The organism is Falsirhodobacter halotolerans (genome assembly GCF_022899245.1).
GTDB classification, from domain to species: Bacteria; Pseudomonadota; Alphaproteobacteria; order Rhodobacterales; family Rhodobacteraceae; genus Falsirhodobacter; species Falsirhodobacter halotolerans.
Window position 1 is genome coordinate 1,785,753 of the sequence record NZ_JALJAZ010000001.1, and the last position, 104,248, is coordinate 1,890,000.

Below are 104,248 nucleotides of genomic sequence, written 5' to 3' on the forward strand. Positions count from 1 at the left end.
GTTGACCAGTTACGGGACACAAAAGGCGATCTGCGAATTGCTGCTCGCGGATTATTCGCGACACGGGTTTCTGGACGGCATCGGGATTCGTCTGCCCACGATCTGCATCCGCCCCGGCGCGCCAAACAAGGCGGCCTCGGGCTTCTTCTCCGGCATCCTGCGGGAACCGCTGATCGGCAAACCCGCGATCCTGCCGGTGCCCGACACCATCCGCCACTGGCACACCTCGCCCCGATCCGCCGTGGGGTTCCTTCTGCGCGCGGCCACGATGGATCTCGCCCCGCTCGGGGCGCGGCGCAACCTGTCGATGCCCGGCCTCAGCGCCACGGTGGCCGACCAGATCGAGGCGCTGCGCCGCGTGGCGGGCGACGCCGCCGCAGCCCTGATCGAACGCCGCCCCGACCCCGTCATCACCCGGATGTGCGAAGGCTGGGCCGCGGGGTTCGAGGCGACGCGCGCCCGCGCCCTCGGGTTCACCGCCGAAGACAGTTTCGATGCCATCATCCGCGCCCATATCGAGGATGAATTGACATGACCCGCATCGCCTTTCTCGGCACGGGGTTGATGGGGGCCCCGATGGCGCGGCGGCTGGCGGCGGCGGGGCACGAGCTGACCGTCTGGAACCGATCCGCCGCAAAGGCCGCTACCCTCGGGGTTCCCGTGGCGGCAAGCCCCGCCCAGGCGGTCTCGGGGGCGGAGATCGTCTTCATCATGCTGTCCGATGGCCCTGCGGTGGCCGAGGTCCTGTTCGCCGCAGCCCCCGCCATGATGCCCGGCGCGGTGGTTGTCGACACTTCCTCAATCGCGCCGCACATGGCGCGCGACCATGCGCACCGTCTGGCGGCGATCGGCATCGACCATGTCGACTGCCCCGTGTCCGGCGGCGTCGCGGGGGCCGAGGCGGGAACCCTCGCCCTCATGGCGGGCGGGGAAGACGCGGTGATCGCCCGCATCGCCCCCGTCCTCGCCCCTTTGGGGCGGTTGACCCATGTCGGCCCATCAGGCGCGGGGCAGGTCTGCAAACTGGCAAACCAGCAGATCGTCGCCATCACCATCGGCGCCGTGGCCGAGGCGATGATCCTTGTGACCGCCGGCGGCGCCGACCGCGCGAAATTCCGCGACGCCATTCGCGGCGGATTCGCGGAAAGCCGCATCCTCGACCTGCATGGCGCGCGCATGATCGCGCGGGATTTCACGCCGGGCGGCCCGTCGCGGCTGCACCTGAAGGACCTCGACGCCGTGGCCGAAATGGCCGCCGGCCTGACCCTGCCGCTGACCGAAACGGTCCATGCGGCCTTTGCCGACTTCGTGGCGGCAGGCCATGCCGACACCGATCACAGCGGCCTGCTGCTGCACCTCGAATCGCTGAACAAGGACCTGCCATGACATCCCGCCGCCTCCGCTCGCAAGACTGGTTCGACAATCCCGACCATGCCGACATGACCGCCCTGTATCTGGAGCGGTTCATGAACTACGGCACCACGCCCGAAGAACTGCGCTCCGGCAAGCCGATCATCGGCATCGCCCAGTCGGGCAGCGACCTGAACCCCTGCAACCGCCATCATCTGGACCTTGCCAAACGGGTCCGCGACGGCATTCGCGACGCGGGCGGCATTCCGATCGAATTCCCCTCCCACCCCTTGTTCGAAAACTGCAAGCGCCCCACCGCCGCGCTCGACCGCAACCTCGCCTATCTTGGCCTGGTGGAGCTGCTTTACGGCTATCCCTTCGACGGGGTGGTCCTGACCACGGGCTGCGACAAGACCACCCCATCCGCCCTGATGGCGGCGGCGACGGTGGACCTTCCCGCCATCGTGCTGTCCGGCGGGCCGATGCTGGATGGGTGGCACGAAGGGCATCTGGTCGGATCGGGCACGGTGATCTGGCAATCGCGCCGGAAATACGCGGCGGGTGAGATCACGCGCGACGAGTTCCTGCAGACCGCGCTGGATTCGGCCCCCTCCATCGGACATTGCAACACGATGGGCACAGCCTCCACCATGAACGCCATCGCCGAAGCGCTTGGCATGTCGTTGACGGGATGCGCCGCAATCCCTGCCGCATATCGCGAACGCGGGCAGATCGCCTATCGCACCGGACGCCGCGCGGTGGAACTGGTGCAGCAGGATATCCGCCCCTCGCACATCCTGACGCGCGCGGCCTTCCTGAACGCGATCCGTGTGAACTCCGCCTTGGGGGGCTCCACGAACGCGCAGCCGCACCTGATGGCGATGGCGCTCCACGCGGGCGTTCGACTTGATCCGACCGACTGGCAGCTGCACGGTTACGATGTGCCGCTTCTGGCCAACGTCCAGCCTGCGGGAAAATATCTGGGCGAGAAGTTCCACCGCGCGGGCGGTGTGCCGGCCATCATGTGGGAACTGTTGCAGGCAGGGCGACTGGATGGGGATTGCGCCACCGTGACGGGCCGGACCATGGCCGAAAACCTGCAAGGCCGCGAAAGCACGGACCGCGACGTCATCAAACCCTATGACGCGCCGATGATGGAACGTGCGGGGTTTCTTGTGCTGCGCGGAAACATGTTCGATTTTGCGATCATGAAGACCAGCGCCATCTCGAAGGAATTCCACGACCGCTACCTTTCCGAACCGGGGCGCGAAGGGGTGTTCGAGGTGACGGCCTTCGTCTTCGACGGATCCGCCGATTACCAGGCACGCATCAACGACCCGGATCTTCCGATCGACGAACGCTCCATCCTCGTGATCCGGGGCGCAGGGCCGCTTGGCTGGCCGGGCGCGGCCGAGGTGGTGAACATGCAGCCGCCGGATCGCCTTATCCAGCGGGGCATCCGCAGCCTGCCGACTTTGGGCGACGGGCGGCAATCGGGCACGGCCGACAGCCCGTCGATCCTGAACGCCGCGCCCGAAAGCGCTGCGGGGGGCGGGTTGGCCTGGCTGCGGACGGGCGACACCATCCGCATCGACCTGACCGCAGGCCGGTGCGACATGCTCGTCCCTCCCGAGGAGATCGAGCGGCGTCGCGCCGACGGGCTGCCCCCCGTTCCCGCCTCCGCGACACCCTGGCAAAAGCTGTATCGCGCCACCGTCACCCAACTGAGCGAGGGCGCAACCATCAATGGCGCCGAGGAGTTCGAACGCATCTCAGGCACCCTGCCGCGCCACAACCACTGACCCGTGCCCGCTGGATTCGTCCGGGGGCCCTGCGGCTGTGGCCGGTGGCCCGAACACGGGGATCAAAAAATCGCCCGAATAACGCCGATTCACCGCCCTCAAGCGGGTCCGCGCGCACCACCAAACCAGAACCCGCAGAGATTTCGCTCCGCGGGCCATGCCAAGGATGTCAGGTGCCAGACAATCCAGCGAACTCACTCGTAAACCGGCAACCCCGCGTCTTGCAAAGCGTCACGGCGCATGTCCAGCCAACGGGCGGTCTTCTCCAATGCCGGAACGTCCGCAACCTCGTCCCATACCGATGAAAGCAGATCCTGGCGCTGGACCAACATGTCATTGTTCGCCTGCGCCTCGTCCGTCCAAAGGCCCACTTCCTTCCAGTACCGGATCGCCCCCTCATGATAGGGCAGAACCCATTGGAAATCCTGCCGGTCCGGAGCCCATCCGACCATAGCAGGCTCGATCTTGACGTAGTTGTCGAATTGCTCGTTGATCGCCTTGGTCAGGTTATAGGCAAGATCGGCATCCTGTTCAGGATAAGCGACGACCACCGGAAAGGGGAAGCCAGCGCAGGCCACGGGATGTTCAACCGACAGGTTCGGCCCGAGAGTTCCATTGCGGGGCGAGAATTGGGGCTTGATCGCCTGAAGACGCGCCCAGCCCTCGGTGTCCCACGCCGGAAGCGGCAGCCATTTCAGACCGGAGGGCGAGGATGCGGCCTGCTGCGCCAGTCCGGTGGTCGTGATCGTGGTGATCGCATCCACCTGATCGTTGATCAGCGCCTCCCACGATGCGCCGAAGCTGGCCACCTCGACGGGAACCACGTCCTCCCAACTCAATCCGCCGAACGCCAGAAACCCGGCGACATTGCTCTGCAGCGCGGGTGCGCCCACGACGGACGCAACGCGTTTGCCGCGCAGGTCTGCAACAGATTCGATCCCCGCATCACCGCGCAACGCCATGGTAAAGCAATTGTCCGAATTCGATCCGACAAGCATTCGCAAAGGCTGCGGGCCGATTTCGGGCGCAGAGAAAGCCTCGGTGCCCTCCGCCGCGTTGAACGATTCCGAACCGACAATACCGAACTGCACCCGCCCCTGACGAACAGGAATCAACCGCGCAACGTCCGACGTCGCGGGCAATACGCGAAGCGACGTGTCATAGGCATTGCCCAGCGCCGTGCCCAAGGCGACGGCCTGGTTATAGGACGCCGCACCCACATCGTAGGATGTGACGGCCAAGGTCTTCGGCAGCACCACCTCCTGTGCGCGCAGCGCCGTCGCGGGCACAGCGGTCAACAGCGTGGCGGCGGCAAGGCTGAATGTTCGTCTCGCAGTCATCGTGGTTCCTCCCAGAACTATCACATGTCGCCCTTGCGACATCGGCCGCGACGTCGATCCCGCGCGACGCCACTTCGGGTCGTTGCGAAAGAGGCAAAGCCGGACCAGCTGTCGTCTGCCGGAATTCGGCCCGGGAAAGTCCGCACATATCGAGAAAGGTCCGCAGGCAGGGCGCCCAACGACCGGCCATGATCGGAGGAACATCCCCGGTCCTGATGCGGAAATCCTTCCTGTTGCGAATGCTTTCAGACGCCTCCCCCGCCCGGACGTCCTCTCGGCCGGCGCAACTCCAACCCTATGTCGGCAAGGTCAGGTTCAGCTTATCCGCCACTTTCCTTGCCGCGATCATGGAAAACCGGTCGTTTCGCCAGATGAAATGGCATTTGTCAGCGACTGATACCTGACCGCTCGCATTCGTCCGCCCGCGCCCGCTCAAGGCCTATTCCAAAGGTTTTTTCGCCACCCGCATCTGCCATGGCCTGCCCCGCTCAATTCCAACCGGGTCTGGTCAATGAATATCCAGGCACCCAAACAGACACCCGCGCCGTATCAGCCCGCGGTGGTCCGGTTCAGGCGCGTCAGATCCTTGGTGATCTCTCTCGAGGCATCCTTCAGCACCGGCCCATACGTCTCGCAGGCGCTGCGCAGCGACGGAAAGGCCGAGATGAAGTAAGTCAGCCCGAGGCTCGCGACCACACGCCCATGTTCGTTGTAGATGGGTACGGCAATCGTGTTGGAATTGCGCGGCTGCGCCTCCGGCGATCGGACCGCGAATCCCTGTTCGCGCGTCACCGAGATCAAGCGCGCGACGGCCTCGGGGCTCTGGGCCAGCCGGTCCTCCGGATCGTCCGAGTTGCGCAGCATGTTGACGATGAGATCGCATTCCTCGGGCGGCGTGAAGGCCAGATAGGCCAACCCCATCCCCCGCGTCAGCAGCGGCAGCCGCATGTTCACCGTCTTGTGGAAGGGCGAGACCGAGCTGTCGGGCACCGTGCTGAATCGCACCACGACCGCATCGCGGTCCAGCAGCGAAATGGATACGGGCCATTGATACTTGCGCGTCACGGCGATGGCCCAAGGCCGCCCCGCCTCCACCACCATCGGCTCCTTGTGGTAGCCCGAACTGAGCGAGGAGACGAGCGCGCTGAGCTGATAGCCACCGATCCGGGTATCGTTTTCGACAAAGCCCGCATGTTCCAGCGTCTGCAAGATCCGAACGATCGTCGGCTTGGGAAGGCCCGTGCGCGCGTGCAGATGCCGCACGGTCGTATAGGGCTGCATGTTCATCTCCTGCAGCACCGTCATCGCCCGCTCGATGGACCTGATCGACATTTCCCGCCCCCTCCGTCACCGCACCGCGCGTTTCGCCATACGGAATGCCTCCGAGCTTAGTTTGTGCAGGATCGGCGTCAACTCCTAGGGTCTTGGCGACGAAGGAGACGACGCGGTAACGCGGGCAAAGGTCGTGGACGAGGTGCCGCCCATTCGATCGCAGCCCGTGGCAGGGAGGAACCTGAAACCGCCGCGTGATGGGAAGAGGAACTATGGAAATCAAACACATGCGTCTGGTCGAGACCCAAGGCACGGGCGGACCCGAGGTTCTGCACATTGCAAAAGCGCCACGCCCGGTGCACAAGCGCGGCGAGGTGTCGATCCGCGTCATCGCCGCCGGTGTGAACCGCCCCGATGTGCAGCAGCGCCGGGGGCTCTATCCGCCCCCGCCCGAGGCGTCGCCCATCCTCGGCCTCGATGTCGCGGGCTATGTCGAGGAGATCGGCCCCGATGTCGAGGGCCTTGCCGTCGGCGATCCGGTCTGCGCCCTTGTGAACGGCGGCGGCTATGCCGAGTTCTGCTGCGTTCCCGCGGTCCAGTGCATGCCGATCCCGCGCGGCTTCAGCTTCATTCAGGCGGCCTCTATCCCCGAGGCCTATTTCACAGCGTGGAACAACCTCATCTGGCTTGGTCGCCTGTCCAAGGGCGAGACCGTCCTGATCCAGGGCGGCACGTCCGGTGTGGGAATGGCGGGAATCCAGATAGCGCGGCAGCTGAGCGGCGCGACGGTCATCGCGACCGCCGGAACCGAGGAAAAGCTGCAGGTCTGCCGAGAGATCGGCGCGCATACCGCGGTCAGCTACAAGGGGCCGTGGGACGACCAGGTCCGCCACAGCACGGATGGCGAAGGCGTCGATGTGGTTCTGGACGCGCAAGCCGGGGATTACACGCAGCGGCAGCTTAACCTACTGAAGCCTGACGGACGTCTCGTTTTCATCGCCAGCCATCTGGGCCCCACGGCCGAGGTCAATATCCGCGCCATCGTGCGGCGGCGCCTGACGCTGACCGGATCGACGCTGCGGCCCCGACCGTCCGACTACAAGGGCCGCATCGCATCGGCCTTGGTCGATCAGGTCTGGCCGCTCTTGGAGGATGGACGGATCGTCACCCGCATCCATCAGGTCTTCGATTTCGACGATGTCCGGTCCGCGCATGAGGTGCTGGACCGAAATGACCAGATCGGCAAGGTCGTGCTGGCGGTGGACCCCGCCCGGGCCGAACAGCGACCCCGCCCGCAGGAAAGGAATATTTCGCAATGATCACGGTTGAACAGCCCGCCGACATGGCGGCCCATGCAGGCCAGCGGATCGGCCATTCGGACTGGATGCTGATCGACCAGGCGGCGATCGACGCCTTCGCGGGCCTGACCGGCGACGATCACTGGATTCATATCGACACCGAGCGGGCCAGCCGCGATATGCCGGGCGGCAAGACGATCGCGCATGGGCTGCATATGGTCGCGCTGATGCCGCGCCTTCAGCGCGAGATTTATGCCATCCGCAAGCGGGGTCGGGGCCTGAACTACGGCTATGACAAGATCCGCTTCATCGCCCCCGTTCAGGTCGGCAGCCGCGTCCGGCTGGCGCTGAGCGTGGTGGAAGCCGCACCCCATGCCCGCGGCACACGGCTGGTCTGCGACGCGACGATCGAGGTCGAGGGCACGGAGTCGCCCGCCGTCGTGGCACGGCACATCCTGCTTCTTGAGAACACCTGACGGAGGTCGCAATGACGAATACGGATACCGATGACGGCCGGACACTTGAAACCCTCCTACGCCATGGGCTGACCACACCGGACGCCACGGCGATCATCTGCGGGTCGCAGACCCTCAGCTGGGGCCAACTACGATGGCAGGTGCTGGAGACCGCGGGTGCCATCGCCGCGACCGGCGGCGGGCCCGACCGACGCGTCGCCCTTTTGGGCAGCGCCGATGCCGGGCTGGTGGCCGCATATCTGGCCGTCGTGGCGGCGGGCGCGTGTGCCGTTCCGCTGCCGGTCTCGGCCCATCCCGACGCGCTGACGACCATGCTGCAGGACTGCGAGCCGGACCTGATCTTCGTGCAGGACGGATATCAGTCTTTGCTGACGGACGGCCATCCGGGCGAGGTCGTGGTGATCGGCCCCAACGGCATCCCGACAGCATTCACAAACCGGGGCAAACCGCTGCAGGACGCGGTGGTGCCCACCGGCGATGCGCCCTTCAACATCATCTACAGCTCGGGGACGACCGGCAAGGCGAAGGGGATCGTGCATTCCCATACCATGCGCTGGCGGCAGGCCGCGCGGGCGCTGTTCGGCATGGACGCTGGCAGCACCCTCCTCCTGGCGACCCCGCTTTATTCCAACACGACGTTGATGCCGATGCTGGCGGCGCTGTTCCACGGATCCCGCGTCATCCTGATGCCCAAGTTCGACGCCGAAGGTTATCTGGACCTGGCCGAGCGTGAGGGCGTGACCCACACCATGCTGGTGCCCGTCCAGTATCGGCGCATCCTGGCGGTGCCCGGTTTCGCCTCGCGCGATCTGTCCAGCTTCAAGCTCAAGCAGAGCACTGGCGCGCCCCTGCCCGCCGCCGACAAGCGCGAGATTCTGGACAAGTGGCCGGGTCGCTTCCTCGAGGTCTATGGCCTGACCGAAGGAGGCTGCACCTGCATCCTCGATCTGTCGGCCTTTCCCGAAAAGGCCCACACCGTCGGCCGCCCCGCCGCGGGCAATGAGATCCGCGTCATCGACGAGGAGGGGCGCGATCAGCCCCCCGGCCAGCGGGGCGAGATTATCGGCCGTGCGGTGACGATGATGTCAGGTTATTTCCGCAACGAAGAGGCGAACCGCGCGATCTATTGGACGGATGCCGACGGCACGGTCTATCATCGCACCGGAGATATCGGGATGTTCGACGATGACGGCTTCCTGGTGCTGCTGGATCGCAAGAAGGACATGATCATCTCGGGCGGGTTCAACATCTACGCTTCGGACCTTGAGGAGAAGCTGCTGGGGCATCCCGATATCGCCGAAGCTGCCGTGATCGGCATCCCGAGCGCGGCCTGGGGGGAAACGCCTCTGGGTCTGGTCGTGGGTCGCAAGGGAGCACGGCTGGACCCGCAGCAAGTGCTGAAATGGACGAACAGTCAAGTCGGGCGAATGCAGCGCCTGTCGGCGATCGAGATCCGCGAGGATTTGCCGCGCAACAACGCCGGCAAACTTCTCAAACAGGATTTGCGCAAGCCATATTGGACCGCCGATTCACGCGCCGACGCTCCCCCCGCCTGAGCATCGGCATTCGTGCCTGCACGCCAACGCCGGGCCACCGCGGGCCGGCGTTGCCACGATCAGGGGTGGCGATACCCCCTTGGCGTAAGGCCTGGTGCGGCCCACCGATGGCTCCTGCCCCAAGGTCGGCTATCCGAAGGTCAGGCCGTTCTCGCGTCACCGTCGTGATCCGGCTGGTCGCAACTACGGGGGGCAAAGCGCCCCCCCTTTTACGCCTATTGGTCGTCCGCCTCCCCGGTCGGACGGACAGGCACCTGTCCAAGCGAGATCAGCGTCATCACCACGTCATTGTCCTGGTTCGTGACCGTGACCTTCGTGCGCACGACGCCGAATTCGGGCCGTTTCTGGTGTGGCTCGGTGGAGATGACCTCCCGCGTCACCTTCAGGCGATCTCCGGGCCTTACGGGCCGCCGCCAACGCAACTCGTCAATACCCATTCCAACCATCGGGGTCTTGCCGTATCCTCCCGCCTCAACGAATACCCGCATCGAAAGGGCGGCGATCTGCCAGCCGCTGGCGATCACTCCGCCAAATCGCCCGGCCGACGCCGCCTCGGGGTCGGTATGCATCGGCTGGGGGTCGTTTTCCCGCGCATAGCGAATGATGTCGTCCTGGCTCAACTCGATTTCCCGGCTTTCCCAGGTTTCGCCGATGGTGAAGTCCTCAAAAAATCGCCGCACGCCTTTTCCTTTTCGTTGATGATCCGGGCCGTCCCGGCCCGTGGGTTGCGGGGCGGCACAGGTCGATCCCGCGCCGCCGCCATAGGCTTCTGTGACACTACATGCCGCGCCACCGGAGTCGGCAACATCCTCCAGGCCACCCATTTCGCTTGGTGAAACGCCCACCGCGATTGGTTGAGATGACCCGCCCTGCGGACGAAGAAGGTGCACTTCAACACGCGAAGAACCTGAACAGATAAACCGACAGGGATGTCATGAGCACGAAAACACGACGCGCCCGAGTGCGCGAGATGATCGACGGAATTGACGGGGCGCGGGTCGATGCGCTCATGCAGGGCGCGGTGGATTTGCATGTCCATTCCGGCCCGTCGATCATGGCACGACAAGTGGACCACTTTCAGGCGGTCGAACAGGCCGCCGCAGCCGGCATGAAGGGCATCCTGTTCAAGGATCACCATTATTCCGTCTCGCCCATCATTCCCATCATGGAACGGATGATGGGGGATCTGGGCGTGTCGATGTTCGGCGGCCTGGTCCTGAACAACTCCACCGGCGGGTTCAACCCTGCCGTGGTAGACTCAATCCTCAAGCACGGTGCCAAAATCATCTGGATGCCGACGGCCCATTCGGCCAATCACATCCGAACCAATTTCCGCAAGTCGCGGCTGGCCGCCACCGTGCAGCTGCGCGCACCAAAGCTGCTGACGGTTCTGGATGAAGACGGAAACATCAAGGATTCCGTGAAGGAGATTCTGGACAGCATCGCGCAGTTCGACGCGATTCTTTCCTCGGGGCACCTGCATGTGTGGGAAATCTGGAAGCTGTTCGAAGAAGCCAAGGCGCGCGGTGTCAAACGGCTCATCGTCAATCACCCGATGTATGGGTTGCACTTCACCCATGACGACATCCGCGAGATCGCGCAGACCTACGGTGCGCTGATCGAACAGTCGGCCTGCCTGTATATCGACAGCCGCTTCAACGTTTTCGAGCCCGAGGATCTGGCCGCCGACATCCGTGCCGCCGGGGTCGAGCACAGCTCGATCGGGTCGGATCTGGGACAGGTGGACAACCCGTCCCCGGTTGAGGGAATGCGGCAGGCTATTGCGCTTTGTCTCGCCCTCGGCTTCACGGATGACGAGGTGCGTCAGCTGGTGCGGGACAACCCGTCGCGGCTGGTGGACATTCCACTGACATAACATTCGAGGGGGGAGGGATTGAAGAGGCAGCGGGAGGAGAACATGGAAAGAACGAACGACAATAGCCGCGCGTCCGACGATACGGACATCGGTGAATCCAGCCTGCGCACGCTGAGCGGGCCCGGAAAATGGCTGGTGCGCATCGCAACGGTGACCATCCTTGCTCTGGCGGTCAACCAGACATTCAACCTGCAGCTTCTGGTCGGCTATACGCTGGTGGATCTGCGGTTCTATTACGCAATTCTGGCCCTTTCCCTCGGGATCGCGTTCCTTATCTTTCCGGCATCCGGGGGGACCGGTGGCACACGCACCCCGTGGTATGACTGGCTCTTTGCCTCGGGCGCACTTGTCGTCTGCGCATATTTCTTTGCCAACGCGATGAACATAAGTTTGCGCGGCTGGGAAATGGCCCCCCCTGAAACTGCGGTGTGGTTCTCCTACGCGCTTTGGATCCTGGTTCTTGAGGCCGGGCGACGTGCGGGCGGGCTGCCATTGGCGATCATCGTCGGCCTGATGTCGCTTTATCCGCTCTATACCGAATATCTTCCTTCGGCGATCTCGGGCTTCCCCTCGCCCCCGTCCTATACCGCCGCCTATCACGCGATGGGTTCGGAAAGCATTCTGGGGATTCCCCTGCGGACCTTCGCAAGCCTGATCATCGGTTTCATTGTCTTCGGGGCCGCCTTGCAGCAAACGGGGGCAGGCGCATTCTTCATGAACCTCTCCTTCGCCCTTCTCGGGAAGGTGCGCGGGGGGCCGGCGAAGGTGGCGATCTTCTCCTCCGGCCTCATGGGGTCGATGAGCGGAAGTGTCATCACCAACGTGCTCACCACCGGAGTCATGACCATTCCCGCCATGCGCCGCGTGGGCATCCGCGGCACATTTGCCGCCGGGGTCGAAACCTGTGCCTCCACCGGCGGGACGTTGATGCCGCCGGTGATGGGGGCCACGGCCTTCGTCATGGCCAGCTTCATGAACGTGCCCTACGGCACCGTTGCCTTGGCGGCGATCATCCCATCGGCGCTCTATTTCTTCGGCCTGTTCGTGCAGATCGACGCCATGGCCGCGCGTGAGAACATCAAGGGCCTGCCGGCCGAAGAACTGCCCTCCGTCCGGGAAACCTTCAAGGAGGGCTGGTATTACATCTTCGTCTTCGCCCTGCTGATCTTCATGCTGCTGGTGATGCGGCGCGAGGCGCTGGCCCCTTACTACGCGACGCCGCTGCTGATCGTCCTGAACCAACTTCTGTCGAAGAAACATCGGTGGGGTTGGAAGGAAGTGGGCGCATTCATCGACAGCCTGGGCTCGCTCTTCGCCAATCTGGTCGCGATCCTGGCGGCCGTGGGCATGATCGTCGGGGCGCTGTCCATGACGGGGGTTGCCGCAACGCTGGTCAACGACCTTTTGCGCATCGCGGATGGCTCGGCGATCTTCCTGCTGGTGATGGGCGCGCTGACCGGCCTGATCCTTGGCGTCGGCATGACCTCGACGGCGGCCTACATCTTCCTTGCGATCCTGCTGGCACCGGCGCTGATCGAGGTGGGGCTGAATCCCATGGCCGTGCACATGTTCATCTTCTATTGGGGGATGCTGTCCTTCATCACTCCCCCTGTGGCGTTGGGCGCTTTCGCAGCCGCTTCGATCGCACGCACGCCGCCGATGCAGACCGGATTTGAGGCAATGCGCATCGGTTCGGTGATCTACTTCATCCCCTTCTTCTTCGCGTTCCAACCCGCGCTGGTGCTCGAGGGGACCGTGTCCCAGATCATCATCTCCACAACGCTCGCATTTGCCGGGACGGCGCTGTTCGCCTGTGCGGTGCAAGGGTATGTGCCGATCGTGGGCGGGCTTTTCCTTCGTCGCGCCTATGCCTTCCCGCTGCGTTTCCTGTTGTTCTCCGCAGCCATTCTGATTGCCCTTCCGGCCAGCATCGTGCCGGGTTGGAGCGATCTGGACCTGGTCGGCCTGGCCCTGCTGATCGCAATTCCGATCCTTGCCTTCGCCTTCTGGCAGAACCGCCGTCCGACCCCGGTTCAACAGTCCTGAACGACCAATGGCCGGCGCATGATTACAGCGCCGACCCAGACCGGACACCTGCCCCGGCCCGACGCGGAAACGCGTCGGGCCTTTTCGTTGGGGGGATCCCCCGCGCCCGGATCCATACATGTCCTGCCGGTGGGCCCACCACCGACATAAAAAAACCCCGCCTGCCGATACGGCAAGCGGGGCCTTCGCACCCTGCAACGCAGGGTCCGACGGGGCCGTAATGTCAGTTGCCAGCTTCGGCCAAGGCTTTTTCACGCGCGGCGGGCCATTCTTCCGAACGGGCATCCTCGGGAATTGCGTCCCAAGCCGCGCTCAGGATGTCATGTCGTGCGATCAGGGCCTGATTGTGCGCCTCGGCCTCATCGCTCCACAACCCGGCCTCTTTCCAGTAACGCACCGCGCCGGGATGATAGGGCACGACCCATTCGAAGTCTTGAAGATCGCCCGCAAACCCGCGCAGACCACTTTCGGCGTCGGCATAGGCGTCGAACTGTTCCTGTAACGCTTTCGTCGCGTTATAGACGACGTCCTCGTCCTTGTCGGCATAGGTCACGATCACCGGATAGGGAAAGCCTGCACATTCCACGGGATGATCTTCGGACAGGCCGGGACCGACCGTCGCCTTGCGCGGCGAGAATTGCGGTTTCTCCTCGCGCAGCCGGTCCCAACCTGCCGTATCGGCTTCGGGCAGGTCCAGCCAGGAAAGCCCCACGGGGGACGCCGCCGCTTGGGTGGCAAAGGTCGTGGTCGTCAGCGAGGTGATCGCATCGACCTGCCCGTTCAGAAAGGCGTCCCACGACGCGCCGAAGCTGGCAACCTCCACCTTTTTCACATCGTCCCAAGTCAGCCCGCCAAAGGCGAGAAAGGCGGCGACATTGGCCTGAAGTGCGGGCGAACTGACCACCCAGCCCACGCGCTTGCCCCGCAGGTCCGCAGCCGTGCTGACCACGGTATCGCCCTGCAAGGCCAGGGTGAAGCAGTTGGAGGAATTGGCGCCCGCCAGAAGGGCGATGTTCTGCGGTCCCATCTCGGGTTCGGCGAACGCCTCGGTCCCCTCGAAGGCATTGTAGGCTTCGGACCCGATGAGGGCGAAATCGACGCGCCCCTGCCGGATCGGCAGCAGTCGTGCGACGTCGGACGTCGCGGGCAGCACGCGCAGGCTGACGCCATAGCCGTCGCTGATCGCCTTGCCCAACGCAACCGCCTGCGCATAGCCGGAAGACCCGACGTCATAGGTCGTCATTGCGAGCCGCGCGGGAAGCTGCGCATCCTGCGCAGTCGCGGGCAGTGCGCTGCCCGCAAGCAGGCTGGCGACGGCAAGCTTGGTATACATGGTCATAGCTCCTCCATATTGTCGGGTCGCACATGCGGTTGACCCCTTCGCCCCTCGGCAGGTCCCGGTGCGACCTCTCCTCGACCCTGGTTCTGCCCTGTGGTCATCGTGGCGGCAACTTGGATTGCAGGGCTCGGCTCCTCAATATCGGCCCCGTGAGCATTTCGCTTGGCGGAATACAATGAAGCCCACCTTGCGCGTCGTCGGTCCTGACGTGGATGGTCGCCGTAAATCAGGAGGGCGGGCACGGATGGGCATCTGGCGGCCCCGCATCGGACAGGAGGATCCATGCATCACGCTTCACCCCATTTCAGGCAACGCTTCCTTGCGGGCGATAAGATGGTCGGCACCTTCCTGAAGATCGCCCATACCATGCCGACCGAAATCATTGGAACGCTCGGCTATGATTTCGTCGTCATCGACGAAGAGCATGGCGCGCTCAACCGCGAAAGCATCGATCTCATGCTGCTTGCCTGCCGGGCCTACGGCATCGGCGGCCTTGTCCGGGTTCCATCGAGTGAGCCTGCGGCGATTCAGGCCGTGCTGGATTGTGGCGGCGACGGCGTGCTGGTGCCTCATGTCGACAGTGCCGAGACGGCGCGCCGTATCGTTGCCGCCGCGCGTTACCGGACGGGCGCGCGCGGATATTCCTCCACCACCCGCGCGGGCGATTTCGGCGGCCGCACCATTGCCGCCCATCTGGACGAGCAGGACGCCCGCGCCACCGTCCTTGCCATGATCGAGGATCCTTCGGCACTGGAGGTGTTGGATGATATCCTGGCGGTCGACGGGCTGGACGGCGTGTTCATCGGGCGGGGGGATCTGACCGTCGCCTACGGCCAGGACAAGGCCGGGTCCGCCCCCGTCACCGCCGCGACCGAGGCGATCTGCGCGGCCGCCCGCAGCGCGGGCAAGGGCATCTGCGTGATGGCAGCAGGCCCCGAGGATGCTGCCGCGATGGCGGGGCTGGGCGCGACCGGTTTCATCGTCTCGTCCGACCAGACGCTTTTGCGCAAGGCCGCGGCGGCAAGCCTGGCCGAAACTCGCAAGGCATTCGACATCAGCTCCTGAGAGGCTTTCATGTACGACAAATCCGACCCGCGGGCGCAGCTTGCCCCCGCCCCGAAAGGCCCCGCCAAAGTTCTGACCGGTCTGGTGGCCGAAGAGCAGCTTGCGACCTTCTACGACACGCCGCCGCAGATCGACGATGCCGAGGGCAGGACGTGGTTCATACGCGGCCACAATTTCGTGGTCGCTTATTCCGAATTGAACCCGGGCGGCAGCCTGACCCGTCAAGACCAGATCGACGAATATGTCGCGCTGATGCCCGACGCTCCTTCGATCCTTGTCGCAGGGGAAGACAGGGCCGAACTGGCGGGCGGTCATATCGCCTTCCTGCCTCCCGGAGCCAGCAGCGTCACTCTGCCCGAAGGCGGGGTTCTGGTCCGGCTTTTCACCGCCCGGTCCAGGGACATGGTCGAGAACTGTGCCAATGCCGCGGCCTATGAAAAGCCCCGGACCCATATCCCCGAATTCGCCCCCTGGCCCGCACCGCCCGAGGGGTTGAGGCTGCGCAGCTATTCATTGGACGTGCCGCCCGAAAAGGGCCGTTTCGGACGCATCTTCCGCTGCACGACCTTCATGGTGAACATGCTGGACGCGCGTGAAGGGCCGCGCGCGCCGTCCTCGGTCTCGCCTCATCATCACGACGATTTCGAGCAGTGCTCGCTTCTGCTGGAAGGCGCCTACGACCATCACCTGCGCTGGCCGTGGACGACTGACATGGCCGACTGGCGCGCGGACAAGGCGATCGAGGTTACGGGCCCGTCGGTGCTGGTGATCCCGCCCCCGGTCATCCACACCAGTCGCGCCAAGGGTGAGGGACTTAACCGCCTGGTGGACATCTTCTGCCCCCCGCGCGAGGATTTCAACGCCAAGCCGGGCTGGGTGCTGAACGCCGCCGATTATCCCGCCTGACAAATGGGCGGGCCCCTGCCCCGCGTGGCGGGCCCGCCCCCGAATTCAAAGTGACGTGCCCTTGCTGACGCGACACTTGCCATTAGCGGACAATCCCGGCCCCCACCGCCGGTCTCGCGCCTGCGGCACTCGCTCAGTCAAACGCACGTGCCACCACGACGCCCATCGCCGCCCGGTTGGCTGGCGCGTCCACGACGCATCTGCGCACCGATCAGCCGTAAAAGCGCATCATTCACGCCCCCACGGCAAACGAAGCAGGTCGTTCCGGTGAACTCGTCAGATCCTGGCCCCAGCCCGGATGCTCCCCATCCCGCGCGTCAAATGCCCTCCGTTCCGTCATTTCTGGCGGTCTTTCGACACTGGGCCGATCACGCGTGAACGCCGAAGATCGTTCCGACTGCGGCCGTGATCGCCATGGCCGCGGCCCCCCAGAAGATGACGCGCGCCGCTGCGGGCCGTTTCGGCGCACCGCCCGCATGGGCCCCAAGCGTCCCAAGGACGCCCAAGCTGACAAGTGTCACGGGAATGACCACGCCGAAGATCATGGTGGGCGGCGCAAGCCAGGCGGCCATCAGCGGAACCGCCGCCGCGACGGAAAACGTCACGCCGGACGTGAACGCCGCCTGAAGCGGATTGGCCGAATTGATCTCGGACAGCCCGAGTTCCTCGCGAACATGCGCCCCAAGGGCGTCCTTTTCCGTCAGTTCACGGGCCACCAGCGCGGCGGTGGCGTGGGACAGGCCGCGCGCTTCGAAGATCGCGGCAAGCTCGGCCTCCTCGGCGATCGGTGTGGTCGCAAGAGCGTGGCGTTCGCGCGCGATGTCGGCCTTTTCCGTGTCGGACTGCGAACTGACCGACACATACTCTCCGGCGGCCATCGACATCGCCCCGGCGGCAAGGCCCGCCGCGCCGGCAATCAGGACGGCCGTATGCCCCGGATCAGACGCCGCGACGCCGACGATCAGCGACGACACCGAAACGATACCGTCATTCGCCCCCAGAACCGCCGCCCGCAGCCAGCCCGAGCGGTTGATGTAATGCACTTCCTCATGGGCGGGTTCGGGGGTCATCCTCTCAACCCTTCGGGCGGATCATGCGCATCAAAAGCCCGTCGCGCAGAATGAACTGGTGTGCGAGGGCGGCCGCCGCATGAAGACCTGCGACGATAAGCAAGGTATTGGCAAGAACGGCGTGCAAATCGCCGGTCGCCCCGATCCGGCCGAACCAGGTGACCGCGCCGAAGACCGGAACCGCCAGCATCAGCGCGTAAAGGGCGCGGTGAACCCAGACCGCCATGGATTGCAGGATCCCGCTGCCGCCGGGCTCGGGTGCGCCCTGGCCCAGACGAACGATCATCCGCAGCACGATCAGCGCAAGGACAGCCATGCCGACCCACACATGGATGGCGGGCTGGAAACCCGTGTCAGAGCCCGGAGTCGACCTCATCATCGCATCGAAGGCCCGCCCCATTCCGTCGCTGTAGATGTAGTTGAACACGACGAGGGCGGCGATGGCCCAGTGAATCGCGATCTGCGTGCGGGTGTATCCGCTGCGATGGGTCATGACGTTCCTCCCAAGGGTGACTGAAGCATGGATGTCATGCGCGGCTTACAGGAAACTGACAGTCGCCGGCACATTCCGGTTCTGCGGGGACGATGTCACACCGGATGTCCCCGCCGCGCAATTGAAAGCTTCACCGCAGGACGTAATCGACCTGCGATCCGTCATCCGCGGTGAAGCGGACATGGACAAGTTTGCTTCCCGCATACCAGACGTCACGATCCAGACCGCCGCGCACCGCGTAATGCGTGGCCTGAACCTGGCCCGATCCGGTCATGACGTTTTCCGCGCCCAGATTACGAACGGAGATCTGATCGGTGCTGCCGTCGATGGTGTTGAGAACGGAAGAGGCGTGAACGAGGTCGGCGTTCCAAAGGCTTGCGGGGACAAGCGCCGTGGCACCCACCTTGATGTCATGCGGGGTGCCATTGTCATCCGTTTTCGAATTGAGGGCGGCCAGCCGCCCTCCGCGCCACGTCTCGGTGCTGGTCTGGTTGAAACGGTAGGCGCTGATGCCGATGACCGGCAGCTTCACCGACACGTGGGTTGCAATATCCACGGTCAGGTCATTGCCCGACCCATGAAAGGTGGCAACATAGTCGCCGATATCACGGCCGTTGCGGATGACGTCGAAGGCCAATTGGCCGGATGCCGGGACGCTGGCCGCCGGGGCCGCCATTGCGGCAGGGGCCAAGGCCAATGCGGTCAGAAGCGTAAGAACGCGGGTCATATGCTGTGCCATGTCAAAGTGTTCCCATGCCGATGAAAAGATTGCGATTGGTGTCTGCGATGGCGCGTCGGCCATGCATGACGCGCGTATTGTCCAGAATGGCGATATCGCCGTCCTGCCAGTTGATCTCGTGGGTCACGCCTTCGGCGATGGCGCGGATCTCCTCGATTTCGGTCGATGTCACTTCGGTCCCGTCCGCGAAGGTGTAGCGGGGCGGCTGATAGTTGTGCGACGGGCCAAGGACCGCGTTGGCAAAGCCCCGCGTATCGCCGCCGAAGACCGAGGTTCGCACCGGGTCCAGCACGATCCGGTAGGTCAGCGAGCCATCGGCGTGCAGGTCGAAATCCTGATCCGGGATCGCGGCCTTGAATTGCAGCACATGATCCATCGTCACCTGCGCCGGGTCCGAGATGGCGGGATGTTCATTGGCAAGATACCGTTTCCAGATCGCTTCGGGAAGAATACGCTCCACCGTCATGCGCTGCGACCAGCGGGCCTGCCGCGCGTCGTCGAACCGGTCCCACACCGCCCGACCGTCGCAGATCGTGGTCTGCGACCCCTCGAACGCGGCCGTCTGGGCGAAGAAGGTGACGATATCGGGGCATCGGGGGGTGTTGCCGTTCTCGATATGCAGGCCGATGGGGCCGTGGCCCGCCTCCACCATCTGCGTCGTGCCGGTGGTATGGTTGCGCGCCGGGTCGAAGGTGACGCGCTGGCACAGCATGGTCACCACGCCCGAGAAATCGGCCATGTCGGGATCGAACCCGCGCAGCAGGGTCCAGCCGTCGCGGACAAGATCGTCGCGAATGGCGGCAAGCAGGCCGGGATCGGTCAGGCCACCCGGATGGTCGCGATGGCGCAGGATGTTGTAGGTCATGATACCCTCGTCTTTCAGGAAGGACTGTGGTTGCGGGCGGCGGCGATGACCGCCGGATCGCGGACAAGGCGGATCAGCGCGCGGTCGATCAGGGCGGGCCGCAGGCGTTGCAGGGCCACGAACAGCCGCTCACGCGAGGCGGGCATCTGTTCGCGCCGCCGCGCGGCGATGGCGCGCCATGCATGGGCGGCCACCGTCTCCGTGCTGTCGAGCGTCATGGCCATCGGGCCGATCAGCGCATCGAACCCTTGCGCCGCATCCGTGCGCGTGGCGCGCGGCGCAAGATAGGTGACGGCAATCCCGCGGGGGGCCAGTTCCCGCCGCAACGCGTCCGAATAGCCGCGAAGCGCGAATTTCGACGCGGAATAGAGCGTGAAGTAGGGGAACGCGATGTCGCCGAACACCGAGCCGACATTGACGACCTGACCCCGGCTGACCTCCAATGCGCCCAGAAGATCGCGGGTCAACGCCATCGGCGCGGCGACGTTCAGCGCCAGCGTCGCGGCAATGGTGGCATCGTCGCCGGTCTCCGCCATGCCCGACGGCACGACACCCGCATTGTTGACAAGGATGTCGAGGCCCGTGTCGGCCACCACCCGCGCGATCGTGGCGCGCCCGTCGGATGTGGTCACATCGGCGGGCAGGACAAGCGCATCCCGCAGCCCCTTCGCCGTGTCGGCCAGCGCGTCGGCCCGGCGACCGACCAAAAGGAGGCGGTGGCCATGGCGGTCGGCCTCGATCGCAAGTGCGCGGCCGATGCCGGAGCCAGCCCCGGTGATCAGAACGGTGCGCGCGGTCATGCCGTCACCGCCAGCGCCGGAAGCGGAACCGTCCGTGCGCCGGGCGTCTGCGCGATGCGCGCCGCGACCTGACGGTCGGCCAGCCCCGAGGAGCGGATAAGCCCCGCATGGCGCGGATCGGCAAAGACCAGCGCTTCGGGCCGGGCATATTCCGGCAGATCGGCCAGCCGCGCCGCAAGGGACAGCGTGTCGGGGGTGGCCGCGGCGGCCAGCACCAGAAGCAACCTGTCATCCGGCGTCAGGATCAGGGCCGCCGCCGGAATGGCAGGATCGGCCAGGGCGGCCGCCTCGACCCATTCGGGCGCGATATTGCGCCCCGACGCGCGCAGGATCATCCCGTCCCGCCGCCCCAGCACCGTCAGCCGTCCCTCGGTCAGCCGCCCCATGTCGCCGGTCCGCCACGGCCCCGAATGGGGCGCGGCCCCCAGATAGCCTGCCATGACGTTCGGCCCATCCACCACGATCTCTCCATCCTCAAGCCACAGGTCCACGCCGGTCACCGGCACCATTCCCGTGCCATGCGCGGGGGTGATCGCGACGACCGATGATGCTTCCGAAAGGCCGTATCCCTCGGCCACGGGCAGGCCGAGGGTACGCGCCTCGCCCAGCAGTTCCGGCGCGACGGGCGCGCCGCCCACCGCGATATACCGCAGGCTGTCCGGCGCCCGGCCCCCCTGACGCAGCGCCGCGACCCACAGGGTCAGTTGGCGGGGGGCCAGAACCGTCACGGTCGGGCGGGATGCGTCGGCAAATCGCGCAAGCGGCGCGCCGTTGCCGCTGAACAGGCAGGACTGGCCTTCCGCCGCGATCACGGTTTCCGCACCTGCCAGCACCGGCACGAAGATGCCGCAGATCTGTTCCAGCAATTGCGCTTGTGGCAGCACCGAAAGATAGCGGTCGTCCGCCACGGCACCGATGGCGGCAGCCAGCGCCTGCGTCTGCGCGGTCAACTGGCGATCCCCAAGCACCACCCCCTTGGGCCGTCCCGTGGTGCCCGAGGTGTAGATGATCCGCTCTGACCCGCCGGAATAGGTCAGCGCCAGCGCCTGATCGGAGCGGGGCAGCCGGTCGATCAGCGTGGCCCCGGAATCGGCCAGCAGATGCGCGATCTGCCCGTCCGAGAAGAACGCCGGCACCGGAACGACGCGGCATCCCGCCAAGGTCGCGGCCAGATCGGCGATGACATAGTCGATGCCGCTCAGATGCAGGCCGACCGTTCGGGGGCCGGCGGCGAAGGCCTTCGCGGCGTGGGTGATCGCGTCCGCCAGGCCCCCCCAGCTGATGCGGCGGTCGGCATGGCGGAATGCGGTCGCATCGGCCCGTGTGCGGGCATGGCGGGACAGGGCGTCAAAGATGGGGTGCATGGGGGGGCACCTTGTGCGAAATGCGGGACGAGCGAGGCATGAAGCGGAGCGGATCGCCCCGTTCCTGAAGGGCGCAGACCCACGGGTCCGTGTCATAGTAGCGGCCCCACGCGGCAGCGTCGGGCAGGCATTCGCGCCGTGCAGGGGCCAGTGTCAGCAGCGGCACGCCGGTGCGCCGCAAAAGCGCGGCCAGCGGGGTGGTGGCGGTGAACAGGCACCAGGACTTGGCGCGACGGCGGGCTTCGGCGGCGATTTCCTCGATCAGCGGCAGGGTGGCGATGGCCCGTGGACAGGCCATGGACACGACCTCCAGAATATCGTCGTTCCGCACCGGTTCGGCCGCGGTTTGCGACAGGATGTCGGCCACGGGGCGGTCGAGATAGGCTTGCGAGAAAAACCCGCTTTCCGCCCCCCGGATGCCCGCCGCCCCGAGGATCACCCCCGAGGGCGATCGGGCAACCGCCAGATCGACGGCGGGGACCGTAATCGTGGCCTGATAGACGTGGTGGAAATGGGCCCGTATCATCCCGGCCGCGTCCGGCCAGCCGTTATCGGATGGCGGCAGGATGTCCAGCCGCAGGGTATGGTCCGGGGAATGGCGCAGTGCTTGCATGAAAGGGCCCTTCGCATGGTTCATGCCCCCGCTCTAAAGCCCCCCACTTGCAGCAACCTTACAGACAGCCCCGATCCGGTCACGAAAGCGCGACCGGGTGAATCCCGTTGATCTGCCCCCCAAGGCCAGTCATGTTCGCGACGACGGGGGGAATTGAATGCGCATATTGCTGATTGAGGATGAGGACGACATCGCCCACGCGCTGGTTCGTTTCCTGCGCGCGCAAGGCCACGCGGTCGATCACGCGCCCGATCTTGACGGCGCCCGCGCGGCGCTGGACGTGGCGGTGTTCGACACGATCCTGCTCGATCTCGCGCTGCCCGACGGATCGGGGTTGACGCTTCTGCGCGATCTGCGGCGGGGCGGAAACCGCGTGCCGGTCATCATCGCCACCGCGCATGACCAGATATCCGAACGGATCGCGGGATTGGATGCGGGCGCGGATGATTACGTCGTCAAACCCTACGATCTGGCCGAGATCGAGGCCCGTCTTCGCGCCCATGCCCGCCGCGCCTCGGGGGATCCGGCCCCCGAAAGCCGTCTGGGTGCGCTGCGGATCGACCGCGCGGGCGCCCGCCTTTTCAGGGGCGATGCCGAGATCCGGCTCACATCGCGCGAATGGGCCCTGTTCGACGCCCTGCTGTCGTCACGGGGACGCGTGCTGTCGAAACAGGTGCTTGAACAGCGGCTTTACGCGTTCGACGACGCGATCGAGGGGAACGCGGTCGAAGTCTATGTCTCGCGCCTGCGGGGCAAGCTGGGTGCGGACGCGATCGAGACGCGGCGCGGGCTGGGATACCTCATCCCGTGACGCGGCCTTGGTCCTTGCGACAAAGGCTGGTGCACCGGGTCGTTCTGGGTGCCTGCGCGGCGTGGTTGACGGGGGTGGGGCTGGCGGCCTTCGTCATATCGCACGAGATGTCCGAACTGATGGATGACAGTCTGGCCGGATCGGCCCGTCTCGCCCTCGCATTGTATGAGGGGGCGGACAATCTTGGGGTTCTGGCGCTGGAGGACAGCGCGATTCGGATCATCGATGCGGGCACCACGATCACCGACGCCCCCTGGCCCCCTGTGCCGGCCGATGGCGGACAGGACATCCCCGGATGGCGGGTCTTTCGGCTGAGCGATCCCGCCGACAATCTTGTCGTCGAAGTGGGCCACACGAACATGTGGCGCCGGGACGAACTGCGCGAGAGCCTGACGTGGTTGATCGTCCTGATGCTGCCCGTGCTGCTGGCGGCCCCGATCGCGATACGGGGAACGGTGGGATCGGCGCTTCGGCCCGCCACCCGCTTTGCCGAGGATTTGCGCCAACGGTCCGCGCAGGACCTCTCTGCGGTGACGGCCCCCGACCTTCCGACCGAACTGGCCTCGCTTCCCACCGCGCTGAATGCCTATCTGGACGTGATCCGGGCCCGGATCGACGCGGAACGGCGGTTCGCCAACAATGCCGCGCATGAATTGCGAACACCACTGGCCGCCGCCTCGGCGCAGGCGCAGCTGATGGCCGCGGGACTGGCGGACTCGGATGCGGCCACCCGGCTTGCGGCAGCGTGCGGACGGATGGGGCGTCTGGTCGAGCGTCTTTTGGAACTGTCGCGGGCCGAAGCCGGAATGATCAGCGCCGGAACCTGCGATCTGGTGCAGGTGACGCGGGTGGTGATCGCGGAGGCTGGCATTCCGGTCGTGTTCGAAGACGACGAGATGGAACAGATGCCCGTCGCGGTCGATCCCGACGCGATGGCGATGATCCTGCGAAATCTTCTGGCCAACGCCAAGGCCCATGGCACAGGGAACATTCGGGTGATGCTGGCACCGGGGCCCGAGTTGCGAATTTCGAACTCGGTCGGGCCGGACGCCCAATTCCGCCACGCCATCTTCGACAAATCCGCCATGTCGCAAGGAACGGGATTGGGCCTCGCGATCGTGGCGCAACTTGCCCAGGCGCAACGTATCGACATGGATTACGCCATGGCCGCCGGCCAAGCCACGGTGGTTCTAAGGTTTCAGCCCATTCACGTGTCGGAAAGCCGAACCTCCTGACACTCTATGCTCGCCAAAGCAGCATGAGCCTTGTGGATTGTGCGGCAAGGCGGCCGGCTTGAAGAAAGCACGAAGCGGGCGATCGCCCCCAATGCGCCATCGGACACCACGTCCCAAGCGCGCTTTCGCCTGACCAAAACCTGCCCCCCCCGCCTCGGGTGACCAGAAGCGGCAGGCGGGGCAACACGCATCCGGCCATGGCGGGCCGATCCCCAAGGGGTACACCGCCTTCTCACGCCCCATGGCGACCATCGTCTTGTCATCCTTCGCCAAAAAGCGGAATGAGCCCGCGCTCTGTAAGGCGCGTGCAAGGTTCAGGTCGCATGGCAGGTCCGAAGGAAGCCGGTGATCGCCGCAGCCCAATACCTGCGTGGGGGGGAACGCGCGACACGGAACGGCCCCGACCCTGTCACCTGCCACGAGGCCCTTTCCATGCCCAACCTGCTTTTGCGTCGACCGGTTCTGTCGCCGTGGGTTTTGAACCTGATCACCGCCGCCTATGTCATGATCCTGTGCAACGCAGGCTTCTGGCGAACGCTTCACGGTGCACTTGGGACATCGGGCGACACTCTGGTCTTCGGGGCTGCGGTATTCGGGCTGACGCTGTTCACCTTCGCTTGCTTCACGTTGCCCTATGTGCAGCGGCCCGTGCTGGCGCTGCTGATCCTCGTGGCCTCGGCCGCAAGTTTTTATCAGTCCCGCTTCGGCATCCTGATCGACCGGGACATGATCCAGAACATCATGCGGACCACGCCCGCGGAATCGCGCCAGCTGATCACCGGCGATTACGTTCTGTATCTGGGGCTGACGGGGGTCCTGCCGGCCATGCTGGTCTTTCTGCCCCGGATCGCGCATCCCCGGCGGATGCAGTTGCTGTGGCGCTGGCCCGCCGGGATCGTGGCGACGCTGACGCTGACCTTGGGCCTGATCTATTCCGACTACGCCACCATCGCGTCCACCGTTCGCGAACATCGCGAAATCCTCGGCTCTTACCAGCCCGGTGCGTCGATCGGCGCGGTGGCGCGGTATGTCCGGCTGCAGATGCGATCATCAAATCTGGTGGTCGAGGATCTGGGCACGGATGCCGCGAAGGGTCCACGTATCGAGGGGGCGGACAAACCCGTGCTTCTGGTGCTGTTCGCCGGTGAAACGGCCCGCGCGCAGAACTTCGGCCTGAACGGATATGCGCGCGACACCACGCCCGAACTGGCAAAGCGCGACGTGATCGCCTTCACCGACACCACCTCTTGCGGGACGGCAACGGCCGTGTCCATTCCGTGCATGTTTTCCCCGTTCACGCGCAGCGAATACAGCGAAACCAAGTTCCGCGGGTCCGAGAACCTGATGGATGTGCTGGAACATGCCGGTGTGAAAACCGTCTGGTGGGACAACAACACGGGATCGCAAAATGTCGCGGACCGGATTGAAACCCACACCGTCGAGGCCACCCTCGATCCCGCCGCCTGCGCAAGCGGCGAATGCACGGATGCCGCCCTGCTTCCGATCATCCAGCAGACAGCCAACACCATGACCGAAGACACCGTTCTTGTCCTGCACATGGCCGGCAGCCATGGCCCCGGCTATTACCAACGCTACCCGGACGGGTTCGGCGCATTCCAACCCGCCTGCACCACGACCAACTTCCGCAAATGCACCACCGAGGAGATCGTGAACGCCTACGACAACTCCATTCTCTTTACCGATCATGTGCTGGCACAGGCCATCGACATGCTGGCCGCACAGTCGAGGGTGATACCGGCGGTGGTGTTTTTGTCCGACCACGGCGAAAGTCTGGAAGAAAACGGGCTGTATCTGCACGCGGCACCTCGGTTCATGGCGCCGGACGAACAGACCCACGTGCCCTTCGTGATGTGGCTGCCCCCCTCCTACACGGCGGCGATGCGGATCGACACGGCCTGCGTGAAGGCCAAAACCTCCGCGCCGACCAGTCAGGACAACCTGTTCCACACCGTTCTGGGGATGATGGACATCACGACCAAGGTCCACGACCCTTCGCTTGATCTGACCGCCCAATGCCAGGGGGCCGGCGCATGACCCTGAACGTCCGTTCCGAACGCCCTTCGAAACCCCGCCCCCCCCGCGAGACCGGCCTTCGCCACCTCCTCGCCGCAGGGACATATACACTCGCAGGGGCACGACGTTTGGCCCGTGAAACGGCCGCACGTCATGAGATGGCGATTATCGCCCTTGGGATCGCATCGCTTTTGGCGACCGGCGCATCCGCTCGCGACATCGGCGGTTTCTGCATCCTTTCGGCCGTGCTTCTGGCAATGGAGGCGATGAATACCGCGATCGAGGTTCTCACAGATCATGTTTCTCCGGAGTGGTCGGAGCCTGCCAAACAGGCCAAGGACCTCGGCTCCTTGGCGTGCGGCCTCCTGATTGCCGTGGTCGTGGCGTATTGGGGGATCGTGATGTTCTTTTGAAACGTCCGTCATTCCGGGGCCCGCGCCGGCATGATTGCAACGATATTATGCAAGTGCCGTGCCCCGTAACCTACCTCAGCTTACGGCGATGGGTTGAAGAGCTCATGTCGTGAGTGTCGGGTTTGACCGGATGTCTTTGAGCTACTCCCCGATCTTTTGACAGTTTTCGGGGATATTTAAGCGATTGCCTGTGCCTGCCGGTCGGTTTCGGTTCTGTTGAAGTAGACCACGGCGGGGGGCAGCCCGCCATGGGCAGTGTGTGACCGGCGATGGTTATAGAAGGTGACCCAAGCTCCGGTGGCGGCCTTTGCCTGAGACCCTGTGTCCCAAGTATGCAGGTAACCTACCCCCATTGGCGCGACGTGCCTGAGAGCACCTAGCGCTGGCCGAACTTCTCGGCCGCCGAAATTGCCTGCCGCGGTACCGGCGCGATCAAGATCAATACCGAAGCCATGGACAAGTTACAGGCCCTGCGCGACCGGCTGGGCAAGCCGCTGATCGTGCGCTCGGCCTATCGCAGCCCCGAGCACAACCGCGCTGTCGGCGGGGCCCCGGCCTCGAAGCACATGCAGGCCACCGCCTTCGACATCGCCATGTCGAACCATGATCCGGTGGCATTCGAGGCGGCGGCACGGGCCGTGGGCTTCCTCGGCTTCGGCTATTACCCCCGCTCCGGCTTCATGCACATCGACCTCGGGCCTGCCCGGTCCTGGGGCGATGCGTTCCCGCCCCGGCCCGTGCCCTTCGCACCGGAACTGCCGCCCGCGCGCGAAGTCCTATCGGAAAGCCGCACGCTGCGCGGTGGCGGTGCGGCGGGTGCAGCCACCGTTGGCGCGGCCGGGGTGGAGGTGCTGCAGGACGTTCTTGCGGAAACCCAGTCCACAATCCAGCCGCTGGTGCCCTACCTCGACACCTTGCGCTGGGTCCTGATCGCCATCGCGCTGATCGGCATTGCCGTCACCATCTACGCCCGGCTCGACGACTGGAAGCAAGGCCAGCGATGATTGGCCTGCTCCTGACTCATGGCCCGGTGCGAAAGGCGCTGGGCCTGATCCTCACCGCCGGAGCGATCCTGCTGTTCCTGTTCAACTTGCGTCGCGCCGATGAACGCGTCGGGCGCGCGGCCGAACGGCTTGAAGTCCGAGAGAGAAACGATGCCATCCACCGCCAGATGCTCGACGCCGCCGCCCGCCGCCCTCCTGATCGCGATGCTCTGGCTGAGCGCCTGCGCGATGGGCGGTTCTGACGTCGGCGCTCCCTGTCCGCCCGTGGTCGACTGTTCGGCAGCCGATCAGGCGCGGGCCGCCGACGAGGTCGAAGCCCTGCCGGAAGGGGCCGTCATCGTCAGGATGCTGGGCGACTACGCCGTGTTGCGCGATCAAGCGCGGGCGTGCAGGTGAAAGCTCTTCCAGGCAACTGCGCGAATGCAACTCCGTCTGCCTCAAAGGATTCGGGTTCCGGTGGAACGAGAAATTTAGGGGCTTCGCTATGATAAACGGGCGCATTCACCTTCGGCGGCGGATGCGCCTGCCCCTTTCAATGGCCGGAATCCGACCATTGGGCTGGCGAAAACTCTAGCCAGCCTGGCAGGCTCCGAGCGGGTTCGCCGCCATCCCCACCGCCGCCCTTGATCCGGCCCACTGTCCGGCGTCTCCTGCGGTCCCCGCGCTTTCGGGTCCGGGTCCCCATCGTTGATAGAAGGACAGTTGGCGAACTAATCGGCCTCACTGCTCCGCGCTTCCGTCGTGGGCGCTGGCTGCGCCAGGCCCGCGACGATCTGCCGAAACTCGCCGAGGATTTCACCGTGGTTCTTGTCGAGGTAGCGGGCGAGACGGTCATTCTTCAGGAGCCGCTCGACATAGCGACCGGCCACCACCAGCCGAAGGTGATCGGGTCCAAGGGTGCCTTCGATCAGCTTTATGTTCTTTTGCAGGTTGGCCATCTCGGCCTTCATTCGCTCGGCTTGTTCGCGCGTTACGCCTGCAGGTGGCTTCTTTGCAGTTGGGTCAACTAGGTCTGTGGCGTCAGATGCTGCGAGGATCGCCTCGACATAGGGCACAGTGTAGTTGTTCGCGGCGATCATCAGTTCCGCCGCCTGAATCTGCCGCAGGGGCTTCATCTTCCGCAGGGACCGGAAGCTGTTGATCGGGCAGTGCCTGGCCTTCAGCAGTTCGGCTGCCTCCGGACAGATGCCGTTCAGCAGGGTCCGCTTCTGTCGGATCAGCGCGATGTTCACATTCAAGGCTGCAGCGATACGGGCCTCCGATACGCCGCGCTCGACCGCGCGCAGGATCATCTTGTGCTCCTGGATCGTGGCGAGGCAACTGATGCGCTTGTTGTAGGTAAAGGATTCGTCGTCGGTCGCCACCAGGCAGGTGACGGTCGTCTCGCCCAGTTCCTTCAGAACATGGAGCCGAACATGGCCATCCAGAAGGATGAAGGATCCGTCCTGCCCAGCCGCGCGGGCGACCACCGGCGGTTCGATCAGCCCGACCTCGCGGATCGACGCGGCGATCTGCCCATATTTCTGACTCTTGGTCACGGTGACTGGCAACTGCTTGACCGGCAGGATCGCATCGATCGGGATCGTGCGGAGGTTCGCCTCGAATCCCGGGTTCTTCGGCGGAGGCATTTTCCCCATGTGTGTCATGCTCTTGGCTCCCGCAACCCGTCGATGATGATGCGCGGCAGGCTGTCGAGGCCCTCGGCACGGAGCAGCGTTAGAAAGTTTTCGTCCTTCAGCAGAGACTGCAATGCCGCATCGAGAAACAGGAGGCTGCTTCGCGTCGACTGCGCCCTGCGGACCATGTCCTGCTGTCGCTCGGCCTCGGCGCGATAGGCTTTGACCAGCGCGGCAGAAGTCATTCGCGCGCGTGGCTGTTTGTTCCGCGCGCCACCTCGCTGTTTGCCGTGGCGCTGGCGCAACTCAACCAGCCGCCGCGCCTCCAGCAATTTCTTTCCGCGCAGTTCACCGGAGGCATAAGCAGCCTCCAGCGCCTTCTGCACGTCCTTCTCCTCGGCCCGCGTGATGTAGAGCGCGACGCTGAGCGGCATCTGCCCGGTCTCGACCGCGATCAGCAGTCGTTCCTCACCGTTGGCAATCAACTCGCCGATTTCATGGACATAGGCGAGGGAAAGCCCCGTCTTGTCGGCGATCTGATGGTCTGAATATCCCCGGTCGCGCAGGATGGCGATGTCCTGCAACAGCTCGAGCGGCCGCTGCTGGCGGCGGGCGATATTCTCGATCACGCTGCGCAGAAGGCGCTCGGGCTCGCTCGCATCCACGACGATGGCCGGAATCTGGGTTTCCCCAAGGGCGACATAAGCCTCCATCCGACCCTGACCGCAGACCAGACGGTAGGAGACTCCCGCCTCTTCATCAACTCGGGCGACAGTGATCGGCTTTTTCAGCCCGACCCTGCCGATACTGTCGACAAGCGCGCGGAAGGTCTTTTCCGAGCGTTCACGCGGGTTCTCCACCGTGATGGCGGAAATCGGGATGATCTGCACTTCGTCCCGCATCTCGACTTCGCTCACCATGGTGCCACCTCGGCAACCGGAACGCGGCGGGCCATGTCGAAGAAGAAATCAAGCGTTTCAAATCGGAAAGCGTCCAGCATCAGGCCATTCTCCTCGGCAAGCCCCAGGGGTTTTGTTCGCATCTCGAATTGGGGCAGCAGGTAATAGTCGAGCGCGGCGGTGTTCGTTCGGTCCATCCGGATGGCGATGGTGATGTCGGGCACGAGGCTGGTGTCGAAACGGATTTTCCAGCGCAGGCCGCCGGTGGAGGTTTCGCGGCAGCGGGCGGCAGCGACGGAGGCGGTGAATTCGCCATTGATCGTCAGCAGGTCGGTCGCCGGATTGCGCGTCACGGTGCCGCCGAGACGGGTGATCTCGCGGATCACACGCTCCACCTCGTCGCCGTGGAACAGCCGCAGCAAGCGGTTCACTTCGATGTAGTGGTAGTCCCGGTCCGGTGTGAAGCCAACGAGGGAATAGGCCCGGATCAGGCTGCCGAACCGGTGGGCATAGGCGCCGCTGGACGGCATCCCGTCGGCCTCGTCGATCACCAGACCGGATATGTAGCCGTGGCGCTGGAACAACCGCGTCAACCGTTCCAACATCTCGTCGTCCGAGAACCGGCGGTTCCGGGCGGCTATGATCGCCTGCACTTTCTGAAACTGTTTCGGCTCGACGATGGCATCGAACGCCCCTTCCGAACGGATCCACATCTCCGGACCATTCGCCACCCGCTTCTGCTTCAGTTTGAAGGAGCGCCGGTTGTAGACGTTGTTGCCGATGTATTTCTCGTTGGTCAGGATCTGGTGCACGGTGGAGCGGGTCCAGGTCCGGCCGAGATCGGTCAGGATCCCGCGCTCGTTCAGTTCGGCCGCGATTTCGCTTTCCGAGCGGCCGTGCTTGAGGAACCGGCTGTAGATCCAGCGCACGGTCTGCACCTCAGCGTCGGGTCCTGGCATCAGGATCACCCGGTCTGTCTGCAAGCTCTTGTGCTCACCGCGCTTCAGCTCGGCCTTCACCTCGCCGCGTTCGTCAAGCAGGACCCGGCGAAGGCCAAAACCCGCCGCGCCGCCCTGACGGAAGCCGCGTTCGATCAGGCGGCACTGCCCGATGAAGACCTTGTTGGAAAGTTCCCGGCTGTATTCACCCGCCATCGCGCGCTTGACGCTCTTGACGATCGTGGCAACCGGTCCGCCATCATTTTCGAATTGCTCGGCGCAATACTCGACCTGCTTGTTGGCGCGACGGCAGATGTATTCGTAATAGGCGGATTCATCGGCGTCCTGAAAACGGCCCCATCGGCTGACGTCATAGACAAGGATCACCTCGAAATCCGCGGTGCCGTCCTGCACATCCTGGATCAGCTGCTGCAGCGCCTCGCGACCCTCGATCCTGAGCCCACTCTTGCCCGCATCGGCATAGGAGCGCACCAATTCAAAGCCGCGTTCCTCCGCATATTTGCGGATCGCATCCGATTGGTTTTCGGTCGAATATTTCTGATGGTCCGTGGACATGCGGACATATTCAGCCGCACGTCGCTTTGGCGGGGACTTCGCCGGTTCTTTTCTTGTGAGCAGCTCTCTGCCTGCCATTCCCGTCTCCAGATCAGTTCATGCAGGCGTCTCCGTCTGGTCGGACCCGGGGTTTTGGCTGGGGCGCAAAATGGAATCTGCCGCTGTGTTGTCTTCTCCACTGGTTTACCGGAGGAGGACGCCGCGATGCGGATCAAGATGGGCACATCTGTGCCGAAAATGGGCACAACTGTGCACCTGGACGCCGATCAGACCGCGTATCGCACGGCTATTGCCGATGCCCTGCGGCGCGAACTGGGACCGACGCATCAGGCCATCAAAACGGTGATGCGCTGGACCGGAGCGAGCGAGCGGACGGCGAAGTACTGGCTGTCTGGCGAACGCGGGCCGAGCGGGGAGCATCTGATCCGGCTCGCGCAGCATTCCGATGCGGTGCTGATCACCATCCTGATCATGGCCGAGCGACTGCCGGAGCAGCGGCGGCACAGATGTGCCGGTTGTCCTGCGCGTGAGCTGGTGTTGCAAGACTTCGGACAGGAATGGAAATTATCCGAGGGTTCCTGACATGCAAGGGAGCGGCCGGACTCAGCCCGACCCAGTCGTTCAGGAAACAGGTCACCGTAACGTTCATGCGGAGATTAGACCCTCTATTCTCCGCACGCGTTGCGGCGAATGACAAGGGATCATGCTTTGATACCATTTTCCTGCCAGTCTCTGTCACCAATCTTGCTTGGCGGCAGACCGCTGGCGACAATGCCCCTTGGTGTCAGAATGGAGCCATATTCTGTTGCCAAGCGATCTTCGTGTGACTAGGTTGGCGTCAAATCCCGTTGATGACAGAATCGGCACAACTATGATCACCAAAATCTACGATCTTACGGATGCCGTCACCTATCACATCGGCGGCTTTCCCCCTGGCTCACTCGACTACGAGGTGCTTCTCGGACCCCTTGAAGAGGCAGCGGCCTCGCTTGCCCGATACGATGCAAAGATGTCGGGAATGGTGAGCAGCGAGTTGTTCCTCGCGCCGCTGCGTCGCCAGGATGCGGTCACCTCGTCCCGGATGGAGGGGACGATCTCGACCATCGAAGAGCTGTACCGCCTTGAAGCTGAAGAAGACGCAGGCAGCGCCGACCCTTATCGGGAAGCGCGCAACGACGACGTCGAGACCTACTTTTATTCCCGCGCACTGCGGAATGCCCAGCAAGCCCTCGCCGACGGCGCCCCGCTTGGCGAACACCTGATCCGGACCGCCCACCAGCAGCTGCTGTCCTTTGGACGGGGAGCCCGCAAGCGCCCCGGTAGCTACAAGGTCGAGCAGAATTACATCGGAGACGAACGGCGGGGAAAGATTTATTACGTCCCGATAGCCCCCGAGCAACTGGGCCCGGCGATGGCCGAACTCGTCCGCTACATCAACGAAAGCACGATGCGGCCATTGATCCGCACCGCCATCGCGCATGTCGCATTCGAGGCCCTGCATCCGTTCGAGGACGGCAACGGCCGGATCGGCCGCATGCTGATCACGCTGATGCTGTGGAAACTCGGCGTCCTGCATCAGCCGAACTTTTTCGTTTCGGGTTACTTCGAGGCCAAAAAGGACGAGTACATCAAGCGGATGCGGGCCGTTTCCGCCAAGGGCGATTGGACCGGCTGGGTGGTATTCTTCCTCCAGGCGATGCACGCCCAGGCGACGGTCAACATTCAGACGGCCGACGCGATCTTCCGCCTTCACGGCGAGATGCGGGAGCGGTTCCGCGAAGTCCTGAACTCGCAGTTCCACGATCAGGCGCTGGACTTCGTCTTCGCGAGCCCGATCTTCCGCAACGACCGCTTCGTCGAACGCTCAGGCATCCCACCATCCTCGGCGCGCGCGCTATCCCGACGGCTGGTCGAGGCAGGTATGCTGCGCACCATTGAACCGGCTTCGGGGCGACGCGCGGCGATGTACGCCTTTGATCCGCTGCTTGATCTGCTGAAGGTGTGAGGGTCATGGCCACGATTATCTGCACCCTCGAAGGGGGCCTCGTAAAACGTTGACCAGGTGTTGACAAGAATTTGGAATTGAGAAACCCGAACGTAGCGCTCGGCCTTTATGTCTTTGATGTTATTTGATTTTTTGGTTGCGGGAGCATGCAGCCGCCGTAACCTACCTGAGCTTACCACGATGGTTTAAAGCACTATGTAGCCAGTGCCGGGTTGAACCGGATGTCAGCCTCAGGAAACGCATCCTTCAGCCGGTTCATCGCCTGCAACCACGCATCGCCGCCCCATTGGCTCGAGAACGCATAGGTGCGTTCTCCAAGATGCACGAGTTCACCTTCATCACTAAAATAGCGTTTCGGGTCGAACGTCTTCCCTTCTTCCAAGCGGGCCTGCCGCGCCAATTCATAAAACCCCTCGCCATCCACATTCCCTTCGACCGACATCAGGGCACGCGAGGCACGCGCACCACATTGAGCAGCAATAGTCTCGGGATCGATCCCCCGCGCTACGAGCGCACGGAAGACCTGATAGATGACATGACGCTTCCGTAAGCCTGTGAAGGTGGCAGTGCCAACTGACAGGTCGTAGCTCGTCCAGTCGCGCGTATCGGTGCGGGCCTCGCGCTCCTTGCGCTTCTTTTCCGCCACGCGGACCTGATACTCTGCCACCTCGGGCAAAGGGATGATCTGCTGCACATCGACAAGGACCCTTCCGCCAAGGTCGTAGGGTTGAAGGCGCACACAACGAATATCGATGCCGCGGTCGATAAGCCACAGGACCGACGTCGTCACTTCACGGCTGAACTCGGCCGAGGCCAGCACGATCCTGACGTCCTGGCCGAACGCATCCTCGTCAGGCTCCTCCCACCCGAGAAATTCGAGCATGCCGGTCCGGGCATCGACGTCCAACTGCCCGATCTGTTCGAGATAGGTTTCATAGACACCCACCGCCTGATCAAAGGTCATCGTCGAGATCATGGCGGCATACCGGATCGCCTGAAGCTCGATATGGCCACCATCCTCGGTGCGCTTCAGTTCGATGACAACCAGCTTGGCATCCTTGTCGATGCCCAGAAGATCTATTCTCCGACGGGAATCGTCCCAGTGCCCGAACTCCTCGGCGATAACCAAGGTGCCGGCAGCGATCACCCCAATATTGGCGCGGAGAAGTCGTTGGAGATCGCGCCGTTCCTGCATCTGCGCGCTGCTGAAGGTCGTGTGGTCAAGGCGGCGGATCTCGTCACTTGCGAATTCATAAACAGGCATCAGGCCACCGCGCTCGCTGAACTGTTAGACTGCCTTACAATCGTGATGAGTTCTTTTACCTGCGCCTCCTTGAAGATACCGGCGATACCCATGTCATCCAGATCGGTGAACGGGCTTTCATAAAACCGCTCGGGATCGACAATGCCGGATTCGCTGAGGCTATCGATGATCAGGTTCAGGAATTCGGTCTGGTCAGCATTCAGCGAATGAGCCGCCGTGAATTCGCTGAACATTTCCTTGGCTGCGGCACGGTCCAGACCCGTCATCGCCCGCAGGAAGACACCCAATCCATCGGCACCAACGGCCTCGGACAGCGCGGCGGGATCGACGCCTTCCGACAGGAACATACGCTCCAGTTCGGCTAGGTCCTGCGCAGTCAGCTGTTGTCCCCGACGCAGTTTCAGAAGGGCGATGTTGTCCTTGTGGCGTTCCACAAAGCTGCGCACCTTCATCCGGAACTGCGCCTTGTCTACCCCTGCCCCGACCTGCGGCAAGGACACGGCTTCGCCCGTGCCGATCTCATCTTCGAAATCGGTGATGACCACCTTGCGGGTTTTCGGCTCGATCAGCTCCACCAGCAGACGCAGCTTCCGGCGGATTTCCTCCAGCAGATCAACAGTGATGTCGTTCCAGAACTCGTCCGTCTGGATATCCAGGATCAGCGGCAGCTGCTTGGCGACGAGCGGAATGTTTGCCAGCGCCTCAAGCGAGGATGCGAGATCACGGATACGGGTTTGGGCACGAGCGAACGCCGCCTCCCCTCGCAACAACGCCAGCTGCGAGCCCAGAACCAAAAGGTCGAACTGCTTGGCCGGCAGGTTGTCATCCCTAAATGCGGTGGGCAGACCCGCCACATGCGCGGAGAGTGCCTCTCGCGCTGTTGCATCGAGGTTGTCCCACGCCGCTCGAGTCTGGAACGCCTCCACATCGCGCCGATGCGGGCGGACGATAAAGTTGTCGACGTTCATTCCGGCAACTTCCTGATGCAGCCGATCGCGCAGGCCAAGATCGCCCTCGTGCTTGGCGGCAGCTAACGACATGATCAGATCCAGCCGCGCCCGGAACAGACGTTCGCCGATGGGGACTGTGCCCCCTGGCTCAGCCCGATCAGGGTTCTCGCCGAAAAACTCGAGGTTCTGGCAGTAATCGAAGATCAGGAATTCGTGCTTGTCCTCGCCCGGCCCGAAGAGGTTGCGCCGCAGCCGCGTGCCGCGCCCAACCATCTGCCAGAACTTCGTGCGCGACCGGACGATCTTGAAGAACACGAGGTTCACCACGTCCGGCACATCGATGCCGGTGTCCAGCATGTCGACCGAGACGGCGATATGTGGGCTTTTCTCCGGCTCCGAAAAATCGTCGATCAGGCTTTGGGCATAGCTAACGCTGTAGTCGATCAGAGAGGCGAAGCTGCCCTTCAGATGCGGATAGTTGATGTCGAACCGTTCGACGATGAAGCGGGCATGGGCGCTGTTCTTGGCGAAGATGATCGTCTTGCCCAAGCGGTCACCACCAGCGACCTTGATGCCGTTGGTCATCAGATGCTTCAGCACCTTGTCGACGGTATCGATGTTGAACAGCCACTTGTTCAGATCGTTGGCATCGACATGATCGGGAGCATCGCCTTCGTCCGACCATTCCAGCGCATCCCAAACGTCCTTCTCCTCATCCGACAGCCGGTCATAGGTGATGCCCTCGCGCTGGAACCTCAGCGGGACCGATATCCCCTTGGGCGGCACAAGGTAACCGTCATCGACCGCATCCTCCAGATCGTAGGAGTCAGTTGGCACACCGCGTTCAAGCTGGAACAGCGAATAGGTGTCGCGATCGATCTCATCCCGCGGCGTAGCGGTCAGCCCGACCAGAAGCCCGTCGAAGTATTCGAAAATCGCGCGATACTTGCGATAGACGGAGCGATGCGCCTCGTCGATGACGATCAGATCGAAATGACCGGGACCAAAGCGCTTTTCCCCACCCCTCATCTCGTCGATCAGGCCCATCATTGTCGGATAGGTGGACAGGCAGACTCGCGCTGTCGTGTGGTTGTTCTGGGTCGGATCGTGGCTCTTCAACAGGTTGGCGCTTGGCGCCGAGGGAAGGTGCGCCTTGAACGCCCCATGCGCCTGCTTCACCAGCGCCACACGGTCGGCCAGAAACAGAACCCGCTTGACCCAATTCGCCCGCAGCAACTGGTCGATAAGCGCAATCACCGTCCGCGTCTTGCCCGACCCCGTTGCCATAACCAGCAGGGCGTGACGCTGCTTGCTTTCAAACGCGTCGCCCACGCGGCGGATCGCCCGGTGCTGGTAGAAACGCTCAACAATGCTCTCATCGACCTCGACCGTATCCAGAACCTTCCGCGTGCTGCGCCGCTGGTGCAGCAGCACCAACTCGTCCTTCTTCAGGAAGCCCGCGATTTCACGCGGCGGATAGATTGCGTCGTCCCAGATCCAATGCTCGTAGCCGTTCGAGCAGAAGATGACCGGCCGCCGCCCGAACATCGTCTCCAGACAATCGGCATAAAGCTTCGCCTGCTGCTTACCAGCCAGCGCATTGGTCTTCGTCCGCTTCGCTTCAACCAGCGCGAGCGGCTTGCCGTCATCGCCCCAGAGGACGTAGTCGATGAAGCCCTCGCCCGCCGCATTCGGCATGCCCGCCACGCGGAACTCGCGGTCGCGTGGCTGATCCAGGGGCCAGCCCGCCTCGGTCAGCAGCAGATCGATGAAGGCATCACGCGTCGTCGCCTCGTCGTAATCGTGCGTATCCGCCTGCGCCTGGTTTGCTGCCTTCACGGCGGCAATCTCCGCACGTAAGGCGGCGATCTCGGCCTCAAGCCTGGCACGCCCTACCTCAGAGGCCAGTTGCGCCTCCTCCGCCTCCTTCTGCGCCATCAGCGCAGCGGCCTGCTTGTCGGCCAGTGCTTTGATCTGCGACACGGTGCTGGCGGTGATCGTCAGCGTCGCTTCGAGCTTCGTCGGATCGAACGACAGCGCGGGATCGGGCTTGCCCTTTTTCGCATAGGTCCGCGCGAGCCAATAGCAGACGTGGAACAGCTCGCTTACCACCACCTTGGCGTCCGAAACCGAGGGCGACTTTGCGTCATGGGCCGCCTGATTGCCGCGATCCTTGATGATCTTCGCCTTTGCGACAATCGCCGGGCCCGTCAGCGCGGCAAGCGAGGGTTCATGCACCAACGCCGCCAGCGTGTCCTGATAGGGCGACTTCAGCGCCTTGTCGCTGCGGAACATCCACAGAAGCGCGATCTCCAACGTCAGGCGGGCGTGGAAGCAGGCGCTGCGCGGATCGGACAACGCCGCCAGTTCTGCCTTCTTCGCCGGATCGAACAACGCGGGAAACTCATCGGCGAGGAATGCGAATTGCGACATGGCACCAGCAACTTAAAGACCTGCCCACGCTAGCCGCCCTGCGATGCACCGGGCAAGCAGAAACGTCCTACGGGTTGAATGCCGGAAACTCGCGTCTGAAGCTTCGAACTGCCTCGGCCCAACGCGCAGGCCCGTCGTCGTCCAGCGTCCACTTGCAATTGACCGTGTTCATCACCTCATACCCGGCAGCGGCGAGGCCCTCGGCGAGCATCTTCTCCATCGCGCCGACGCGGTTCCGGAAGGGCTTGTGCAACTCCATGAGTTCCGGATGCGCCTCGTCCTGCTTCGCAATCTCGGGATAGATCGGGCCGTGGGCGATCAGGTCGAAGGCGTCACACTCTTCGGGCCGGATACCCTTCACCTCCAGATGACGGCGCAGCGCGTTCTGGTTCTTTTGCTTTCCCAGATGCTGGCCCATGCGCGTGTAGGGTGCCGTTGCGAACGGGCTGGAGTTGTCACCCGTGCGCCCGACATAGAGCAACTGTCTGTTGCCGACGCGCGCCCGCCAAACGTAGAGCCAGAAGCCCCGTGTGAGCATTGCGGCGGGGAGCGTGAAGGAGTGGAGGGCGGGCATAACTAGAGTTCGCCTCGGAAGGCGCGGTGTTGAAGGGAGGCAAATGCTTGTTCTGCCAACTCTAGAGCAGTCCGCAATTCGCTCACTGAACGATCGATCTGTGATGTGACTTCTACGAAACGCCTCTGAGCCTCTATGGTCGGGACTGGAATGGCCAATTTTTTCACGTCGCGACAATTTAGATGAGGCAGCGTTTGACCAGTTTTAATCAACTGATATTCCTGACGCATCCTACGCGTCGAAAGGGCTGCCGAAAAGAATTTCCCGATTATCATTCGGATTCTTGGCGTCATCACGATAAGAGCATGGCAGTTGTGACCCTCATGTTCGGGTGGCACGACAGCCGTCTCCCCTATATGTCCAGACTGAACCATTAGCACGTCACCAGACTTCAGCTTAGATCGCTTGTTCTTTTCGTTAAATGCCTCGGTAATGAAAGTCTTTTCATCAAACAACAATTGACCATTCTTAATCTGCCGAGCAAGAATATAAGGCACACCTTTCGCGACATAAATATCTCTTGTTGCGCCGACGTAGCCGTTGGTAATGCGCTCAACACAATCTTCAATCTTAATCATTGGGAGATTGCTGTCAGCCCCAAACATCTCATGAAAAATCGTCTGCCCGAGGGTGTTCAGGCGGTCGAGGGCTCGGCGGCGGAGGCGGCGCAGCGCGTCCGCCTGATCCAGTATCGCCGCGATCCGCTTTTGCTCCTCAAGCGGCGGGAGGGGAATGGGGTGAACTCTAAGATCGGAAGCCCGGATATTCTTGATGCCGATGCCCGAGGACGCACTTGCCCATGTCCTAAACTCAGGTGTTCTAAAGAAATGAGATAGATATCGTGGACATGCTGATTCAGAGCGAACCCTAATGGTAGCTAGGAATGCACCGAACGATCCTCTCCAGTCTTCGTTTAAAAGAGCGCTTTTACCAAGAACGCTCGCACTCCCGGAAGACATGCACATGACAATGTCGTTACGCTGCAACTGCTGAACGTTAGAAACAAATCGCTTGTCGACATAGGCAAGGTCCTCGCGCAATTCGAGCTGCTCTGAGATATTTCCAGCACGAAGGACGGCAAGTCGATTATCATCCGGCGCAGAATAAGCGTCGGCTTTGCTGAAGGTTACACCACGGAGAACGTCCGCAAATTCACCAAGGGGAGTGATAGACCAACTCACGCCAGCATCTCCTCAAGCCAATCCAGCCCCTTAGCGATCTCCACCTCGATGGCGCGCAGTTCAGCGATGATGGCGGCGGGGCTTTCATGCTCCACCTCGGCGTGCTCCACCTCCTTGTAGCGGTTCAGCGAAAGGTCCCAGCTTCCCGTCGCAGCGATTTCCTCTGCCTTCACCATGAAGCTCTGCGCCGTGCGGGGGCGGTCGGCCTCGGCGGCCAGATCGTCCCAGCGGGCGAGGATGTCGGGCAGGTTGTTCTTGGCGTGCTCGTCGCCCGTCAGCGCCTCCTCCGGCACCGGCCCCAGCTTCGCCGCGTCCAGCAGCGGGGTGCGCTTGTCGTCCAGGCTGAAGCCATCGGCGGTCATATCATAGAACCACACATCCTCGGTCCCGCCGACGCCGGTCTTGGTAAAGATCACGATGGCGCAGGACACGCCCGCATAGGGGCGGAACACGCCCGAGGGCAGCTTGACGATAGCCTCCAGCTTGTGATCCTCAATCAGCATGCGGCGCAGCGCCTTGTGCGCGGTGGAGGAGCCGAAGAGCACCCCGTCCGGCACGACCACCGCCGCCCTGCCCCCGGTCCGCAGTAGCCGCAGGAACAGGGCGAGGAACAGAAGCTCCGTCTTCTTCGTCTTGACGATCTTCAGCAGGTCCTTCGCCGTCGTGTCATAGTCGAGCGATCCCGCGAAAGGCGGGTTTGCGAGGATCAGCGAATAGGCCCCCGCGTCGGTATTGTGCTCCTCGGCCAGGCTGTCGCGGTAGCTGACATCAGGATTCTCCACCCCGTGCAGCGTCATGTTCATCGCACCGATCCGCAGCATGGTGCTGTCGAAGTCGAAGCCGTGGAACATGCCATTGTGGAAGTGCTTGCGCGCCTCGGCGTTGCGCAGCGCCTGCGGGTGGTGGTCGCGGATGTATTCGCCCGCTCCGACGAGGAAGCCGCAGGTGCCCGCCGCCGGGTCGCAGATGACATCCTGCGGGGTGGGTTTCATCAGGTTGACCATCAGGTCGATGATGTGGCGCGGGGTGCGGAATTGGCCGTTCGTGCCGGCGCTGGCGATCTTGCCCAGCATGTATTCATAGACGTCGCCCTTGGTGTCGCGATCGTCCATCGGCACCTGATCCAGCATCTCCACCACCTTGGCCAGCAGGTTGGGGTTGGAGAAGCCGAGCCGCGCATCCTTCATGTGTGTGCCGTAGGAGGAGCCGGTCTCTCCCATCTCACGCAGGAACGGGAAGACGTGCTCATCCACAACGCGCATCATCTCGCGTGCCTCGAAGTTCTTGAAGCGCGACCAGCGGAGATTGTCGTAAGTCTCGCCCTTCGGATCTACGCCCTCCGGGAAGATGCGGCGCGCGATGGGTTTGCCAAGCTGCTCGGCTCTCGCCTCCTCCACCAACTGCAGATCGTCGAGCCGCTTGATAAACAGCAAATAGGTAATCTGCTCGATGACAGAGATCGGGTTCGAGACCCCGCCCGACCAGAAGGCGTTCCAAATCTGGTCGATTTGAGAGCGGATGGAACCTGTCAGCATGGGAAACCTCGTCGCGTGATGGGACGTGCATAACGCAGGAATCGGAATACGCCAATGTTGGAGGTAGCTTGGCGGGACGGGCTGCGTGCTGGTCGAGCTGCGCTGTCGAGAGCGTAATGCGGCCGGGCCAATGCAAGTTTCCGATCAGCGTGAAATCTTGTCACCCCATCGCTGACCCTGCTTCTGGTGCTCCGCATTGATATAGACGCTCCAGATGTAACCGATCTTGCGGTGCGACTCCTGCAACACTTCGGGATATGGAGATCGACGCACTTGGCAACATGCAGATGCCACCGGACCGCTCTCATGTTCGCAGATGAATGCACCCAGCTCAAAATTTGCGGCAGCTTCGATCAGGAACCCACGGACAATGCTGGTAGCGTTTGGTTTATGATGTTCACGCGGCACATCGTAGCTGTCCCACAAGGCTAGATAGTGTTCGACTAGAATTTCTAGATCATCTGATGCAGCAGGCCGGATCGCGTAAGCATTAGACATCGTGGTCCTCCCTCTCTCTCGGCATCTAGGGCTAAGAAGTGGAACGTCTGCAAAGGGCTCTGCACGTCGACCATGGGACATTGCCACCTTCGTTACCCATGACCGACTGAGGTGCCAAGCACTGAAGATGCAGCCTAGTTTCAGAGCCGCGCTCTGGCGTTCATCACTCTTTGATAGAGGACAGTCATCCACGGGTGATCACCTTCTTGTGGTGGTTCTGCGACCTCGAATGTCGGTGCGGTTTCGACAAGATGCACTAATGACCATGCCAGCCCAAAGCACTCGTCTTCGCCGAAGCACTGGACCAGACGCTCTGCCTCTTCATCTGACACTGGGGCGCTGATCGCGTCGAGAAGGATTTCTGCCCGAGCTATCTCCGCCGGTTCAGCGCTCTCAAAAGGCAAAGGCGCCACAGAGATAAAGTTCAGCACTTCTGGTCGCATATCCATACCCTGCAGAATGATTACAGAAGATAGAGCAATCTCAATCACATTCGTCAATGACGGCTGAGGGTTCGCTACGACGATCATGGGGCCAACTGGGCTTTTATGAGAAAAGCTGAAGCACGTCCTTGTGTCGTTGCTCTACTGCGAACCACGCTGATGCTTCCATCGGTTCTGGGATTGGATTTTCTGCTACAATCATATGGAAGGATACTCCGGGTGGCATGCCGTCCAGATCAAATTCGATCTTCATTGATTGGAGGCCATACTTCACGCTGGCGACGTTTGCATAGCCCGCATCGGGGTAACGGATATACAATGCATCATCGTGCTCTGTCCCCACGATGACGAGGTTCTGCTCATCGTTCCACTCAAGTGCATCTACGAATTCACCTGTGCATCGGTTTGAGTCCAAGGCGGCGGCTAATTCCGCATGCAGATTTAGGGTTCGTATATCCTTGTCTGGGCGAGTCTGAAGCAGCACGGCGGTGCAGGTTGAAGTGCTCATTCCCGACGGTAGTTTTGGCGTGAAGCCAACGCTGCGTAGCGAAATATCGCTATCGACCAGAGATGGTCCGGTTGCATCTGTGCGGAATGACAATATCCCAAGCCGTGTCGGCAAGATCAGCGTCTGATGTATCTCGGTCATGAACTCAGCCATATCATCAAACCAACAGCATACATTGAAGAAAGATATTCGGGCAGACGGCGAATGACTGCAATGGGCTCCAAGCGAACACCGTAAGACATTCCAAGCGCTCCGATATCCATTCTGCTATAGATATGTTCAGCACTGATCCGCAAAGCTGACGGGCTCTCACCCGTTGATGGCGTTGAAGGCCGCAGCATAGCGGCCTTCTTCCTCGGCCCTGCGCTGAAAATGAACACGAGCGACGAGGATCTCGTCCGGCACCTCGTCCCACGACAGGATCTCCACCACCTCGCGCGTGAAATCCTCCAGCGGCAACGCCGCGCTCATTATCGATTGGCCCGGCGTCAGTTCCGTGGCGACAAGGGGGGGCGCGATCTCGTGGACGGAGACGGATGTCCCCCGCAGCTGATGGCGCAGTGATTGCGTCCAGGAATGGATCGCTGCCTTGGTTGCGGAATAAACCGGGTTCGCGGCTTTTGGCACGAAGGCGAGGCCGGACGACACCGTGACCAGCGCCGCTTGCGGACGTCCGCGCAGGTGCGGCAGGAAGGCCGCGGCCAGGCGGATCGGCGCGGTGAGGTTTGTGGCGATGGTGCGTTCGGCGACATCGAGCGTCACGGGATCGGCAGCGTAATCCTCTGCTTCCATGATGCCCGCATTCAGGATCACGGCATCGAGATCGGGATGATCGGCCAGCACCAAGGCGGGGAAAGCCGCAAGTGCCGTGTCGTCTGTAACGTCAAGCACGAAGCCGCTCATGCCGGGGTTGCGGTCAAGGGTCGCTTGCAATGATGTCGCGTTGCGTCCGGTGATGATGATCCGATTGCCCTTGGCCTGCAACGCCTCGGCCAGCGCTTCTCCGATCCCGGAATTGCCGCCGGTGATGAGGATGGTGCGGTTGAAGAAATTCATGGGAAGCCACCTTTCCGTGCTGTTGGCGGCAGGATGCACAAGGTGCTATCCAGAAGGAAGTAGGCACCCGAAAAACTTATACTTACCGAATGGAGAGTGTGGCGACATGGCGGAGAGATCATTGCGACAGGATTTGCTGAGCCTCCCATCCGACCCCGAACTGGACCGGCTGGTGGTGGAGATCATCGGCCGCGTGGCTGATAAGTGGACCCTGCTGCTGATCGAGATCCTGACGGAGCGGGGCGATTGCCGCTTCGGTGAACTGTCCCGTGCCTGCGAGGGGATCAGCCAGAAAATGCTGACCCAAACCTTGAGGGCGATGGAGCGCGACGGCCTTGTCACGCGCACCGTGTATCCGGTGGTGCCGCCGAAGGTCGTATATGCTCTGACCGATCTGGGCCTTGGACTGAGCAAGGCGTTCTGCGGTGTGTGGGAATGGGCGGAATCCAACCGTGAGGCGATCCTGCGCGCCCGGGCGCAACATGCGCAACGGCAAAGTCAGCAAGATACGCCTGCAGGATAGGGTAAATGTCTGCTCCGGGCTTTGAAGGCCGGTGCGGCCGTTCGGCTAATGCCGGCTGTGCTGTTGAGTTTGGGACAAACCGGACATTGGGCGATCCTATATTCAAGCAACTACCTTGATATCACGTCCTGGCGTGGTTCCGAACAGACGACCGTAATCGCGTGTGAAGTGCGGCACGCTGGCATAGCCGACGCTGCCGGATGCCACTGCGATGGGGCGTCCTTCGGTCAGCATCAGGCGACGCGCCTCGATCAGGCGCAGCTGCTTTTGGAACTGTAATGGGGTCAAGGTGGTGATCGCCTTGAAATGCGCGTGGAAGGCCGGCTCGGACATATGCGCGATGCGGGCCAAGTCGCGGATGCGAACGGACCGCGTGTAATTCTGGCGGATGTGCCCGACCGCGCGGGCAATTTGGCCGGCATGGCTGTCGACACGGCCAAGACTGCGGATCGCTGAGCCGTGAGAGCCATTCAGCAGCCAATAGTGTAACTCGCGCATCAGGCCACCGCTCAAGGTCGTGAGGGCCTCGGGCCGATCAAGTAGCCGCACGAGCCGATGCGCCGCGTCCACCACGTCGGCATCCACGCGCTCGACGCGAACGGGTTCCGCGTCCACACTCCCTCCACTTTGGGCAAGGTCGTGCAGGATCGTGATGTCGAATTCCAATACCAAGGCATAGTAGGGTTCGGCCGGGCTCGCCTGCGTAATCTGCGAGACCGTCGGCACATCGGCCGAGATGACCAGCGCCTCGCCCGCGCCGTAATCGTGGTTTTCGGACCCGAACGTCACACGCTTGCGGCCCTGCAGCGCGATCGCGATCATGGGTCTGCTTACGGAAATCTGCAATTCGCCGGGCTTGAGGGCGCGCACCATCGTAAGGCCCGGAACAGGGGTCGTGACCGCGCCATTCCTGTCGGCATGGGCATCGGCAAAACGACGGCAGAGATCGAGCAGCATGACATGGTTTCCGGCAAGGGTCGTGGTGAAATATATCGCAGTTCAACTGCGAATGGCGATACCGTTATGGGATCGGGCAAGACATGACGAGGATCGGGCAACATGGCAGATCGCCCGCGCCTTATTCTGAGGGCATCTCAATGGACAGGAATTCCGTCATGAACAAGATCGCCCTCGTCACCGGTGCCAATCGCGGCCTTGGTCGCAACACCGCCATTTCCATCGCCCGCAGCGGAAGCGATGTCATCGTAGCCCATCGCGGCAATCACAAGCAGGCCGAGGAGGTGGTGAGCGAAATCCGCGCTTTGGGCCGTAAGGCGGTCGCGCTGCAGCTGGACATGGCGCAAACGGCCAGCTTTGCCGCTTTCGCGAAAACCCTTGCCGAAACTCTGCGCGAAACCTGGGATCGGGGCACGTTCGATCATCTGGTCAACAACGCAGGCCATGGCGAGTTCGCCTTGATCACCGATACGACCGAGGCACAGTTCGACGGCCTGTTCGATGTGCATGTCAAGGGCGTCTTCTTCCTCGTGCAGGCGCTGACGCCGCTGCTGGCCGACGGGGGGCGGATCGTCAACCTTTCCTCGGGGCTGACGCGCGTGTCCTATCCCGGTTTCGCAGCCTATGCGGCGGCGAAGGCGGCGGTGGAGATGCTGAGCACCTACATGGCACGCGAGCTTGGCGCGCGGAGAATTACCGTGAACGCCGTTGCCCCCGGTGCGATCGAGACGGATTTCGGAGGCGGCATCGTGCGCGACGATGCCAGCGTGAACGAGCAATTCGCAAGAATGACGGCCCTTGGTCGTGTCGGCATTCCCGATGACATCGGCCCGATGATCGCCTGCCTGCTGTCGGACGGCAATCGCTGGGTTACTGGCCAGCGGATTGAGGTCTCGGGCGGGCAGACGATCTGAGTTCCATGGAACGCGACGCGCAGCCCATTAGGACGGGTTGCGCGTGCAAAGATGAGGGTGACGGGTCAATGCGAAGCAGCCCTGGATCATGGCAGATTGGAACAAACCGGACATTCATTGGCACCATCCAATCGAGCGCGTTCCGGTCTGGGTCTCCATATTCCTCGTTCTTCGACCGGGTAGTGTGGATCGAACGGCGCGAGACTGGATCCTTTGCCGGGTGAAACAAGTGTGTTGCAAAACATTTCATCTTACCCGCTCCAAGGACAGTCCAAAGCTGCCACGCAATCCTCCCACTGAGCGAACGTTCGAGGCCGAAGGAACGTGCTCGTGATCAGTCGATTGCGCATGACCCATTGCTGGGCAAGATACGCAGGGTTACGGTAGGTCGTGTCGGCGTGTCCGACAAGACGGGCTGCAACCGCAAGCCATTCGGCATCCATCATGCGCGGGTCTGCACAGCTTCCAGCCTCCGGAGCGGCTCTGACCCGATAGGGCATCCTTCCATTCCAAAGAAAGGATCGCACCATCATACCGTGGGATCAAACACCTAGGGCGTCGCGACCCCACGGCCGCCACGCGATCTTTGTTAAAGACTCTATTTAAGTCCTGAACGTGTGGTTATCTCCCGTGTCACCCTTCAGAACATCCTGAACCTCCGAAACGAACCTCTTCAGTAGTTCCGAATGCGGGACGCCCTTGCGGGTCAGTATGACGGCCCACACCGTCTGTTCGGGGTGCCACGGGCGGACCACCATGCCTGGCAGAGGAAAGACCCCTGCCGACCACGGATCTACGATCGCGCATCCCAGACCGTGGGCCGACAGCAGTGCCGCCGTCTGGCAGAGCCGTGATTCTACCCGAGGGTAATACGGCACCCCCTGCTGGCGAAACCCGTCGCGGATCATGCCGCCCAGCTGCGAATCCTGCTCGATCCCCAAAAGGGTCTTGTCGCGCAAATCTTCCGCCGTGATCACGTCATGCGCGGCCAGTAAATCATCCGCAGGAACCAGCGCCACCATCCGCGATTGCATCAGCGGTTCCACGTTCACCTGTTCCAGACCGGTATTCAAAACGGCTAGTCCCAGGTCGGCGGTGCCGCCCTGCACCGCCTCGATCACATGGGCCAGATTGCGAACATCATAACTGATGGAAATGTCGGGCCGCGCGTTCAGAAACCGGCTGAGCGCTAGTGGCACAACCGAATTTCCCAAAGGATGCGTGGATAGAACTCGCAAGCGTCCGATCATGCCCATCCGCATTTCCCGCGTGCGCCGCGCCACGCCCCGCATCAATCCGAACAGAGGGCGGATTTCCTCATACAACGTATGCGCGTCGTTTGTGGGCTCCAGCCGTCGCGCGCGCCGTTCAAACAGCACAAGGCCCAAATTGGCCTCAAGCTGTCGCAAACCTGCCGATACGGCGGGCTGCGAGATGTGCAGGATGTCCGCCGCCTCGATCGTTGTGGACGACCGCATCATGGCGGCGAATATTTCAAGAAGGCGCAGGGAAATCTCGGGATCCGGCCCTGCGTCGTTCATATCAGACCTCGACCTTGACGCCGGTCTGGTTGGTGATCCGGCCATAATGTTCGATACGGCGATGCGCATCGAAATTGAAGACCGTCGATTTGCCGAAGGCGCATTTTGCGAAATCGCAGTCCGCCACGATCAGCTCGTCCCCCTCGCCTTGCGCGCGGGCGATCACGAAGCCGTCGGGATCGACGATGATCGATCCGGCGAACATGTGGTTGCCGTCCTCCATCCCGCATTTCGCCACCGCCACGGCATAGGTGGAGTTCTGGTAGGCCCCCGCGCAGACCGACAGTTCGTGGTGATAGACGCGTTTTTCCGGCCCCTCGTCCTTGGACAAATTGTTCTGGCTGGGGGTGTTGTAGCCGATGGTGACCAGTTCGACCCCCTGCAGGCCAAGGCTGCGCCAGGTTTCGGGCCAGCGGCGGTCGTTGCAGATCGCCATGCCCATGATCGCGCCCTGGTTGCGCACCACGTTGAACCCGGTATCCCCCGGCAGGAAATAGCGTTTCTCCAGATGCTGATGCGTGCGTTCCGCCTCGTATTCCGCGTGGCCCGGCAGGTGGGTCTTGCGATATTTCGACATGATCTCACCATCCGGCGACACGAGGATGGAGGTGTTGAAATGCTGCCCCTCGGGCGTCAGTTCGCAATAGCCAAAGGTGAAACCCATCCCGAACCGCCGCGCCAGGTCGAACAGCGGCTGCGTGTAAGCGTTGGGCATCTGGGTCTCGAACCAGTGGTCGAATTCTGCCCGATCCTCGACATAGAAGCGGGGGAAGAAGGTGGTCAGCGTCATCTCGGGGAAGACGAGGAACTCCACGCCCTTTTCATGCGCCTGTTCCATCAGCGCCATCATGCGGGCCACCACGGCCTCGCGGGGTTCGTCCTTCTGGATGCCGCCGATCTGCGCGCCGCCAACAATCATGTTCATGGGCTTTCCCTCTTGTCTCAAAAGGTCGGCTGAAGGGGCCGGAACTGGAATGGCGGGGTTGGGATGGTCGAGAGGCCCTTGGCCTGCAACGCCGCCTCGGCCTCGGGCGGGCAGAGGATCGTCGCCCCCTGCCCCACCACCACGCCGTCGCGCAGAATCGGCTGGCCGCCGCCGAAGCTGGACACCGCCCGCCGCCGCGCAAGGTCGATCAGCGTGATGTCGGCATCCGCGCCCACCCCCAGATGCCCCTTGGTGGGCAGGCCCATCATCCGCGCCGGCTCCACCGAGGTTTTCACCACGAAGTCGGCCAAGGTCAGCGCGTTCAACGCCACCAGCGCCAGCCCGCGATCGCACAGGTCGTTGCGCGGAATGCCACCGCCATCGGTGGCCAGCGCGTCGATGGCAAAGCGCCCGTTGGCCCGTTTCATGACCGCCAGATTGATCCGCGCCTCGGGCGGGTTGACGTGGAAACTGCACCCGATGTCGGTTTCCGCCGCGCGAAAGGCCTCCAGCGCCGCCTCGCCCACGGCCAGATGGTTTTCCCCGTCCCGCAGCATGTGGACATGCGCCCACCCGGCCAGGATCGCGGCCTCCATCCCCTTGGCAGTCGGATCGAACCCGCCCTTGACCAGATTGCGCTGCGTCGCCACGCTTTCGGGAATGCCGTTCGCGCATTTGGCGGAATTGCCATTGAACGGCGCAAGATAGCTTTCGGACCAGATGTTGGGATGCGCCTCCAGCAGGTCGCACGCCTCCCGCGTTTCGGTCAGGATGTGATCCTGGGTGCCGCGGACATAGGCGTTCACATGCGGCAGATGCAGCGGATGGCCCGCCGCCAGATCGACCGCCTGGCGCAGGCCGCGCATGTCCTGCGGCGTGTCCAGCGTCCCTGCGTGAAAGGCCACATGCGCGCCTTCGTCGGCGCACAGCGCGATGACGCGGGCCGTCGCCTCGGCCGTCAGGGGGAAATGGCCGCCCAGAACCTTCAGGCCGATGGCCCCTTCGGCGCGGGCGCGGGCCAGATGGTCGCGCAGTTCGTCGGTCAGGGGGTTGGCGGTGTCCACCGTATGGCCGGGGCGGACATAATCGATGCAGGCCAGCGTCAGGCCCGTGCCGTGACGCGCCGCCAGATCCATGACCGAGGCCACCGGCCCCGCCATGTCCAGCGCCGTCGTCACCCCCGCCCGCGCCAGCATCCGGTGGCCCGCCGCCCCGCCCAGCCAGGACGACAGGTGGACATGCGTGTCGATGATGCCGGGCAGGATGTGCAGGCCGGACGCATCCACCTCCTCCCGCGCGGGGCCGAGGGAATGACCCACCGCCGCGATCCGCCCCCCGTCGATCGCGATGTCGAACACGCCGTCGCGGGTGTTGACGGGGTCGGTCACATGACCGCCGCGCAGGATCACATCATGCGGCATCGGGTGTCTCCATCACCAGATGATCGGGGCCGACCTGCCGCCACTGGCGGACGGGCGGCACATAATCGGCGGCGCGGACCGCGCTGCGGATTTCGCCCGCGGGGGGCCGCATCTGCCCGCGCCGTGCGGGGTCGGGTTGCGGCACGGCGGCGATCAGCTTTTGCGTATAGGGGTGCTGCGGATTGTCAAACACCGCCGCGCGGGGACCGATCTCCACGATCTCGCCCAGATACATGACGGCGACGCGGTGGCTCATCCGTTCAACCACGGCCATGTCGTGGCTGATGAACAGATAAGCCACGCCCAGACGGTCCTGAAGGTCCAGCATCAGGTTCGACACCTGCGCCTTGATTGACGCATCCAACGCCGACACCGCCTCATCCGCGATGATGACCTTCGGCTCCAATGCCAGCGCGCGGGCGATGGAGATGCGCTGGCGTTGCCCGCCAGAAAATTCATGGGGGAAACGAGTGGCAACCTCGGGCGGCAGGCCGACCTTTTGCAACAGGTCGGCAACGTGATCCTTGACTTCGGCCCGCCGCGCCATGCCGTGAACCAGAAGCGGTTCGGCAATCGCGGCGCCGATACTGCGGCGGGGGTTCAGACTGGCGAAGGGGTCCTGGAAGATCATCTGCACGCGGCGGAAGCTTTCGCGGCTGCGCACGCCCGCGCCCAGAAGCACATCCTCGCCATCCACGAAGACCGAGCCGGAATTGGCGGGCGTCAGGCGCATGATCGACCGGCCCGTCGTGGATTTGCCGCAGCCGGATTCGCCCACCAGCGACAGGGTCTCGCCCGGATGCAAACGGAAGCTCACATTCTCCACCGCGTGGACGCGCGCGGCCACCCGCACGAACCCGCTCGAGATGTCGAAGCGCGTCGTCAGGTTGCACACATCCAGAACGGGGCGGCGGGTGTCCACCGTGTCACGGGTGGCGGGTTGGTCGGCCACCACGCCCGTGACCGGATCGGCCACCCAAAAGCGCGCGGGCAGACGCGTGCCCGACAATTGCCCCAGTTTCGGGATCGCGGACAAAAGCGCGCGGGAATAGGGATGGGCGGGCGCTGCGAAGACCTGCGCGGTGGGGCCAGTTTCCACCACGTCGCCGCGGAACATGACGACGGTGCGGTCGGCAATCTCGGCCACCACGCCCATGTCATGGGTGATGAACAGGACGGCCATGTCTTCTTCGGCCTGAAGATCGCGGATGATCTCCAAGATCTGCGCCTGAATGGTCACGTCCAGTGCGGTCGTAGGTTCGTCGGCGATCAACAGCTTCGGCTTGCAGGCCAGCGCCATCGCGATCATCACCCGCTGCCGCATCCCGCCCGACAGCTTGTGCGGATATTCCGCCAGACGCCCGGCGGCGGAGGGGATGCGCACCCGCTCCAGCAGCCGCACCGCTTCGGCCTTTGCCTCCGCCGCCGTCATATTGCGGTGGTGGACCAGCACCTCGGTCAACTGTTCGCCGATGGTCAGGACAGGATTGAGGCTGGTCATCGGCTCTTGGAAGATGATCCCGATCTCGTTGCCGCGCACCTTCGTCATCTCCGTCGCAGACAGGTCCAGCAGGTTGCGGCCGTTCAGATGGATCTCCCCCTCCAGCTTCGTTCGCCCGGCCTGATGCAGTTGCAGGATCGACAGCGCCGTCACGCTTTTGCCCGAGCCGCTTTCGCCGACGATGGCGACGGTTTCCCCGGGCATCACGTCGAAGCCGACATTGCGGACGGTGGGGTTCCAGCCGTCCCGCGTCTTGAACGACACGGTCAGGTCCTTGATCGACAGGATCGGTTGCATCACAGGTCCTTTGCCAGACGGGGGTCGACCAGATCGCGCAGCCCGTCGCCCAAAATCTGCAACGACAGCACCGCGAACACGATGGCGAGGCCGGGGAAATACATGAGCCACGGGGCCGAGCTGATATATTCGCGCCCCGTCGACAGCATCGTGCCCCATGTCGGCACGTCGGGCGACGCGCCCACCCCAAGGAAGGACAACGACGCTTCGGCGAGCATGGCGGAGGCGAAGATGAACGTCGCCTGCACCAGAATGGGAGAGGCAAGGTTCACCAGCACATGGCCCGACAGGATGCGCCATGTGGGAATGCCCATGGACTTCGCCGCCTCGATATACGGCAGTTCGCGCAGGACCAGCGTCGTTCCCCGCACCACCCGTGCCAGACGCGGAGTGTAGGTCACACCCAGTGCAAGGATCACGTTCGTCAGCGATCCGCCAAGGGCCGCCACCAGCGCGATGGCCAGCAGAATGTCGGGAAACGCCATCATCGCATCCAGAAACCGCGAGATCACGGCATCGAGCTTGCGGAAATAACCCGCAAGGATACCCATGATGATCCCCGCAACACCGGCAAACACGACGACGGCGGCACTGACCAACAGCGACACGCGGCCTGCATAAATCGCGCGGGACAGCACGTCGCGCCCGAATTCGTCGGTGCCGAAGGGATGTGCAAAGCTGGGGTCTTTGAAGCGGTTCACTATAGACAGTTTGTCGGGATCATAAGGTGCAACCCACGGCGCGAAGATCGCGGCCAAAGCGATGATGGTCAGCACGATGGCCGCCACCAGCACGGTCCGGTTGCGGAACAGGCGACGCAGCACGTCGAAACGGAGGGCGGAGGTCTGGATGGCTGCGGTCACAGGCGCACCCGCGGATCGACGAGGATATAGAGCATGTCCACCAGAAAGTTGATCAGAACATAGACGCCAGCTACCATCAGCAGCGTGCCCTGAATGACGGGGTAATCGCGGCGCATCACGGCGTTCACGGTCAAGTTGCCGATGCCGGGCAGGCCGAACACCGTCTCCGTCACCACCGCGCCGGAAATCAGCAGCGCGACCGACAGGCCAACGACGGTGATGATCGGGATCAGCGCGTTCTTCAGCGCGTGGCGCATCACGACGCGCTTTTCGATCATCCCCTTGGCGCGGGCGGTGCGGATGTAATCCTCCGACAGCACGTCCAGCATCGCCGCGCGGGTGAACCGCAGGATCAGTGCCGAGTTGACCACCCCAAGCGCCACGGCGGGCAGCACAAGATGACCCATCCGCGTGGCGAAACTCGCCCCCGGCCCGCCATAGCCGGAGGTCGGAAACCATCCCAAAGACACGGCTAAGGTCTGAATCAGGATCAGCCCCAGCCAGAAGCTGGGCACCGAAGACGCCAGCATCGACACGCCGACCGCGATCTGGTCGATCACCGACCCGCGTTTGTAGGCGGAGATGATCCCCACCGGCAGCGCGATGGCCACCGCGATCAGGATGGCGAACAGGGTCAGGAAAAACGTCGTCTCGGCGCTGTTCGCGATGGCGTCCAGAACCGGCACGCCTAGAAAGATCGACTGCCCCAGATCGCCGCGCAGGGCGTCGAAGACATAGCTTGCGTATTGTTCGATGATCGGACGATCAAGGCCCATCTGCGTGCGCAGATCGGCGATGTCCTGCACCGTCGCCTGATCGCCCAAAATCATAGCGGCGGGATCGCCCGGCGTCAGCCGGACGATCACGAAGGTCACGGTGACAATCGCCAGCATCACCACCAGCATCCCGCCCACGCGCCGAAGAATGACGGATGTCACCGAATTCATCAATCAGTTCCCGACCGAGACGTTCCAGAAGAACGGCCAGACTGCAGGCTCCAGCCCCTCAAGTTTGGTGCTGGCCGCCGACAGGCTGTTGAAATCGCCCACCTTAAAAATCGGCATGTCGGCGAAGAACTGTGCTTGCAGCGCGGCGGCGGCGTCAGCCTGCGCGTCGTCGCCCACGGCCCCGAGATAGGTGGCCAGGGCGGCATCCTTACCCTCCCCCTCATACCAGCCGGGATAAGCGGCGGTGAAAGTGTTGTGCATCGACGGGTCCGGCGGAAAGACCGAATTGGTGATGAAGATGTCCCACGCCGCCGGATCGCCGCGCCGCGAGGTCAGCGTTGCCCAGTCGGATACCTGAAGTTCGACGGCAAAGCCCGCCATTTCCAGATAGACCTCGGCCACCTGCGCCATCTTGTAATTGAATTCGTATTGCCGCGTGGTCAGGATGCGCAGGGGCGTGCCGTCATAACCCGCCTCCTCCAGCAACTCTGCCGCCCGCTCCATGTCGCCTTCGGACGGGATGTCCATCCCCGCGTCGGAATACCATGTGCTGGATTCCGGGAACAACGCGCCGTTCACCGTGAAGAATTCGGGATTGTCGAAGGCCGCCGCCATCAGATCGTCGGAGTTCAGCGCGTTTGCCACGGCCTGACGGATGCGCGGATCGGTCAGCACGCCTTCCTTCATATTCATGTTGAGCGACATCCAGCCCGAGTCCTTCAGGACCACCGGCTCGGCCACGCCGGATGCCTCCAGCCGGTCATAGGCGCTGATGGGCAGACTGTCGGCATAATCGTATTGACCGGCCAGAATGCCTTCAACGCGGGTGTTGGCGTCGGGAACGGGGGTGAAGATCAGTTGCTCGACCATCGCCTCGCGCGAGCCGGCATAGCCATTGGCGTCGCCTTCGGGCGAGGTGTAGCCCTTGAACGCCCGCAGGTCGATATATTGGTCGGGGCGGCGTTCCTGAAGGCGGAAGGGACCGGTGCCCACGAATTCCACCAGCGGATCGGCCAGCGTGCTTTCCGGCATGATGACGGAATACTGGCTGAGCATGGCGACAAGCGGGGCGAACCGCTCGTTCAAACGGATGGTCACCTCATGATCGCCGGTCGGTTCGATGGCGTCGATATAGGCGGCGGCCGCCTTGCCCTTGGAGTTGACGGTCGTCCAGCGCGTCAGCGAGGCGGCCACGTCCTGCGCGGTCATCGGCGCGTCGTTGTGGAAAGTCACGTCGTCGCGGAGGGCGATGACATAGGTCAGGCCGTCTTCCGACACTTCGGGCATCGCCGCGGCCAGAAGCGGCTTTGCCACGTCCGCCGCATCAAGTGCGAACAGCGTCTCGAACATATGCTGCGTGATTTCCTGCACGAGGATCACGGGGGAAAGCTGCACATCCAGCGTGGCCGGTTCTCCGATCGTCGCCACGGTCAGCTTCGATCCGGCGGGCGGTGCCGCCCAGGCAAAGGTCGAAGTTCCGATCAGAAGGGCCGCTGTAAGCGCACCGGCCTTGGAAATAGTGGTCATGGTGTCTTCCCCTGTCACGCGGCACTGACTGCCGTCCCGAGTTTGGTGCGGCAGACACGGCAGGGCATCAACGACAAAGCCGGTTTATATTTGAGTTAGATATATAATCGCGGATTATATTATGCTATCACGCAGAATTTTTCATCGGCCAATGTTTTACCGCTCAAAAATGAAGCATGGTAGAGTTCGGCAGGCGATTGCGCGGCGCATCCTCAAGCGCGCATGGAAAACGACATTCCCTTCTCCATTTGCCCCAACTGTGCATGGTGGCGGGACGACAATTCCATCGGTCTCTTGCGGCGCAACCGGACAAAAGATTTCCGTCTTCGACAAGACCAAGCATGACGACGGATGCCGTCCCGGGACGTGGTGTAGCTCATCGTGGGCCTCGCGCTCTTTGGCGGGCCGAGCTGGTCAGTCGCTCTGCGCGGCAGGGAGGCTGACGGTGAGATCATCGCAGACAGGGGCGAGCGTTTCCAGCGTCATGTAGCGTCCGCGTTGAACGGTCCATTCCTCGGTCTGCTCCATGAGGATCGCACCGACGAGGCGGCGGATCGAAGCCTCGTTTGGGAAGATCCCAACGACATCGGTGCGCCGCTTGATCTCAGCGTTGAGGCGCTCGATCGGGTTCGTGCTGTGAAGCTTGGCGCGGTGCTGCTGGGGAAAGGTCATGTAGGCCAGCACGTCTTCCTCCGCCGTGTCCATCAACGTGGCCAGCTTCGGTATCTTGCCACGCATCTGGTCGGCCACCAGGCGCCATTGGGTCTTGGCCGCCGCGAGATCGGGCTGGGCGAATGCCGTGGCGATGAAAGCCGAGACGACGCGTCGGCTGTTCTTTCCGGCGTGGGCCAAGGCATTGCGTTGGAAGTGAACGCGACAGCGCTGCCAGGTCGTCGATAGCACTCGAGCCGTGGCGGCCTTGATGCCTTCGTGCGCATCCGAGATCACCAGCTTCACGCCAGACAGACCTCGCCGAACGAGGTCTCGGAGGAATTCGGTCCAGAAGGGCTCGGCCTCAGAGGCGCCGATCGACATGCCCAGCACCTCGCGTCGACCGTCGGTGTTCACGCCGACCGCGAGCGTGACCGCGACGGACACGATGCGTCCGCCCTGGCGCACCTTGAGATAGGTGGCGTCGATCCAGAGATAGGGCCATTCGCCCTCGATGGGGCGGGTGAGGAAGGCGTCGACGCGCTCGTCGATCTCCTCGCAGAACCGGCTGACTTGGCTCTTCGAGATGCCAGTCCCACCCATAGCCTGAACCAGGTCATCCATGGACCGGGTCGAGACGCCATGAACGTAGGCCTCCTGGATCACAGCCGTCAGCGCCTTCTCGACCGAGCGCCGCGGTTCCAGAAATGACGGAAAGTAAGAGCCGGTGCGCAGCCGGGGGATGCGCAGCTCGACGCTGCCGGCGCGGGTCTGCCAGTCCCGGTCGCGGTAGCCGTTGCGCTGCGCAATCCGCTCGCCGCTCTTTTCGCCGTAGTCGGCGCCCGTCTTCGTGCCGACCTCGAGCTCCATCAGCCGCTCAGCGGCGAAGCCAATCATCTCACGGAGCAGGTCGGCATCGGCACTCTTTTCCACGAGCGCGCGCAGGTCCATCATGGGCTTGGTCATCGGGTGTAGTCCTCGGTTCAGGTTGGTGGTCACAACCCGACCCTACCGAGAAACCCGATGGCCACCGCAAGCTACACCACGTCTGGGGACATCATCTGACGACGCAGCTTCCCGAATACCGTCGTCAGATTTGATCCCGTGGCCGATGAATACACATGCCTCGGTAGAAACAGGTCTAGAAGTGCTAGTGGGACATCGGCAGGGAACGTCCCGCTTATCCCGTGGTGCCGCCGGAGGTCGTATATGCTCTTACCGAGCTGGGCCTTGGACTGAGCAAAGCGTTCTGCGGCGTGTGGGAATGGGCGGAATCCGACCGTGAGGCGATCCTGCTCGCCTGGGCGAAGCATGCACAACGGCAAGGCCAGCAAGATACACTTGCAGGATAGGGGAAATTTCTGCTTCGGGTTTCGACCACCGATGCGGCCGTTCGGTTAGTGCCGACCGTGAAGTCGAGATTGGGACGAAGCGGCCATTCATTGTCAAGGGATGAGCCGGTCAGCGCGCAGCCGGTCGAACAGATCGACGAATGCCTGATCGGTCGCTTGATAGGCGCTAAAACCCTTTTTGCGACTTTTCGACATGTCCGTAACCACCTCAATCGGGCGGCCGAGGTCGGCATCCGTGTGCCAGGGCGATGCGAGGCGAGACAAATCGCCCTCCGCCAGCCCGTGCCGCTGCGCGATGTCGGCCCAGATGGGGGCATCGTCCGTCATCTGCTCCTCCAGCGGATGAGGGGTGCCGTCGAAATCCTCGGCGGTGATGCCGAAGGCATCCGCGATCCGGTGCCACATCCATTTCCAGCGGAAGACATCGCCGTTGACGATGTTGAAGTCCTCGTTCCGTGCAGCAGGTGTTTCCGCGGCCCAGATGACCTGCGCGGCAAGCTGACGGGCGTCGGTCATGTCAGTCAGCCCTTCCCATTGCACGGCAGATCCCGGGAACCGGAACGGCCGTCCCGTTTCGCGACAAATCGTTGCATAGACTGCCAGCGTCGTGCCCATGTTCATCGCGTTGCCAACCGCCTTGCCGATGACGGTATGAGGACGGTGAATACTCCAAGAGAAGCCGTCACGTTCGGCCGCGGCGAAGACCTCATCCTCTTGCGTGTAATAGAAGTTCGCGACGTCGAGACGACCCTGATCTTCGCGGAAGGGCGTTTGCGGCAGGGTTCCTTTTCCGTAGGCCTCGAACGGGCCGAGGTAATGCTTCAGACCGGTCACCAGCGACACGTGCCGGACTGATTCCGCCGACCGCAATGCCTCAAGGACGTTGCGAACCATTCCGCCGTTTACCCGGATGTTCTCTGCCTCGGTCGGCATCCGCAGCCATGAGGTCAGGAACACGTGCGTGGGCGCCAGCCCCTCAAGCGCCTTCCCAAGGGCATCGCGGTCGGTCAGATCGGCAGCGACAGGAAGGACGCCTACCTGATCCTGTGGGTTGCGACTGAGACCATGAACCGCCCAGCCCCGCTCGACCAGTTGTGCGGCGATTGCGCTTCCCTGAATTCCGGTCGCCCCGACGACAAGTGCTGATTGTGCCATGATCTTTCTCCATTGCCGTGTTGCCACGCAAGGTAAGCCCGTGACATTGCCACTTCCAGACGGCACCATTTCGGGACATAGGCACAGGAAGGTAACCAGGATGACGAAAGATGCCGTCCCGGGACGTGGTGTAGCTCATCGTGGGCCTCGCGCTCTTTGGCGGGCCGAGCTGGTCAGTCGCTCTGCGCGGCAGGGAGGCTGACGGTGAGATCATCGCAGACAGGGGCGAGCGTTTCCAGCGTCATGTAGCGTCCGCGTTGAACGGTCCATTCCTCGGTCTGCTCCATGAGGATCGCACCGACGAGGCGGCGGATCGAAGCCTCGTTTGGGAAGATCCCAACGACATCGGTGCGCCGCTTGATCTCAGCGTTGAGGCGCTCGATCGGGTTCGTGCTGTGAAGCTTGGCGCGGTGCTGCTGGGGAAAGGTCATGTAGGCCAGCACGTCTTCCTCCGCCGTGTCCATCAACGTGGCCAGCTTCGGTATCTTGCCACGCATCTGGTCGGCCACCAGGCGCCATTGGGTCTTGGCCGCCGCGAGATCGGGCTGGGCGAATGCCGTGGCGATGAAGGCCGAGACGACGCGTCGGCTGTTCTTTCCGGCGTGGGCCAAGGCATTGCGTTGGAAGTGAACGCGACAGCGCTGCCAGGTCGTCGATAGCACTCGAGCCGTGGCGGCCTTGATGCCTTCGTGCGCATCCGAGATCACCAGCTTCACGCCAGACAGACCTCGCCGAACGAGGTCTCGGAGGAATTCGGTCCAGAAGGGCTCGGCCTCAGAGGCGCCGATCGACATGCCCAGCACCTCGCGTCGACCGTCGGTGTTCACGCCGACCGCGAGCGTGACCGCGACGGACACGATGCGTCCGCCCTGGCGCACCTTGAGATAGGTGGCGTCGATCCAGAGATAGGGCCATTCGCCCTCGATGGGGCGGGTGAGGAAGGCGTCGACGCGCTCGTCGATCTCCTCGCAGAACCGGCTGACTTGGCTCTTCGAGATGCCAGTCCCACCCATAGCCTGAACCAGGTCATCCATGGACCGGGTCGAGACGCCATGAACGTAGGCCTCCTGGATCACAGCCGTCAGCGCCTTCTCGATCGAGCGCCGCGGTTCCAGAAATGACGGAAAGTAAGAGCCGGTGCGCAGCCGGGGGATGCGCAGCTCGACGCTGCCGGCGCGGGTCTGCCAGTCCCGGTCGCGGTAGCCGTTGCGCTGCGCAATCCGCTCGCCGCTCTTTTCGCCGTAGTCGGCGCCCGTCTTCGTGCCGACCTCGAGCTCCATCAGCCGCTCAGCGGCGAAGCCAATCATCTCACGGAGCAGGTCGGCATCGGCACTCTTTTCCACGAGCGCGCGCAGGTCCATCATGGGCTTGGTCATCGGGTGTAGTCCTCGGTTCAGGTTGGTGGTCACAACCCGACCCTACCGAGAAACCCGATGGCCACCGCAAGCTACACCACGTCTGGGGACATCATCTGACGAAAGGCACTGTGGAAGAGGATTGGCGCGAGGACTGCGCTCCTCGACGCGTGATGGAGCTGTTCGCGACAAAGTGGACGAGCATGATCCTCCATACGTTGCACGCCCGTCACGAAGGGGTAGCCCGCACCGGCGTCTTGCACCGCAGCCTGCCAGGGATATCGAAGAAGATGCTGGTTCAGACGCTGCGGGACATGGAGGGCAGCGGTCTCATCAGTCGTCACGTGGAAAGCGCGGTGCCCCCGGCTGTCGAATACCGCCTGACACCTCTTGGCCTTCGGTTCGTGGATCTGGTGAATACAGTATACGACTGGAGCCGCGCCAACTCGGACGCGTTGGACCTGCTTGGCGACCGGGCAACATCACGGCGAAGGACGCCCCGCACTCCTGACCTCTAGGCTTTTTTTATAGGATCGGTAAAAAGGGTCGTATCCCCAGAGCAGGCTCGGCCTAACGATCATGGGACAAACCGGTCATTGGAAGCGAACTGGCTGCAAGGGAGGCATAACGATCGCAGTTGGAGCTTCCCTAGGTCGTGTTGCCAAAAAGGATTCACTTCAGGCTTTGAGCATGATTCAAGCTGTCATCCGCGAGGGAGACTAGCTTGGCACGACACCTTATGTCGGACGAGGAATGGGCATTCTTTGAGCGCTTCATCCTTGCCGTCCGCGCCCCGAACGGGCGCAAACCCACCAACCACCGCCTCGTTCTTGATGGCATATTCTGGATCGCACGCACCGGGACTCCATGGCGCGATCTGCCGGGGGAGTTCGGCAAATGGTCGAGCGTCTCCGCGCTGGACGTTGGCCAGGCTCTGGGAGGACATCATGGATGCTCTGAACCAGAGCGGGGCCGTGCCAAGCGCCCTGCAGATGATCGACAGCACCGTGATCCGCGCCCACCATCAGGCAGCGGGCGCTAAAGGGGGACTCCACGACAGGGTTTCGGCCGTTCTCAAGGTGGCTTTACGACCAAGATCCACCTCCTCGTCAATGCGCACGGGCTTCCCATGAGGACAGAGATCACGCCGGGCCAGACGTCGGACTATCTCGGCTTCGATCTGGTGATGACGGATAATCTGCCCCGCCCGAGCGTGCTGCTCGCGGATCGCGGCGCGGCTACGATGCAGACAGGATAAGAGACGGCATGGAGGCGCGCAACGTTTTGCCCGTGATACCGATGCGCAAGTCTCGCAAGAAGCGGATTGGTGTCGATCGTTCGCTGTATCGCCTGCGTAATCTAGTCGAACGCTGCTTCAACAAACTCAAGAACGCCAGGCGTGTCGCGACCCGCTACGACAAGACGGCGGAAAGCTTCCTCGGTTTCATTGACATCACGTCGATCCGTCTTTGGATCCGACATTTGTCAACATGACCTAGCAGTCAATCATCCCGCATGGCTTGGTGCTGCTTATTTGACCATAGGTTCACTTGCCATTATTTGCAGACGGCCGGTGGCAAATCTCACGAAGGCGGCGGCGCCTTCGCTCGCCTTTGGACCCAGTGGCTGGACAAAGGAAAGCCGATTCGGCAGTGTGGGCACAAAGGGGCGCACCTCAATGTCGAGATCGGCGCATTCCCGCATCAGCAGGCCGTTCACGATGGAAACTCCGAGCCCTGCTGCTACTAGGCCGCAGGCGGTCGACACGGAATGCGCCTCAGCAACGATGTCTTGCACGATCCCGGCGGTCTGGAAGGCAAGATCCACGTCCCGCCGCGGCGCGCGCCGCCATCCCAGTAGCACCAGGGGCACGCCACTAAGGTTCTGAACGCGGATTTCGGAGAGCACCGTTAGCGGATGCCCCTTCGGCAGGATGCAAACCGAAGGCGCCGCGATCACCCCACCCAGCTGAAACCCCGGCTCGCTGAACGGCAGGCGCAGGAGGCCGATGTCCACGCGACCATCGCGCAGCATGCGCTCCGTCGCGTCATAGGGGCCGCACGTCACGTCGAAACGGAAGCCGGGGTTCTCGGCGCAAAACTCGGCGATCAGGCGCGGAAGCGTCGTGCGGGTGATGCTTGAGGGGACAGAGATGGTAATTAGCGCGCGGGTGCGCTCTCCACGGCGCATGGCTTTCGCCACCTCGTCCAGGAGAAAGGCACGTTCCAGCACATCGCCGGCCAGCCGTTCAAGTTCCTTGCTCCCGTCTGCGGGAATCAGCCGCGCGCGATCCCGCACAAACAGCTGCAAATCGAGATATTCTTCTAGTTGGGTAAGCCGCCTACTGACCGCAGACTGGGATATGCCCAAATATTGGGCGGCTCCTTGAGTCGATCCGCTGTCCATCACGGCGCGGAACGCCTCCAGATCCTTTAGTTTCAATGGTGACCCCTCTCATTCGCCTTCCATGCCAACCGTCACGAAACCGTTATACTACGGCAAGTTGTCAGGTCGAACGTGCAATAATCTATGCCGGAATCGACACTTTCGTGCCGGGTTAATGCGATATTCGCATAGGTTAAATCGCTTTTCTCATACTATTGCGCGGCAGAATCGATTTGTCGTCTGATCTCCCTGAGCCCCGTATCCAGAAAAAGGAACGCAGCCTTGATCACGCCCTATCGAATTTGTCCCGCATGATCGCCTTCGTCATCCGCCGCCTTATGCAAGCGATGCTCGTGCTGCTGGTCACGTCAGTTATCGTCTTCGCCGGCGTCTACGCCATCGGCGACCCGTTGGAGATCCTGCTGCCCGCCGATGCCACGATGGCCGAACGCGCGCAGGTCACGCAGTCCCTCGGTCTCGATCTGCCGCTGCCGGTGCAATATCTCGGCTTCCTGTCGCGGGCACTGCAGGGCGATCTGGGCATCTCTTTCGTCTACAATCAGCCCTCGATTGATGTCATTCTGCAACGCCTCCCGGCCACGTTGGAACTGGCATTCTGCGCGCTGTTCCTCTCCCTGGTGCTGGGCATTCCTCTGGGCCTTCTGGCCGGGTTGCGGCCTGGCAGCGTAACGGAGGAGACGGTGATGACTGGTTCCATCCTCGGGTTCTCGCTGCCGAACTTCTGGCAGGGCATGATGCTGATCATGATCTTCGCCGTATTCCTCGGCTGGCTGCCCTCCACCGGGCGCGGACAGACAGGCACCATCCTTGGCATCGAGACGAGCCTTGCGACGATGGACGGCATCCGCCACCTGATCCTGCCGGCGCTGAACCTATCGCTGGCCAAGATAGCGCTGGTTATCCGGCTGACGCGGTCGGGCGTGCAGGAAACGATGCCGCTCGATTTCGTCAAGTTCGCCCGTGCGCGGGGCCTGGCGTCGCGCCGGATCGTGCTGGTCCATGTGCTGAAGAACATCATGATCCCGATCATTACCGTAGTTGGGGTGGAGTTCGGGTCGCTCATCGCCTTCGCCGTGGTCACGGAGACGATCTTCGCCTGGCCCGGGGTCGGCAAGCTGATCATCGACAGCATCAACATCCTCGATCGCCCCGTGGTCGTCGCCTACATCCTTGTGATCGTGACGATGTTCATCTGCATCAACCTGATCGTGGACATCCTCTACTCGCTCCTCGATCCCCGCATCAGGAGCCGCCGATGACCGTCCTGTCCCTCCCGCGCCGCCTGCTTGGTGATGGCGTGCTGAAAACCTCGCTCCACGGCATTCTGCGCAGCCCCAAGGCGACGGCCGCGCTGGTGATGTGCATCCTGCTGGTCGGCGCCGCGATCTTCGCGCCGCTGCTGGCGCCGCAGAACCCCTACGATCTGATGCAGATTGATCTGTTCGACAGCAAGCTGCCACCGATGTCCGAGGGCTTTTCCGGCATGACCTACGTGCTGGGCACCGACGGTCAGGGGCGCGACATGCTGTCGGCCATGCTCTACGGGCTGCGCACCTCGCTTGCCGTGGGGCTGATCGCAGGAGTGATGGCGCTGGCCATCGGGGCCACGCTGGGTCTCCTGTCGGCGCAGGTCGGCGGGCGGCTCGACGCTGTCCTCATGCGGTTCGTCGATCTGATGCTGGGCTTCCCGACGATCCTCGTCGCGCTGATGATCCTGGCCGTCTTTGGGCAGGGCACGTGGAAGGTGATCCTCGCGCTCGTCTTCGTGCAATGGGCCTATTTCGCGCGTGCCGCCCGCGCGGCGGCACTGGTGGAAGTCAACAAGGACTACATCGAGGCCGCCCGCTGCCTCGGCCTGTCGCGCGCTCGGATCCTGTTCGGTCACCTGCTGCCGAATTGCCTGCCACCCCTGATCGTTATCGGCACGATTCAGGTGGCCAGCGCCATCGCGGCCGAGGCGACGCTGTCCTTTCTCGGCATCGGTCTCCCCATCACCGAGCCGTCGCTGGGGCTGCTGATCTCCAACGGCTATCAGGTGCTACTGGCGGGGCTTTATTGGATCAGCGTGTTTCCAGGCCTTCTGCTGCTGACGCTGGTGTTCTCGATCAACATCGTGGGCGACCGCCTGCGCGAGGTGTTCAACCCGAGGCTGGTGAAATGAGAGAAACTTCCATGCTGGAATTGCGCGACCTGAAAACGCATTTCTTCACGCCCGCAGGTGTCGTGAAATCGGTCGATGGCGTGTCGCTAACCGTGGCGCGAGGTGAGATCCTCGGGCTTGTCGGCGAAAGCGGATCGGGCAAGTCGATTACCGGATTTTCGATCCTCGGACTGGTGGATGCGCCGGGCCGGAATGCGGGCGGGCAGATCCTGTTCAAGGGCGAGAATCTGGTCGGCATGCCCGAACGCCGGGTCAGGGCCCTGCGCGGCAACCGCATCGCGATGATCTTCCAGGACCCGATGATGACGCTGAACCCCGTCCTGTCGGTCAAGACCCACATGGTCGAGACGGTGCTGGCCCATGACCGCGTCAGCCGCGCCGAGGCGCTGCGCCGCTCCATCGAGGCGCTGGCCATGGTCAGCATCCCCCAGCCCGAGCTGCGGATCGAAAGCTACCCGCACGAGTTTTCGGGCGGGATGCGCCAGCGGGTGGCCATCGCCATAGCACTTTTACACAAGCCCGACCTGATCATCGCGGACGAACCCACCACCGCGCTGGACGTCACGATACAGAGCCAGATCCTCGCGCAGGTGCAGACGCTGTGCCGCGAACTCGGGATGGGGCTTATCTGGATAAGCCACGATCTGGGCGTGGTGGCCGGATTGGCCGACCGCATCGCCGTCATGTATGCGGGGCGGATCGTCGAGCAGGGGACGGTGGACGAGGTTCTGGACACGCCCCGCCACCCCTACACCAAGGGACTGATCGGCTCCGCGCCCATCGCGAACGAACGCGGGGCGCCGCTTCAATCCATCCGTGGATCGGCGCCGTCGCCGCTGGCCCGGCCCGAAGGCTGTGCGTTCCGCACCCGTTGCGACCACGCGACCGAGGTGTGCCGCGCCGAACCTGCGGAGTCGCGGGAGGGCCTGCACAGCTTCCGCTGCTTCCACCCCCTCGGATCGGAGACCCGCCCATGACCGTTCCTTTTGCCGAGGCGGTCAACGTCTCCAAACGCTTCACGACCGAGCCGGACTTCGCCGAGAAGATCGCAATCCGACTGGGGGCCGCCAGCCCGCGCCGCACGGTGCATGCTCTGGATGGGGTGGACCTGTCGATCGCCAAGGGCGAGGTTGTGGGCCTTGTCGGGGAGTCCGGCTGCGGCAAGTCTACTCTCGGCCGCGTGATTGCAGGCATGCTTCCCGCGACCGAGGGCGAGGTGCGGTTGAACGGTCAGGACCGCAACGCGCTGTCGGGCAAGGCGGCGCGGCGGGCGCGGCTGAACACGCAGATCATCTTTCAGGATCCGATGTCGTCGCTCAATCCGCGCAAACGGGTGGTGGACATCATCGGCGAGGCCCCCCTTGCGCACGGCTTGGTCCGCCACGCGGAAAAGGAGGCGCTAGTCACGCGCCTGCTGGAGACGGTGGGCCTCGATCCCTCCATGCGTGACCGCTATCCGCACCAGTTCTCGGGCGGGCAGCGGCAGCGGCTGGGGATTGCGCGCGCGCTGGCCGTGAACCCGCAATTCCTCGTCTGCGACGAAAGTATCGCCGCGCTCGACATCTCCATTCAGGCGCAGGTGCTGAATCTGTTCATGCGCCTGAAGGACGAGTTCGACCTTACCTACCTGTTTATCAGCCATGATCTAAGCGTGGTGCACCACATCTCGGACCGGGTGGTGATCATGTATCTGGGCCGCATCGTCGAAAGCGGCCCGACCGCCGCGATCTTCGCCGAACCGAACCACCCCTACACGGCGGCGCTCCTGTCCGAGGTGCCGCGCATCGACCGCCGCCACCGCGCCTTCAGCCCGGTCAAAGGCGAGATCCCCTCGCCTCTGGCGCCGCCACCCGGATGCCATTTCCACCCCCGCTGCCCCTTCGCCACGGAGCGCTGCCGCACGGAGCGCCCCGCGCTGCGCGACCTCGGCACGGGGCGACACAGCGCTTGCCACCTCAACGACATGGGCGAACGCCCGCGCTTCACGCAAACCGACACCATGGGAGTCTGACGACGATGACGCTTTTCAGAAAGGTTGCCCTTGCAGGGCTGATGCTTGCCTCGACAGCGCTGACGGCAATGGCGCAGGATCTGGTGATCGGTCGCTCGACCGAGCCGTCGGCGATCGACCCGCAATTCTCGCGCACGGGCAACAACCAAATGACGGCCGACAACATCTTCGGCACGCTGCTGTCCACCGATGAGAACCTGCAGATGCACCCGGCTCTGGCCACCGAATGGACCAACATGGACGATCTGACCTGGGACATCACCCTGCGCGAGGGCGTGACGTTCCACGACGGGTCCGCCTTCACCGCCGATGACGTGATCTTCTCGCTGGAGCGGACGGACGAGGTGCCGAACAGCCCTGCGCCCTTCACCGACAACGTCAGCTCCATCGCATCGATGGAAAAGACCGGCGATCACAGCATCCGCATCGTGACCAAGACCCCGAACCCCGCGCTCATGGAGCAGGTGGGCCGCGTGTTCATCCTGTCCAAGGCCGCGGCCGAGAACGCGACGCTGGACGATTTCAACTCCGGCAAGGCGGCGATCGGCACCGGACCCTACCGGTTCGTGTCGTGGAAACCTGCGGAATCGCTCACGATCGAGCGGTTCGACGACTACTGGGGCGACAAGCCCGAATTTGCCACCGTCGAATATCGCTTCATCACCAACAACGCGGCGCGCACGGCGGCGCTTCTGTCCGGCTCGGTCGACCTGATCGACGCGGTGTCGCCGTCCGACGTGCCGACGCTGGAGGGTAACAATAACATCAAGGTCTACGGCATCGAGTCCGGCCGCCTGATCTATCTGGGCCTGTCGATGCGCGACAGCGCCCCCGGCGTGACCGACCTTGCCGGTGCCCCGCTTGACGCCAACCCCTTCGATGACGTGCGTGTGCGCAAGGCCGTCTCCATGATGATCGACCGTCAGCTGATCATCGACCGGATTCTCGGCGGAGCGGGCGTGGCTTCGGCGCAGATCGTGCCTTCCGTGCTGGGCGGCTATGCCGACGATCTGTCGGCGGTGCCCGCCGATCCGGCGGCGGCGAAGGCGCTGCTGGCCGAGGCGGGCTATCCCGATGGGTTCGGCATCACGATTTATTCCTCCAACAACCGTTTCCCCGGTGACGGAGACCTTGCACAGGCGCTTGGCCAGATGCTGGCGCGCGGCGGGCTGAAGGTGAACGCGGTGGAAACCCTGCCCTACAACGTCTATGCCGCCGCCGCCTCGAAGGGCGAATACGGCGCCTTTGTCTTCTCGCTCGGCTCCTCCACCCCGAACTCCGAGGCCAACTTGCGTTCGCTACTTCAAACCTACAACGCCGATGAAGGCACGGGCGGCTTCAACCGCACCCGCTACAGCAACGCCGATTTCGACATGGCGCTACAGGACGCGATGCAGGAGTTCGATCCCGCCACTCGCAACGAGAAACTGGCCGCCGCCACCCGCATCGCAATGGAGGATCAGGCGCTGGTCCCGCTCTATTTCCAGAAAGTCTACTGGGCCTCGAACACCGAGATCGACTTCATTCCCAACTTGGCCGAGCGCACCGTCGCCGGCGATGTCCGGAGCGCCGCGGAGTGAAGATCGAGACCCTGACCCTCGCGTCGGCCACACCCGTGGCCGATGATGTCGTCGTCCACCGCAACGTGATGGTGCGGATGCGCGACGGCGTGCATCTGGCCACCGACATCTACCGCCCCGCAGGCATCGACGCACCGCTGCCCGTCATCTTCGAGCGCACCCCCTACGACAAATCCGGCACCCCGCGCACCGAATTCAGCGTGAATGCTCCGACCCCGATGTCGCGGCCAGAACTTGCGATCCATCTGGCGCGCAAGGGCTACGCGGTCATCTGGCAGGATTGTCGTGGCCGCTACGGATCCGAGGGCGTGTTCACCAAATACCTGTCCGAAGGCGAGGATGGTTTCGACGCGATGGAATGGATCGCGGCACAACCCTGGCAGAACGGTCGCGTGGGCACCATGGGCCTGTCCTATGATGCACACACACAGATGGCGATGGCTTGCCTGAACCCGCCAGGCCTTGCCTGCATGGCGGTGGATTCAGGAGGCTTTTCCAACGCTTTCACCTGCGGCATTCGGCAGGGAGGCGCGTTCGAGATGAAACAGGCGACTTGGGCCTATCACCGCGGGATCGAGGCGGCCGACGCCACCGCTGCCCGCGCGATCGAGGCGGAGAACCTGCGCGACTGGTTCGGCGCGATGCCTTGGACCAAGGGCCGCTCCCCCGTCCGGTGGAACCCGGAATACGAAGACTACCTGCTGGAGCAGTGGCAGAACGGCACCTTCGATGACTTCTGGAAGAAGGTCGGCATCTATGCTGCGGGCTATTACGGCGTGTTTCCCAAGGTGCCGACGATCTTCATGTCGAGCTGGTATGACGCTTATGTCCAAACCACGCTGGAGAACTTCACGGGCCTGAAGGGCGATCCCGACCGTCCGCTGGCACTGATTATGGGCCCGTGGACGCATGGCAATCGGTCGCGCAGCTTGTTCGGTGATGTCGATTTCGGGACGGAGGCGACGTTTGACGGCCAGATCGACGAAAGCTGGCTCGCCTATCGCGAGAAGTGGTTCCTGCGCTGGCTGAAGGATGACCAGTCTGCCCAACAGGTGGGGCGCGTGCATATCTTCCTTATGGGCACCGGACCCGGAGGTAAGACCGCGGCGGGCAACCTGAACCATGGTGGCCGCTGGATCGAGAGCGCCGACTGGCCACTGCCCGAGGCGCAACAGCTGGATCTGTATCTGACGCCGCAGATGTCGCTCGCACGTGATCCCGCAGGCGAGGGCACGATCAGCTATGACTACAATCCGGCCAATCCCGTGCCGACCATCGGCGGATCTCTTACCTCGGGCGAGCCGATCTTCACCGGAGGCGGCTTTGATCAGGTTGAGGCCGAACAGTTCTACGGCTGCACCCGCCCCGGTATGCCACTGAACGCGCGCCTCGACGTGCTGTCCTTCGAGACGGAGCCTCTGGCCGAAGACACTGCCATTGCGGGGCCGGTGGAAGTGGAACTTTGGGTGTCCACCGATGCGCCGGACACCGACTTCACCGCGAAGCTGATCGACGTCTATCCCCCCTGCGAGGACTACCCGCGCGGCTATGCCCTGAACATCACCGACGGCATCTTCCGCTGCCGCTACCGCAACGGCTTTGACAAACCGGAGATGGTGAAGGACGGCGAGGTGTTCCGAATTTCGATCACCCCCTTCGCGACGGCGAACCTGTTCAAGAAGGGTCACCGCATTCGGCTCGACATCTCATCGTCCAACTTTCCGAAATATGACGTGAACCCGAACACCGGCGAGCTAGAAGGGACGAGCAGACGACGCCGGGTCGCGCTCAACACCCTTCACATGAGCCCCGAGAATCTGTCGCGGATAAGGCTGGCCGTTATCCCGGCCGGGATATAAGGCGCGCTGGTGCCAGGCACAGCTTCTGGCACCAGTAGCTTGAAAATTTTTGTTCTAGTTCACGGGCCGGATCTCGACGTCCCGATGCCCGCCGCTCGCCCTCAGATGGGATCAGGGTGATGATTGAATGACATCTTTAAGCTCTCAGCACCAATGAATTGGTCGCGCTGGAGCCGACCGTGCCGTCGCGTTTGGGACAATCCAGACGTTCGCGCCGCCCTACCTAGTTCAGACTTTGGCATGAACCACGGCGACCGGGTCCATCATCTGGGTTTCGACCGACACGGAAAGCGTCTTTCCCTCCACTGGCGCTACGTGAGCCAGAACCGCACCACGCGCGGTTTCCGAGATATTCAGAAGCACGTGATCCTCGCGGCCCGGACGTGTCCGGAACAGGATGACGACGAAGCCCCTGAAACCCTCTATATCGCGGCCGATGCGATAATCTTCGCGGATCGCGGAACGTGTTTTGATCGCCTCGACCGGCAGATCCTCAAGCGCGCACAAAGCGGCATGAACGGCACCGGTGATCGTCGCCGGGTCACCCCATTCCGCGATGTTGCCCGAATACTCGATGATGACGTGAGGCATCAGTTTTTCCTTATAGATGATTTCGTATCGTATCTTTCCCGGCAGCAATCCCGGACGCGCCATGCACCAAATGCGCCAGCATATCGACTAATCTATTCTCGCCCTGTGCAAGCCTCACAAGGTAGGTCGGACACTCAGCCAAATTCCGGGGCAATTCGTAGCTGTGCAGTGTTTTGGACGCCCCTGAACTTTCAAAGTAACTCTTCGGAAGAACGGCCTGTCCCATGCCGGCACGCAAGCATCCTGCAATCGCATCCAGTGAACCGAACTCGTGAATGACCGGCGTGATCCCCGCATGCTCGAACATCCGCTCCGCCTGTTCGCGATAAGTGCATCCAGTCCGAAACGCCAAGAGGGGATACGCTTCGAGATCGTCCGCATGCAATGGATCGGCGGATGCCGTCGGTCGAACGAGCTGGAGGGTTTCCTCGAAGACAGGCTCCGATGCGAACACCCCTTCCATCGGACGCGCCACGAAGGCGCAGTCGATCTCGCGTCGCAGCATCATGTCTTTCAGGATACCCGTGCTGCCAACCGTCAGAGAAAGTCGTAAGTCGGGACATTCGCGTCCCAACTGCAGAAGAACGGGAGGAAGACGGCGTGCGGCCGTGGTCTCCATCGCCCCGATCCTAAGGGTGCCGGCTACCTTTCCTTGATACCGCAAATCCGCCACTGCGAGATCATGCAAGCGCAGGATTTCGCGTGCCCGCCTTTCCAATCTGGTCCCATCGGGCGTGGCCCGGATAGTGCCTGCTCGCTCGATCAGCTTGCAGCCGAGTTCAGTCTCCAGCTTCCGGACGTGAGCCGTCATGTTCGACTGCACGGTGTTCAGGATGGCTGCGGCATCCTGAAAACTTCTCTGATCCAAGATCGTGACGAAGGCCCTGAGGGACTTGATATTCATGGGGGAAAATCACCAAAAGTGATGCAGTAATGCGCGTTAAAGCATTTCTATTCGCTGTTTTGAGCTGGCACAATCACTTCCATAGAAAGCGGAGGCATCATGCTGCGGTCAGTGCTCATCTTTGCAATCAGCGCGATGTTCCTTGGGCTAGGGCTCGGGCGTTTCGCCTTCAGCCCCCTTATTCCGGAACTGGTCGGAAACGGCTGGCTCGATGTGGGTGCTGCTCAGACGGTTGGAGCGGCAAATCTTGTCGGATATCTTGCCGGTGCGGTTCTTGCCAAGCCCTTCCTGCGGCTGACGAATGAGCGCACCTTGTGCGTGATGTCGGGTGCCCTTGTCTTCCTGTCTTACGATCTGCTCATTCTGCCTTTCGGGGTCGGATGGTTCTGGCTCATGCGTTTCCTCGCCGGTGTGGGCGGTGCGCTGCTGATGGTCGTGGCGACCGCCGCAGCCGGCCGTCAGCTCGCCGTGCTGGACCGCGGGCAGTTTCAGCCCATGGTGTTCGTAGGCATAGGTCTTGGCGCCTTGTTCGCCGCGATCTGCCTGCCGCAGGTGCTGGTCTACGGGATCGAGGTCAGTATCGTCGCCTTGATGGCCTTTTCCGGTGTGGCGCTTGCCGCCCTTTGGTGGAGCAGTGGGTTTCTGCACCGGAACATCGTGCCGCGATCGGCATCCGTAGGACAGGTTTCCCGCACAAGGTGGAGCGTCTAAATCATCCTTCTGGCATATGGCTGCGATGCTTTGGGGTTCGTGATGCACACGGTCTACCTGCCGGACATGCTCCGTCGAGCCTATGGGCATACAGAGGGACAAGTCGGCCTGAGCTGGGCAATGTTCGGCATCGGCGCCTGCCTCAGCCCCGTCTTCGTCATGCTTGTCCGTCGCGTCTTGTCAGTTTCCAATGCCTTGTGGATCGCGTTTGTCCTGAAGGCATTTGGGGTCGCGCTAGTATTCTTCGCACCAGACCCTCTCGCGGCCAGCATTTCGCTGTTCATCGTGGGAATTCTGACCCCGGGCATCGTCATGCTCACGTCGGGTGCCTTGTCCACGGCGGCACCGCCTGAGCGCTATCTTGCCCTATGGGCCGGGGGGACTGCACTTTTCGCGCTCTGCCAGATGATGAGCGGCATGTTCATCGCGGCGACATCGGCGCAGGGTTACGAGACTGCCTTGATTCTCTCGGTCATCGTTCTCGGGACGGGCGCCGTCCTCGCCTTCACCTCCGCACTTCTCCTACGAAAAGAGGCTTCACGATGAAGATCTACCTCAACGGCACCTCCCCCTTCGCCCGTCTGGTGCGGGCAACTGCTCTGGAACTGGATCTGAAGCCGATTGAATTGGAATGGGTCGATCCATGGTCGGATCAACCCGGACTGCTGGCTGTAAATCCCCTGAGCCGCGTTCCCGCCCTGCAGGAGGAGGACGGCACCGTCCTGACCGAGACGTTGCTGATCGTGCGGCACTTGATCGAAAGCGCGGGGCACGATGCTGAGCTTCGGGCGGAGGACATGCGCACGATTTCCGAACTCGGAGTTGCATACGGGATGATGGAACTGGCGTTCGCTTTCACCATCCACAAGAAGCATTGTGGTGATGCGGGCACCACGCTGCAAGACCGACGCCGGACATCACTTGGACGCGGCTTGCATGCCATGGAAACCGCTGTTGCCGAGGATTCACGATGGAGCTTGTCGCGCCTCTGTTTGTGGATCACCCTCGACTACATTCGTTTCCGCGACGTTACGGACTTTAGAGCAGATCGCTATCCCGCACTCACCGCGCTCTTTGCGGCCCACAAGGATCGTTTTGCTCTTCAGAAAACTTCCTTCGCCTGAGCCGGGTTACAATCTTCTCAGGTCAGCCCTTGATACCGGGGCTGCCGCCATGCTGAGTAGCCTACCGCAAGCAGAATGGATGCTGGCCGACCGGGGCTATGATGCCGACTGGTTCAGAGATGCTTTGAAAGACAAGGGGATAAGGGCATGCATCCCCGGTCGGAAGGGCAGGAAGAAAGTCATCAGGCACGACAAACGCCGCTACAAGCGCCGCAACCGTATCGAGATCATGTTCGGCAGGCTCAAAGATTGGCGGCAGGTTGCGACCAGATACGACAGGTGCCCAATCGTCTTCCTCTCGGCCATAGCACTCGCCGCAACAGTCCCCTTCTGGCTCAAAAGTTAATGAGTCTGGAGCCTAGCACGCTTCGGAACAGGCGGCGGGGGTCCGGTCATCGACGTGTCGGGCGGCATCACCGTGTAAGGGTGATCCGAGCGGCGGCGGGCGGTGCGGATCGTTCTTGCACCGCAGCGCTCGGCAGTCGGATGGACTTTTCACTCTGCAGCGGGGTGAAGCGCGTAGCCCCGCACGTTCCTGATGAACCACCGCATTAGCTTCACCTTCCCTTGCTTACCTTCCGGTATGTATAACACCAAAAGGTATGTTCTTTCTTTGTCGATTGTTTACACCTAGTTTCGGGTTCTAGCGAAACTCGAATGGAGCACACCGGTGAATAAGCCTGCAGGTCGCGGACCCAATATTCCGATATGGGAAAAAAGCCTTCCCACGATCGTGGCCGAAACATGGTTCACGGTCACGCACGATATGACGGCCCTCGGCGGGATGAGCGAACGGGTCATTCTTGAAGGGCCAAGGTTCGATAAGCATGGCAACCTGATTTTCGTGGACTGCATGACCGGTCGTGTCTTGCAGCTCTCGCCAGACCGTAAGTTGACGGTCGTTGTTGCCGAAAACACCGCAGGAGCCGCGGGCATCGATTTCGACAAAGGCGGTCGTATCGTTGTTGCCGGGTTCACAACTATTCATAGCGGCGGCACGGTGTTCGCAGTTGAGCCCGACGGTTCAAACATGCAGATCATTATCGATCCGCGGGCCGGCCATGTCCCGGATGACCTCGTCTACGACAAGCATGGTGGCTTCTACTTCACCGATATGCAGGGCAACAATGCCAACCCAACGGGTGGGGTTTTCTATGTCGCCCCAGACCTGAAGACGGTCACATCTATTCTCCCGAACCTCTCCCTGCCAAACGGGATCGGGCTCAGCCCAGATGAAAAGATCTTGTGGGCCACCGAGACCGGAAAAGGGTTGCTCCATCGCATCGAACTCGCCGGGCCGACGACCGTCGCCGACTATGGGCTGACGATCGCCTACAGGTTCACAGGCGCGAAGGTGGATTCTTTGCGCACGGACGTAGATGGCAATGTCTATGTCGCACTTTACACCGAAGGGCGCGTGCTCGTGTTTGACTCGCGTGGTGTCCCGATCGCACAGGTGTTGATCCCAGAGCGGGAGCAGGGTGAGTTTCTCGGGACCACCAGTCTCGCGATCCATCCTGACACCGGTGAACTCTTCATCACGACGAACGATGATAAAGGGGGCAGCGCCGCGATTTACCGCGCTGAAGCGATCAGCGAGAAGGTCCTCGGGGCCGCATCTTGATCGTCGGACGATCAGTTAGGAACGATCGCACCCGGGTTGAGCCCTAACTTCCCCCGTCTTAAGGCTGGAGCTAAAGCTCGGTTCAATGACCATAACTGGTTTGCTGGCACGAGCCGGCTTGCCGATTGCCCCGGTTTTCATCTGAGCTCTGGTTCAAGCGTTGCAGTGCGAGGTAATGGTCAAAGCGCTACCGCGATGGACCTCGTTCGATCCATCGCGGCTATCCAACGGTTCGCACCCCAGACCCTGAACTGTTGCCGCACGACCGCATCAGACGCGGCATCAGACCTGCTGCGGCGTTCCCCCGCTCATTTTGCATTTAAGAAAGGCCCAATTGATCAACATCTCAATGGAGGGCCCAAGCGCGCGACCAAGCTCGGTCAGGGCATATTCTACCTTCGGGGGAACCTGAGGATAGGCCGTCCGCTCTACGATCCCGTCCTTCTCCAGCTCCTTCAGCTGCTGGATCAGCATCTTCTGGTTCACGCCCACGACCCGCTTCTCAAGCTCCGAAAAGCGCACCGGCGCCTTGGCCGCGAAAAGCTGGACGATGATGACGATCTTCCACTTCCCTTCCAGCACCCGCAGCGTCTCGCATGTCGCCGTCGCCCAGAACAGTTGCTGTTCAGGATCTCCGTTCCGCCAATCCCGTTTCATCTAGCTTACCTTTTCGTGTGCATTACACCAAAAGGTGTGTTCTTGCGATGGGCACTAGCTACCGCTATTTTCGGGTCAATGCAAATACTCGGTGAGACGCGCGTTCAGTCACCATCTCGTTTGTTCCGAGAACGACGACGTCGTGCCGATGAAATGAAAGATTGATGTGATGAAGACTGTGCGGTGGACGTCCGGGGATAAGCCAGGCCTCGAGTTGCACGACGAGGCCATGCCGAGCCCGGGTCCGCATGAGGTTGTGGTCAGGGTCCACGCAATGTCCCTGAACTTTCGCGACCAGGCGATCCTCGATGGAGCCTATGGCGGCCCGACCAAGCCCAATGGCGTGCCTTTGTCGGACGGGGCCGGAGAGGTGATTGCGGTCGGTCGGAGCGTCAAACGTGCCAAGGTTGGCGACCGCGTATCGGCGTCGTGCTGTCAGCACTGGATCGGCGGCCCCAACCGTCCGGAATATCATGACGACAGCTTGGGAATGACGACGGACGGGTGGCTCGCTGAAACCATTCTGCTGCACGAGAACGCCATCGTGCATCTGCCTGACTACCTGTCATATGCAGAAGCGGCGTCTTTGCCCTGCGCCGCCGTCACGGCCTGGACCGGTCTGAACCTATCGTCGCCCCTGCAAGCGGGTGAGACGGTGCTGGTGCAGGGCACCGGCGGCGTGGCACTCTTCTCGCTGCAGATCGCGAAGATGTTCGGCGCGAAGGTCTATGCGATCACATCGTCGGATGAGAAGGCGGAGCGCCTTGAGGCATTGGGTGCCGCAGCGGTCGTCAACTACCGGTCTCATCCGGCTTGGGACCAAGAGATCCTGACCCTCACGGACGGACGTGGCGTCGATAAGACCATCGACATTGCGGGCGAAAAGACGATCGTGCAGTCGGCTTCTGCGACACGAAACGGGGGCGACATCTCGCTGGTCGGATTCACCAGCGGGTTTGGGGGCGGGCTGCCGCCGATCAACATCCTCGCCAAGTCGCTGCGCGTCGCCGGCACGTCGATCGGATCACGGGCGAGTTTTGAGGCGCTGCTGCGTGCCATGGCTTTGCACGAGGTGCATCCCGTCCTCGATCAAGTCTTCCCGTTCGAGGACTACGAGGCCGCCTATCAGCGCCTCAAGAGCGGCAATCATGTCGGCAAGGTCATCATCGAGGGCCCGCCTGCACGATGATACCATTGTCCATTCTGGAACTGGGGCGCGTTCATCAGGGATCCGATCGTCGTGCGGCGCTTGATGATGCACGGGCTCTTGCCCAGCATGCCGAACGCCTGGGGTTCCAACGCATCTGGGTCGCCGAGCACCACAACTCGCCGGCGGTCACCACCGCGGCGACGTCCGTCGTAGTGGCGCATATCGCCGCTGGCACGACAACGATCCGTGTTGGTGCGGGTGGCATCATGCTGCCCAATCATGCCCCCTACGTCATCGCGGAACAGTTCGGAACGCTGGAAACCCTTCACCCTGGCCGTATCGACCTAGGGCTTGGCCGCGCCCCTGGCACCGACCAGATGACCTTGCGGGCGCTACGGCGGGATCCCGGCAGCGCAGAAAACTTCCCTCAGGACGTTCAGGAGTTGCAGGCGTTTCTCGCCCCCAAGGGTGATGCGCAGCGGATCGAGGCGGTCCCTGGCTCTGGGACCAACGTGCCACTGTGGATCCTGGGATCAAGTTTATTCGGAGCGCGTCTCGCCGCCGCGCTTGGCCTTCCCTATGCCTTCGGGTCCCAGTTTTCGCCCCAAGCGCTGCATCAGGCTCTGGACGTCTACAGAGCCAATTTCCGGCCTTCGGAGCAGCTGCAGCGCCCCTACGCGATGATCGGGGTCAATGTGATCGCCGCGGAAACGGACGCCGAGGCCCGCATGCTGGCAACGTCTCAGCAGATGACCTTTGCCGACATGTTCCGGGGCATGCCGAGCCTCCTCAAGCCACCCGTGGATGATATCGAGACCTACTGGACGCCGCAGGAGAAAGCGCAAACCCAGCAGATGCTGAGCTGCAGCGTGGTGGGAAGCGCTGAGACGATTCGAGATGGGCTGCACCAGCTTGTCGACGTCACCAAGGCCGACGAGCTGATGATCGTCGCCGACATCTTCGACTTCAGTCGGCGCGTGCGTTCGCTCGAGATAACAGCCCAGGCGGCCAACTAACCAAGGACATTCATAATGTATGAGCAAATCACGCAGTTCACAAAAATGCTTCGCACTCTTTCCCGTCTACTGGATAAGGCGCAAGAGCATGCCGAGGCGAACAAAGTTGAGCCAGAAATTCTCCTGAACGCGCGTCTTGCGCCGGATATGCTGCCACTCACAAGCCAGGTTCAGTGGGCATGTGAAATGGCAAGGCTTGTTGCGTCAGTCTTAAGCGGTAAAGAGGTCCCGGTGTTTGACAACACCGAGAAAACGATCCCGGAGCTTAAAGCGCTCATCCAAACGACGATCGCGTATGTCATGTCGATGAAAGAAGCCGATTTTGCCGGCTGGGAAGAACGTATCGTGGCGCCTCCTGGCTGGTCCGGCGCCTTCCTCGGGAAAGATTACCTCCACCAGCACGGCGTCCCGAACTTCTATTTCCACATGGTCACGGCCTACGACATCTTGCGCCACAAGGGCGTTCGCATCGGAAAGATGGACTACATTGGGCAGCTACCGTTCCTTAGGTAAAGATCAAGAGCTTTTAGGCGCTGACCGAATGTCTGCTCTGCTTGCATGACGGAAAAGCACACCGGGAGTTCTCGCCCCATTCCGCCCGTTAACGTTCCTTGGACATGTAGAGCATTTGAAGCGCGCCGGTGATATGTGTTTACCGGCGCTGCCAAATGACCGCTCGACCCCGTGTATAGCGTCCGTGCGGACGGTCCAAATGAAACTCCCCGACGCGGACATACCGCACTCCACCCATTCAATATGAGAGCTCCCGCGATGACATCCGTAGCCACCTCGCATGGCGCAAGTCCCAGATCGTTCAGGAAGGAGGCGTTGATACTGGGATTGGTGTCACTCGCAGGCCCCCTTGCGATGAACATGTATGTTCCCGCCTTTCCCGAGATGGCCAGGGCGCTCGAAACGACCAGTGCCGCAATCCAACTCAGTCTGACGAGCTATCTGGCGGCGCTCGCAGTCGGACAGAACATCTTTGGTCCGGTCTCCGACAGGTTCGGAAGAAAGCCCGCACTCTACGCGGGACTGCTTCTCTTCGTCGTCGCATCGATAGGGGCGAGCCTGGCCGTCGCCGTCGAGCAGTTGATCGTATGGCGATTCCTGCAAGGTATCGGGGCTTGCGCCGCCATGGCCGTGCCGCGGGCGCTGATCAGAGACCGCTATACTGGATCAACGGCCGCGCGGATGATGTCGCTGATGGTCCTCGTCATCTCGATTGGCCCTCTTATGTCGCCGATGGCGGGCACGGCTCTCGTCGGGATCTACGGATGGACATCGATCTTCTGGTTCCTGACCGCCGCGGGCGTGCTCGCACTAACGCTCGTCGTCACACAGATTCCGGAAACGCTGCCGGTGGCCAGACGTGTCTCAGGAATGGCCACCCTGCGGAGCTATGGCTTGCTTCTGCTGGATCGCAGTTTCATCTGCGCCGCTTTGATGATCGGCTTCGCTCAGGCCACGTTCTTCGCATATGTCTCGGGGTCACCGTTCGTCTTCATGACAATCCATGAACTGACACCTTTGGAATTCAGCATCGTCTTCGGCTTTGCTGCCGTCGTGTGGGCCGGTTCGGCACAGTTGTCCGGACCGCTCATGGACCGGTTCGGAGCCTTACGCCTGCTCGGTTGCTGCGTCAGCGCAAATGCTGTTTTTACATCTGCTCTTCTCGTCGCGGGGCTTCTCGACCTTGGTGGCATGCTTATGCTTATCCTTGGTGTTGCCATGGTCTTCGCCTCATTGGGCATCCTGGTGCCCGTTGGCACCGTCACGGCCCTCCACGCACACGGCGCTGCCGCAGGCTCTGCCTCCGCTATCTTGGGAACGGCAGGTTTCGCGGCCGGGGCCCTCGCAAGCATCGTGGTGGCGGCAACCGCAGACGGCACCGATCTTCCAATGCTCGGAACCATGACTGCCTGTGCGCTGCTCTCAGCCGCAGCGGCGAGCGTCGCTTTGAAAGCCCGTCCAACCGATGACGGGTGACAAATGCTCAACAAGGTTTGGCCTAAGAGACGTGTATTAATGATTGTCGGCTTCAGCAGAATAGCGCAGAGCGAATGTTGCCTTTGCACCCTGAGCTCCGATGCGGCTCGGTCGCGCTGGCGACGACCGTGCCGTCGAGTTTGGGACAGAGCAAACTCTCGCCACCTTCATGCCCTACGGTGCAATGTTACGTCTTGACGGAGTCCGTGCATAATGGCCCCTGGGATATGGAGCCCTATGAGAGCAACCATCACCCAAGCCAGCTCGCCATGTGCGATGTTTCCGAGCTTGACCATCCATGCGACTTCCTCCCCCGTCTCAGGCACGATGGTCAGCCCGCGGTGGATCCACCTCTTGCCGCTGCCATAGGCGCGCAAAAGCGCAAGCGCCGGTATCACTACCAGAAGCGCACGCAGAGTGTGATGGACAAGCCGCGCTGCCCTATTCGAGGCCGCAGGAGGGCGCACCAGTCTCAGCAGCGCCAGCGGAAGCACGATCAACCCAACCATGCCATGCGATGGCCCGAGGGATGCGATCTTATCCAGAAATGGGGAGGTGAACCGCGCCGGGTTTGCCGGAGGCTCCACAGACGGTGCGAGATACGGCGATCCTCAGAACATATCTATGCGCTGACTCATTATTATCGGCATTATGAACCGTCCCCGCATCCTATGCAGATCAGGAGATGGACAGGATAAAGGGCCTTTTTGGCCTCAACGAGTGGCGAAGGCGCGCTTCCACATCTGCCAGAACGGCAGGATCAGCATTAAAAGGGCGATTGCCAGCATCACGGCCGAGATGGGCCGCGTCAGGAAAGTTGTCCAGTCGCCCTGCTCAGCGATCAGCGCCGCCCGCAAGGATTTCTCGGCAATGGGCGTGAGGATGAAGCCGATCACCACGGGCGCGATCGGAATTCGCAAGCCGCGCAACAGGATGCCGACCAGCCCGAATGCGAACATCACGCCCACGTCGAACATTCGATTGTTCAGCGCAAAGGTTCCAAGAACGCAGAACAGAAGCAGGATGGGCACGAGATACGCCTTGGGCACATCGACAATCCGCGCCAGCCAGCGGATCGACGCAAGCATCAACAGCAACATGATCACGTTGGCGATGAACATCGCGGACATGAAGCCATAGACGATCTCAGGGTTGCTTTGGAACAGCAGTGGTCCGGGCCGCAAGTCATGCAGCGTCAGCGCGGCGATCAGGATGACGTCGATGATCGATCCTGGAATTCCCATGGTGATCATGGGGATGAGCGCGCCGCCTATGGTGGCATTGTTGGCCGTTTCTGACGCGATGACGCCATCGTCAATGCCAGTGCCGAATTTTTCAGGATGCTTGGAAAGGTTGCGGGCCGTCGTGTAGGATACGATTGACCCGACCGATCCGCCGATACCCGGCAGGATGCCGATGGCCGTGCCGATCACCGATGACCGCAGCAGGTTGCCCCAATGGCGGAAGAAGTCGCGCAGCGGCAGGGCGGCACGTTTGGCCTGCAGGCGGATACGCTCGGCCGGGCCACGGGTTCCCGCGTCCAGCAAAAGCTGGCTGACCGCGAAGATCCCTGCCAGAACCGCCATCATGTTGAACCCGCCAACCATGCCTGGAAGACCGAAATCCAGACGCAGTTGCCCGGTCACCGGGTCCAATCCTGGCAAGGCCAAAAGCATTCCAAGCGCGGCACCGATCAGCGCCTTGACCGTAGATCCCTCGCTCATGCTCGCGATCAGGACCAGCGCCACGAGAACGAGCGAAAAGAACTCGTGCGGGCCGATCATCAAGGCTAGCCCCACGAGCGTTGTCTTCGCTACGTTTGAGGCATAAAGGCCTCATGGCGGCAGATAGTTGACGACTTCTAGCGACATACTGTCGCTTAACGCACCGAGCGGGGTTATGCCGCATATGCCAAGGATGAATCTCCCTTAGGGCACATGCTCAAGGTGTAGCGTTATGTGGCTTGGATCGACAGACCACAGAAGTCGAGATCTGCGTCGGAACCATCAAAAGACATGATGCTATCGGTGCCGTGGGCTGGATGAAAATCGGGAGGGATCAGCTGATATCCAAATTCTGATCGCAATTTAAGTCCAATTTTTAGATACGGCACTTCGCCTTCAAAGTTGATAGCTGGGCTGGCATACGCCATTCCGCGACCTCATCCCAAAGTATGATGCCGCCCGATCGGAAGCATCATCGGTCGCCCGGACACAGGATCGCGGAGGATTTGACTGTCCAACCCAAACACATTCCGCACCATGTCTTGCGTCAGAACGGTGTCAGCGTTGCCTTGGCCGTATATGCGCCCTCCTGCCATCGCTACCAGAAGATCGGCATAGCGCGCGGCAAGGTTCAGGTCGTGCAGGACCATCACGATGGTCGTGCCGTGCCGGCGGTTGAGGTCGGTCAGAAGGTCCAGAACCTCGACCTGATGCGCGATATCGAGGAAGGTCGTCGGCTCGTCCAGAAGCAACAGGTCGGTTTCCTGCGCCAGCGCCATCGCGATCCAGACCCGCTGACGCTGGCCACCGGACAGCTCGTCCACCGCGCGATGGGCAAGTTCTGTGGTCCGTGTCGCATCCAAGGCGGAGGCGACGGCGTCATCATCCTTTGCGCCCCATCGGCCAAGCATTCCTTGATGGGGATGTCGCCCCCGGCTGACCAGATCAACCACTGTGATGCCGTCCGGAGCGATGGGCGATTGCGGTAGCAGCCCCATCTTACGCGCAACGATGCGCGGCTTCTGTGCGTGGATGGACTTGCCGTCCAACAGCACCTGCCCTGCTATCGGCCTCAGCAGGCGCGACAGGGTGCGCAGCAGGGTGGATTTGCCGCAGGCGTTGGCGCCGACGATCGCCGTGACCTTGCCCGGCGGCACCGCCAGGTCAAGATCGGAAAAGATTGTCGTGCCAGCATACCCCGCGGATACGCCCTCGGCGGCCAGTGAATGAACGTTCATGCGCGCCCTCCGCCATGGGTTCGGATGATGAGGTAGATGAGATATGGAGCCCCCAGCGCCGCAGTCACCACACCCACCGGGTAGCGCGCGGGCAAAAGGAACTGCCCAACATGATCGCCCGCAAGCACCAAGGTCGCACCGACCAGTCCGGCCGGAATCAGGGAGGATCCGCTGTGGCCGGTCAATCGCACCGCTATCGGGGCCGAAAGGAACGCCACGAACAGGATCGGCCCCGTCGCCGCCGTCGCCACGGCGATCAACCCGACCGAGGCGATCATGACAACGATACGCGTCCTTGTGATCGGTGTGCCGAGCGCCGCCGCCATGTCGTCGCCCAGCGTCAGCACCTCCAGATCCTTTGCGCGGACCAGAAGCGCGCCGCCGAAGATCACCAGCGCCGCAAGAACCGGGAGCGCCTGATCCATCTGCGCCGCGTTCACGCTGCCCGACATCCATCGCATCGCCTCCTGCATGTCCCATGCCGGGGCCTGCGACAGGACATAGGAGATAAAGCTTTCCAGCATCGCAGCCACCCCAATCCCGACCAGGATCAGCCGGGTCCCCGAGATCCCGCCGCGCCATGAAAGCCCGAAGATCGTAAGCGCGACCCCAAGCCCCGCCACGATCGCGAACACCGATACACCCGCGCCGTCCAGCCCCAGAACGACGATCCCAAAGACAGCGGCGGCGCTGGCCCCGAGGTTGATGCCGATGATGTCCGGGCTGGCCAACGGATTGCGCAGCATCGTCTGGAAGGCGGCACCGCCCATGCCAAAGCTCATCCCCGCCAGCACGGCAAGAACGGCGCGTGGAAGGCGAAGCTGACCGACGGTGAAGCTTGCGCCCGGAACCTCCTCACCCATCAAGACACGCAACACCTGAAGCGGTGGGGTGAAGGACTGTCCCGAAGATAGCGCAAAAGCAAACAGGGCGAGGAGAACCGCCGAAAGGAAGCCAAGAACGGTTGTCCTGCGGATGCGGCGCGCGCGGCGGTCCGCCCGCACGGCAGAAAGGGCAATGGTGGTCAAAGCTCGCGCACCCTTTGCCTGCGGACGATCCAGATGAAGAAAGGCGCTCCGAGAAAGGCGGTCACGATGCCGACTTCCAGCTCGGACGGGCGGGCAACAATGCGGCCCAGAACATCCGCCGCTGTCAGAAGACCGGCCCCGATCAGCGCTGAAAAAGGCAGGATCCAGCGATGATCCACCCCGACCAGCAACCGGCACAGATGCGGCACGACCAGCCCGACGAACCCGATCGGCCCGCAGGCCGCCGTCGTGGCACCGCACAGCACGATCGCCGCCAAAGCGGACACGCCTCGCGCCAGTGCGACACGCTCACCCAGACCGGCGGCAAGCTCGTCCCCCATGGCAAGCGCATTGAGCTTGCGGGCCGAGAGCAGCGCCATCACGAAGCCTGCGATCAGAAAGGGCAGGACAAGGCGGATCGTGTCGAACGTCGCACCCCCGACGCCACCGATCTGCCACGACCGGATGCCTCCCGCAATGTCAGCGCGGGGCAAGACGATCGCGATCACGAGGGAGGTGAACGCGATCGACGTCGCCACCCCGGCCAACGTCAGCTTGAGCGGCGTGGCCCCACCGCGCCCCAGCGAGCCGATGGCATAAACGAAGACCGCCGTCGCACCGGCCCCAAGGATCGCCGTCCAGACGAAGGCCTGCGCTGAGACGATCCCGAACCACGCGACCCCGATTGCAATTGCCAGAGAGGCGCCGGTATTCACCCCGAGAAGTCCGGGTTCGGCCAGCGGATTGCGCGTGACACCCTGCATCACCGCGCCCGAAAGACCAAGCGCGGCCCCCGCAAGCACCGCAAGCAGTGTCCGCGGCAAACGCGTTGCGACCGCGGCCTGACCTATGCTGTCAACCTGGCCCTGCAGCGCCGCAAACACATCCCCCAGGGACACGGCCCGCGTGCCGATGCGGATGGAGAGCAGTGCCAGAAAGATCAGCAGGCCAAACACGCCGATCAGCCACAGCAGGCGCGGGGCGGACGTCATGGCTTTATGGCATCCGCCAGCAGGTCGACATAATCGTCCAGCACATAGGAGATCGACAGCGGCGTCGGATTGGCGGCAGTCCCCAGCGGGTCGCGCCCCAGCATCACAATAGCGTCGTTGACCACCGCCGGCATCCGCGCAACGAGAGGATTGGCCTTCATCGCTTCCAGCAGAATGTTGTTGCCATATGTCACGACAATATCCACGTCGTCAAACGCGTCGATCTGCTCGGCGCTGATGCTGCCGGAAAAGTTACCCGGCTGCGTTGCTGCGATCACGCTCGCGGGGGACTCAAGACCCAGATCGGCGAAGAATTTCACGCGGGTGTCATTGCTGGAATAGAAATTCACCACGCTCAGGTTCGCTGGATCCAGATGGGTGACGAACATCGCGGTCTTGCCCGTGAGTTCGGGGCGACGGGCAACAGATTGCGCAATGTCCCCCTCGATCTGTGCGACCAGATCCTCCCCTTCGTCCGACATGCCCAGACCGGCACTGTTGGTTTGGATCGTCTCGCGCCAGTCGGTTCCCCACGCCGTTTCGGGAAAGGCAACGACCGGAGCGATCTGGCTTAGAATGTCATATTCCGCACGTGTCAGCCCGGAATAGGCCGCGAGGATCACGTCCGGCTGCACCGACGCGACGCCCTCGAAATCGATCCCGTCACCTTCGTCGAACAGGACGGGCGTTTCGGCACCCAGTTCCGCCAGACGCGCCTCAACCCACGGAAGCACGCCGTCGCCGTCGTCATCGCCGAAATTGACTGCGGCCATACCCACCGGCACGATACCGAGCGCCAATGGCACCTCCTGATTGCCCCACGACACCGTGGCCACGCGAACGGGACGTTCGGAAATCGTGGTCGAACCGAACGCATGGTCAAGGGTGATCGGGAACACGTCCGCTGCCGCAGCGGGAAGCGCGAGAGCCACACACATTGTCATGGCGGCCCCCAGAAAAAGCGGACAAACGGCGAGCGCCATGGCGATTTCCTCAATTTTCCAAACATTCGGGTTCGGCATCGGCCGATCCATTGGCGGCGAAGATCGCACATAATGAAAAAAGTTAAAGCGCTTTCCGACAAAAAACGTTGGAATTAAATGCGAATGGCGTTAGCTGGGCCGCGACCCCGACTGGCGCCGGACGGGGCAAACGATTTCCAAGCCAGCCATCCCGCGTCTTTCCCGGGCCAGCCAGCGCACAACGAAGAAACCTGGTGGGACACTGATCATGGCACATAGCCGCCGCGGCACTTGCCGTTACACAACCGCATTCCTTATGGGCTGCACCGCAGCGATAGCGTCGCCGTCTTTCGCGCAGGACGCAGGAGAAAACGTTATCCGTCTGTCTCCGATCATCGTCACGGCCACGTCGGATGACGATGTCAATTCCGTCGTCGCGACCGAATTGTGGACGGGAGGCAAGGTCGCGACAAGCGTTCTGGACACACCTGCCTCGGTTTCTGTCATCACCGAAAAGGAGATGCGCGATCGCCGCGCCACCACCTTGGAAGAAGTGCTGAGCTATTCTTCCGGCATCCATACCGACTACTTCGGCAACGACGACCGCAACGAATACATCCTTGTCCGGGGGTTCCAGGCGACCACCTATCGCGATGGTCTCACCCTCGGCTCCATGCGCAGCGCGCGCGAGGAACCCTATGCTTACGAGCGGGTCGAGGTCATCCGGGGTGGCAACTCCACCTTGTTCGGAACTTCCGATCCGGGTGGGACGATCAACTTCGTGACCAAGACGCCGCGATTTAAACGCTTTGGTGAAGTCTACGGCGCTGTCGGTTCGCCGCGAAACAATGAGGTCGGGCTGGATTTCGGTGATGTGTTGAACGCCGACGAGACGCTGGCCTATCGCTTTACCGCGAAGGTTCAGGACGGCGAGCGTGACTACGACTATTCCCGAAATGACAACCAGTTCTTCATGGGCGGTCTGACATGGCAGCCCCGTTCCACCACCAAGCTGAGTGTCATCGCCGATTACCTGAACCGCGACAACACACCCAACGGCGGCGGTTATCCTAAGGATCGCGAATATGATCGCGACGACTTCTTCGGCGAGCCTGACTTCAACTATCAGAACGTCGAGCGCACCAGCCTGACGGGTTTGTTCGAGCATGATTTCGAGAACGGACTGACCCTGCGCGCCAATCTGCGATACAGCGATCTGAAAAGCGATTTCGGATATGTCTATCTGTCGGACACGCCGACCCGTGTCGGAACCGAGGTGGACCGTTACTATTTCGGCGGGGACAACTCGGCTGAGGAAGTGATCGGCAACGTCATCCTGCAATACGACCGCCGGTTAGAAGGTTTTGACAGCAGCACGCTGGCCGGTGTCGAATTCCGTGACGCTACGACCTCGTCCGCGCCCTTCTATGGACTTTATTCACCCATTGATGTGGCGAACCCGATCTATTCCGGCGCGCCGGGCGACGTGGCGGCACCATATGAACTTCGTGACAACGACTATCGGACGCAGTCGCTGTTCGTGCAACAGAACCTGTCGTTCAACGATCAGATCATCGCGACTTTGGGGCTTCGTCACGATCGGCTGGACATAGAAGAGACGTTGAACGGCACCACGACACGCGACGATTTCGCCGAGACGTCGGCACGCGGCGCATTGACCTATAAAATCACGCCTGAAGTGTCGGCCTATGCAAGCTATGTCGAATCCGTGGCGCCGCCCGGTGTCGGAGTGGAGCCGGAGCGCGGAGAGCAATACGAGATCGGCGTGAAATACCAGCCCTACGGTATGAACGCTCTGTTCTCGGCCTCGATCTACGATCTGCGCAAGAACAACGTCACCGTCGCCGTGACGCAGGACGATGGCACCATCACACGCGAGCTGGTGGGCGAACAGCAGGTGCGCGGTCTCGATCTTGAGGCGAAGGCCGAACTTACCGACAGCTTCGACATGATCGCGTCCTATTCCTACATGAAGTCTGAGGTCCTGCGCTCCGGTCCCATTCGCGGCGCAGATGTCGAGGGCAACGAATTCGGCGACACACCGCGTCACATCGCATCGCTGTGGGGCAACTATACCCTTGAGGGTAATGCAGACCGCGGCGACATGACCTTTGGACTGGGCGCGCGTTATATCGGGTCGTATTATTTCGGGATTGCCAATGATACGGGCAAGGCGAAGTCCGCTGTCACTCTCGATGCGGCCTTCACCTATGCGCTTCAGGAAAACACCAACCTTGCGGTCAACGTCAGCAACGTTCTGAACGAGCAGCATGTCGTTGGCAGCGGCACGGCAGACTACTACAACCCGGGTCGTGCGGTTGCTTTAACCTTGCGTCGGACTTGGTAATCAGACATTCGCGCCACCCCACTTTGGCGGGTGGCGCGGGTGTGATCGTGTCCGATAACGGCACGGAGTTGACCTCCAATGCAATCCTGCGGTGGTGTGCCGAGAACAGGATCGAACGGTATTACATTGCGCCTGGCAAGCCAATGCAGAACGGCTTTGTCGAAAGCTTCAATGGACGGATGCGCGACGAATTCCTTAACGAAACCTTGTTCCGCGACTTGGCTCATGCTCGCGAGCTGGTCACGGCTTGGGCGATTGCTCAACCCATGCCAATCGGCGTAAATGACCAACGAACTCAGGTCGCGCTGGATGAAAGTTCAGTGGCAGGTCACTGCGCCCAAGAAACGCGGCTATAAAACTTCGGCTTCCCGTTTACGTTGATCTTGGTCAGGACGTCATTCGGCACTTCATAGCGTTTTGCGATTTCGTCGAACACCTGTTTGGGTTAGGCCTGTCCTGCCAGATCCCGAAAAACCTCAAGAACGGACGCAAAATAACTGACAAACTGTGGCACACCGTCAATTTTTTGCTCTGACAGACTCATCAGATACCTCAACTGCACATGTTTTTCGCATGGCATCTGAACTTGTCGGATCATGCAAGATGGTCATCACGAGGGGCGAAGACAAACGTGCAGAGCGTTAAGCTTGAGTCGGCCAGCGGTTTGGCAGAATGAACGAAACAAGGTATGTATTTGGAACATGCGCCCATCCCTCGATGAGCGTTATTCCATCATCAGATATGACGACCGAGTGGTTCGGGTAGATTTTCGACCGTTCACCTCAGCGAACGTCGGATAAGGGGCTTTCGCGTCACCACGCCTCACCGAGATCCCGGGCCACCTCGTCATGATCAGGATCGAACGGAGACGAGACGACCTTGCTGATAATCTCGTCCCGTAGTCTGGCCTGTTCGCTCCGGATGATGGCGTCCATCTGGTCGTTTCGTCCGATGAGGGGGAACCCGGTCTCTTCGGCGATACGGGCGGCCGTGCGCAGAAGCAGCTCATCCCCGCGGATGTTGAGGCCCGTCCATCCTTTCGCCTGAGCCTGAGCGATGACAACATGAACAGCGTCTTCGGTGGCCCCGGTCATATGGATGCGTTCCCCGATATCGCGCAATCCCGCGCCATCCGTCAGGACGATACGCCGACCCGGAACGTCGACTTCCACAAGGATCGCACGCAAATCCTCGGGCAAGGTATCCTTTCCGTAGAGCCTTTCCCAAGCCCGGGACTGCGGCGACCGAAAGGCGTGTTTCTTGTAGGACGGCCACGCTTCTCTGGAACGCCCCATCGGCCCCGCCGGACCGACATCTCCGTTGCCGGGGGTTGGTGCGGTGGCAACGCGTGGCGGTGCGCTGATGCCCTCGTTATGGCCGGCGGGTCCTATTTGCGCCGGATGGGGTGCGCCGAAGACGGAAACTTCATCATGCACACCAACAGTGGGTCCAGCGGGATGCTGTATCGTGAGCGGTGTGTCGGGGATGTTCACTGACGTCGCGCCATCGTCGAGGTGGTCGGGGTCTGCGTCCGGCATGCCTTGCCTCTTGGTTTTTGCCGGCGCGGCCGCGTCGTTCGATGCCGCGGCGCAGGGGTTTTCGGTCGGCAGGGCATCCGGCGTCAATCTCTGATCCTGTTCGGGCGAAGCGGGGCGATCTGCAGGCGCGGTGGCGCCGACATCGGCGTCCAGCGGTGCCATCTTCGCCAGCTCATCGCGGATGATTGCATCCATGTCGGCATCGCGACCGCCCACCGCCATGCCCTCGGCCACCGCCAGCCGGACCGCCTCGCGCAGAAATAGCTCATCCCCGCGGATTGACAGACCCGACCATCCTTTGGCCCGCGCCTGCGCGATCATCACGAGGATGGTCGCCGTCGTGCTATCCTCGGCGACGAGGCGCGTGTCGCGATCACGGATGCAGGATCCGTCCTGCAGCCAGACCGTCCGTGTTCTCGAGTCAACATAACGCAGCAGTCCGGCCAGATCGTCGGACAGAACCTTCGGACCATAGAGGTCCTGCCAAGCCCAACGACGAACCTGCGCGCGCCATGCCGCGCGCGCGCGATCCGCATCCGTCTGGCCGGGAGAGACGGCTTCCGGGTCATCCTGGTCCAGAGGACACCGACCGAACGTCGTGTCCTCGATCTCCACCGTATTCTCATCAGTGAGCGCGGCGTCCGGTCCATCAACATCCCGATCCTCCCAGCCGAACCGCGTCCTCTGTTCCGCAGCCCGCGCTTCACGAAGACGCTTCAGATCACCCTTGGCCCGACGCATGTCACGCCGCGGGGCCAGGTCATCCCGCCCGAACCACCCCACGCTCTCCAGCCAGTCGACCGATGTGAAGCGCTGATCGAAGAGATCCCCCCGCAGGCGGATGGGCTTTCCAAAGGTGATCGGGGTCACCTCATGTGGGCCGGGACGAACAGGCATTTTCACCGAGATATAATCTTTCCCGACCCTGTTGATCTGGGCCCCCTGCTCCTCCAACCAAAGGATCACATCATCGCGGCAGGTAATCCGCTTGGCCTTTAGTTCCGCCTTGGGCTTTTTGTCGTCGGTAGCTTCACCTGGTGCAGTCATCTCCCGCACGATCAACTCGTCGATGTCCCAAGTGATCTCCTCCCGAATATCAAACTCGGGATCAGAATCGATGTTACGGCACCGCGCGCTGATCACGGATCCGGGGAGCTTCAGCGATCGCCTCCGCCCGGGGTGCAACGGATCCACCCAGCCGGTCCGCATGTTCCAGCTGTCCCGGAAGGCATCCCACAGATCCTCATGCGCCTTGCCGGGCGGTTTGGGGTTGATTGCCTTCAACTTTCCTTTTGGCGTCATCACGGCCCGGGGGAAGAGGACATTCAGTTCCAGCCGCCCTTTGTCGGTATGCGCAATCCACAGCGTGGCGGGGCGCATCTCCTCCGGGATGCCGGCAAACGCGGTATCCTCGAAGTCCTGCATCACTTCTTCGCAAAGGGCACGAACGCCCGGATCCCCGATCTCGAAGGCCGCGACATCAATATCATCCCGGTCGAAGGCGATGACCGCCGATGTATAGCGATGTTTGAACGGCAGGGCCGTGCAGGTCCGCTGGACAAGGGCGCAATTGCCCGAGAGATGGATCGGCGCCCGCGCACGTCGCGTGGGCACCATATCCCCCGTATCGCTGTCCGGCTTGAGGACGGTCTCCCCCATGAGATAGTCGATCGCCCGGCGGGCGTCGGGATCATTATTGGCGGCCCCGGTGTGCTTCAGGAACTTGATCAGCATCAGCCTGCCTCCGTTTCCGGAGGCAGCGGATCGCACAAGCGTTCAAGGGCCAGACGGGCCGTCAGGACCTCGGCGGCGAGGGCCGCCGCATCCGCGTTGTTCCGGTAGTTGTCCGCATGGCGGGCGATCTGGTTCAGGTTGTTACCAATCCGTGCAAGCTGGGCATTCCGTTCCCGTTCGATGTCGGCATCGACGGACGTCGTAACGTTCGCGCCCAGGATAAGCGACCGGACAAACGCAGCCTCCGAAAGATTGGCCGCCGTGGCGTTCATCGTAAGAACCGCCCGCACATCTGGCGACATCCGCATCTCGAATTTGGGGCTCGGGCCGGCGGACGGCTTCTTACGGGGCTTCAGTTGAGCTTCGGGGATGGGGTGCGCGTCGGACATCATGAGTCTCCTTCGCCTCCCCATTCATCCCACGTCGGCGAAAAAACCTAATGGAAAAATAGCGCGGCAGCGCGAGACTGGCCGGACGCGGACGCCCTCCCGGCGTGAGGGATGTGCGGTGGACGGGTGCGATGATCATGACCCTCACGGCCCGAGTGCTGCGGTGGGTGGGTGCCTGTCCGGGTTCGACAAGGGTTACCTGAAAAAGTGCGGCGCAGCGTCGATGCCCGCGGGACCAGATCATCCGGAGGACGTCCGGTGAAAGCCAAGCCCTCCGCCGGTGGCCGAAGGGCGGCGTTCTCGGCGGATCGACGCCCCTCCTGACCGCGATCGGGAGCAAGGGTAATCTTCTGTTTCTTCGGGGGTTCGAAGGGGGAGCATCCCCCTCGCAAGATCTCAGTGTCCGGACCAAACCGCAGGTTTGTCCGGACACTGAGGAGCCTTGCTAAACCACGCCCCCCACAAGAATGCACTTTGCCAAAAGAATCACTTTATCATCCCAGAGCTTTCCCTCCCTCACGCGCGCGAGGGAGGCGGAGGGGAAAGGCGCGAAATGGATCACGACATCACAGGCCCGTGCGTTCAGACTTATCACGCGTTCAGACTGTCACGACATGTTCCGACGAAGGGCGATGGAGCACCCTCAACGGGGGTCGGTCAACTCAAGCCACTGAACCAGAGCGCGCCGGATCATTTCAGGGCGAGTCGGGAGATCGGCTTCGAGCTTCCGACGCTCATCCAAGAGGGCAATCATTTCATCAGGAAGACGAAGATTCACGGGACTCGTATCGACTCGAGGACGTCCGCGCTTTTTGCCCTCCATGTAATTATCCTCTTTATATTTGATTTAGTGGTTCTATATAATCGGACATGACCAGGGCTGCAACCCCAGCCATATCCTGATCACAAACATCTTTAGGGAGATGCCCATGACTGCCTTTACCCATACCGGTTTTCCTCTCCGTGGCCAAGACGGCGCGGCGTTTACGCACACGGCTGTCTCGCGGTCCTTTGCGGCGCTGATTGTCGCTATCCGCGCGCATGTTGAGGCCGAACGCGATCTGGAGCACGCGGGCAGCTGGGACCTCGCCTGCGACGCCTGGCTTCGCGACGCCGAGGCCGCGCGCGCGGCTGTCCTCACCTCCGTTGCCGACTTCCGCGCTCTTCCCGTGGACCGCCCCGAGGACCGGGTGCTGCGGCATGCGGCGGGCCTGATCGGTGCGCTGGTCGACTGCGACAGCCCCGAGGCCTTCGGACACTATCGCGCCCGGATTGTCGCCTGCGCGGGGCGCTTTGCCCCGGACGCCGGACCGCTCGCCCGGCGACTGTCCCGGATGATGGACGTCCTTCTCGATGTGATGACGGCAATGGCCGCCCTGCCCGATTACGACGACATGATTGACGCTGTGTCGGTGGACCCGGTGACGGATAGCATGGATGAGGACGACACGGGGCCGTTCGAGGTCCCGGCCGACATCCTCGATCCCCCCTTCGCGCGTGAGATGCCGGTGGCCTCTCCGGGAGTCGGGCCCCTCTGACCCCGACGGAGCGCAGCGGTCTCCGTCCCGCTGACGTCCATTGTCCGCCGGTTCAGGTCCAAATGTCGCCCCGGATCCGCCCCGATCGCATCATCCTGCGCGATCACCGCCGCTCCCGTATCGGGGTGGCGCCGGGGGGACCCGACGGCCCGCACAGGGTGACGCGACCGAAGCCGCCCTCTCCACCCGGTCCATTTGACGCTGCCCCCGCCCATCATCGCGGGGCGCGTCTCATCTCTTTCCAACTCCGTCACCCTCGATCCAGAGGAGGATATCCCATGTCCCTGCCCTCGCATCTGTTCGGACCCATGCCGTCCGACCCCGCCATTCCTGCCACGCGTCGTTCCTCCTCCGCCATCGATCCGTCCCGCGTCTCCGACCTCCCCATCCTGCGTAGGGTCATCCCTCCGCTCTGGCAGGCCATGGCCGCCAGCAAGGGCTTTGATATCCGCGCCCGGGTGCAGGATCGCACCCGCCTTCTTCTCGACTGCCGCACCTGCGGCGGGGTCATGGTCACGCGGGTCTTCACGGTGGTGAACGCGAAGCCGCAATGCCCCCATTGCCTCGCCGCCCGACGCAGCGCGCAGGCCGAGGCGGCGGGGGTGGTGTTCCTCGCCCCTCATCCCGAGCGGGTCGGCTACGGCGTCTTCCGCGCCCCCTGCGGGCATGAGCTGCACCGCCAGTTCGAGTTGATCGACCGCGTGGCACGTGGCGAGACGGGCTTGCGCTGCGGGACCTGTCTGGCCGACCGCGAGGCCGAGGACGCCCGCCGCATCGGCTGGGAACGGATCGGCCCTGACCCCTCTGCCCGAGGACCTGCTGGATACCGCCGCCTCTACCGCCACACCTGCGGCCATGTGCAGAGCATTCTCGCGGCGAACGTCGCGTGGGGCCAGTGCGATTGCGCCGGGTGCGGCGACACATGGACCGCCCGGCCGAGCCGGATCTATCTCTTCGACCTCCGGATCCCCGCCGCCCCGGGCCGGCCTTCCCGACACTGGATGAAGCTGGGCTATTCCGCGCATCCGGTGAAGCGCCACCGCCACCAGCTCGGGCTGCCGCCCGAGGCGGCGGTGAAGATCCTGCGGGTGGTGGAGATGCCGACGGGCCACGCCGCCCGCCGCGCCGAGGAGGCCGCACATCGTCGCCTGCGCCGCGCCCATCCCGAAGCGGTGGTGCCGCGCGTCGAGTTCGGGGACGCAATCAACGTCACGCGGGAGATTTACCACCCGACGATACTGCAAAGGCTGGAGGCGGAGATGGACCGCATTCAGCGTGAACGCGATGACGAAGCGGCAAAAGCGATATCCGTGCCAGCCTCTCCATAGGCTGGCACGGCAGCGCCCGGCCCGTGGCATTCCGCTCTACCCTCCCCCGGTCGACCCTCCTTCTCTCTGGCACAGGAGACATGCCGATGCCCCTGCCCCCCAACATCACCCCCGTGACTCATACCACCACTGATCGGCCCGTGCCGCGGGGGCTTATCCATGCCCTCGATCGGGGGGAGGCCCTTGGCGATCTTCTCCGGCTGATCGTCCTTGCCGCCGAGACCTTTGGCGATCCGGACGGTGCCGCCATCGCCCGCGCCGCCCTGATCGCCGGGGATCATCTCACCGAGATGCAGGCCGCTGTGGAACGCCATTTGGATGATCTTTCTGCCGCCTGACGGTGGGGTGGATTGCGGTCGGTTCGGGTTGTGGCTGCCACTCCGCCCCGCCTTCCCGTCAGTTCAAAATTGACCGTCAGAGACACATCGCTCGCTGCCCCTGTCCATGGACCATCCCAAATCCAAAGGAGCCCGCCCATGCCCAACCTCAATCGCATCTTCGCCGCTCCCGTCCCGACCTCGCCCGAGATTGCCCTGTCCGACCTGACCCTGCGGCTCACGCGCCGCCGCACTGCCCTGCAGCGGCGAACCCGCGATCGGGAGATGCACGATCTCGGTCTGACCGAGGAGGATATCGGCGTCATGATCGATCTCGACACGGCCCTCGCGATGGAGGGCGACGGCACGCTGCACGATCTCGCTACCTTTTACGCCGACACCGGCACCGATCCCCTGCAAGGATGTGCCAAAGCGTGGCACACCCGCCGGGCAGCCGAGGTCGACCGGCAGACCGCGCATCTCGAGGGGCGCGATGCGAAGATCATCCGGGCGGCCATCGGCAAGGGCCGCGTCGGCGGGGTCGTCTCCCGCGACCGCCTGCACGAGGTCTTGGCCGAACTTCACGCCCATGCCCCGTGGATGGCCCCGGCGGCCGCCGCGATCCAAAGGGTGATGGAGCATGCGACGGCCCATGGCCCGGCTCCCCTGCACACTCCGCCGCTGATCCTCGTCGGGCCTCCGGGCATCGGCAAAAGTGCCTGGGCGCGGGATGTCGCCCGCCGCTTCCACGTCCCCGCCATCGACATCGACATCGGAAGCACCAACGGCGCTGTCTTCGCGATCTCCGGCACGGAACGCGGATGGGGCAGCGCGGCCCCGGGCCGGGTCGTCTCCACCATCCTCGCCACGCAGGTGGTGAACCCGCTGGTGATCGTCGACGAACTGGACAAGCTGCCGCAGAATGTCTCCTCGACCCGAGGGGCCCTGCCCGGTGCGGCGGAGGTGCTGAAGTCTATGATCGAGCCAACAACGGCCAAGGCCTGGACCTGCCCCTATTACCGCATGCCCGTCAATCTGACCCGTGTCGCGTGGGTCATGACCACCAACAGCCTTTCCGGGATTCCCCTGCCGCTCCTCGACCGTTGCAAGGTAGTGACGATCAAGGACCCCACCCCCGCCGATCTGCACGCCGCGACCTGCCGCATGCTGTCCGACCGTGTGCCCGATCCGGACCTGCGCGCCGCCCTAGCCGAGGGCATCGCCACCCAGGTGCTCCGCCGTCGCCGCCAGGGATACCGCACCTCGCTGCGCCAGATCGCCCGCGCCGTTGCCCAGATCGAGGATCGCCCGCAGCGGGTGTGGGAGATATGATGCCACGCCGAGATGGTGGAGGGCCCGCCCGGGATCACATTTCCGCAAATGCGGAATTGGGCGGTTTCCGCAAATGTGGATGGCCGCAAACCCGCAAACCCGCAAACCCGCAAACCCGCAAACCCGCAAACCCGCAAACCCGCAAACCCGCAAACCCGCAAACCCGCAAACCCGCAAACCCGCAAACCCGCAAACCCGCAAACCCGCAAACCCGCAAACCCGCAAACCCGCAAACCCGCAAACCCGCAAACCCGCAAACCCGCAAACCCGCAAAGATGTGTGTGTAGGTCCGATCGGATGCAAGCCGCCATCTCCTCATGCACCCGGCGCCGAAGCCGCATATGCGATTTCGCGCATCAATGGACGAGGCGCTTGAGGCGCACGGAACTTCGCCGAACCCCTGATGCGCAACGAAGAACGACGTTCACCCCTCGTATGCAAATGTGCGTTTTTCTAAAATTGGTAAACCCGCAAAGCCGCAAATCATCTGGCGCATATGCGGCAAACCACATTTCCGCAAAAGCGCATTCGCGATCCCAAAGGCCCAATCAGGCATGCCTATGGCTTTGGGAAACGGGACTGGCGGGGAACGCAGCGCGGCATGTCCACCCTTGCGTCTTTCCGCAAATGCGGAATCTCACAATCCGGCGGGAGAAAGGAGCCGATCAACCACTGCCTGCGCCCTCGCCTCGGCCCCCGGTGCTGCATTTTCATATTTCCGCAATTGCGGAATCCCGCATTCCCCGGACGGGCATCGGTCAGCCCCTGCCTTGGCCAAGCGCCGCTTCGACCCGGGCCATCAGCTCGGCCAGCGACAAATCCAACGCCCGGGCGATGTCATGCAACGTGGTGATGCTCGCCTGATACTGCCCCTGCTCAAGCAAGATCACGTAACGCGTTGACATCCCGGCCCGGTCAGCAAGTTTCGCTTGGGTCAGGCCGGCCGCCAGCCGCGCCTCCCTCAGGACCGAGCCAAAGGACCCGACGATGGGAGGATGATCATTCTTGCCCGACGTCACGCGGTTGCCTCTTGAAGTATGGTGAAGCATGCTTCACATTGTATTCGATGCCCTAGCCTAGATGGAGGCCGATCATGCCGCAACCTCTGAACGGCGCGTCTTTCCGCGCCCGCCTCCGCGAGAGCTGGTCCCTGCCCCGCACGCCAAACGCCATCGCGCGCGATCTTATCGGGGGCGCGATCGGCTGTGCCATTCTGACGCTGCCCTTCTGGTCCCTCCTCATCGTTGTCTACGAGAACGACTATATCCATGATCTCCCTCTCGCCCCATGGATGGCGTTGCCGGTCATGGCCCTCTGGGCGATCGCGGCCGGTCTCTTTACGCTCTATGGTAACTACGGCGTGCTGCCTCGGATTGTCGTGCTTGTCATCTGGGCCGCGATCATCGTGGCCAAGGCCAATGTCCTGTTCTTCGTCGGCTTCCTGATCGCGGCGTCGGTGTTCACGGTCATTCTCCTGATGGCTGCGATTGCGGCTTACGGCGCGCTGCCAATCCTCGGCGTTGTTTTCTGGTTCGTCCTGCTGCTCTACGGCCCGATGGCGGTCGCGGGATGGGCCGCAGCACGCCATGTCCTGTCCGTTCGGCCGACCTGATCACCCCCGTTCCGATATCCCCGTCCCGATCCGGAGTTGTTCTCATGATCCGCACCCTCGCCCTCTCGGCGGCCCTCGCCGCCTCCACCTCTTTCGCCACGCCCTCCTTTGCCGAGACCTATGACAATCCCGACCGCGCCTGGTGGACCCGCTTTCTCGAGACCTTGAATGGAAGCACGCCCGATCTTGAGGCCGAAGCCCGCCAAGATCCGCGCTATCTCGGCAGTGATGAGTTCACCCGGACCGAGGTTCTGGCAGAGATCATCGCCGAGATGGAGGCGGCGCGGCAGGAGATCGACCCCGCGACGACCGTTGTCACCCTGCCGATGCGGGCATCCTTGGGCGATTACGATGCCACCTCGGGAGGCTTCCCCGTCTCTACCTTCCGGTCCGGCAGCTACCTGCAGGTCGGTGTCGGCAGCAGTCTCTACTTTGCCAATGCCGACGATGTGCGCATCTACCCCGCCGCGCTTGACGACGCCAAGGCCCTGCGCGCTCGGATCGGAACGCAGGACATCATCGCCCGGCTGACCCTGATCGACATCAGGCCCTCGACCAGCCGCCGGAACGCCTACGAGGCGCACGTGGCACGGGTGGATTACGAGACGACCGGCGGCGTGCCGCTGCTGACCGTCGAGGCCGATCCGGCCGCGACGGGAGGTGCGGACGACGCAGCGGGTGCGGAGGCCGTGGAGGCTGGTATCATCGCGGCCGCAGGTCTCCCGCCTCTCGGGTCGTCGTGGGAGGCGGCGATGGAGCAGTTCCGGGGCAGCGACTATTTCTACGTCGTCAGTAACGCGCAGTATGATCTCCCCGGCGGCTCGGCTCCGGTCTATGTTCGCAAGGACGGGGCGATCACCACCCTGATGGAGCCGCGTCCCACGGACGCCTTCACGGTCTACCTGCAGCCGGTCGAAGGGGACTGGGGTATCGATCGCGGCAGGTCCTTTTCCGTCATCGGCCTTACGGGGCAGGACGGTCTCGATACGACCGGCCTCGGTCCCGGCCTGAACTGCGGCACGCCGGGCGTTCTGGACCGCTGCGCCATGCTGCGGTTTGAGCCGTCCGACACAGGACACGTGCTGACCTCTGCCTGGGGCGTCCTCGAGATGCCGGGGGATCTGACCGCCGAGGGTGTTCTGTCCCGCTTTGGCGGTCCGTCCGCGTTCGACACGTCCGACACGGTGCTTGCCTACGACACCCGGGACATCGCCGCAGGGGACCGGACCGTGCATCGCGGCAGCAGTCTTGGCGTTCGGGCCACCCTCGCCACGGCCGGCGCGGCGCGCGATGAGCCGCCGCGTTACGACCCTCTCGAGATGACCTCCGGCGCCCGCGACAGGATCCGCCGCGCCGTCGAGGTCTATGCGGTCGAGGGCGCCGAGGGCCGCACGCCGGTCCTCTACACCCTGAGCCGCTGAGCCCGATCGACAGCCGGGCGTGCTCATGACGCCCGGCCCTTACCCGCCATATCGGAGGCCGCATGTCGCCTACATCCTCCAGCCCGCATCCGAATGGCGGCACCTCGGCCGAGGCCATTCGCCAGCTCGACCTCGCCGATCATCTCTCCCGCCTGTCGGACCTTCTGCATCTCGTGGCCGCCGCCGCCGACAGCCTGCCCCCACCCCACGGCGCGGCCATCGCGCGGGGAACGCAGATCGCCCTCGACGAGGTCGACGCCATCCGGGAGATGCTGGAGGACTAAGACCGGGAGTTCGATAAGACGCGCATGTTCCCCGAGACGGACACGCAGGCCTGCCGACCGTTGTTTTCCAGCTCGCACCGCTCTGCGCACCCACATCCGCGGACATACACATTTGCGCAAACCGCACATTTCCGCAAATGCGGATTTATGTATTTCTACATGAGAGCAATAGATTACGCATTTCGATCGCGCAAAAATCCTTAGGTTTTTTCGGATGTGCGGGATACGTGGAGTGTCATGACAGCGAGAAGGGTGATTCGCGCATGACACAATGGATGACCACGGTGCCGACGACCGACGCCTTCGAGGCCCGTCTGTCGCGGCACATCGACGATCTGACACGACGGATCAGTCCGGCACGGCGGGCGCGCCTGCGCTGGACCGAGCGGATGTCCCTTGTCCGCGCGATCGCCGCGCAGGGCCTGCATCGGAGAGAGGCGGAGGACGCGGGCGATCTTGTGACCCTTCGCAGCCTGACCCCGTCGCGATACCGGTTCGGGGACGCCCCGCATCCCGACCTTATGGCCCTGGTGCGCAGCCTCGCCCGTCAGGCCGCCGAAGCCGACCTCGCCGCGCAACGATCTGCCTCGGTCGCCGCCAACCTCGCCCCCAGCCAGGGAGACCCCGCATGACCCGTTCCCCCCTCCGCGCGGCGATCTACGCGCGCTATTCCTCGGACCTGCAGTCGGCGGCCTCGATCCAGGATCAGGTGCGGCTTTGCCAGAAGCTGTGCCAAGACAACGGCTGGGAGGTGGCGGAGGTCTTCGCCGACGAAGCAATGAGCGGAGCTTCCCATCTCCGCCCCGGCTTTCAGGATCTGCAGCAGGCGGCGATGAACGGCCACATCGACGTGGTGGTGGCCGAGGCGATGGACCGGCTGTCGCGGGATCAGGAGCACATCGCGGGCTTTCACAAGCGGATGGCGTATTATGGCGTGAAGATCATCACGAAGTCCGAGGGCGAGATCAACGAGATGCACATCGGCCTCGGCGGCACGATGTCGGCGCTGTTTCTGAAGCAGTTGGCGCAGAAGACCCATCGGGGTCTTGAGGGCCGAGTCCGTCAGGGCATGTCCGGAGGCGGCATCAGCTATGGCTACCGGGTGCGCAAGGGCTTCCATGCCGACGGGTCGGTCGTCACCGGCGAACGCGACATCGATCCGGAAGAAGCGGAGATCGTGCGCCGGATTTTTACGGATTACGACAGCGGCCTGTCGAGCCGCTCCATCGCCGCCGCCCTCAACGCGGAAGGCATCCCCGCCCCGCGCAGCGGCGGCAAGGGGGATGGCCGCTGGGGCTTCTCGACGATTTCCGGCAACTGGAAGCGTGGCACGGGGATCCTGAACAACGAGCTCTATATCGGGTTTCTGGTGTGGAACCGGCAGCGGTTCATCAAGGACCCCGACACCGGCAAGCGCCAGGCCCGCCTGAACCCCACGGACAGCTGGATCGTGACCGAGGTGCCCGAGCAGCGGATCATCGAGGATGATCTGTGGCAGCGGGTGAAGGCGCGGCAGACGGCCATCCGCGAGGAGATGAACCCGGCAGGCGTGCAGACCGAGCGCCCGCATCCCGAACGGGGCCGCCGCCCGGATTACCTGCTCTCGGGTCTGATCTGCTGCGACGCGACCTACACCCTGATCAACAAGACCCGGTATGGCTGCAGCGCGTCACGCAACAAGGGCGGCGCCGCCTGCACCAATCGCGCGACGATCGAGCGGGCGGAGGTCGAGGCCCGGGTTCTGGGCGGCCTGAAGGAGCGTCTTCTGCATCCCGAGCTGATCGTGGCCTTCGTCGAAGAATACCGCCGGGCGTTCAACGCAGCGGCGGGGAACCGGAGCGCCGACCGCACGAAGGCCGAGCGCGAACTGGCCCAGATCGACCGCAAGATCGCGGGGATCCTGTCGGCGATTGAGGATGGGATGTATCACCCGTCGATGAAGGCGAAGATGGAGGGACTAGAGGTCCGAAAGACGGAACTGACGCGGTCATTGGCCGAGACGCCCGAGCCCCCTGCCCTGCGTCTGCATCCGAGCCTCGGGTCTCGGTATCGGTCCGAGATCGCGCGTCTGTCGGAAGCACTTCAGGCGCCGGGAATGAAGCGCGAGGCGACGGAGATCTTGCGCGGCCTCATCTCCGAGGTTCGGATGATCCCGGAGGCCGGGGCACCTGGAGGCCACCGGATGGAACTGGTGGGCGATCTGGCGGGGATTCTGCGTCTGGCGGAAGACGGCGCGCTTCCCGGGCCCCAGGTCCGGGTTCAGGTAAAGGGCGGATCGTCCAAATGCCAAAAGCCCCGGCGTTTGGCCGGGGTTGGTTGTGACGATGAGTCGGAAACGATGGTTGCGGGAGTAGGATTTGAACCTACGACCTTCAGGTTATGAGCCTGACGAGCTACCGGGCTGCTCCATCCCGCGGGAGTTGCGCTTTTGTGGGAGCGCTACTTTTGTGTCGAGAGAGGGATTATCGTTTGAGAGTATGGGGTCTTTCTAGGTTTGGCGGTGACCTACTCTCCCACGTCTTGAGACGCAGTACCATTGGCGCGACGGCACTTAACGGCCGAGTTCGGGATGGGATCGGGTGTTTTGCTCGTGCTATGACCACCAAACCGAGGAAGACCCCGTCCCGGCATGTTTGCCGGGAGGGTTTTACAACATCAGGGATCGTTTTGATCCTGTGTTCAAGTCGTGGTTGCTTTTGGTCCGGCTTTTTCCGGATCAAATCAAGCCTATCGGGCAATTAGTACCAGTCAGCTGAATGCATTGCTGCACTTACACCTCTGGCCTATCGACGTGGTGGTCTTCCACGGCCCTCAAGGGAGACCTTGTTTTGAAGGGGGCTTCCCGCTTAGATGCCTTCAGCGGTTATCCTGTCCGAACATAGCTACCCAGCACTACCGTTGGCACGATAACTGGTCCACCAGTGGTTCGTTCACCCCGGTCCTCTCGTACTAGGGGCAACTCTTCTCAAGTCTCCTACACCCACGGCAGATAGGGACCGAACTGTCTCACGACGTTCTAAACCCAGCTCACGTACCTCTTTAAATGGCGAACAGCCATACCCTTGGGACCTGCTCCAGCCCCAGGATGAGATGAGCCGACATCGAGGTGCCAAACGATGCCGTCGATATGGACTCTTGGGCATCATCAGCCTGTTATCCCCAGAGTACCTTTTATCCGTTGAGCGATGGCCCTCCCACTTGGGACCACCGGATCACTATGGCCGACTTTCGTCTCTGCTCGACTTGTCAGTCTTGCAGTCAGGCTGGCTTCTGCCATTGCACTCAACGACCGATTTCCGACCGGTCTGAGCCAACCTTCGCGCGCCTCCGTTACACTTTAGGAGGCGACCGCCCCAGTCAAACTACCCACCACGCAGGGTCCCGGACCCGGATAACGGGCCGCGGTTAGACATCAAGAGTGCGAAGGGTGGTATCTCAAGGATGGCTCCACGAGGACTGGCGTCCCCGCTTCGATGCCTACCACCTATCCTGCACATCACAATCCTGATGCCAGTGCGAAGCTATAGTAAAGGTTCATGGGGTCTTTCCGTCTAACCGCGGGAAGTGTGCATCTTGACACACAGTTCAATTTCGCTGAGTCCACATCAGAGACAGCGGGGAGATCGTTACGCCATTCGTGCAGGTCGGAACTTACCCGACAAGGAATTTCGCTACCTTAGGACCGTTATAGTTACGGCCGCCGTTTACCGGGGCTTCAATTCGGAGCTTGCACCCCTCCTTTTAACCTTCCGGCACCGGGCAGGCGTCAGACCCTATACGTCGTCTTGCGACTTCGCAGAGCCCTGTGTTTTAAGTAAACAGTCGCCACCCCCTAGTTTGTGCCCCCCACCCACAGTTGCCTGCAAGTGGGGCCTCCTTCTCGCGAACTTACGGAGGCATTTTGCCGAGTTCCTTTGATGTGGTTCTCTCAAGCGCCTTGGTATTCTCTACCAGTCCACCTGTGTCGGTTTCGGGTACGGTCTTATAGAGAGGCTATTTCCAGGAACCCCTAAGCAGCTCACCCAATCCGATAAGGGCAAACTACACTCGGGATCCGTCACCATCTCACGGCCCAGGAATATTAACCTGGTTCCCATCGACTACGCCTTTCGGCCTCGCCTTAGGGGCCGGCTTACCCTGCTCAGATTAGCTTTAAGCAGGAACCCTTGGACTTTCGGCGACAGGGTCTCTCACCCTGTTTGTCGCTACTCATGTCAACATTCTCACTTCTGATCTCTCCACCGGATGCCTTCCGGCCCGGCTTCACAGACAGAACATTGTCTTCACTGCTTTGCGCTACCGCTACGCTACTTGAGCGCGGCGACCCGCTTAAACAGAACAGACAGCGTTCTATATCACAGAACGCTCCGCTACCACGCATATCGCTATGCATCCTGAGCTTCGGCTCGTGGCTTGAGCCCCGTTACATCTTCGCCGCAGGACAGCTTATCTAGACCAGTGAGCTGTTACGCTATCTTTAAAGGATGG

At 62.6% G+C, this 104,248-nt stretch carries 91 protein-coding genes, 1 tRNA gene, 2 rRNA genes and 6 pseudogenes (2 of these 100 only partly in view); 47 read left to right on the forward strand and 53 right to left on the reverse strand.

Features of this window, described 5'->3' with window-relative positions; genetic code table 11:
- The 3 genes in view from denD to MU449_RS09365 are tightly spaced (each overlapping or abutting the next) and all read left to right on the forward strand, a layout consistent with a single transcriptional unit that may run on beyond the window.
- A protein-coding gene (denD, locus tag MU449_RS09355; protein WP_244737762.1) for a D-erythronate dehydrogenase crosses the window boundary here: on the forward strand, positions 1-535 show its 3' portion. 419 nt of this gene lie to the left of the window's left edge; the window shows 535 of its 954 coding nt (coding positions 420-954); its start codon lies off the left edge, out of view; it ends in the stop codon at positions 533-535.
- On the forward strand, positions 532-1,386 hold the full coding sequence (locus MU449_RS09360) for an NAD(P)-dependent oxidoreductase (protein WP_244737763.1): 855 nt from the start codon (positions 532-534) through the stop codon (positions 1,384-1,386). Before denD ends, MU449_RS09360 begins: the two co-directional genes overlap by 4 nt.
- Positions 1,383-3,152 carry an IlvD/Edd family dehydratase gene (locus tag MU449_RS09365; RefSeq protein WP_244737764.1) on the forward strand — a complete coding sequence of 590 codons (1,770 nt, stop codon included), beginning with the start codon at positions 1,383-1,385 and terminating at the stop codon, positions 3,150-3,152. Before MU449_RS09360 ends, MU449_RS09365 begins: the two co-directional genes overlap by 4 nt.
- Before the next feature lie 194 nt (positions 3,153-3,346).
- Here MU449_RS09365 and MU449_RS09370 read toward each other — a convergent pair whose 3' ends face one another.
- Positions 3,347-4,492 (reverse strand): TAXI family TRAP transporter solute-binding subunit, encoded by a 1,146-nt coding sequence (locus MU449_RS09370; protein WP_244737765.1) that lies wholly within the window; start codon positions 4,490-4,492, stop codon positions 3,347-3,349.
- A 549-nt stretch (positions 4,493-5,041) separates the two neighbouring features.
- On the reverse strand, positions 5,042-5,824 hold the full coding sequence (locus MU449_RS09375) for a helix-turn-helix domain-containing protein (protein ID WP_244737766.1): 783 nt from the start codon (positions 5,822-5,824) through the stop codon (positions 5,042-5,044).
- A gap of 212 nt (positions 5,825-6,036) precedes the next feature.
- Between MU449_RS09375 and MU449_RS09380 the strand changes: the two genes are divergently transcribed.
- The 3 genes from MU449_RS09380 to MU449_RS09390 are packed head-to-tail and all read left to right on the forward strand — an operon-like array spanning position 6,037 to position 9,094.
- Complete coding sequence (locus MU449_RS09380; RefSeq protein WP_244737767.1) at positions 6,037-7,083, forward strand: NAD(P)H-quinone oxidoreductase; 1,047 nt, start codon at positions 6,037-6,039, stop codon at positions 7,081-7,083.
- Complete coding sequence (locus tag MU449_RS09385) at positions 7,080-7,538, forward strand: MaoC family dehydratase (RefSeq protein WP_244737768.1); 459 nt, start codon at positions 7,080-7,082, stop codon at positions 7,536-7,538. The genes MU449_RS09380 and MU449_RS09385 overlap by 4 nt, the downstream gene beginning before the upstream one ends.
- Positions 7,539-7,549: 11 nt before the next feature.
- Complete coding sequence (locus tag MU449_RS09390) at positions 7,550-9,094, forward strand: class I adenylate-forming enzyme family protein (RefSeq protein ID WP_244737769.1); 1,545 nt, start codon at positions 7,550-7,552, stop codon at positions 9,092-9,094.
- A gap of 215 nt (positions 9,095-9,309) precedes the next feature.
- Here MU449_RS09390 and MU449_RS09395 read toward each other — a convergent pair whose 3' ends face one another.
- Complete coding sequence (locus tag MU449_RS09395; RefSeq protein ID WP_244737770.1) at positions 9,310-9,918, reverse strand: MaoC family dehydratase; 609 nt, start codon at positions 9,916-9,918, stop codon at positions 9,310-9,312.
- Positions 9,919-10,028: 110 nt separating this feature from the next.
- Between MU449_RS09395 and MU449_RS09400 the strand changes: the two genes are divergently transcribed.
- On the forward strand, positions 10,029-10,970 hold the full coding sequence (locus MU449_RS09400) for a DUF6282 family protein (protein ID WP_244737771.1): 942 nt from the start codon (positions 10,029-10,031) through the stop codon (positions 10,968-10,970).
- A 42-nt stretch (positions 10,971-11,012) separates the two neighbouring features.
- A complete protein-coding gene (locus tag MU449_RS09405) occupies positions 11,013-13,016 on the forward strand; it encodes a TRAP transporter permease (RefSeq protein WP_244737772.1) in 2,004 nt (667 codons plus the stop codon).
- 223 nt (positions 13,017-13,239) lie between these two features.
- On the opposite strand, the gene MU449_RS09410 is transcribed toward MU449_RS09405, so the two are convergent.
- Entirely contained in the window at positions 13,240-14,349 is a 1,110-nt protein-coding gene (locus MU449_RS09410) for a TAXI family TRAP transporter solute-binding subunit (RefSeq protein WP_244737773.1), read from the reverse strand.
- Between the two features lie 339 nt (positions 14,350-14,688).
- Between MU449_RS09410 and MU449_RS09415 the strand changes: the two genes are divergently transcribed.
- Both MU449_RS09415 and MU449_RS09420 read left to right on the forward strand, forming a co-directional pair.
- Positions 14,689-15,420, forward strand: coding sequence for an HpcH/HpaI aldolase family protein (locus MU449_RS09415; protein WP_244737774.1), 732 nt, complete (start codon positions 14,689-14,691; stop codon positions 15,418-15,420).
- A gap of 9 nt (positions 15,421-15,429) precedes the next feature.
- Entirely contained in the window at positions 15,430-16,326 is an 897-nt protein-coding gene (locus tag MU449_RS09420; RefSeq protein WP_244737775.1) for a cupin domain-containing protein, read from the forward strand.
- Between the two features lie 368 nt (positions 16,327-16,694).
- Here MU449_RS09420 and MU449_RS09425 read toward each other — a convergent pair whose 3' ends face one another.
- The 7 genes from MU449_RS09425 to MU449_RS09455 all read right to left on the reverse strand — a co-directional run bounded on the left by MU449_RS09425 (position 16,695) and on the right by MU449_RS09455 (position 22,270).
- Positions 16,695-17,396 carry a VIT1/CCC1 transporter family protein gene (locus tag MU449_RS09425; RefSeq protein WP_244737776.1) on the reverse strand — a complete coding sequence of 234 codons (702 nt, stop codon included), beginning with the start codon at positions 17,394-17,396 and terminating at the stop codon, positions 16,695-16,697.
- A gap of 4 nt (positions 17,397-17,400) precedes the next feature.
- Positions 17,401-17,889, reverse strand: a complete 489-nt coding sequence (locus tag MU449_RS09430) for a cytochrome b (RefSeq protein ID WP_244737777.1) — start codon at positions 17,887-17,889, stop codon at positions 17,401-17,403.
- A 130-nt stretch (positions 17,890-18,019) separates the two neighbouring features.
- A complete protein-coding gene (locus MU449_RS09435; RefSeq protein WP_244737778.1) occupies positions 18,020-18,616 on the reverse strand; it encodes a DUF6134 family protein in 597 nt (198 codons plus the stop codon).
- A gap of 13 nt (positions 18,617-18,629) precedes the next feature.
- The gene (locus tag MU449_RS09440) at positions 18,630-19,493 is read right to left on the reverse strand and encodes a TauD/TfdA family dioxygenase (RefSeq protein WP_244737779.1); all 864 of its coding nucleotides are present in this window, start codon (positions 19,491-19,493) and stop codon (positions 18,630-18,632) included.
- Between the two features lie 14 nt (positions 19,494-19,507).
- Positions 19,508-20,293, reverse strand: coding sequence for an SDR family NAD(P)-dependent oxidoreductase (locus MU449_RS09445; RefSeq protein ID WP_244737780.1), 786 nt, complete (start codon positions 20,291-20,293; stop codon positions 19,508-19,510).
- Complete coding sequence (locus tag MU449_RS09450; RefSeq protein WP_244737781.1) at positions 20,290-21,657, reverse strand: class I adenylate-forming enzyme family protein; 1,368 nt, start codon at positions 21,655-21,657, stop codon at positions 20,290-20,292. Before MU449_RS09450 ends, MU449_RS09445 begins: the two co-directional genes overlap by 4 nt.
- Positions 21,641-22,270 (reverse strand): thermostable hemolysin, encoded by a 630-nt coding sequence (locus tag MU449_RS09455; RefSeq protein WP_244737782.1) that lies wholly within the window; start codon positions 22,268-22,270, stop codon positions 21,641-21,643. The genes MU449_RS09450 and MU449_RS09455 overlap by 17 nt, the downstream gene beginning before the upstream one ends.
- 157 nt (positions 22,271-22,427) lie before the next feature.
- Between MU449_RS09455 and MU449_RS09460 the strand changes: the two genes are divergently transcribed.
- The 4 genes from MU449_RS09460 to MU449_RS09475 all read left to right on the forward strand — a co-directional run bounded on the left by MU449_RS09460 (position 22,428) and on the right by MU449_RS09475 (position 26,763).
- Entirely contained in the window at positions 22,428-23,081 is a 654-nt protein-coding gene (locus tag MU449_RS09460; protein ID WP_244737783.1) for a response regulator transcription factor, read from the forward strand.
- Positions 23,082-23,110: 29 nt separating this feature from the next.
- A complete protein-coding gene (locus MU449_RS09465; protein ID WP_244737784.1) occupies positions 23,111-24,316 on the forward strand; it encodes a sensor histidine kinase in 1,206 nt (401 codons plus the stop codon).
- A 345-nt stretch (positions 24,317-24,661) separates the two neighbouring features.
- Positions 24,662-26,371, forward strand: a complete 1,710-nt coding sequence (locus MU449_RS09470) for a phosphoethanolamine transferase (RefSeq protein ID WP_244737785.1) — start codon at positions 24,662-24,664, stop codon at positions 26,369-26,371.
- Positions 26,368-26,763: a diacylglycerol kinase gene (locus tag MU449_RS09475; RefSeq protein WP_244737786.1), complete on the forward strand. Its 396-nt coding sequence runs from the start codon at positions 26,368-26,370 to the stop codon at positions 26,761-26,763. The genes MU449_RS09470 and MU449_RS09475 overlap by 4 nt, the downstream gene beginning before the upstream one ends.
- Before the next feature lie 176 nt (positions 26,764-26,939).
- Here the strand turns inward: MU449_RS09475 and MU449_RS15935 are convergent, their stop codons facing one another.
- Positions 26,940-27,116: an integrase core domain-containing protein gene (locus tag MU449_RS15935; protein ID WP_425310296.1), complete on the reverse strand. Its 177-nt coding sequence runs from the start codon at positions 27,114-27,116 to the stop codon at positions 26,940-26,942.
- On the opposite strand from MU449_RS15935, the pseudogene MU449_RS09480 reads away from it, so the two are divergent.
- Together MU449_RS09480 and MU449_RS09485 are read left to right on the forward strand one after the other, a co-directional pair.
- Positions 27,096-27,767: pseudogene (locus tag MU449_RS09480) on the forward strand (YcbK family protein). The gene MU449_RS15935 and the pseudogene MU449_RS09480 overlap by 21 nt on opposite strands.
- Positions 27,764-28,009: a hypothetical protein gene (locus MU449_RS09485; RefSeq protein ID WP_244737788.1), complete on the forward strand. Its 246-nt coding sequence runs from the start codon at positions 27,764-27,766 to the stop codon at positions 28,007-28,009. Before MU449_RS09480 ends, MU449_RS09485 begins: the two are co-directional and overlap by 4 nt.
- Positions 28,010-28,477: 468 nt before the next feature.
- Here MU449_RS09485 and MU449_RS09490 read toward each other — a convergent pair whose 3' ends face one another.
- From MU449_RS09490 to MU449_RS09500, 3 genes are read right to left on the reverse strand one after another with little or no spacing between them, the layout of a single operon-like run.
- Entirely contained in the window at positions 28,478-29,413 is a 936-nt protein-coding gene (locus tag MU449_RS09490; RefSeq protein WP_244737789.1) for a plasmid partitioning protein RepB C-terminal domain-containing protein, read from the reverse strand.
- Positions 29,410-30,303 (reverse strand): ParB/RepB/Spo0J family partition protein, encoded by an 894-nt coding sequence (locus MU449_RS09495; RefSeq protein WP_244737790.1) that lies wholly within the window; start codon positions 30,301-30,303, stop codon positions 29,410-29,412. The genes MU449_RS09490 and MU449_RS09495 overlap by 4 nt, the downstream gene beginning before the upstream one ends.
- Positions 30,297-31,874 (reverse strand): recombinase family protein, encoded by a 1,578-nt coding sequence (locus tag MU449_RS09500; protein ID WP_280517648.1) that lies wholly within the window; start codon positions 31,872-31,874, stop codon positions 30,297-30,299. Before MU449_RS09500 ends, MU449_RS09495 begins: the two co-directional genes overlap by 7 nt.
- 126 nt (positions 31,875-32,000) lie before the next feature.
- Between MU449_RS09500 and MU449_RS09505 the strand changes: the two genes are divergently transcribed.
- Entirely contained in the window at positions 32,001-32,378 is a 378-nt protein-coding gene (locus MU449_RS09505) for an XRE family transcriptional regulator (RefSeq protein WP_244737791.1), read from the forward strand.
- A gap of 289 nt (positions 32,379-32,667) precedes the next feature.
- Complete coding sequence (locus MU449_RS09510; protein ID WP_244737792.1) at positions 32,668-33,801, forward strand: Fic family protein; 1,134 nt, start codon at positions 32,668-32,670, stop codon at positions 33,799-33,801.
- Positions 33,802-33,994: 193 nt separating this feature from the next.
- Here MU449_RS09510 and MU449_RS09515 read toward each other — a convergent pair whose 3' ends face one another.
- The 9 genes from MU449_RS09515 to MU449_RS09555 all read right to left on the reverse strand — a co-directional run bounded on the left by MU449_RS09515 (position 33,995) and on the right by MU449_RS09555 (position 44,243).
- A complete protein-coding gene (locus tag MU449_RS09515) occupies positions 33,995-35,065 on the reverse strand; it encodes a PDDEXK family nuclease (protein WP_244737793.1) in 1,071 nt (356 codons plus the stop codon).
- On the reverse strand, positions 35,065-38,448 hold the full coding sequence (locus MU449_RS09520) for a DEAD/DEAH box helicase family protein (protein WP_244737794.1): 3,384 nt from the start codon (positions 38,446-38,448) through the stop codon (positions 35,065-35,067). The genes MU449_RS09515 and MU449_RS09520 overlap by 1 nt, the downstream gene beginning before the upstream one ends.
- Before the next feature lie 67 nt (positions 38,449-38,515).
- The gene (locus MU449_RS09525; protein ID WP_244737795.1) at positions 38,516-39,022 is read right to left on the reverse strand and encodes a hypothetical protein; all 507 of its coding nucleotides are present in this window, start codon (positions 39,020-39,022) and stop codon (positions 38,516-38,518) included.
- A gap of 2 nt (positions 39,023-39,024) precedes the next feature.
- Positions 39,025-40,203 carry a restriction endonuclease subunit S gene (locus MU449_RS15865; protein WP_244737796.1) on the reverse strand — a complete coding sequence of 393 codons (1,179 nt, stop codon included), beginning with the start codon at positions 40,201-40,203 and terminating at the stop codon, positions 39,025-39,027.
- Entirely contained in the window at positions 40,200-41,738 is a 1,539-nt protein-coding gene (locus MU449_RS09535) for a type I restriction-modification system subunit M (protein WP_244737797.1), read from the reverse strand. The genes MU449_RS15865 and MU449_RS09535 overlap by 4 nt, the downstream gene beginning before the upstream one ends.
- 144 nt (positions 41,739-41,882) lie before the next feature.
- Positions 41,883-42,236: a hypothetical protein gene (locus MU449_RS09540; protein WP_244737798.1), complete on the reverse strand. Its 354-nt coding sequence runs from the start codon at positions 42,234-42,236 to the stop codon at positions 41,883-41,885.
- A 140-nt stretch (positions 42,237-42,376) separates the two neighbouring features.
- Positions 42,377-42,766 (reverse strand): hypothetical protein, encoded by a 390-nt coding sequence (locus MU449_RS09545; protein WP_244737799.1) that lies wholly within the window; start codon positions 42,764-42,766, stop codon positions 42,377-42,379.
- Between the two features lie 16 nt (positions 42,767-42,782).
- Positions 42,783-43,328: a hypothetical protein gene (locus MU449_RS09550; RefSeq protein ID WP_244737800.1), complete on the reverse strand. Its 546-nt coding sequence runs from the start codon at positions 43,326-43,328 to the stop codon at positions 42,783-42,785.
- A 168-nt stretch (positions 43,329-43,496) separates the two neighbouring features.
- Positions 43,497-44,243 carry an SDR family oxidoreductase gene (locus MU449_RS09555; RefSeq protein WP_244737801.1) on the reverse strand — a complete coding sequence of 249 codons (747 nt, stop codon included), beginning with the start codon at positions 44,241-44,243 and terminating at the stop codon, positions 43,497-43,499.
- Between the two features lie 133 nt (positions 44,244-44,376).
- Here MU449_RS09555 and MU449_RS09560 point away from each other — a divergent pair, with 133 nt between their 5' ends.
- Complete coding sequence (locus tag MU449_RS09560) at positions 44,377-44,766, forward strand: winged helix-turn-helix transcriptional regulator (RefSeq protein WP_244737802.1); 390 nt, start codon at positions 44,377-44,379, stop codon at positions 44,764-44,766.
- A gap of 102 nt (positions 44,767-44,868) precedes the next feature.
- On the opposite strand, the gene MU449_RS09565 is transcribed toward MU449_RS09560, so the two are convergent.
- The gene (locus MU449_RS09565; protein ID WP_244737803.1) at positions 44,869-45,723 is read right to left on the reverse strand and encodes an AraC family transcriptional regulator; all 855 of its coding nucleotides are present in this window, start codon (positions 45,721-45,723) and stop codon (positions 44,869-44,871) included.
- A gap of 158 nt (positions 45,724-45,881) precedes the next feature.
- Here MU449_RS09565 and MU449_RS09570 point away from each other — a divergent pair, with 158 nt between their 5' ends.
- Complete coding sequence (locus tag MU449_RS09570; RefSeq protein WP_244737804.1) at positions 45,882-46,637, forward strand: SDR family NAD(P)-dependent oxidoreductase; 756 nt, start codon at positions 45,882-45,884, stop codon at positions 46,635-46,637.
- Positions 46,638-47,239: 602 nt separating this feature from the next.
- Here MU449_RS09570 and MU449_RS09575 read toward each other — a convergent pair.
- The 10 genes from MU449_RS09575 to MU449_RS09620 form a co-directional block, all read right to left on the reverse strand.
- Complete coding sequence (locus tag MU449_RS09575) at positions 47,240-48,178, reverse strand: LysR family transcriptional regulator (protein ID WP_244737805.1); 939 nt, start codon at positions 48,176-48,178, stop codon at positions 47,240-47,242.
- A gap of 1 nt (position 48,179) precedes the next feature.
- Positions 48,180-49,097 (reverse strand): N-carbamoyl-D-amino-acid hydrolase, encoded by a 918-nt coding sequence (locus MU449_RS09580; RefSeq protein WP_244739019.1) that lies wholly within the window; start codon positions 49,095-49,097, stop codon positions 48,180-48,182.
- 23 nt (positions 49,098-49,120) lie between these two features.
- A complete protein-coding gene (locus tag MU449_RS09585) occupies positions 49,121-50,524 on the reverse strand; it encodes an amidohydrolase family protein (RefSeq protein ID WP_244737806.1) in 1,404 nt (467 codons plus the stop codon).
- A complete protein-coding gene (locus MU449_RS09590) occupies positions 50,514-52,322 on the reverse strand; it encodes an ABC transporter ATP-binding protein (RefSeq protein WP_244737807.1) in 1,809 nt (602 codons plus the stop codon). Before MU449_RS09590 ends, MU449_RS09585 begins: the two co-directional genes overlap by 11 nt.
- The gene (locus MU449_RS09595; protein ID WP_244737808.1) at positions 52,322-53,185 is read right to left on the reverse strand and encodes an ABC transporter permease; all 864 of its coding nucleotides are present in this window, start codon (positions 53,183-53,185) and stop codon (positions 52,322-52,324) included. Before MU449_RS09595 ends, MU449_RS09590 begins: the two co-directional genes overlap by 1 nt.
- Positions 53,182-54,132 carry an ABC transporter permease gene (locus MU449_RS09600; RefSeq protein ID WP_244737809.1) on the reverse strand — a complete coding sequence of 317 codons (951 nt, stop codon included), beginning with the start codon at positions 54,130-54,132 and terminating at the stop codon, positions 53,182-53,184. Before MU449_RS09600 ends, MU449_RS09595 begins: the two co-directional genes overlap by 4 nt.
- Before the next feature lie 3 nt (positions 54,133-54,135).
- Positions 54,136-55,659 (reverse strand): ABC transporter substrate-binding protein, encoded by a 1,524-nt coding sequence (locus MU449_RS09605; protein ID WP_244737810.1) that lies wholly within the window; start codon positions 55,657-55,659, stop codon positions 54,136-54,138.
- A 414-nt stretch (positions 55,660-56,073) separates the two neighbouring features.
- A complete protein-coding gene (locus tag MU449_RS09610) occupies positions 56,074-57,276 on the reverse strand; it encodes an IS256 family transposase (protein WP_244737811.1) in 1,203 nt (400 codons plus the stop codon).
- 479 nt (positions 57,277-57,755) lie between these two features.
- Positions 57,756-58,817 (reverse strand): SDR family oxidoreductase, encoded by a 1,062-nt coding sequence (locus MU449_RS09615; protein WP_244737812.1) that lies wholly within the window; start codon positions 58,815-58,817, stop codon positions 57,756-57,758.
- 173 nt (positions 58,818-58,990) lie between these two features.
- Positions 58,991-60,193 (reverse strand): IS256 family transposase, encoded by a 1,203-nt coding sequence (locus MU449_RS09620; RefSeq protein ID WP_244737813.1) that lies wholly within the window; start codon positions 60,191-60,193, stop codon positions 58,991-58,993.
- Positions 60,194-60,345: 152 nt separating this feature from the next.
- Here MU449_RS09620 and MU449_RS09625 point away from each other — a divergent pair, with 152 nt between their 5' ends.
- A complete protein-coding gene (locus MU449_RS09625) occupies positions 60,346-60,690 on the forward strand; it encodes a winged helix-turn-helix transcriptional regulator (RefSeq protein ID WP_280517746.1) in 345 nt (114 codons plus the stop codon).
- A 221-nt stretch (positions 60,691-60,911) separates the two neighbouring features.
- Positions 60,912-61,666 (forward strand): annotated as a pseudogene (locus MU449_RS09630) (IS5 family transposase).
- 36 nt (positions 61,667-61,702) lie between these two features.
- Here the strand turns inward: MU449_RS09630 and MU449_RS09635 are convergent.
- Positions 61,703-62,614, reverse strand: a complete 912-nt coding sequence (locus tag MU449_RS09635) for a LysR family transcriptional regulator (RefSeq protein WP_244737815.1) — start codon at positions 62,612-62,614, stop codon at positions 61,703-61,705.
- Between the two features lie 254 nt (positions 62,615-62,868).
- On the opposite strand from MU449_RS09635, the gene MU449_RS09640 reads away from it, so the two are divergent.
- The 6 genes from MU449_RS09640 to MU449_RS09665 are packed head-to-tail and all read left to right on the forward strand — an operon-like array spanning position 62,869 to position 70,189.
- Entirely contained in the window at positions 62,869-63,837 is a 969-nt protein-coding gene (locus MU449_RS09640) for an ABC transporter permease (protein ID WP_244737816.1), read from the forward strand.
- The gene (locus MU449_RS09645; protein ID WP_244737817.1) at positions 63,834-64,739 is read left to right on the forward strand and encodes an ABC transporter permease; all 906 of its coding nucleotides are present in this window, start codon (positions 63,834-63,836) and stop codon (positions 64,737-64,739) included. Before MU449_RS09640 ends, MU449_RS09645 begins: the two co-directional genes overlap by 4 nt.
- The gene (locus MU449_RS09650; protein ID WP_244737818.1) at positions 64,736-65,716 is read left to right on the forward strand and encodes an ABC transporter ATP-binding protein; all 981 of its coding nucleotides are present in this window, start codon (positions 64,736-64,738) and stop codon (positions 65,714-65,716) included. Before MU449_RS09645 ends, MU449_RS09650 begins: the two co-directional genes overlap by 4 nt.
- Positions 65,713-66,750 (forward strand): ABC transporter ATP-binding protein, encoded by a 1,038-nt coding sequence (locus tag MU449_RS09655; protein ID WP_244737819.1) that lies wholly within the window; start codon positions 65,713-65,715, stop codon positions 66,748-66,750. Before MU449_RS09650 ends, MU449_RS09655 begins: the two co-directional genes overlap by 4 nt.
- Positions 66,751-66,791: 41 nt before the next feature.
- Positions 66,792-68,330, forward strand: a complete 1,539-nt coding sequence (locus MU449_RS09660; RefSeq protein ID WP_244737820.1) for an ABC transporter substrate-binding protein — start codon at positions 66,792-66,794, stop codon at positions 68,328-68,330.
- A complete protein-coding gene (locus MU449_RS09665) occupies positions 68,327-70,189 on the forward strand; it encodes a CocE/NonD family hydrolase (RefSeq protein ID WP_244737821.1) in 1,863 nt (620 codons plus the stop codon). The genes MU449_RS09660 and MU449_RS09665 overlap by 4 nt, the downstream gene beginning before the upstream one ends.
- Before the next feature lie 228 nt (positions 70,190-70,417).
- Here MU449_RS09665 and MU449_RS09670 read toward each other — a convergent pair whose 3' ends face one another.
- Both MU449_RS09670 and MU449_RS09675 read right to left on the reverse strand, forming a co-directional pair.
- On the reverse strand, positions 70,418-70,780 hold the full coding sequence (locus MU449_RS09670; RefSeq protein WP_244737822.1) for a 5-carboxymethyl-2-hydroxymuconate Delta-isomerase: 363 nt from the start codon (positions 70,778-70,780) through the stop codon (positions 70,418-70,420).
- A gap of 10 nt (positions 70,781-70,790) precedes the next feature.
- The gene (locus MU449_RS09675) at positions 70,791-71,684 is read right to left on the reverse strand and encodes a LysR family transcriptional regulator (protein WP_244737823.1); all 894 of its coding nucleotides are present in this window, start codon (positions 71,682-71,684) and stop codon (positions 70,791-70,793) included.
- A gap of 135 nt (positions 71,685-71,819) precedes the next feature.
- On the opposite strand from MU449_RS09675, the pseudogene MU449_RS09680 reads away from it, so the two are divergent.
- The 4 genes and pseudogenes from MU449_RS09680 (at position 71,820) to MU449_RS09695 (ending at position 75,143) form a co-directional block, all read left to right on the forward strand.
- Positions 71,820-72,941 (forward strand): annotated as a pseudogene (locus tag MU449_RS09680) (YbfB/YjiJ family MFS transporter).
- Positions 72,938-73,519, forward strand: a complete 582-nt coding sequence (locus tag MU449_RS09685; protein ID WP_244737824.1) for a glutathione S-transferase family protein — start codon at positions 72,938-72,940, stop codon at positions 73,517-73,519. The pseudogene MU449_RS09680 and the gene MU449_RS09685 overlap by 4 nt, the downstream one beginning before the upstream one ends.
- 34 nt (positions 73,520-73,553) lie before the next feature.
- Positions 73,554-73,865, forward strand: a pseudogene (locus tag MU449_RS09690) (transposase); the annotation flags it as partial.
- Between the two features lie 324 nt (positions 73,866-74,189).
- On the forward strand, positions 74,190-75,143 hold the full coding sequence (locus tag MU449_RS09695; RefSeq protein WP_244737825.1) for an SMP-30/gluconolactonase/LRE family protein: 954 nt from the start codon (positions 74,190-74,192) through the stop codon (positions 75,141-75,143).
- Between the two features lie 282 nt (positions 75,144-75,425).
- On the opposite strand, the gene MU449_RS09700 is transcribed toward MU449_RS09695, so the two are convergent.
- Positions 75,426-75,800: a winged helix-turn-helix transcriptional regulator gene (locus tag MU449_RS09700; RefSeq protein WP_244737826.1), complete on the reverse strand. Its 375-nt coding sequence runs from the start codon at positions 75,798-75,800 to the stop codon at positions 75,426-75,428.
- A gap of 229 nt (positions 75,801-76,029) precedes the next feature.
- Here MU449_RS09700 and MU449_RS09705 point away from each other — a divergent pair, with 229 nt between their 5' ends.
- The 4 genes from MU449_RS09705 to MU449_RS09720 all read left to right on the forward strand — a co-directional run bounded on the left by MU449_RS09705 (position 76,030) and on the right by MU449_RS09720 (position 79,955).
- Positions 76,030-76,989, forward strand: coding sequence for a zinc-dependent alcohol dehydrogenase family protein (locus MU449_RS09705; RefSeq protein WP_280517749.1), 960 nt, complete (start codon positions 76,030-76,032; stop codon positions 76,987-76,989).
- Entirely contained in the window at positions 76,986-77,966 is a 981-nt protein-coding gene (locus MU449_RS09710; protein WP_244737828.1) for an LLM class flavin-dependent oxidoreductase, read from the forward strand. Before MU449_RS09705 ends, MU449_RS09710 begins: the two co-directional genes overlap by 4 nt.
- A 15-nt stretch (positions 77,967-77,981) precedes the next feature.
- Entirely contained in the window at positions 77,982-78,479 is a 498-nt protein-coding gene (locus tag MU449_RS09715; RefSeq protein ID WP_244737829.1) for a DUF1993 domain-containing protein, read from the forward strand.
- Positions 78,480-78,737: 258 nt separating this feature from the next.
- Positions 78,738-79,955 carry a multidrug effflux MFS transporter gene (locus MU449_RS09720; protein ID WP_280517649.1) on the forward strand — a complete coding sequence of 406 codons (1,218 nt, stop codon included), beginning with the start codon at positions 78,738-78,740 and terminating at the stop codon, positions 79,953-79,955.
- A 713-nt stretch (positions 79,956-80,668) separates the two neighbouring features.
- On the opposite strand, the gene MU449_RS09725 is transcribed toward MU449_RS09720, so the two are convergent.
- From MU449_RS09725 to MU449_RS09750, 6 genes are all read right to left on the reverse strand, one after another.
- Positions 80,669-81,754: a tripartite tricarboxylate transporter permease gene (locus MU449_RS09725; protein WP_342345652.1), complete on the reverse strand. Its 1,086-nt coding sequence runs from the start codon at positions 81,752-81,754 to the stop codon at positions 80,669-80,671.
- Between the two features lie 155 nt (positions 81,755-81,909).
- Positions 81,910-82,107, reverse strand: a complete 198-nt coding sequence (locus tag MU449_RS09730; RefSeq protein WP_244737832.1) for a hypothetical protein — start codon at positions 82,105-82,107, stop codon at positions 81,910-81,912.
- Positions 82,108-82,116: 9 nt separating this feature from the next.
- Positions 82,117-82,917, reverse strand: a complete 801-nt coding sequence (locus tag MU449_RS09735; RefSeq protein ID WP_244737833.1) for an ABC transporter ATP-binding protein — start codon at positions 82,915-82,917, stop codon at positions 82,117-82,119.
- Entirely contained in the window at positions 82,914-83,945 is a 1,032-nt protein-coding gene (locus MU449_RS09740; RefSeq protein ID WP_244737834.1) for a FecCD family ABC transporter permease, read from the reverse strand. Before MU449_RS09740 ends, MU449_RS09735 begins: the two co-directional genes overlap by 4 nt.
- Positions 83,942-84,937, reverse strand: a complete 996-nt coding sequence (locus MU449_RS09745) for a FecCD family ABC transporter permease (protein ID WP_244737835.1) — start codon at positions 84,935-84,937, stop codon at positions 83,942-83,944. The genes MU449_RS09740 and MU449_RS09745 overlap by 4 nt, the downstream gene beginning before the upstream one ends.
- Positions 84,934-85,881 (reverse strand): iron-siderophore ABC transporter substrate-binding protein, encoded by a 948-nt coding sequence (locus MU449_RS09750; protein WP_244739021.1) that lies wholly within the window; start codon positions 85,879-85,881, stop codon positions 84,934-84,936. Before MU449_RS09750 ends, MU449_RS09745 begins: the two co-directional genes overlap by 4 nt.
- 286 nt (positions 85,882-86,167) lie before the next feature.
- On the opposite strand from MU449_RS09750, the gene MU449_RS09755 reads away from it, so the two are divergent.
- Together MU449_RS09755 and MU449_RS15940 are read left to right on the forward strand one after the other, a co-directional pair.
- On the forward strand, positions 86,168-88,267 hold the full coding sequence (locus MU449_RS09755; protein WP_244737837.1) for a TonB-dependent siderophore receptor: 2,100 nt from the start codon (positions 86,168-86,170) through the stop codon (positions 88,265-88,267).
- A 29-nt stretch (positions 88,268-88,296) separates the two neighbouring features.
- Positions 88,297-88,623: pseudogene (locus tag MU449_RS15940) on the forward strand (transposase family protein); the annotation flags it as partial.
- A 456-nt stretch (positions 88,624-89,079) separates the two neighbouring features.
- On the opposite strand, the gene MU449_RS09765 reads toward MU449_RS15940, so the two are convergent.
- The 3 genes from MU449_RS09765 to MU449_RS15810 form a co-directional block, all read right to left on the reverse strand.
- Positions 89,080-91,539, reverse strand: a complete 2,460-nt coding sequence (locus tag MU449_RS09765; RefSeq protein ID WP_244737838.1) for an LPD7 domain-containing protein — start codon at positions 91,537-91,539, stop codon at positions 89,080-89,082.
- Entirely contained in the window at positions 91,539-91,931 is a 393-nt protein-coding gene (locus MU449_RS09770; RefSeq protein WP_244737840.1) for a plasmid mobilization protein, read from the reverse strand. The genes MU449_RS09765 and MU449_RS09770 overlap by 1 nt, the downstream gene beginning before the upstream one ends.
- Positions 91,932-92,571: 640 nt before the next feature.
- Positions 92,572-92,751: a ribbon-helix-helix protein, CopG family gene (locus tag MU449_RS15810; RefSeq protein ID WP_280517650.1), complete on the reverse strand. Its 180-nt coding sequence runs from the start codon at positions 92,749-92,751 to the stop codon at positions 92,572-92,574.
- A 106-nt stretch (positions 92,752-92,857) separates the two neighbouring features.
- Between MU449_RS15810 and MU449_RS09780 the strand changes: the two genes are divergently transcribed.
- From MU449_RS09780 to MU449_RS09795, 4 genes are all read left to right on the forward strand, one after another.
- On the forward strand, positions 92,858-93,466 hold the full coding sequence (locus tag MU449_RS09780; RefSeq protein ID WP_244737841.1) for a hypothetical protein: 609 nt from the start codon (positions 92,858-92,860) through the stop codon (positions 93,464-93,466).
- A gap of 278 nt (positions 93,467-93,744) precedes the next feature.
- Entirely contained in the window at positions 93,745-94,794 is a 1,050-nt protein-coding gene (locus MU449_RS09785; protein WP_244737843.1) for a hypothetical protein, read from the forward strand.
- Positions 94,795-94,880: 86 nt separating this feature from the next.
- Positions 94,881-95,132, forward strand: coding sequence for a hypothetical protein (locus tag MU449_RS09790; RefSeq protein ID WP_244737846.1), 252 nt, complete (start codon positions 94,881-94,883; stop codon positions 95,130-95,132).
- Between the two features lie 138 nt (positions 95,133-95,270).
- On the forward strand, positions 95,271-96,443 hold the full coding sequence (locus MU449_RS09795) for an AAA family ATPase (protein WP_244737852.1): 1,173 nt from the start codon (positions 95,271-95,273) through the stop codon (positions 96,441-96,443).
- 758 nt (positions 96,444-97,201) lie between these two features.
- Here MU449_RS09795 and MU449_RS09800 read toward each other — a convergent pair.
- Positions 97,202-97,462: a helix-turn-helix domain-containing protein gene (locus tag MU449_RS09800; RefSeq protein ID WP_244737855.1), complete on the reverse strand. Its 261-nt coding sequence runs from the start codon at positions 97,460-97,462 to the stop codon at positions 97,202-97,204.
- Between the two features lie 74 nt (positions 97,463-97,536).
- Between MU449_RS09800 and MU449_RS09805 the strand changes: the two genes are divergently transcribed.
- From MU449_RS09805 to MU449_RS15870, 5 genes and pseudogenes are all read left to right on the forward strand, one after another.
- Positions 97,537-98,055 carry a hypothetical protein gene (locus MU449_RS09805; RefSeq protein WP_244737858.1) on the forward strand — a complete coding sequence of 173 codons (519 nt, stop codon included), beginning with the start codon at positions 97,537-97,539 and terminating at the stop codon, positions 98,053-98,055.
- 44 nt (positions 98,056-98,099) lie between these two features.
- Complete coding sequence (locus MU449_RS09810; RefSeq protein ID WP_244737860.1) at positions 98,100-99,476, forward strand: hypothetical protein; 1,377 nt, start codon at positions 98,100-98,102, stop codon at positions 99,474-99,476.
- Positions 99,477-99,538: 62 nt separating this feature from the next.
- Positions 99,539-99,760 (forward strand): hypothetical protein, encoded by a 222-nt coding sequence (locus MU449_RS09815; RefSeq protein WP_244737862.1) that lies wholly within the window; start codon positions 99,539-99,541, stop codon positions 99,758-99,760.
- A gap of 263 nt (positions 99,761-100,023) precedes the next feature.
- Complete coding sequence (locus tag MU449_RS09820; RefSeq protein ID WP_244737864.1) at positions 100,024-100,392, forward strand: hypothetical protein; 369 nt, start codon at positions 100,024-100,026, stop codon at positions 100,390-100,392.
- Positions 100,389-101,213, forward strand: a pseudogene (locus MU449_RS15870) (recombinase family protein); the annotation flags it as partial. The gene MU449_RS09820 and the pseudogene MU449_RS15870, both read left to right, overlap by 4 nt.
- 216 nt (positions 101,214-101,429) lie before the next feature.
- Here the strand turns inward: MU449_RS15870 and MU449_RS15875 are convergent.
- The 4 genes from MU449_RS15875 to MU449_RS09845 form a co-directional block, all read right to left on the reverse strand.
- A complete protein-coding gene (locus MU449_RS15875) occupies positions 101,430-101,690 on the reverse strand; it encodes a hypothetical protein (RefSeq protein ID WP_244737866.1) in 261 nt (86 codons plus the stop codon).
- 409 nt (positions 101,691-102,099) lie between these two features.
- Positions 102,100-102,176: transfer RNA gene (locus MU449_RS09835), tRNA-Met, on the reverse strand.
- Between the two features lie 76 nt (positions 102,177-102,252).
- A 5S ribosomal RNA gene (rrf, locus tag MU449_RS09840) occupies positions 102,253-102,367 on the reverse strand.
- Positions 102,368-102,477: 110 nt separating this feature from the next.
- Positions 102,478-104,248, reverse strand: a 23S ribosomal RNA gene (locus MU449_RS09845); it runs 1,093 nt beyond the window's last position.

Bases quoted from the DNA above. Each gene is read 5' to 3' on its own strand.
- MU449_RS09655 (WP_244737819.1), top strand. From the start codon at position 65,713: ATGACCGTTCCTTTTGCCGAGGCGGTCAACGTCTCCAAACGCTTCACG.
- MU449_RS09700 (WP_244737826.1), bottom strand. From the start codon at position 75,800: ATGAAACGGGATTGGCGGAACGGAGATCCTGAACAGCAACTGTTCTGG.
- MU449_RS09370 (WP_244737765.1), bottom strand. From the start codon at position 4,492: ATGACTGCGAGACGAACATTCAGCCTTGCCGCCGCCACGCTGTTGACC.
- MU449_RS09390 (WP_244737769.1), top strand. From the start codon at position 7,550: ATGACGAATACGGATACCGATGACGGCCGGACACTTGAAACCCTCCTA.
- MU449_RS09425 (WP_244737776.1), bottom strand. From the start codon at position 17,396: ATGACCCCCGAACCCGCCCATGAGGAAGTGCATTACATCAACCGCTCG.
- MU449_RS09605 (WP_244737810.1), bottom strand. From the start codon at position 55,659: ATGACCACTATTTCCAAGGCCGGTGCGCTTACAGCGGCCCTTCTGATC.
- MU449_RS09745 (WP_244737835.1), bottom strand. From the start codon at position 84,937: ATGACGTCCGCCCCGCGCCTGCTGTGGCTGATCGGCGTGTTTGGCCTG.
- MU449_RS09820 (WP_244737864.1), top strand. From the start codon at position 100,024: ATGACACAATGGATGACCACGGTGCCGACGACCGACGCCTTCGAGGCC.
- MU449_RS09430 (WP_244737777.1), bottom strand. From the start codon at position 17,889: ATGACCCATCGCAGCGGATACACCCGCACGCAGATCGCGATTCACTGG.
- MU449_RS09475 (WP_244737786.1), top strand. From the start codon at position 26,368: ATGACCCTGAACGTCCGTTCCGAACGCCCTTCGAAACCCCGCCCCCCC.
- MU449_RS09705 (WP_280517749.1), top strand. From the start codon at position 76,030: ATGCCGAGCCCGGGTCCGCATGAGGTTGTGGTCAGGGTCCACGCAATG.
- MU449_RS09410 (WP_244737773.1), bottom strand. From the start codon at position 14,349: ATGTATACCAAGCTTGCCGTCGCCAGCCTGCTTGCGGGCAGCGCACTG.
- MU449_RS09460 (WP_244737783.1), top strand. From the start codon at position 22,428: ATGCGCATATTGCTGATTGAGGATGAGGACGACATCGCCCACGCGCTG.
- MU449_RS09405 (WP_244737772.1), top strand. From the start codon at position 11,013: ATGGAAAGAACGAACGACAATAGCCGCGCGTCCGACGATACGGACATC.
- MU449_RS09570 (WP_244737804.1), top strand. From the start codon at position 45,882: ATGAACAAGATCGCCCTCGTCACCGGTGCCAATCGCGGCCTTGGTCGC.
- MU449_RS09810 (WP_244737860.1), top strand. From the start codon at position 98,100: ATGATCCGCACCCTCGCCCTCTCGGCGGCCCTCGCCGCCTCCACCTCT.
- MU449_RS09500 (WP_280517648.1), bottom strand. From the start codon at position 31,874: ATGGCAGGCAGAGAGCTGCTCACAAGAAAAGAACCGGCGAAGTCCCCG.
- MU449_RS09790 (WP_244737846.1), top strand. From the start codon at position 94,881: ATGCCCCTGCCCCCCAACATCACCCCCGTGACTCATACCACCACTGAT.
- MU449_RS09750 (WP_244739021.1), bottom strand. From the start codon at position 85,881: ATGACAATGTGTGTGGCTCTCGCGCTTCCCGCTGCGGCAGCGGACGTG.
- MU449_RS09670 (WP_244737822.1), bottom strand. From the start codon at position 70,780: ATGCCTCACGTCATCATCGAGTATTCGGGCAACATCGCGGAATGGGGT.
- MU449_RS09510 (WP_244737792.1), top strand. From the start codon at position 32,668: ATGATCACCAAAATCTACGATCTTACGGATGCCGTCACCTATCACATC.
- MU449_RS09580 (WP_244739019.1), bottom strand. From the start codon at position 49,097: ATGATTGTTGGCGGCGCGCAGATCGGCGGCATCCAGAAGGACGAACCC.
- MU449_RS09420 (WP_244737775.1), top strand. From the start codon at position 15,430: ATGTACGACAAATCCGACCCGCGGGCGCAGCTTGCCCCCGCCCCGAAA.
- MU449_RS09755 (WP_244737837.1), top strand. From the start codon at position 86,168: ATGGCACATAGCCGCCGCGGCACTTGCCGTTACACAACCGCATTCCTT.
- MU449_RS09385 (WP_244737768.1), top strand. From the start codon at position 7,080: ATGATCACGGTTGAACAGCCCGCCGACATGGCGGCCCATGCAGGCCAG.
- MU449_RS09625 (WP_280517746.1), top strand. From the start codon at position 60,346: ATGGAGCTGTTCGCGACAAAGTGGACGAGCATGATCCTCCATACGTTG.
- MU449_RS09770 (WP_244737840.1), bottom strand. From the start codon at position 91,931: ATGATGTCCGACGCGCACCCCATCCCCGAAGCTCAACTGAAGCCCCGT.
- MU449_RS09380 (WP_244737767.1), top strand. From the start codon at position 6,037: ATGGAAATCAAACACATGCGTCTGGTCGAGACCCAAGGCACGGGCGGA.
- MU449_RS09365 (WP_244737764.1), top strand. From the start codon at position 1,383: ATGACATCCCGCCGCCTCCGCTCGCAAGACTGGTTCGACAATCCCGAC.
- MU449_RS09735 (WP_244737833.1), bottom strand. From the start codon at position 82,917: ATGAACGTTCATTCACTGGCCGCCGAGGGCGTATCCGCGGGGTATGCT.
- MU449_RS09535 (WP_244737797.1), bottom strand. From the start codon at position 41,738: ATGCTGACAGGTTCCATCCGCTCTCAAATCGACCAGATTTGGAACGCC.
- MU449_RS09685 (WP_244737824.1), top strand. From the start codon at position 72,938: ATGAAGATCTACCTCAACGGCACCTCCCCCTTCGCCCGTCTGGTGCGG.
- MU449_RS09780 (WP_244737841.1), top strand. From the start codon at position 92,858: ATGACTGCCTTTACCCATACCGGTTTTCCTCTCCGTGGCCAAGACGGC.
- MU449_RS09805 (WP_244737858.1), top strand. From the start codon at position 97,537: ATGCCGCAACCTCTGAACGGCGCGTCTTTCCGCGCCCGCCTCCGCGAG.
- MU449_RS09600 (WP_244737809.1), bottom strand. From the start codon at position 54,132: ATGAATTCGGTGACATCCGTCATTCTTCGGCGCGTGGGCGGGATGCTG.
- MU449_RS09515 (WP_244737793.1), bottom strand. From the start codon at position 35,065: ATGCCTGTTTATGAATTCGCAAGTGACGAGATCCGCCGCCTTGACCAC.
- MU449_RS09715 (WP_244737829.1), top strand. From the start codon at position 77,982: ATGTATGAGCAAATCACGCAGTTCACAAAAATGCTTCGCACTCTTTCC.
- MU449_RS09565 (WP_244737803.1), bottom strand. From the start codon at position 45,723: ATGCTGCTCGATCTCTGCCGTCGTTTTGCCGATGCCCATGCCGACAGG.
- MU449_RS09505 (WP_244737791.1), top strand. From the start codon at position 32,001: ATGCGGATCAAGATGGGCACATCTGTGCCGAAAATGGGCACAACTGTG.
- MU449_RS09415 (WP_244737774.1), top strand. From the start codon at position 14,689: ATGGTCGGCACCTTCCTGAAGATCGCCCATACCATGCCGACCGAAATC.
- MU449_RS09440 (WP_244737779.1), bottom strand. From the start codon at position 19,493: ATGACCTACAACATCCTGCGCCATCGCGACCATCCGGGTGGCCTGACC.
- MU449_RS15935 (WP_425310296.1), bottom strand. From the start codon at position 27,116: ATGGGGGTAGGTTACCTGCATACTTGGGACACAGGGTCTCAGGCAAAG.
- MU449_RS09590 (WP_244737807.1), bottom strand. From the start codon at position 52,322: ATGCAACCGATCCTGTCGATCAAGGACCTGACCGTGTCGTTCAAGACG.
- MU449_RS09540 (WP_244737798.1), bottom strand. From the start codon at position 42,236: ATGTCTAATGCTTACGCGATCCGGCCTGCTGCATCAGATGATCTAGAA.
- MU449_RS09795 (WP_244737852.1), top strand. From the start codon at position 95,271: ATGCCCAACCTCAATCGCATCTTCGCCGCTCCCGTCCCGACCTCGCCC.
- MU449_RS09455 (WP_244737782.1), bottom strand. From the start codon at position 22,270: ATGCAAGCACTGCGCCATTCCCCGGACCATACCCTGCGGCTGGACATC.
- MU449_RS09395 (WP_244737770.1), bottom strand. From the start codon at position 9,918: ATGGGTGGCCTGGAGGATGTTGCCGACTCCGGTGGCGCGGCATGTAGT.
- MU449_RS09435 (WP_244737778.1), bottom strand. From the start codon at position 18,616: ATGACCCGCGTTCTTACGCTTCTGACCGCATTGGCCTTGGCCCCTGCC.
- MU449_RS09520 (WP_244737794.1), bottom strand. From the start codon at position 38,448: ATGTCGCAATTCGCATTCCTCGCCGATGAGTTTCCCGCGTTGTTCGAT.
- MU449_RS09765 (WP_244737838.1), bottom strand. From the start codon at position 91,539: ATGCTGATCAAGTTCCTGAAGCACACCGGGGCCGCCAATAATGATCCC.
- MU449_RS09495 (WP_244737790.1), bottom strand. From the start codon at position 30,303: ATGGTGAGCGAAGTCGAGATGCGGGACGAAGTGCAGATCATCCCGATT.
- MU449_RS09650 (WP_244737818.1), top strand. From the start codon at position 64,736: ATGAGAGAAACTTCCATGCTGGAATTGCGCGACCTGAAAACGCATTTC.
- MU449_RS09710 (WP_244737828.1), top strand. From the start codon at position 76,986: ATGATACCATTGTCCATTCTGGAACTGGGGCGCGTTCATCAGGGATCC.
- MU449_RS09550 (WP_244737800.1), bottom strand. From the start codon at position 43,328: ATGACCGAGATACATCAGACGCTGATCTTGCCGACACGGCTTGGGATA.
- MU449_RS09555 (WP_244737801.1), bottom strand. From the start codon at position 44,243: ATGAATTTCTTCAACCGCACCATCCTCATCACCGGCGGCAATTCCGGG.
- MU449_RS09400 (WP_244737771.1), top strand. From the start codon at position 10,029: ATGAGCACGAAAACACGACGCGCCCGAGTGCGCGAGATGATCGACGGA.
- MU449_RS09575 (WP_244737805.1), bottom strand. From the start codon at position 48,178: ATGAACGACGCAGGGCCGGATCCCGAGATTTCCCTGCGCCTTCTTGAA.
- MU449_RS09545 (WP_244737799.1), bottom strand. From the start codon at position 42,766: ATGATCGTCGTAGCGAACCCTCAGCCGTCATTGACGAATGTGATTGAG.
- MU449_RS09815 (WP_244737862.1), top strand. From the start codon at position 99,539: ATGTCGCCTACATCCTCCAGCCCGCATCCGAATGGCGGCACCTCGGCC.
- MU449_RS09610 (WP_244737811.1), bottom strand. From the start codon at position 57,276: ATGACCAAGCCCATGATGGACCTGCGCGCGCTCGTGGAAAAGAGTGCC.
- MU449_RS09640 (WP_244737816.1), top strand. From the start codon at position 62,869: ATGATCGCCTTCGTCATCCGCCGCCTTATGCAAGCGATGCTCGTGCTG.
- MU449_RS09490 (WP_244737789.1), bottom strand. From the start codon at position 29,413: ATGACACACATGGGGAAAATGCCTCCGCCGAAGAACCCGGGATTCGAG.
- MU449_RS09360 (WP_244737763.1), top strand. From the start codon at position 532: ATGACCCGCATCGCCTTTCTCGGCACGGGGTTGATGGGGGCCCCGATG.
- MU449_RS09525 (WP_244737795.1), bottom strand. From the start codon at position 39,022: ATGCCCGCCCTCCACTCCTTCACGCTCCCCGCCGCAATGCTCACACGG.
- MU449_RS09730 (WP_244737832.1), bottom strand. From the start codon at position 82,107: ATGGCGTATGCCAGCCCAGCTATCAACTTTGAAGGCGAAGTGCCGTAT.
- MU449_RS09720 (WP_280517649.1), top strand. From the start codon at position 78,738: ATGACATCCGTAGCCACCTCGCATGGCGCAAGTCCCAGATCGTTCAGG.
- MU449_RS09620 (WP_244737813.1), bottom strand. From the start codon at position 60,193: ATGACCAAGCCCATGATGGACCTGCGCGCGCTCGTGGAAAAGAGTGCC.
- MU449_RS09450 (WP_244737781.1), bottom strand. From the start codon at position 21,657: ATGCACCCCATCTTTGACGCCCTGTCCCGCCATGCCCGCACACGGGCC.
- MU449_RS09485 (WP_244737788.1), top strand. From the start codon at position 27,764: ATGATTGGCCTGCTCCTGACTCATGGCCCGGTGCGAAAGGCGCTGGGC.
- MU449_RS09660 (WP_244737820.1), top strand. From the start codon at position 66,792: ATGCTTGCCTCGACAGCGCTGACGGCAATGGCGCAGGATCTGGTGATC.
- MU449_RS09375 (WP_244737766.1), bottom strand. From the start codon at position 5,824: ATGTCGATCAGGTCCATCGAGCGGGCGATGACGGTGCTGCAGGAGATG.
- MU449_RS09615 (WP_244737812.1), bottom strand. From the start codon at position 58,817: ATGGCACAATCAGCACTTGTCGTCGGGGCGACCGGAATTCAGGGAAGC.
- MU449_RS09585 (WP_244737806.1), bottom strand. From the start codon at position 50,524: ATGCCGCATGATGTGATCCTGCGCGGCGGTCATGTGACCGACCCCGTC.
- MU449_RS09785 (WP_244737843.1), top strand. From the start codon at position 93,745: ATGTCCCTGCCCTCGCATCTGTTCGGACCCATGCCGTCCGACCCCGCC.
- MU449_RS15810 (WP_280517650.1), bottom strand. From the start codon at position 92,751: ATGGAGGGCAAAAAGCGCGGACGTCCTCGAGTCGATACGAGTCCCGTG.
- MU449_RS09645 (WP_244737817.1), top strand. From the start codon at position 63,834: ATGACCGTCCTGTCCCTCCCGCGCCGCCTGCTTGGTGATGGCGTGCTG.
- MU449_RS09445 (WP_244737780.1), bottom strand. From the start codon at position 20,293: ATGACCGCGCGCACCGTTCTGATCACCGGGGCTGGCTCCGGCATCGGC.
- MU449_RS09675 (WP_244737823.1), bottom strand. From the start codon at position 71,684: ATGAATATCAAGTCCCTCAGGGCCTTCGTCACGATCTTGGATCAGAGA.